Origin of the sequence: Streptomyces atratus (assembly GCF_900119365.1) — a bacterium.
In the GTDB taxonomy this organism is placed as follows: Bacteria; Actinomycetota; Actinomycetes; order Streptomycetales; family Streptomycetaceae; genus Streptomyces; species Streptomyces atratus_B.
In genome coordinates this window covers 1-109,448 of the sequence record NZ_FPJO01000020.1, presented here as the reverse complement: position 1 = coordinate 109,448, position 109,448 = coordinate 1, and the positions used below count along the sequence as shown (strand labels likewise).

The following is a 109,448-nucleotide window of genomic DNA, read 5'->3' as shown; positions in this document are numbered from 1 at the left end:
GCGCGGCCGGTGTCGTCGCTGCGGGCGAGGAGCTCGATGTTGGTGCGCAGGGACGTCAGCGGGGTCCGCAGCTCGTGGCCGGCGTCGGCGATCAGCTGGGCCTGGCGGTCGCGGGAGCTGGCCAGGGACGCGGTCATCGAGTTGAAGGAGCGGGACAGCCGGGCGATCTCGTCCTCGCCGTCGGCCGGGATCCGGACGGTGAGGTCCTCGGTACGGGCGACGTGCTCGACGGCCTCGGTGAGCTCGTCGACGGGGCGCAGCCCGGTGCGGGCGACCCAGAGCCCGGCCGCGCCGGCGCCGACGCCGCCGATGCCGGCGACGGCCAGGAGCACCCAGGCGAGGGTGGAGAGCGGGTCGTTGATCTCGCTCATCGGACGGGCGACGGAGACCGCGAAGCTTCCCGGGGCCAGGCCGGGCGCCTGGTTGTGGGTCTCGTACGTGTACGTGTACACGCGCATCTTCTTGCCGCTCTTCGTGCTGGCCGTGTGCAGGGCGTTGTCCCTCACACCGGCGGCCACGGCGATGTCGGCGGCCGTCACACCGATCGGCGAGGCCCCGGCGGAGGTGCAGGTGCTCCCGGACACGGTGACGAGCTGCACGGTGTACGTCCCCCCGACCTGCGGGGCGGTCGCCCGGTCGGGGCGGGTGCAGGCGGTGAACAGCTGCTGCACGTAGACGTCGCTGACCGAGACATTGCGCAGCGAGGCATCCAGCTGGTTCTCCAGCTGCGCCCGCGTCACGAACCAGCAGGCCGCCGCGACCGCCGCCACCGCGACCGCCACCGCCGTCGCCACCAGCAGCGCGAGCCGGGAGCGCAGCGGCAGGGCGCGGAGCCGGCGCAGGGTGCCGGTCATCCGTCACCGCCGCCGGAGCGGAGCGCGTAGCCGACCCCCCGCACCGTGTGCACGAGGCGCGGTTCGCCGCCCGCCTCCGTCTTGCGGCGCAGGTACATCACGTACACGTCCAGGGAGTTGGAGCTCGGCTCGAAGTCGAAGCCCCACACGGCCTTCAGGATCTGCTCGCGGGTCAGCACCTGCCGCGGGTGGGCCAGGAACATCTCCAGCAGGGTGAACTCGGTACGGGTCAGCTCGACCCGGCGGGTGCCCCGGGTGACCTCGCGGGTGGCGAGGTCCATCCGCAGGTCCGCGAAGGCCAGCACATTGTCGTCGGGGACGCCGCCGCCCGCCGCGGCCGCGTACGAGCTGCGGCGCAGCAGGGCCCGGATGCGGGCGAAGAGCTCGTCCAGCTCGAAGGGCTTGACCAGGTAGTCGTCGGCGCCCGCGTCGAGACCGGTGACCCGGTCGCCGACGGTGTCGCGGGCGGTGAGCATCAGGATGGGCGTGGTGGTGCCCGTGGAGCGGAGCCGACGGGCGGCGGTCAGGCCGTCCATCCGGGGCATCTGGATGTCGAGGACGATGAGGTCGGGGGCGTACGACTCGGCCCTGGCGAGGGCGTCGAGACCGTCGACGGCCACCTCGGTGTCGTAGCCCTCGAACGCGAGACTGCGCTGCAGGGCCTCGCGCACGGCGGGCTCGTCGTCGACGATCAGGATGCGCTGCGGATCGTCTTCGGCGGGGCTCATCGCTCGTTGTCCTCTTCTCGTTCCCGTACGGCTGTGCCTTCCGGCTCTCAGCCTTGCACGGCCGCGGCGCTTCGTCGTCGTGCGGCCCGGCGCCCGCGGCCGGTGGCGGTACGGAGCTCGGGGGCCCGGCGCGGCCCGTGCGCGGCCTTGATCTGCCGGACAGGCCCCAGGGGGAGGGCCAGGTCGGCCGGGCCGGTGGGGGTGTGGGCGGGGTGGTGCATGGATGTCTCCTCAGGAGCCGTTGCCGGCCCGCAGGGTGTCGAGGTCGGCCTTGAGCGTGTTCACCGGGATGGCGAAGCCGAGACCCACACTGCCCGCGCTCGAACTGCTCGACCCGCTGGACGAACTCGCCGAGTACATCGCGGAGTTGATGCCGATGATCTCGCCGTTCATATTGATGAGCGCGCCGCCGGAGTTGCCGGGGTTGAGCGAGGCGTCGGTCTGGATGGCCTTGTACGTGGTGGTGGATTCGCCGGTGTCGCCGTTGAACTGCCGGCCGCCGAACTCGAACGGCCACTGCTCGCCGCCGCTCTGCCCGCGCTGCCCCTGGCCGCTGCCGTCCTCCTTGGCGACGGTGACATCGCGGTCGAGGGCGGAGACGATGCCGCTGGTGACGGTGCCGGTGAGGCCCTCGGGAGAGCCGATCGCGACGACCTGGTCGCCGACCGCGACCGCCGAGGAGTCGCCCAGCGTGGCCTTCTTCAGCCCGCTCGCACCCTGGAGCTTGATGAGCGCGAGGTCCTTGTCGGGGTCGGTGCCGACCACGTCGGCGGTGTACGTGCGGCCGGTGCTGAGCGTCACCTTGATCGACGAGGCGCCGGAGATGACGTGGTTGTTGGTGACGACCTCGCCGTCGGAGGTGATGATCACGCCGGAGCCGGTGGACTCGCCCGCGGTCGAGGTCGCGTTGATCTCGACGATCATCGGTGAGACGGCCTTGGCGACACCGGCGACGGTGCCCTTGCTGCTCTGCGAGACGGTGGTGCCGGGGATGACACTGCTCGCGCTGTTCGAGCTGTTGCCGGTGAGCTGTCCGATGACGGTGGCGGTGCCGCCGCCGACGATCGCCGCCGCGATCGCCACGGCCGCCAGCAGGGCGACCGGCCGCCTGGCCCGCTGCCGGGGCGCGGCCGGCTCCTGGGGCGCGGGCGGCGGGAAGGCGGGTCCGCCGCCGCCGTCGCCGCCGTGCCCGTCGCCGCCGTTCCCACCGGGCCACACGGTGGTTCCGGGGCCCGTCGCGATCGGCTGCGCGGGCCGGTATGACGGCGGCGGCGGGTAGGCCGCGTCGCCGTTGCCGTACGAGGGGTACATCGGGTACTCGCCGCTCGGGCGCTGGCTCTCTGTCATGCCTATGAGCGTGTCCGGCGAAGATGAGAGAAGCCTGAGCACGTCCTGAGAAGCCCGGCAGAACCTCGTATGCCCGATATAAGGAGCGGCCCCCGCCCGGGGGCCGGCCCGCTACCTGACCGTCTGCTCCCCGCAGCCGCAGGAGCGCCGCACCACCAGCGCCGACGGGAACTGCTTCAGCCGCTCCCGCCGCGACCCCGAGACCCGCAGCGAGTCGTCGAGCACCAGGTCCACCGCGGCCCGCGCCATCGCCGGGCGGTCCGAGGAGACCGTCGTCAGCGGCGGATCGGTCAGACCGGCTTCCTTCACGTCGTCGAAGCCCGCCACCGCGAGTTCCCCGGGCACATCGATGCGCAGCTCGCGCGCGGCCCGCAGTACCCCGAAGGCCTGGTCGTCCGTCGAGCAGAAGATCGCCGGCGGCCGGTCCGGCCCGGCGAGCAGCTTCAGCGCCACCTGATAGGCGTCGTAACGGTTGTACGGGGCCTGGAAGAGCCGGCCCTCCGTCGAACGCCCCGACTCGTGCATCGCCCGGCGCCAGCCCTCGACGTGGTCGGCGACCGGGTCACCGACCACCGGGGTGGACTCCACGCCGCCGAGACACGCCACGTACTCGTTGCCGTGCTCCAGCAGGTGCCGGGTGGCCAGCTGGGCGCCGCCGACGTCGTCGGTGACGACCGCGACGTCGTCGATCGCCTCCGGCCGCTCGTGCAGCAGCACGACCCGCGCGTCCCACGCCTCTATCTCGGCCGCCGCCCGCTCGCTGGGGCCCTGGCTGACCAGGATCAGGCCGGAGACCCGCATGCCGAGAAAGGCCCGCAGATAGTGGACCTCGCGCTCGTCGCGGTAGTCGGAATTGCCGACGAGCACCATTTTTCCGCGCTCGGCGGCGGCCTGTTCGACCGCGTGCGCCATTTCCGCGAAGAACGGCTGCCGGGCGTCCGGCACGATCATCCCTACGAGATCGGTCCGCCGCGAGGCCATCGCCTGGGCAACCCGGTCCGGCCGGTAGCCCAGCTCCTTGATCGCGGCGAGTACCCGCTCGCGCGTGGCCGGGGCGACCGGCCTCGGTCCGTTGTTGATGACGTAGCTGACGACCGCGGTCGACGTCCCCGCCAGTCTCGCCACATCGTCCCGCGTCACCTTGGCCACGCGCGGCAGTCTACGCGGATATACCTACCTTCCGGCAGGCCGGACCGGGGCTTCTTCCTTCAGCGCGGCCGCCCGCGACTGCTCCGAACGGGTTGCGGGTTCGGTGGCCGCCTCCGCCGCGGCCCGGTCCTTGGCCTCCTCGGCGGCGCGCTCCACCTTCTCGGGTGCCACGAAGCGGTAGCCGACGTTGCGGACCGTACCGATCAGCGACTCGTGCTCGGGGCCGAGCTTGGCGCGCAGCCGCCGGACATGGACGTCGACGGTGCGCGTGCCGCCGAAGTAGTCGTAGCCCCAGACCTCCTGGAGCAGCTGGGCGCGGGTGAAGACCCGGCCCGGGTGCTGCGCGAGGTACTTGAGCAGTTCGAACTCCTTGAAGGTCAGGTCCAGGACCCGGCCCTTCAGCTTCGCGCTGTACGTGGCCTCGTCGACCGAGAGGTCGCCGTTGCGGATCTCCATCGGGGAGTCGTCGGCGGTGATCTGCTGCCGGCCGGTGGCCAGCCGCAGCCGGGCCTCGACCTCGGCCGGTCCCGCCGTGTCCAGCAGTACGTCGTCGATGCCCCAGTCGGCGGTGACGGCCGCGAGACCGCCCTCCGTCACGACGAGGAGCAGCGGACAGCCCGGTCCGGTGGACCGCAGCAGCTGGCAGAGCGACCGCACCTGGGGGAGGTCGCGGCGGCCGTCGATGAGAATGACGTCGGCACCGGGGGTGTCGACGAGAGCGGGGCCTTCGGCCGGTGCCACCCGCACGCTGTGAAGCAGGAGACCGAGGGCGGGCAGCACCTCCGTCGACGGTTGAAGGGCATTCGTCAGGAGCAGCAGTGAACTCATCGCCGCCCACCTGCCTGGGTCGTCGGTCGATGATCGTGCACGGTTCGCTCGCCCATTACGTCGGTCCTCCTCGTTCCCTGCGAGAGGGGCACTCCCGGGCCGGGCCCGGGGGAGTATGCGGCACTTCTTCGTACGCTTTCGTGCTGGTCCCACGGATGTGATCCCGCGCCCTGGGACCGCTGAGCTTGTGGAAACGTCGCCGTAACAACGCCTGGAAAGCACAAAAGGACCCGGGGGCTGCTCTGCCCGGATCCTCTTCCCAGCACAATAGCCCACATGAGTTCTGTGTCCGAGGGGCGATTTCGGAGTTCCGCTGTTCCCTCGATCACGCCCGGTCCCCTGCGCACCGCATTGCGTACCGATGACGGGGTGCGTATCGAGGCGGTGTACGAACCGTGTACGGCGGGTGCCGGGGCCGGTGCGGAGTCATCCTTCGACGGTACTGCGATCGTGCTCGCGCACGGTTTCACCGGTTCGGTGGACCGGCCCGCGGTGCGACGTGCCGCCGGGGTGTTCGCCGGGCGGGCGGCCGTGGTCACGTTCTCGTTCCGGGGGCACGGCGGGTCCGGCGGGCGGTCGACGGTGGGGGACCGCGAGGTGCTGGACCTGGCCGCGGCGGTGGCGTGGGCGCGGGAGCTCGGACACCGCCGGGTCGTGACCGCCGGGTTCTCGATGGGCGGGTCCGTGGTGCTGCGGCACGGGGCGCTGTACGCCAGGCGGCCGGCGGACGGTGCGGAACCCGGTGGTGCTGTGGAGCGCGAGGGGCGCACCGGGGCGCGTTCGGAGGCGCACGCGGATGCGGTGGTGGCCGTGAGCGCCCCCGCCCGCTGGTACTACCGGGGCACCGCCCCGATGCGCCGCCTGCACTGGGTGGTCACCCGGCCGATGGGCCGCATGGTCGGCCGCTACGGCCTGCGTACCCGGATCGACCGCAACGAGTGGGATCCGGTGCCGCTCCCGCCGGTCGAGGCCGCCGGGCTGATCGCCCCGGCGCCGCTGCTGATCGTGCACGGCGACCGGGACCCGTACTTCCCGCTGGATCACCCGCGCTCGCTGGCCGACGCGGCGGGCGACGGCGCCGAGCTGTGGCTGGAGCGCGGCATGGGGCATGCCGAGAACGCCGCGGACGAGACCTTGCTCACCCGCATCGCCGACTGGGCGGTGACGCCGTGACCCATGATGGACAGCTGACGAGAGACGAGAGGAGTGGCGCCATGCCTGCGGTAACCATCCGCTACTGGGCCGCCGCCAAGGCCGCGGCCGGGACCGCGGAGGAGCCGTACACGGCTGCGACCCTCGCCGAGGCGCTCGACGCGGTGCGTGAACGGCACCCCGGAGAGCTCACCCGAGTGCTGCAAAGGTGCTCGTTCCTCATCGACGGTGACCCCGTGGGGACCCGCGGCCATGAGACCGTACGCCTTGCCGAGGGCGGCACGGTCGAGGTGCTCCCGCCGTTCGCAGGAGGGTGAACCGCAGAACATGAGCAGCAGCAACGATCAGCAGCATCCGTACGGACAGGACCCGAGCTACGGGTACGGTCCCGGCCACGACCCGTCGAACGGCGGACAGCCGCAGCCGCAGCCGCAGTCGTACGGCGATCAGTCCTACGGTGCGCAGGCCCACGGCGATCAGTACTACGGCGATCAGTCCTACGGCGCACAGGCCTACGGGGCGCCGTCCCACGGAGACCAGTCGTACGGCGATCAGTCCTACGGCGGCGGGGCCCAGGGAGCGCAGCCGTACGGGCAGCAGCCCTCGTACCCCTCGTACGGAACCCCGCAGCAGGCACCGCAGACGGGCCCCGGCCAGGGCTGGCCGGCCGGGTACGCGCAGGAGCCCGCCGCGCCCGCGGGCCACGGCCAGGACCCCGCGGTCGCGCAGACCTGGGAGGGCCAGACCTGGGACACCCAGTACCAGCCGGTCCTCCAGTCGTCCCAGCCCGCGCAGCCCGCCCAGCCCGCCGGGCCCGGTCCGGCCGCCGACGAGACCGCCTACCTGCCGCCCCCTCTGCCGCCGCAGGGCGCCTCGGGCTCGTACCCGCTGCCGCCCGAGGCACCGGCAGCGCCCCCCGCCGCCGAGCCGGCCGTCGCTGCCGCACCCGCCTCCGCGCACGACGCGGCCGGCTACAGCGCCCCGACCACCCTGGGCAACAGCCGGATCACCGACGCCCAGCGCGCCCGCGCCGAGGGCCGCTCGCCGATCATCCCGCCGGGCATGCAGCCCGCCGGGATCACCGCCGGACTCGGGCTGCTGCTCGCCCTGGGCGCCGCGATCGGGCAGTACGCCCTGGTCGTACCCCTGGTGCTGCTCCAGGCCGTGACCGCGGCCGGCTGGTTCCGGCTCAACGGCATGTGGCCGGCCCGGCAGGGCATCGCGCTCGCGTTCGCGGGCGGCCTCGTCGCCGACATCGCGCTGCTCGCCGCGGGCCGGGAGAACGGGCCGGCCGCCATCCTCGGCACCCTCGGCGTCTGGGTGCTGCTCACCGTGGTCCTCCAACTGCGCAGCCACGCGAGCGCCGACGAGCGGATGCAGGGGCTGATGGCCACCGTCGCGTCGGCCGCCCTCTCGGTCCTGGCCGCCGGACACCTCGCGGCGGTCCCGGACGCGGTGACGGTGGGCGCGGTGGCCGTCGCGGTCGCCGCGCTCGTCCGCGTCCTTCCGCTGCCCGGACCGGCCTCGGTCGTGGTGGCGCTGCTCGCCGCGGCGGGCGCCGGCGCCGTGGCCGGCACGCTCACCGACCTGGGCACGAAGGGCGCGCTGCTCGGCCTCGCGGCGGGTGTCTGTGCGCTGATCGGGCTGCGGGTGGCGAGCTACGACTACCCGTCGCGCTTCGTCCACATGACCGCCGGCGTGGCACTGCCGCTCACTGCCGCGGCGCCCGCCGTGTACCTGCTCGGCCGCGCGCTCTTCTAGCCCGGGGCCGGACCGCCCCGGGAACCGAAGAGGGGTGCCTGCTCGTCGATCACCCGGGGCGCCGCGCACATTCGCCGGACGTGCGGGGCGCCGGGGTCCGGCCGGAATGCAGGGTGGGGGAGAGAGCGGGCATGCGTGCACTGCGGATACTGCTGGTCATCGTGGTGGTCCTGGGCGGGATCTTCGTCGCCGTCGACCGGGCGGCGGTGTACTTCGCCGAGTCGGAGGCCGCGGGGCGGATCCGGATCACGGATGCCACGATCGGCTCGACGGACGTCTCCATCAAGGGATTCCCGTTCCTGACGCAGATCGCCGGTGATCAGCTCGACGAGGTCGATGTCGAGATCACCGGCATCGAGACCGCCGCCAACGGCCGCAGGCTCCGGATCAGCAGGATGAACGCCGCGCTGCACGACGTGAAACTGGCCGACGACTACTCCAGCGCCACCGCCACCCGCGCCACGGGCACCGCCGTCATCTCGTACGAGGACCTCACCGAGGCCGCCAGTGACGGCGTCGCCGTCGAGTACGGCGGCAACAACAAGGTGAAGGTGACCGGCACGGTCGACGTCCTCGGCAACCCGATCTCGCGCAGCGTGCTCTCCACCGTCACCCTGGTCGACGGCCACACGCTCCGGGTGCACGCGGACAAGGTGCCGGGCGAGGGCATCCCCGGGCTGGAGGGGCTGGTCCGCCAGAAGACCGACTTCGACCGGGAGGTCGGCGGCCTGCCGGGCGGCCTGAAGCTCCAGAAGATCCAGCCGACCGCCGACGGCCTGGAGATCTCGGTGACGGGCACGGACGTGAAGCTCGCCGCATAGGCACATCGCCCCGTCCGGCGGGCCACACCCCGCTCGCCGTACGCCCCGACGCCTCGGTGCGCCACATATTGAGACGGTCATGTCCGATCCGTAGATGGCCGACGGCCGCCGGTGGCACGGGAGCCGCGCGGGGGATGCCCCGATCCCATACCTGTCTCGCATGGCAGACGATCGCGTCTCAGGATTCGACACGGCGGTGACATGCCCGCCCGTACCTCCCTACGATCGGTCCCATGCAGTGCTCTATTGGCGGTCTCCCACAGCGGGGACGGGCGGATCTCACGAAGCGGCGGGCAGTGGACCTGTGCCGCGTCGCCGCCATGCTCTGTCGCACTGTCTGAGCGGGAGCCCTCGGCGCCCCGCATTTCCCCCCGGCCCTTCGACCGACGTCAGGGCCCATCCCGATCGCCGTTGTACGTGCGCCGCACGCCGCGCCGCCGTACACCCGCATCACGCACCGTCTCGCATCATCTCGCCGCAGACTGCCCCGGAGGAGAACAGAATGAGCCGCAGTGACGTCCTGGTAGACGCCGACTGGGTCGAGGCCCACATCGACGACCCGAAGGTCGCTCTCGTCGAGGTCGACGAGGACACCTCGGCGTACGAGAAGAACCACATCAAGAACGCGATCCGGATCGACTGGACCAAGGACCTCCAGGACCCGGTCCGTCGTGACTTCATCGACCAGGCCGGGTTCGAGAAGCTGCTGTCCGAGAAGGGCATCGGCAACGACACCACGGTCGTCCTGTACGGCGGCAACAACAACTGGTTCGCGTCCTACGCGTTCTGGTACTTCAAGCTCTACGGCCACCAGGACGTCCGCCTGCTCGACGGCGGCCGCAAGAAGTGGGAGCTCGACTCCCGCGACCTGGTCGACGGCGACCAGATCCCGTCCCGCCCGGCCACCGAGTACAAGGCCCAGCCGCAGGACGAGTCGATCCGCGCCTACCGCGACGACATCGTGAAGGCGATCGGCAACCAGAACCTGGTCGACGTGCGTTCGCCCGACGAGTTCAGCGGCAAGCTGCTCGCCCCGGCGCACCTCCCGCAGGAGCAGTCCCAGCGCCCCGGCCACGTGCCGAGCGCCCGCAACATCCCGTGGTCGAAGAACGCCAACGACGACGGCACCTTCAAGTCGGACGAGGAGCTCAAGGCCCTCTACGAGGCCGAGCAGGTCGACCTGGCGAAGGACACCATCGCGTACTGCCGCATCGGCGAGCGCTCCGCGCTCACCTGGTTCGTGCTGCACGAGCTGCTCGGCCAGGAGAACGTCAAGAACTACGACGGTTCGTGGACCGAGTACGGCTCCCTCGTGGGTGTGCCGATCGAGCTCGGCGCCAACAAGTAACTCCGCACGACCCGGACCAGCAAGACCCCCGACCCGGAAGGACGAGACACCATGTGTGGAGCAAAGGCCGGCGGCCCCGACGCTTCGACCATCAAGCCCGGCGAGACCACCATCCAGGGCAGCGTGACCCGCGACGGCGAGCCCGTCACCGGTTACGTGCGCCTGCTGGACTCGACCGGCGAGTTCACCGCCGAGGTCCCGACCTCGGCGACCGGACAGTTCCGCTTCTACGCGGCCGAGGGCACGTGGACGCTGCGCGCCCTCGTCCCGGGCGGCAGCGCCGACCGCACGGTCGTGGCGCAGACCGGTGGCCTCTCCGAGGTCGCGATCGCCGTCTAGTACGAGCAGGTCCCGCCGCGGTCCGCATGCCGCGACACAGATCGGCCGAGGGGCCGTACCCCAGGGGGTTGGACGCCTTCCTGAACGGGGTACGGCCCTTCGCGCCGTCCGGGCGGGTGCGCGCCGTTCGCACGGGCGGCTCCGAGACCTACCCTGGAAACATGTACGCGCGACGCCGTCGCGGCTATTTCCTGATGATGGGGGCCTGCATCGTCCTCTTCGTATCGGCCTGGTCCTTCGTCAGGCTGTGGTCGATGCCGGCCGCGATAGCGATGTGCCTCGTCGCGATGGTCATCCCGCCCGTCGCGGCCATGGTCGCCAACCGGCGGGGGCCGGAGGACCGCTGGTGGGACGATCCGTCCGGCGACCCGAAGTCCGACGAGTGGTGGGACGAACTCGACGGCAAGAAGCGGCGGTAACGCTCTTGCGTCGGTGGACGAGCATCAGTAGACGAGCGCCTGGACGCCGTCGGCCATGACCTCGCTGACGAAGACCTGGGCACCGGCGATCCGTACGCCCTCCAGGACGTCCTGCTCGGTGATGTCACGACGGGCCGCGCACTGCGTGCACAGGGTGATCCGTCCGCCCGCCTGGATCGACTCGATCAGGTCCGGCAGCGGCGCGGCATGCGGCAGTTCGAACTCGGCGGCGCGCCCCGGCAGCGCGAACCAGGAGGACTCCCCGGTCAGCCAGAGCGAGACCTCCACGCCACTGGCGACGGCGACCGCGGCCACCGTGAACGCCTGCGAGCAGCGCTCGGCGGAGTCGGCACCTGCGGTCACCTTGATCACGAGCTTCTTCGGCATATGCCGAACTGTAATCGTCGGGCTCGGCTCCGCGGCACGTGGCCGCCCGCGGCTGGACCGTGCCGGACGGCACATCGACCCGGATCTATCTCGTCCGGTTCAACTCGACGGCCTTCGCCCAGTCCTTCCTGGACTCGATCACCGTCAGCGGAGCACCGGTGCCGCTCGCCGGGGCGCCCGAGACGGTTCTCGACGAAGGCTGGGGCGGCGGCAAGGTGGCGGGCACCTCGTCCTACGTGTACGACGAGGCGAAGCCGTACGGCGAGGCGCGGGTCCGCCAGGCCTACGTGGTCGCCGGGGACACGCTCGCCCTCGTCGTCCAGTCCCGCAAGGGCAAGGAGGGCACCCGGAGCGTCCCGTTCCACCAGACGGTGATCCTGCAGAACCAGCTGCTGGGCTGACCTGTCCCTCGGCGGTCCCCGAGCAAGCCCCGGACCGGCAGGCCGGGCCCCAACCCATTAGGCTGGGGCCCGGCCCCGTACTGCTGCCATAACGCTCGTTGCAAGGAGTTCCCGTGCTTGAGGCATTCTTCTCCGCCCTGCTGGTCCTGGTCTGCGTCGGCGTTCTCGCCTTCGCAGGCGTGACCGTGAAGAAGCTGTACCAGGGTCAGCGCTGACCGTTCTCCCTCCCGGTACCCGCCTCCGTCCGCAGCCACCCCACCTCACAGATCGTCTGAGCCGCTCATGATCGAGATCCCGTCCGACCTCCACCCGGACCTCGTCCCGCTGGCCTTCCTTCTCGGCAACTGGGCGGGCGCGGGTGTCTCCGACTTCCCCGGCGCCGAGCAGTGCAACTTCGGCCAGGAAGTCTCCTTCAGCCACGACGGCCGGGACTTCCTGGAGTACGCCTCGCACACCTGGGTGCTCGACTCCGAGGGCAAGAAGGTCAGGCCGCTGGAGTCCGAGTCCGGCTACTGGCGCATCGACAAGGACCGCAAGGTCGAGGTCGTCATGTCCCGCGACCAGGGCGTCATCGAGATCTGGTACGGCGAGCTGGCCGACAAGAAGCCGCAGATCGATCTGGTCACCGACGCGGTGGCCCGGACCGCGGCCTCCGGCCCGTACAGCGGTGGCAAGCGGCTCTACGGCTATGTGAAGAGCGACCTGATGTGGGTCGGCGAGAAGACCACCCCCGAGGTGGAACTGCGTCCGTACATGTCGGCGCACCTGAAGAAGGTCGTCACCCCGGAAGAGGTCGAGGCGATGGCGAAGAGCCTCGGCGACCTGCCGGACGACGGCATCGCCTTCTTCAAGTAGTCCGCGGGCGGGTGCTCACCCGGTCCTACACTGGGCGTGTGGTGAGCACCGACTGGAAGACCGATCTCCGACAGCGCGGCTACCGGCTGACGCCGCAGCGCCAGCTTGTCCTGGAAGCCGTCGACACGCTGGAACACGCGACACCCGACGACATCCTCTCCGAGGTCCGCAGGACCGCGTCCGGCGTGAACATCTCCACCGTCTACCGGACCCTCGAACTCCTGGAGGAGCTGGGCCTGGTCAGCCACGCCCACCTGGGACACGGGGCGCCCACGTACCACCTGGCCGACCGACACCATCACATCCATCTGGTCTGCCGCGACTGCACGGACGTCATCGAGGCCGATGTCGGCGTCGTCGCCGAGTTCACCGCGAAGCTGAAGAGCAGCTTCGGGTTCGAGACGGACATGAAGCACTTCGCGATCTTCGGCCGCTGCGCCGGGTGCACGGCGAAGGCGGAAGCCGAGGAAACCGGCCGGACGTCCGCCGAAGCGGCCGGCCCCAAGGCCTAGGCCCTGTCGGCCAGGGGCCTCTCCGGCGGCCTCGTTCGTACCGCGTCGTACGCTGGTCGCATGAAGAGCCCCCTGCTGTCCCTGCCCGGCGCCGTCCCCGCCGAAGGCCGCGACGAAGGCGTCGCCGCGCACTACGGCGACCTGTTCCGCGAGCAGCGCGCCCTCGCCGACGGCTCCGGCCTCGTCGACCTCTCGCACCGCGCGGTCGTCACCGTCACCGGCAGCGACCGGCTGGCCTGGCTGCACCTGCTGCTCACCCAGCACGTCAGCGAACTCGCCCCGGGCCAGGCCACCGAGGCCCTGATCCTCACCGCCAACGGGCACATCGAGCACGCCCTCTACCTCGTCGACGACGGGGAGACCGTGTGGATGCACGCCGAACCGGGCACCCAGGGCGACCTCATCGCCTACCTGGATTCCATGAAGTTCTTCTACCAGGTCGAAGTCGCCGACCGCACCGAGGACTTCGCCGTGGTGTACCTGCCGGCCGGCTCCATCGCGGAGGTCCCGGACGGCGTGACGGTACGGGAGACGGCTTACGGCCGGGACCTCTTCCTGCCCCGCGCCGGCCTGGAGGAGTACGCGGCGGCGCACGGCCCGGTGGCCGGCATCCTGGCGTACGAGGCGCTGCGCGTGGAGGCGCACCGCCCGCGCCTCGGCTTCGAGACCGACCACCGCACGATCCCGCACGAACTTGGCTGGATCGGCACCGCCGTGCACCTCCAGAAGGGCTGCTACCGCGGCCAGGAGACGGTGGCCCGGGTACAGAACCTGGGCAAGCCGCCGCGTCGGCTGGTCTTCCTGCACCTCGACGGCAGCGAGGTCGTGCTGCCCGGGCACGGCACACCGGTGCGGCTCGCCGCGGACGGTGTCGAAGGGCGCCAGCTGGGCTTCATCACCACATCCGCCCGCCACCACGAACTGGGGCCGATCGCGCTGGCCCTGGTCAAGCGGAACGTCGCGGTGGACGCCGAACTGCTCGCGGGGGACACGGCCGCGTCCCAGGAGACGGTCGTCGAGCCGTAGGGCTTCGGCCTGGACCCGTTCGGTTCAGACCTCGACGAGGACGGTGAAGGGGCCGTGGTTCGTGAGCGAGACCCGCATGTCCGCTCCGAACCGGCCCGTCTCCACCTGCGCGCCCAGCGCCCGCAGTTGCTTCACCACCTCGTCGACCAGCGGTTCGGCGACCTCGCCGGGCGCCGCGGCGTTCCAGGTGGGCCGGCGGCCCTTCCGGGCGTCCCCGTAGAGAGTGAACTGCGAAATCACCAGAAGCGGTGCATTCACATCGGAGCAGGACTTCTCGCCCTCCAGGACACGGAGCGACCAGAGCTTGCGGGCGAGCTGCGCCGCCTTCTCCGGGGTGTCCCCGTGGGTGACTCCCACCAGCACACACAGCCCCTCGCCGACGATTTCGCCGACCACCCCGGACCCGCCGGACCCGTCGGCACTGTCAGTCACCGTGACGCTCGCGCCGTCCACCCTCTGTATCACTGCACGCATACAGACCAACCTATCTTGGGCTGAACGGGTACAGAGCATCCACACAGGCCCCACTGGAGTGGCACCATGCTCGGAAGGCGGTGTGCCGACGCACCGGTCGAGGGGATGGACACAAGCATGAGTACCTATGGAACCGGGCAGTCCCCCGGCGCCGTACCGGTCACGCGTACCGGCGCCAGCACCAGCACCAGCACCATGCGCCCACCCGTGCAGCGGACCGGTCACGGACTGGGGGACGGCCTGTCCGTCGGGCCGCAGCCCGAGCTGGGCGCCCTGCGGCTGCCGGAGCTGCGCACGCTGCGCCGCGACTCGCAGCGCGACGAGGCAGACCTCAGCTATGTGCGCCGGCTCGTCCAGGGCCGGATCGACATCCTGCGGGCCGAACTGGCCCGGCGGCTGGATCCGGAGGCACCGGTGGTGGACCGGCTCTCGGAGATCCTCGCCGATCCCCCGTCCCGGCACCGCTCCTCCGCCCGGCACGTCACGCTCACCACGCCGCGCAGCGACGAGTACCGCCAGCTGGCCGCCGAGACGCTCGCCGAGGTCGAACTCTCCGACCTCGACGCCCGTACGGACGAGGAACTGCACACCGCGATGGGGCGCCTGATCCGCTACGAGCAGCAGGTCTCCCGCCGCCGTCACCAGCTGCAACGCACCACTGACGATTGCAGCGCGGAGATCGCCCGCAGGTACCGTGACGGGGAAGCACAAGTAGACGACCTGCTCGCCTGAAGCGATCCTTCCGGGGGCGGGTTCCGCCCGTCCCCGGAAGGCCACCATGACCTCCAGCGCCGCCCCCGCTGCCCCATCCGCCATATCCCCCGCTCTCCCCGTCCTGGCCGAGGTCGTACGGTCCGGCTTCGTGGAGGGCCGGCACCGGGGTTCGCTGGTCGTGCTGGCCGCCGACGGCAGCGTGGAACGGTCCCTGGGCGATCCGACGGCGCCGGTCTTCCCGCGCTCCTCCAACAAGCCGATGCAGGCCGCGGCCGTGCTGCGGGCCGGGCTGGACCTGTCCGGGGAGCGGCTGGCACTGGCCGCCGCGAGCCACTCCGGCGAGGATTTCCACCTGGAACTCGTCCGCACGATGCTCGCCGAGCACGGACTGACCTCCGGCGACCTGCAGACCCCGCCCGATCTGCCGCTGGACCCGGCGGAGGCGGAGACGTATCTCGCCGCGGGCCGGGTGCGGGAGCGGATCACCATGAACTGCTCCGGCAAGCACGCGGCGATGCTCGCGGTGTGCGCGGTGAACGGCTGGGACCGGGAGACCTACCTCGACCCGTCGCACCCGCTCCAGCAGCTGGTCCACCAGGTCGTCGAGGAGGCGGCCGACGAGCCGGTCACGGCGGTCGGCACGGACGGGTGCGGGGCGCCGCTGATGGCGATCAGCCTGGTGGGCCTGGCGCGGGCCTTCCGCTCCTTCGTGCTGGCGGAGCCGGGGACGGCGGAGCGCCGTGTCGGGGACGCGATGCGGGCCCACCCCGAGTACGTGGCCGGGACCCGTCGCCCCGACACCTGGCTGATGCGGGAGGTGCCGGGCGCGCTCTCCAAGATGGGCGCCGAGGCGGTGCAGGCGGTGGCGCTGGCGGACGGCCGGGCGCTGGCCTTCAAGATCGACGACGGGGCGACACGGGCGCTCGGGCCGGTGCTGGCCCGGGCGCTGCGGCTGCTCGGCATCGACGCCCCGGTGGTCTCCCGGATCGGACACGCGCCGCTGCTGGGCGGTGGCGGGGAGGTCGGCGAGATCCGGGCGGCCTTCTGACCCGCTCCGGCCCGCCCGTTCCCACGGTGGCGGAAAACCGGGCGACATCCCGCGCGCCGTGTGCCTAGCGTGGCCCGCATGGTTCCTGACGTCCGTACGATCACCGCTGCCGAGTTCCCCGACTGGCTGCGCGCCAAGCACACCGGTTTCCTGCGCGCGCAGACAGGGACGGAAGAGGAGGCGGAACGACGCCTTCCGTACACCGATCTCGCCCGCACACAGGGCGCGTTCGACGGCGGGCGGTGCGTGGCCACCTTCCGTTCCTTCGCGCAGGAACTCACGGTCGTCGGCGGCGCGACGGTCCCGGCCGACGCGGTCTCCAACGTCACGGTGTCGCCCACGCACCGCCGCCGCGGGCTGCTCAGCCGGATGATGGCCGCGGACCTCGCGGCGGCGAAGGAGCGCGGTGACGTGGTCGCCACGCTGATCGCCGCCGAGTACCCGATCTACGGGCGGTACGGCTTCGGCCCGGCGGCCTGGACCACCCAGTGGGAGATCGACGTACCCAGGGCCGGCCTCGACCCGCACTGGTCGGGCCCGTCCGAGCGGGACGGCGGCCGGATCGACCTGGTGAGCGGCGCGGACGTACGCAAGCTGGGCCCGGCCCTGCACGACCGGCTGCGCGCCCGGCAGCACGGGATGATCGACCGCGACGCGCGCTGGTGGGCCGTGAACACCGGCGAGATCCAGCCCGGCCCCGAGGCCTGGACGGAGCCCTTCTTCGCGGTCTCCAGCAACGCGGCCGGCGAGGTGGACGGCCTGATCGTCTACCGCGCCGACGACCACTGGGGCGACGCCAAGCAGCCGCTGAACCGGGCCACGGTGCTCGGGCAGATCGCCGCCACCCCGGCCGCCGAGCGCGCGCTGTGGCACTTCGTCTGCTCGATCGACTGGATCACCACGGTCCGCTCCGGCCACCGCGCCCCCGACGACCTGCTGCCCCTCCTGCTCCCGGACCCGCGCGCCGCCCGCGTCGTGACCCACGCGGACTGGCTGTGGGTGCGCGTCCTGGACGTCGTACGCGCCCTGGAGGCCCGCACCTACGCGGTACCCGGCACGCTCACCCTCGACATCCACGACACCACGGGCCTGACCACCGGCCGCTACCGCCTCGAAGCCACCGCCTCCGGCGCCACCTGCACCCCCACCACGTCCGACGCCGACCTCGCCCTGGACGTACGGGAGCTGGGCACCCTCTACCTGGGCGACGAGTCCCCCACCCGGCTGGCGGCGCTGGGCCGCGTCGAGGAACTCACACCGGGCGCGGTGGCGCTGGCGGAGACGATGCTGCGGGCGGGGCGGCGGGCGTGGTGCCCGGACGTGTTCTGAGGCTTCCGCCGGACCGGGCTCCGCGGAGCCGTGTACGGATCGCGTCAACGTGGCTCGCCCCGGTCACCACCCCACACATGCGGATTACTCCCCTCCAGTCGTCGGTTCCCGGCCGGTCGGGGGCGCGTGCGACCGCTTCCGGCGGCCGAGTCCGGTGGGAGTACGGGGCGTACGCTTCGTGGTCATGGACGGAGAGAAGGCCGGGAACGAGCAGATGAGTCTGCGGGAGCGGAAGAAGCGGCTGACCTATCAGGCGGTCTCCGAGGCCGCGATCGCGATGTTCCTGGAGCGGGGCTTCGACAAGGTCTCGGTGGCGGAGGTGGCGGCCGCGGCCGACATCTCGAAGCCGACACTGTTCCGGTACTTCCCGGCCAAGGAGGACCTGGTCCTGCACCGGTTCGCCGACCACGAGGACGAGGCTGCCCGTGTGGTCGCCGCCCGTGCGGACACCGAGTCCCCCCTGGACGCCCTGCGCCGCAACTTCCTGGACGGCCTGGAGCGGGGCGACCCGGTCACCGGACTCTGCGATGTGCCGCAGGTGCTGGCGTATCAGCGGCTGCTCTACGGGACGCCGTCCCTGGTGGCCCGCCTGTACGCCTACCAGAGCCGCTCGGAGGCGGCGCTCGCCCGTGCGCTGGGCGGCCGGGTGCAGGACAGGCTGGCCGCGGGCCAGATCATCGCCGTACTGCGCATCCTGGCCCTGGAGAACTGGCGGCGGATCGACGCGGGGGAGAGCGCGGAACACGTGTACGCGGACGCGGTCGAGTCGGCCGAACTCGCCTTCGTGCAGCTGCGGACGGGGCTCGGGGAACAGCGGTAGCGGCGGGGCGCCGGCGCGCTCAGGCGCGGGCGTCGTCGGCGTGCAGCACCGCTTCGGCGATCTCCCGCACCCGGTCGCGCGTGATGCCGGTGCGCTGCTCCACGGCGAGGGGGTGGTCGGTGGGCTCCAGCTCGATGCGGGGGCGCCGGCCGATCGGGCGGGTGTGGGCGTTGGTCTTGAGGTTGGTCGTACGGGGCGAGTACAGCCCCAGCTCGGTGCTCAGCCAGCCGAAGTACGGCTTCTCGGACTCGCGGCCCGGGGTCTCCCACACATCGAGGGCGCGGGCGAAGTTCACCCGGCTGAGCGAGACCCAGACGCCCCAGGAGAACGGCTCCTCGCTGCCGAACACGGGTATCTCGATCAGGCCCTTGATGAAGTAGTGCTCGTGCCTGACGATGCACTGGTCGCAGGAGAGCATGCTGTCCGGATCGCTCTCCAGGCTCGCGTCCCAGACGTCGGGGGCCATGGTCGAGTACCCCATCGGGAGTTCCGCGTGGTGTTCGCCGCAGCAGGAGCAGGTGTAGCCGTGGTCGATAGCCATGGGCGGATCCTAAGGGCTGTCCCCTGATCCCCGACGGGGCGTACGGAGCCGCTGATCCGCGACGGGGCGTACGGAGCCGCGGGCCTACGCGGGGCCGCCGAGCACGTCCTCGCGTACGTCGGCCCACTCCAGGGAGTGGCGGATGCCCTCCGTCAGCGAGTACCGCGGCCGCCACCCCAGCAGCCGCTCCGCCCGGTCGCTCCGGGTGTACGCCCCCGCGGTGTCGCCCGGCCGGGCTTCGGCGTCGACGGACGGCACGGGGGTGTCGACCACCTCGTTGAAGGCATCGAGGAGTTCGCACACGGTGGTGCCCGTGCCGGTGCCCAGGTTGATGGTGGTGGAGCCGGCCTCCGGCAGGACGGCGTCGAAGGCGCCGAGCGCGGCCACGTGCGCGGCGGCCAGGTCCCAGACATGGACGTAGTCCCGGATGCCGGAACCGTCCCGCGTGGGGTAGTCGGTCCCGGTGACCCGGAACGGTACGCCCTCCTCCTGCGCCTGGATCATCTTGCCCAGGGCATGGCTCGGACGCCGTAGCTGGAGCCCGGTGCGCAGCTTCGGGTCCGCGCCGATCGGGTTGAAGTAGCGCAGGGACAGCACCCGGAGCGGCTGGGTGGCGGCGATGTCGGCGAACATCGCCTCGCACACCGCCTTGGTGCGCGCGTACGGGCTCTGCGGGTCGACGGGGGAGTCCTCGTCGACGGTCAGATCCGCTCCGGCGGCGTAGATGGAGGCGGACGAGCTGAAGATCATGCGGGTGCAGCCGTTGCGCAGCAGATGGCCGGCGAACTCCAGGGACTTGGCCACGTTCGCCCGGTAGTAGCCGACCGGGTCGGCGACCGAGTCGGGGACCACGATCAGTGCCGCGCAGTGGACGACGGCTTCGATGTCCGGGTGCTCGGCGAAGATCCGGTCGATCAGGGGGCCGTCCGCGATGTCGCCCTCGTGGAAGGCCCGGCCCTGTGCGAACTCCCGCCTGCCGGTGACCAGGTTGTCGAGGACGACGGGGGTGATCCCGGCGTCCGAGCAGGCGGACGCGACCGTGCTGCCGATGTACCCCGCGCCTCCGGCGATCAGGACCTTCATGCCGTGCCTGCCTCTCTGAGAACGTACGGTGATCGTAACGGGATTGCCCTGGCTCTCATCGGCGATTCCGGGTCGGCCGGGGCGGGTGGGCCCCGGCCGACCCGCACGGGGGCAGGCCCCGGACCGGCTCTAGGGCGTGTTTTAGAAGTCCCGCCTGTCCCGCGGGGTCTGACACGCACGCTCGCCGCGTTGCCGAAATGCCCTGGTAGCTCCGCTACAAGGGCACCCCGGCGCCTTGCGATCGCACGCGCCAGACCCCGCGGGACCCGCCCTCCGGGCGGACGACGCTACTTCTAAAACACGCCCTAGCCGCGACGTCCGAGCAGCGCCATGTCGTCCTCGTCGAGGGCCAGTTGCCCGGCGGCCATGTTCTCCTCCAGGTGGGCGAGCGAGGCGGTACCGGGGATCTGGACGATCGAGGGGGAGCGGGCCAGGCCCCAGGCGATGGCCACCTGGAACGCCGTCGCGCCGTGCCGCTCGCTCACTTTCCGGAGGTTCTCGCCGTCGAGTTCGGTGTGCCCGCCGCCGAGCGCGAAGAACGGCATGTACGCGATACCGGCGTCCGCGCACTCGTCGACGAGCGCGGCGTCGGCCTGGTCGAGCACACCGAACCGGTTCTGGACGGCGGCGACCGGTGCGATCGACCGGGCCTCCGCGAGCTGCCCGCGCGTCACATTGCTGACGCCGAGCTGCCGGATCAGCCCTTCCTCGCGCAGCGCGGCCAGTACGGCGAACCGTTCGCCGAGCGAATCGGCGACGTCCGAGCCCAGCCGCCCCACCCGCAGATGCACCAGGTCGAGGGTGTCGACCCCCAGGTCCGCCAGATTCCGCTCCACCTCTCCGCGCAGCTGATCGGGGCGGGCCTCGGCGTACATCTCGCCGGTCTCGTCCCGCAGCGGGCCGACCTTGGTGGCGATGACGAGGTCCGCGGGATACGGGGACAGCGCCTCGCGCAACAGGTCGTTGGCCCGGTGGGTGTCGGAGAAGTAGAAGGAGGCGGTGTCGATGTACCGCACCCCGAGCTCGACGGCGCGCCGCGCCACGGCCACGGCCTTCGCGGTGTCACCGGCCGGCCCGCTCCACCGGCCCGGCAGCTGCATCGCACCGAAGCCGAGCCGCGGGATGGTGACGGTGCCGCCCAGCTCGAAGACACCGGGGCCGGAGGTGCCGGTGGTGGATGTGGGACCGGAATCGGGGGTCGGATCGATCTCTGAGGAGGTCATGGGGGCAGCATCGCGCCTGGAGGCCCGGATCGTCACATCCGTACCGCTCGGCTGTCCCGCAACGGCCGTCGCGGGTCAGCCGAGCGGCGAGGCGTGGCCCGGCCGGCAGCCGGAGGGGACGCTGTTGCCGCTGATGTCGAAGTCCCCGCAGGTGAGGAAGACATCGTTGAACTGGCCGAGCAGGAAGGCCAGTACGCCGACGAGCGCGACGACACCGATGACCGTCCGGCGCTGGTTCACGGAGAGCTCCGACTCCCCGAACAGCAGGAGCTGGAGGAGCACCCAGGTCAGCAGCGGGGTGCCGATGACGCTGATGATGCCGCCGATCAGGAAGAGCGCCTCGCCCTGCCAGTTGCCGCTGCGCGGCACGACGGCGGCGAGGACGAGCCAGGCGCTGGGCAGCGCCAGGCAGGCCCAGTACGCCCAGCCGTGACGCGGCCCGCGCTCACGCATCAGGAAGCCGGCCAGCAGCACGGCCGTCGACACCGCCCAGAGGGTGAGCATCTGGTAGTAGAAGATGACGTCGTAGGCGCCGAGCGTGAACGCGGGCTCCCAGACGGCCAGCGCTCCGCCGCCCGCGATCACGGCGGTCCTCGGCACCACGGAGGCCCCGCCGCGCGCGAGCCCGTGCCCGTGACCCTGCCCGTGCCCCCGCGCCGCGGGGCCCGGGGCCGCATTCTCGTCGTCCCTGTCGTCAGCCATGGGGATCCGTCTCCGGCATGGGGATATTTCCGGATACGTTACCCAGTGCCGAGCTCCTCCTGCTCCAACTCACCCGACGTCGCGGACTTGGACGAGTCGAGGCGGCTGCTGGAGCTGGGCGCGGGCAAGCCGGATCACCAGCCCCATGAGGCGGGCAGGGCTCGGGTCCTCACCGATCCGGCTGGTCATCCCTTCTGCATCTGCCAGGGCTGACCCGCGGTGCCTGCGGTTGAGCGGGACGGGTTGACGGTTGATGTCCCACCCAACCGCAGGCAGTGCGATGTTCAGTGCATGCCGTTCGCTCCTACTGCTGGAGCTCCACGACGTCGGCGACCACGCAGCTGACGTTGTCCGGGCCGCCGGAGCCGTTGGCGAGGGCGACGAGTTCGCGGACCGCCTGCTCGGGCTCTCCGACCTCGCGGAGCACCCGGCGAATCTCCTCGGTCCGCACGACGGTCGACAGACCGTCGGAGCAGAGCAGATATCGGTCTCCCTGCTGAACGTCGTGAAGGCGCATGTCGGTGGTGCCGTCGGCTCCATGGCCCAAGGCCCTTATCAACAGCGACCGCTGGGGGTGGGAGACGGCTTCTTCCGGACCGATGCGTCCCTCGTCGACCATCGACTGCACCACGGTGTGATCATGCGTGATCTGGAACAGCTCTCCGTCGCGCAGGAGATGGGCACGGGAGTCGCCGATGTGGACGAGGGCCAGTTGCGATCCGGTCCACAGCATCGCGGTGAGCGTGGTGCCGGCCTCTTCGGGTGACGAGCCGGGTCCGGCGACGCCGTTGACGGCCCGCTTGGCCTGCTCGACGGCGTCTTCGAGGACGTTGAGGAGCTCGCCCGACGGGATGCCGCCGGTTTCGAGGCGCTTGAGCGCGTCGATGGCGGCCGCACCGGCTGGAGCTCCCGCGCTGCCGTAGCCGTCGGCGACGGCGAGCAGGCGCGACCCGGCGTAGGCGGTGTCCTGGTTGCTCTCGCGGACAAGGCCCCTGTCGGAAAGGGCGGCGTAACGGATTCCCAGGGGCTTGGTGGTCGGAGACATGGCGGGGTCCTTCCAGGAAAGATGGTCGATGAGGAAGGAAGCGAGGTCTCGCCGCGCGGCGGTGTCGGCCTCGATCTGAGCCCAGAACGCGCGGACCTCCTGTGCCGCCGCGGCCGACTCCAGCGTGCAGACCTGCTGGATGCGGGCCAGGGGCATTCCCAGGCGCCGGAGCCAGGCGACCAGCCGGGCCTGCTCCAGCAGTTCCGGTGCGTAGAGGCGGTAGCCGCTCACCGGGTCGACGCGAGTGGGGGTCAGCAGGCCGAGTTCGTCGTAGAGGCGCAGCGCCTTCGGCGACAGCCGGGACGCCTTCGCGAACGCCCCGATGGTCAGCAACCCCATGCCCACTCCTCCTCATGCCGGGCACGTCGCCCGGCCCCACCGATGCTGTGGCTTCCCCCAAGGTGAAGGTCAACCAAGGGCTCCGCTGCCACCTCCGTCTGTTTCCGCGAGGCAGGCGGAGCTCAACTCTTGACGGCCTCCGCGATCTGCAGGGCGGCTTGGGCGGGAGTGAGGTGCGTGGTGTCGACGACCTCGGCCTCGTCGTGCAGCCACGTGCGGGCCGCCTCGGCGTAGGGCTCAAGGTATTCGAGGCGGAATGCGGAGGGGCCCATGACGGTGTCCCCCTCGATGCGCCCGCGGAGGGTGTCCTGGTCGGCGTGGAGGACGAAGTGCCGTACCGGAATGTCATGTCGGGCGAGGCCCGTGCTGATCTCGCGCCAGTACTGCTCGACCAGGACGGTCATGGGTATCACCAGAGTGCCGCCGGTGTAGTCGAGTACGTGGCGGGCGGTCTCGACGACGAGCGGCCGCCACGGCGGCCAGTGCTGGAAGTTGCCCGTCCAGGGCAGCCCCGGCGTGATGTCCATGAGTGTCTCGCCGACCTTCTCGGCGTCGAACACCCGTGAATCGGGGATCAGCCGTTGTACGAGTGCACTGGTCGTCGTCTTGCCTGCGCCGTGGGTGCCGTTGAGCCATACGATCATGGGGGCCAAGGCTAACGCTGATCGAGCGGCGGGAACGGGCGCGGCGGAAGAGATCCGGTACGGCTTCGGCGTCTCGCACGGGGCCAGGCGAGTGGTGTGGCGCACTTTTGCAAGCGTCTGCTTGCAAAAGTTAGCAAGGGTGGCGCACCATCGGGGTATGGCATCACTCAACGTCGGCAATCTCGGTGAGTACCTGCGCGAGCAGCGGCGCAACGCGCAGCTGTCGCTGCGGCAGCTCGCCGATGCCGCCGGGGTGTCCAATCCCTACCTCAGCCAGATCGAGCGCGGGCTGCGCAAGCCGAGCGCCGAGGTGTTGCAGCAGGTCGCCAAGGCGCTGCGGATCTCCGCCGAGACCCTTTACGTACGGGCCGGGATTCTGGACGAGCGGGAGCGGGAGGAGCTGGAGACGCGGGCGGTGATTCTGGCCGACCCGTCCATAAGCGAGCGGCAGAAGAGTGTCCTGCTGCAGATCTACGACTCCTTCCGCAGGGAGAACGGTTTCGAGCCCGGACCGGAATCCGGCGTCGCGGCCGGACCGGAGACCGGCGACGAATCGGGGCCGGACGCCGGTGACGACACGGCTTCGAAGCTTTCGAAGGCTTCGAAGCCGTCAGCTCCTTCCACTCCTTCCACCCCTTCAAAGCCGTTGAAGGCTCCGAAGCCTTCAACGCCTTCAACGCCAGAGAAACCCTCACACTGAGTCTGATGATCCGGGAGGACCACAGTCATGGCCATCACCGATGACCTGCGCAAGACCCTCACCGACCCGACCCCCCTCTACTTCGCCGCCGGTACGGCCGATCTCGCCGTCGAGCAGGCGCGCAAGGTCCCGGCGCTGATCGAGCAGCTGCGTGCCGAGGCGCCGGAGCGTATCGAGGCCGTGCGCAACGCCGACCCCAAGGCCGTGCAGGAGAAGGTGGCCTCGCAGGCCAAGGAGGCGCAGGCCACCGTCCAGGCCAAGGTCACCGAGGTGATCGGATCCTTCGACAGCGACCTGCGGAAGCTGGGCGAGAACGCGCAGGACCTGGCGCTGCGGAGTCTGGGCGTGGCCGCGGAATACGCGGTGCGGGCCCGGGAGACGTACGAGAAGGTCGCCGAGCGCGGCGAGCAGACCGTGAAGAACTGGCGCGGCGAGACGGCCGAGGAGATCGTCGAGATCGCCGTCGTCGTCGAGCCGCGCAAGGAGTCCAAGCCGGCGGGCACCACCAGGACCGCGCCGGCCGCCAAGCCCGGTCAGCCCAAGGCCGCGCCCGCGTCGAAGCCCGCGCCGAAGGCCGCCAAGCCGGAGAGCAAGGCCCCGGCCGCGCCCGCCAGGAAGGCGCCCGCGCACAAGCCCGCCGCGAAGAAGACCACTCCGCCGAGCGCGAAGTAGGGCCCCGGCGCCACGGCACCCCGGGCGGTGCTGTGGCGCCGCCGTGTGTAGCGGGGCGCGGGCCGGGCACTTTCAGGGGTGCCCGGGTCCGTTGTCCCGGTACCTTGGCCGCGAGGCGCTCATCCACTTACTAGGCGGTGCACACACCATGTTGCTCACAGGATTCAGCACATTCGTCTGGCTGCTCTACATGGTCATGCTCGTGCTGGCCGTGATCGCACTGATCATGGCCGCGATGGCCCGTGAGGACGCCTACCGGGCCGCGGACAAGCAGAAGAAGTCCTTCTGGCTGCTCATCCTCGGCATCACCGTCGCCGTGAACCTCTTCGTGCCGATGCTGTTCCTGCAGCTCGCGGGCGCGGTCGCCTCCATCGTCTTCCTGGTGGACGTGCGGCCCGCGCTCCAGGCGGTCTCGGGTGGCCGCGGCCGGCGCGGCGGCTCCAGCAGCGACGGGCCGTACGGGCCCTACAACGGCGGGCGCTGAGCGTTCGCGGGGTTCGCGGCGCTCACGGGGGCCGTGGGTGGTGCCGATCCGGGGCGGGGGCGCGGGATGCTCCGGCCCCGGTCGCCGTTCGGGATCCGGCGGCGTACGCGTTCCTCGTCGCGGTCGAGCAGGAGGACCGCCACGTCGTCGGTGAGTTCGCCGCCGTTCAGCTCCCGCACCTGGGCGACCGCGGCCTCCAGGAGATCCTCGCCGGTGAGCCCCTCCGCCAGCTGCCGGTTGATCATCGCGACCATGCCGTCCTGGCCCAGCCGCTGCGTGCCGGACTCGCCCACGCGTCCCTCGATCAGCCCGTCCGTGTACATCATCAGGCTCCAGGTGCCGCCGAGCTCCACCTGCCGGCGCGGCCATCGGGCGCGCGGCAGCAGGCCCAGGGCCGGTCCGCCGTCCTCGTACGGGAGAAGGCGCGCGGCCCGTCCGGGCCGGGCGAGCAGCGGGGCGGGGTGGCCCGCCAGGCAGAGCCCGGCGCGCCGGCCGTCGGGGGTGATGTCGACGGTGCAGAGCGTCGCGAAGATCTCCTCGCTCTCCCGCTCGTGCTCCAGGACCTGCTGGAGGGTGGAGAGCAGTTCGTCGCCGCAGAGCCCGGCCATGGTCAACGCCCGCCACGCTATGCGCAGTTCCACGCCGAGCGCCGCCTCGTCGGGGCCGTGCCCGCAGACGTCGCCGATCATCACGTGGACGGTGCCGTCGGGGGTGCGGACCGTGTCGTAGAAGTCCCCGCCGAGCAGCGCACGGCTGCGGCCGGGGCGGTAGCGGGCCGCGAAGCGCAGATCGGAGCCTTCGAGCAGCGGGGTGGGGAGCAGGCCGCGTTCGAGGCGGGCGTTCTCCTGGGCGCGCAGGGTGGACTCGGTGAGCCGGCGCTGGGCGATGCCGGCGCGCTTGTGCTCGACGGCGTACCGGATGGCGCGGCTGAGCAGCCGTCCGTCCAGTTCGTCGCGGCAGAGGTAGTCCTGGGCGCCGACCCGTACCGCCGCGGCGGCCAGCTCGGTGTCGTCCTGTGCCGTGAGGGCGAGGACGGCGTGGCGCGGGGCGATCCGCAGTACGTGTTCGAGGGTGGCGAGCCCGTCGGCTTCCCGCGCGTTCCCGGTGCCCGAGGCACGGGTCTCGCTGCCGGTGGGCAGGGCGAGGTCCAGCAGGACGCAGTCGACGTCGTCCGTGAGGAGCCGGCCCGCCTCGGTCAGGTTGCGGGCGGTGCGGATGCGCACCCTCGTGCCGGCCTCGGCCGGGAGCTCGGGGACGGTGAAGGTGCCCGCCGGGTCGTCCTCGATCACCAGCAGGGTGAGGACGGCGCCGTGGGAGGCCTCCGCAGCGGCTTCGGCACCTTGCTGCGGTTCGGGTACGGGCATCGGTTCGGGTTTCCTTCCCTCCCCCCGAGGGCGCGGCGGGACGACGATCGACGACCCGCCAGACGGGGACGATAGCGGTCCGTGGCGGGGGAACGGAATGGCGTTCCGCGATCGGCCTCCGGCATATGCACAGCCATAAGCCGCGTCAGGTCACGGATCCGGCGAGATGTGCCGGGGTGGCGGCGGGTATGCGGGCATGACAAAGGTCACGCGGGGTGGTGGGCGGCGGGTGGCGCGGGTCACGCCCGTGGCGGTGCGGGGTGCTGACGCGGGGTGCCGCGGGCGTCCGGCGAGGCGCCCCGAGGGCACCCGGGGGCGATTTGTCCCCAATCGCCGGACGGGCTCGATCCGGCCCGGTCCAGAGTTGCCTGTCCGGGCCGGGGCTACTTGTCCGGGCGTACGACGCCGAGTATCTGCATCGAGCCCGCGCCCGCCAGCGTGACGTTGCGGCCGGGGCGGGGGGCGTGCACGATCGCGCCGTCACCGACGTACATCCCCACGTGACTGGCGTCACCGTGGTAGATGATCAGGTCGCCGGGGCGCATGTCCTTGATGGCGATGTGCGGCAGCAGCCGCCACTGCTCCTGCGAGGTGCGGGGGATCGGCCGCCCCGCCGCCAGCCAGGCCTGTGACGTGAGCCCCGAGCAGTCGTACGACTTGGGGCCCTCGGCGCCCCAGACGTACGGCTTGCCTATCTGCGCGGTCGCGAAGGCCACCGCCGTCTTGCCGCTCGCACTCGCCTCGCGGTTGATGTCCTTCAGGGCGCCGGAGCTGAGCCAGGCCGTCTGCTGCTTGTACTCGGCCTCCTGCTCCAGCTTGAGCAGGCGGGCCCGCTCCTCCTTCTTGAGCTGCGACTCCAGCTTCTTCGCCGCGGTGATCTGCGCGTTGATCTTCTTCTTGGCCTTGGCCTGTTTGACCCGGTTGGTTTCGAGCTTCTTCCAGTTGGCGCTCGCGTCCTTGGTGTACGTCTCCAGGTCCTGCTGGGTCCTGGTCAGTTCGCCGAGCACGCCCTGGGCGGCCTGCTGGCCCTCCCTGACCCGGCTCACCCCGTCCAGGAACAGCTGCGGGTCGTCGCTGAGCATGAACTGGGCGCCGGGCGGCAGCCCGCCGCTGCGGTACTGCTCGCGGGCCTGCGCGCCGGCCTGGCTCTTGAGCTCGGCGATCTTCGACTGGCCCACGACTGTGGCGCGGGCCAGCTTCACGATCTCGCCGGACTGCTTCTCGGCCTTCTCCTCGGCGAGGTTGTACGCGTCGGTGGCCGCCCCGGCCTTGCGGTAGAGGGCGTCGATCTCCTTGCGTACCTCTTCGAGGCTCTTCTTCGGCGCCTTGGACCCGGAGTCGGAGCGCGCGTCGGAGGGGGATGGCGGCGCGGGCTCGGCGAAGGCCTGGACCGGCGTGATGAGTACGGACAGCGCGCAGACCAGAGTGATCGCGGCTGAGGCACAGTGACGTCGGTTCACGAGATTCCCCTCCGAATGAATCTGATTTACCGTCAGTAACTTTTCGCCGATGCCGAGATCGTGCCATGCCGTACCGAAAAGCAACAGAGGCGCACGCCCGCTGTCCTGACGGTCACACGGATCGCGCTCCCCGACTCGCCCTGCTCCCCTGGAGCCCCCTGCCGCCCCCTGCCGCCCCCTGCTCCCCTCTGTCTGGACGAACGATGCCGCGTTCCCGTTCCCGTCCGCCGCCCCGGACACCGCCCCGCCGGTTCTGTTCAGCGCGAGTCGGGTTACGGGTTGGGCCGGAGGGCGGCCCATTTCACCGTGACTTCGCCCTGCCGCCACCGCCGTACCCCGTCGGCCAGCGGCCAGTCGCCCGACAGGGACCGCACCGCCGTGATCCAGCGCTGCCGGGCGCCCAGTGAGGCGTACGGGGCCGCCGCGGCCCACGCCCGGTCGAAGTCGCGCAGGAACGCGTGGACCGGCTCGCCCGGCACATTGCGGTGGATCAGCGCCTTGGGCAGGCGCTCCGCGAGGTCGGAGGGGCGGTCCAGGGAGGCGAGCCGGGTCGCGAACGTGACCGTGCGCGGACCCTCCGGGCCGAGCGCCACCCATACGTGCCGGCGACCGATCTCGTCGCAGGTGCCCTCCACCAGCAGCCCGCCCGGCGCGAGGCGGGTGCACAGCCGCCGCCAGACCGCGGCGACCTCGCTCTCGTCGTACTGGCGCAGCACATTCGCCGCCCGGATGAGGTCGGGGCGCTCGGGGAGCGGGATCTCGAAGCCGCCGTGCAGGAAGGTCAGGCCCTCGCGCTCGTACGGCTTCGCCGCCGAGACCCGCTCCGGGTCGATCTCGACGCCGACCACGGACGTGCGCGGCTCGGCGGTGCGCAGCCGGTGCAGCAGCTCGACGGCGGTCCAGGGCGCGGCGCCGTACCCGAGGTCGACGGCGACGGGGTGGTCGGCGCGGCGCAGGGCCGGGCCGTGGGTGGCGGCGATCCAGCGGTCCATGCGGCGGAGCCGGTTCGGGTTGGTGGTCCCGCGGGTCGCGGTGCCGATGGGGCGCATGACAGCGAGCGTAACGATCTCCCGGCAGGCGGGTGACGCGCGCCCGGGTGCCGCCGGGGTGCGGCGCATGCACCGTAATGATTTGGTAAAGCGGAAATGAAAGGAGAGATTCCGCTGTTGCAGCCGTTCGCAGGGGCTCGGGTCCCTTCGGTGTCATGCCCTGGATGAGGAGGACCGGACGACGTGAGTCAGTACGTCTCCCGGCGCGGCAGCAGCCGTGTCGCACCGCGCCTCAGGTTCCCCGCCGCATTCCCCGGCGGCCACCGCAAGCCCCGCCGCATCGCGATGCTCTCCGTGCACACCTCTCCGCTGCACCAGCCGGGCACGGGCGACGCGGGCGGCATGAACGTCTACATCGTGGAGCTGGCCAGGCGCCTCGCCGCGATCAACATCGAGGTCGAGATCTTCACCCGGTCCACCACCGGCGGGCTCCCCCCGGTGGTCGAGCTGGCGCCCGGCGTCCTGGTCCGGCACGTCGACGCGGGGCCGTACGAGGGTCTGGCCAAGGAGGAGCTGCCCGCCCAGCTCTGCGCCTTCACGCACGGCGTGATGCAGGCGTGGGCCGGTCAGGGCCCCGGCTACTACGACCTCGTCCACTCCCACTACTGGCTCTCGGGCCATGTCGGCTGGCTCGCCGCCCAGCGCTGGGGCGTCCCGCTGGTCCACGCCATGCACACCATGGCGAAGGTCAAGAACGCGGCGCTCGCGGCGGGCGACGCCCCCGAGCCGGCGGCCCGTGTCATCGGCGAGACCCAGATCGTCGACGCGGCGAACCGGCTGATCGCCAACACCGCCGAGGAGGCGGACGAGCTCGTCCGCTTCTACGACGCCGATCCCGGCTCCGTCGCCGTCGTCCACCCCGGGGTCAACCTGGACCGCTTCAGCCCCGCCGACGGGCGGGCCGCGGCACGGGCGCGCCTCGGGCTGCCGAAGGACGCCCTGATCCCGCTCTTCGCGGGCCGCATCCAGCCGCTGAAGGCCCCCGATGTGCTGCTGCGGGCGGTCGCCGTCCTGCTGGACCGCGACCCCACGCTGCGCTCCCGGATCGTCGTACCGGTCGTAGGCGGCCCGAGCGGCAGCGGGCTGGCCAGGCCGGAGGGGCTGCAGAAGCTGGCGGCGCGGCTGGGCATCGCCGATGTCGTACGGTTCCAGCCGCCGGTCGGGCAGGAGCAGCTCGCCGACTGGTTCCGGGCCGCTTCCGTGCTGGTCATGCCCTCGCACAGCGAGTCCTTCGGCCTGGTCGCCATAGAGGCGCAGGCGGCGGGCACCCCCGTCGTCGCGGCGGCCGTGGGCGGTCTCCCGGTGGCGGTGCGGGACGGGGTCAGCGGCTTCCTGATACCCGGGCACGACCCGCAGGCGTACGCGCAGGCGCTGGCCCGGTTCGCCGACTCGCCGGAACTGGTCGCCCGGATGGGTGCGGCGGCCGCCGCGCACGCCCAGGGCTTCGGCTGGGACACCGCCGCCTCCGCGACCGCCGACGTGTACACGGCCGCGATGCACGAACACCGCCGCCGCGTACGCTCGCTCCATGCCTGACGTACGCTCGCACCATGGCTGACGTACCCGACGGAGCGGCACCGACCGAAGCGGCGGCGACGCAGGTCGCGCAGGTCATCGAGGCGACCCTGAAGGACGCCGGGCTCGAATGGGAGAGCCCCGCACCAGGTGATTACGTGGTCGGACTTCCCGGCACGCGCAAGCTGTCCACCACCTGCTCGCTGCGCGTCGGCAAGCACTCGCTCTCCCTCAACGCCTTCGTCGTACGCCACCCGGACGAGAACGACGCCGCGGTCCACCGCTGGCTGCTGGAGCGCAACCTCCGCCTCTTCGGCGTGAGTTACGCGATCGACGGGCTCGGCGACATCTATCTGGTCGGCAAGCTGCCGCTCTCCGTGGTCACCCCGCAGGAGCTGGACCGGCTGCTCGGCACGGTCCTCGAAGCGGCCGACGGTTCCTTCAACATTCTGCTGGAGCTGGGCTTCGCGAGCTCGATCCGCAAGGAGTACGAGTGGCGGGTGGCGCGCGGTGAATCCACCCGGAACCTGGACGCGTTCACACACCTGACCCAGCGTCCGGCCGAGCGAAGCAGCTGACCGACCCCGCCCGAACATTCCCCGGTGCACGCCCCTTTCGTCGCGCCGGGGCACCGTGGCATGCTCGCCGCCGACGCGGATATGAACGTCGTTCACATGGATGAAAGGCGGCTCGGATTCATGGCGATCAACGCGAGCAAGGCGGGCAGGGCAGCCGAGGCGGCCAAGGAGGGCATCGGCAGACGCGGCCTGCTGGCCGGCGCCGTGGCCGTCGCCGCGACGGCGGTCACCGGCACCACCGGCAGCGGCACGGCGGCCGCTGCGGGTCGGGCGGCCGGAGGCGGGCCCCGTACGGCCACCCCGCTCTGGCGGGAGTTCGCCGCCGCCCCGTTCACCCATCCGCAGATCCCGTTCATCGGCCTGGCCGGCTACCGCGCCGGCTCCCGCCCGCCCTGCCGCACCGGACGCGGCTTCGTCGCCGACGTCCGGCACTACGGTGCGAAGGCCGACGGCTCCGCCGACGCCGCCCCCGCGATCAACCGGGCCATCGCCGACGCCGGAGAGCGCGGCGGCGGCACGGTGCTCGTCCCCGCAGGCACATACCGCATCGACGACATCATCCGGATCGGCCACAGCGACGTGGTGGTGCGCGGCGCGGGCAGCGGGCGCACCAGGCTGTACGCGACCAGGAACCTCACCGAGCTGATCGGCACGTACGGCAGCCGGTACGGCGGCGACAAGTCCGGCTGGTCCTGGGCCGGCGGCCTCATCTGGCTCTGCCCGAAGGGCCGTTGGGCCTCGCTCACCGAAGCGATCAGGGCGAAGTCCTGGCCCTTCGAGGGCTGGACCGGCAACCGCCGCGACGAGTGGCGGACCCTGACCACCGTCGCCCCCGCCCGCCGCGGCGACCGCTCGGTCACCGTCGACGACGCGACGGGGCTGCGGCGCGGCGGACTCGTCCTGCTCCGCCTCGCCGACGACGCCGGCCACACGCTCCTGGAACACATGGCGGGCGGCGGCCCCGGCCCCGAGGCGTACCACTGGGACGACAAGACCAAGCTGACCTCGTACGTCCCCTACGAGTGGCCGGTCCGCGTCACCTCCGTACACGGCCACCGGGTCACGCTGGAGCGCCCGCTCCCGCTCGACGTCCGGCCCGAGTGGGACCCGCGGCTGACCACCCTCGTCACCCCGCTCACCGGCTCCGGCGTCGAGGGCCTTACGCTCGAAGCGGTCGAGACCCCGCAGTCGCCGCATCTGCTGGACAAGGGGTACAACGGGGTCGCGTTCCAGTGCGCGTACGACTGCTGGGCCGACGACATCACCGTCCGCCACGTCGACAACGGCTTCGGCCTGATCGCCGCCTCCGCCTGCACCCTGCGCCGTACGAAGGTCGCGGGCCGCGGCTCGCACCATCCGTACTACTGCCGCGAGGGCTCGCACGACAACCTGATCGAGGACTTCACCGTCGAGCGGCGCACCGTACCGGCGCCCGCCGGGACGCAGCTGCACGGCATCAACGTCGAGGGCCTGTCCAGCGGCAATGTCTGGTCGCGCGGCGTGATGGAGATGGGGACGTTCGACTCGCACCGGGGGATGCCGTTCGCCGACGTCCGCACCGACATCACGGTCGAGAACAACGGGCGGCACGGCGGCGATGCGAGCGCCGGGCCGCTCTTCGGTGCTCGCTTCACGCACTGGAACATCCGGGTCACCAACGGCCGGGCGGGCCTGATGCGGATCGACGGACTCGCCCCGTACAGCGCGACGGTCGGCATCAGCGAGGTGACGGAGTCCGACCAGATCGACGTCCCCGACTTCACCGGAGATCTGCACACCCGGCTGGAGGCGTACGGCACCCCGGAGGCGGTGTGGCCGCCCAATCTGTACGAGGCCCAGCGGGCACTGGCCGGCTGAGGCCGACGGGGAGCGGCGCCGCGGCTCAGCCCCTGGCCCGCAGCGCCGATTCCACGTCCGCCAGGGCCGATTCGAGCTGCGGGGCGACATGCGTCCACGCCGAGTCCAGGTCCTCCTGGGGAGCGCGGCGCGGGACGGTCTCCACCAGCATGATCAGGTAGAGGTAGCAGCGGTAGAGCGCGAGCCGCAGCCGCACCGACGCGTCGAACACCACCGGTCGCCCGCTGCCCTCCGCGTACCCGGCGAGGAAGTCCTCGTCCTCCTCCATGTTCCCGAACAGGGCGAGCGACACGAAGTCGGCGACCGGGTCGCCCCAGAACATCCGCTCGCCGTCGACGATCCCGCCGATGCTCCGCGCCCCCGGCCCACCGTCGACGAGGAGGTTGCCCTGCCACAGGTCGAAGTGGACCAGGGCGGGGCGTGCGACGTCGTCGAGCACCGGCGACGCGGCGGCGAGCAGGGCACGGATGCCGGCCGTCGGGCGCGGCAGCCGGGCCCGGTAGGCGTCCGCGTCGGCGAGGACGGCGTCGGTCATCGCGGTGAACGCCTGCCGCCAGGTCGGGGCCAACGGGCCCAGAGCCAGGGAGGGATAGCCGAAGCCGGCCGGGTGGGTGACGGCGTGCAGCCGGGCGACGATCCGCCCCAGGTCGGTGCGGAGCCGGCACCCTTCCGCAGCGGACAGCGAGCCGGGAGCGAACTCGCTCCAGGGACGGCCCGGACAGGCCGACATGATCACGTACGGGCCGGTGGGCGCGGCCGGGTCGAGCTCGCTGTGCAGGACGCGGGGGACCGGAGCCGAACCGTCCGCACAGGCGTGGAACGTGGCCTCGTTGACCAGCAGATCGCGCTCGTAGCCCATCAGCGTTCCGGGTGTCGCGGGCGGCGGTATCTTCACCACCCAGTCGCCGCCGTCCGTGAGCGTCACCCGGGAGACCGTGTTGAACGTGCCTCCGGTGAGCGGTGCGCATCGGGCGATCCGTTCCTCCGTCAACCCAACGGAGCGGAAAACGGCTGAGGTTGTTCCGGCTGTCTGCATGGGGGTGATTGTGCCTCCGCGCCGGGTTCCGGTGTGGATCGCGTCGGCCCCGGACACCGCCTTCACAGGAAGATCACAGCGCAGTCACGATCGCATCCCGTGCCCGACTTGATTGATCATCAAACCATTTTCCGCTCATAGAGTGAGCAAAACCGAACACCCTGCTCATAGAGACGGACCGGACCATGCGTTCCACCGCCATACGCCGTACCGCTGTTGCCGCCACCGCGGTGTCCCTGGCCCTGCTCGCCACCGCATGCGGCGGCTCGGACTCCGGTTCCGGCGACAAGGGGGCGGACTCCAAGGGCAAGGAGTCCGCGGCCGCCGCACCCGCGGCCAAGGCGCTGAGCGCCGCCGAGCTGGAGAAGGCCGCGCTGGCCCAGGGCGACGTCAAGGGGCACAAGATCTCCAAGGCCGCGGCCAAGGACACGATCGCCGTCGACGACATCAAGGTGGAGAAGAAGGTCTGCGCCCCGTTGGCGGACGCGCTGATGGGCGCGCAGGTCGGCGAGCCGGGCGCGTTCACCAAGCGCACGGTCGTCAGCGAGCCGAAGAAGGGCGACCTGGCGAAGCAGGACAGCGGGGATGCCGAGGAGGCGTTCAAGGCGGCGTTCGACATCACGACGACGCAGCTGGCCCTCGGTTCGTACGACGGCAAGGGCGCTCAGGAGTCGGTCGCCTCGCTGCGCACCGCGGCCACCGAGTGCGCCGGCGGCTTCGAGTTCACGGCGGCCGGTGAGAAGCAGAAGGTCGCCAAGATCACCGAGGAGCAGGTCAAGGGCGGCGAGGAGGCGGTTGCCTGGACCGTGCAGCTGGAACAGGGCGGGGAGAAGGTGGAGTTCAAGCTCGTGGCCATGCGCCAGGGCGCCGCGTTCGCCTCGTTCTCCTCGATGAACCTGGCCGCGATGGGCGGCGGCGGGGACTTCGAGCTGCCGACCGCGGTGGTCGAGGCGCAGGCCGCGAAGCTGGCGTAGGGGCACGCGGCGGACGAGTACGTGATGCCCCACGCGTGAGTATTCGTACTCATGATCGACGTTTCGCGCTCCGTGCAGGCTGGGAGTATCAGCCAGTACGGAGGAGCGATCATGTACGGGATCAGCCGAATCGGCCGGGCGGCGTCCGCGAGGGGCGGGCGCCGCGCGAGCCGTTGTGCAGTCGGGCTCGCCCTGGCCTCCGCGACCGTTGCGGCGCTGACCACGGGCTGCTCGATGCAGGACGCGATCTGCGGCGGCGGCGAGTACCCGGTCATGACGATCGGGAGCACCGGATCGGCTTGCGTGCCCGACGACGAGGACCCGCCGAAGGGGTACGTCCGCTACCCGGAGGACAAGGTCCCCGAGCATGTGGACGACAAGTGGGACAAGTACTGGCGGACCCACAGCGTGGACAAGGACGGCAGGATCGTCGAAGTCCCCGCCGGTTCCTAGGAGTCGGGCCGGCGCCGGCTCAGGGCAGCGGGACGAGCCTCACCACGGTGACGATCAGGACGCTCCCGGAGACGTAATAGAGCACGATCGCCCCGGCGACCGTCGCCTCGCGGCGGTCGCGCTCGCTCTTGACGGCCGACGACCCGTGTCCGTACGGGTCGAGGCCCAGGGTGCGTGCCATCTCGGCGCGGAAGGTCTCCCCGTCGCGCAACTTGGCCAGGGAGTCGTCGGCGGGCGGTGCGTAGGAGATGCGGAAGCTCAAGCGACGCTCCGCCTCTCGGCCTCGTCCTGTGCCAGCCGGTCCAGGATCCGCTCGGCCTCGGGATCGGGTACGGCCTCCAGCATCCAGTGCCGCATCACGGCCTGGATCTCGTGCACCCCCGCCTCGTTGATGGCGCGGTCGAACTCCTCGCGCCGCTCCTCGGGCAGCGTGTCCCGGATGGCCGGAATGCTGTTGGGCACGTCGACCTCTGCGCCGCCGACGAAGGTTTTCAGGGGCTCGCCCATGGTTGCTCTCCCCGCTCTCCTTGCTCTCTCCGCACGGCCCGTCCGGTCGGCTCCGCCCTTGCGAGGGCCAGTACTTCGGGTCACCGTAGCGCCAGCGCAGTCGGCGGACACGGAACCCACGCGATACGTTCGCCCCGTGACAGCGACATCATGGGACATATTGCTGATCGGTGGAGCCTCGGGCGTCGGCAAGAGCCGGGCGGCGGCCCAACTGGCCGATGAACAGGACGAGTCGAAGGGGTTCGTGATCGAGTTCGACGACGTGGTCAGCGCCGTCGAGGCCATGACGACGGCCGAACACCACCCCGCACTCCACCACTTCGAGGGCATCCCCGACACGGCGCGGCTCACCGTCGACCAGGTGCTGGACCTCCAGATCGCCACCGCCAGGGCCCTCGAACCCGCGGTGCTGGGCGTGGTCCGCAACCGCCTGACCGTCGACGTACCCGCCGTGATCGAGGGCGACTACCTCACCCCGGCCGCCGCGGCGGAGGCCATCCGAGAGGGACGGGCGGCCGGCCGCCGGGTGCGGGCGGTGTTCCTGCACGAACAGGACCCGGAACAGATCCTCGCCAACTACACCGCCAGGGAGCCCGGCAGCGGCGAACAGCACCACCGGGCACAGGTCAGCGCCGCGTACTCGCACTGGCTGTTCCGGCAGGCCTCCCGGCACGGACTGCCGGTGGTCGAATGCCGCCCCTGGACCGGCCTCCCGGGGCGTGTGGAAAGGGCGTTGGGGCAGCACGGGCCGGTGATGTCAGACCCCGGCCATACGCTCGGACCATGAGCGTTTCCCTCTACTACAGCGCCCGCCGGGCACAGCCGCTGACCGACGCCGAGTCGGCCGCCGTCGAGCGCGTGGTCGCCGCGCGCGCCCGGTCGTTCCCGTACGACGACGAGGAGAGCCTGTATCTGTACGGCGGTGACGACGACGAGGACGACCAGATCCTCGCCGGCTCCACGAAACTGCCGAGCGACCCCGGCCGGTGGATACCGGTGATGGTCCATGTCCTCGACTCCGTCACCGAACTGCGCCGCACCGTCGGTGGAGCCGAGTGGCACGTCCACATGGACGACGTCGACGTCCCGTGGGACGAGAGCGAGGGGTACGCCCTGCCGGGCATGCGCGACGCGGCCCTCGCCGCCGAGCTCGGCGGCCTCTGCGGCAACCCGGGCGAACAGGCCGGGTGAGAGGGGGAGGGAACTGGTCCGGCGTTTGCGGCGCGTCAGGCACTGGCTGTTGATCTGGTCATCGGCGGCCGTCATCGAGCGGTCTCGGGCGGCCCGGGAGGCATGGCCGCGGGGGTGCTGCTGAGAGCGACGCCGCTGGGGGGAGCGTCAGCCTCCGGCGCATGCGGCCCGCTCACGCAATTCCTGAGCCTCCGGAACTCCTCTGTATCGGCGGAGGCGAACCTGCATGTCCTGGGGAGCGGCCTGGACCTTCACCGAACGGATGCCGTCGGCGCAGTCGAGGAAGTCGCGCATTTCCTGCCGGTGATTGCTGGAGCCCGGGGACGGCGCTGCATCTGCGACGGTTTACATCTCCCAACAGACCCGGCAGGCTGCGCCCCCCATGTGTGTAAGGACTTCTGTGCTTCTCGTCCGCACCTTTGCAGGCCAGGACTGAGATTGCGATCTCGAAACTGGCAGAGACCGCTGCCAACCTCCGTGATCGCGGAGCTTTGCAAGGTGGTTCGTAGTCGCCGGCATGTCGCTGAAAACGGAAAGTCCACCCGATTTCTATTCGGTAGGAGTTGTCACTCGGTGTGCGCAGTTCGGTGTTTTGCCTCGGTGTGAACATAGAGCATCGTGAATGCGCAATATGCTTGCGTTGTCCCTGGCCCGCACGGTCCTCGCGTCGGAAATCCGGCCGACTTCACCTCGGCGACCGACGTCGCTGCTGAGAGCAGTGCCTGGCGCCTCCTGGGTGTCGCCGCATTTCACCATGGATGCTGCTCTTCTTCGGCGATGCAGGAGGAGTTGTCCGCCGCTCTCCCGGAAGAAATTGCTCGCAGAGTTGGTCGGTGTCACCGTGAACGCGAAGGTGTGCGTAATGGGAAGTGGCTGATCCTTTTCGTGGTAGAGTCTTAATGAATTCACAGGACGCCGCGATTAAAAGGGGAATGGCGTGAATACCGAGAAGGTTACGGCTCGACGTCTTACGGCCGAGGAGATTTCAGGCTTGGGTCTCCAGGACGGTATCTTCGTCTCGGCAGGGATGGGTGGCCTTCCTCTCGACTGCTATGCTCCGGCTTTCCTTACGGAGCCGGGCAAAAATTTCGAGGGAGGGTCCTTCGCTGCGAGGACAGTTTTCGGTGAGGAGATTCACGTCCTCCCGGACAATGCTGAAGAGGCTGGGATCTGGATCGCTGACGAGGCGGGGGAGGAAATCGAGGTTCTCCAGAGTGCCGGCGTCCTCCTGAACCTTGCCCTCTTCGTGCCCGGCGGGAACAAGGAATCCCTGGAGTCGCTCTACTCCGCCGCGCGGGACGCGTTCGGTGCGGGGGTCGTTCAGCGCTGGAGCGAGGAAGTCGTCGCGGTGCCGGACGTCAAGGTCGACCTGTACGAGGAGCCGGCCCGGGCGCGGAAGAACACGAACAGCCAGAACCGCGACCGCCGCGCCCTGGACATCTACCCGACCCGAGTGCGGTTCCTGGAGCCCAGTGAGGGCTGGAAGTTCATTGTCGAACCGCACAAGGAGATCGTCGATGACACACCGACGATCTGACCTGATGGCAGCCTGGAGGCCAAGCCGGAGGCACAAGCCCGCTCCCGGTGACGGATTCAAGAGGGCGTAACAACCCGCTGGTCAAGCGGTTGTTGTCAGCAGTTCAGTCAGACGCTCGGCTGGAGCTTCCCAGCCGAGCGTTCTGCGTGGAGCGGGGGACGAGAATCGAACTCGCGCGCTGAGCTTGGGAATCTATGCGCATGGGCGCCCCGCATGGTCTCTGAACTGCAGTTTTCTTCCCTGTCGGGCTCCATCGAGACTGTCCCTGCCGACCGGATTTGACCGCTGTTCACCGCCTCAAGGGGTACGGCTGGGGCACGCCCGGCCGTGGTGGCCAAGGCGCCGCCTCACCGTTCCGAGGGGAACAACCGGCTGCTGTCGCAGAGCGATTATCCCCGGGGTTGCGTCCGCAAGCGGTCGTCAGTGAAGGGTGGTCCCCCCGGCCCTGTCCGGCACTTCGTGCGAGGCGGTGGTAGTCCGTAGAGTCCGATCAGCTACCTGAGAGCCCATACTGAGGAAGCGGCCACTCGATTTCCCCGTACTGCGAAGTCCAGTAAAGAGAATTCAGGATGAGCGTGGAGTTTCCTGCCCGAGTCACGGGATGCAGGTCTTCCTGGTTGTTTCGATAGAAATCGAAATCCACCTTCTGGCCATCCGGGGTGATTTCCGAAAAGTCGATACCCAGGAGGCTGCAAATGTAGAGCAGGTAGTCACTTCGTGGCGTCAAGCCGGATAGGTACGCGTGAAGATAGGCGCAGATGTCCAGCATTGCGCGTCCCTTGTCGGTTACGGCGATCAGTCCGTGGTCGTTTACCTCACGCGACAGCATCCCAGTCAGCTGGAGGCGGAGAAGTTCTTCCTTCAGTGCCGGGATTTTTATACCGTAGCGCTTGGAGGCGTGCGTGTAGTTTCCGACGTAGCCATCCCGTGCGATCTGGGCGAGGAGCCATGGTGAGCACCCCACTCGTCCCGACCTGGAAAACTCTCGGACGTCGGGAGGTGAGAGGCCTCCGAGTGCGACGGTCAACAGCAAGTCTCGGTGGATGTCATGCCGGAGCCCACCGCGAACCACCATTCGCCCTTCTTCGCTGTCTGCGTCAAAGTCTGCCGGAATCCAAAAGATCCTGAGCTTTGGCAGGTTGGGGCGCGGAAACTGTCAACCGGCAACGAGTTCTGGGTTCACTCAAGGACGCGGGCCGCCCGCTCACGAAGTTCCTGGGCCTCCGGCACTCCGCTGTATCGCGTCAGCCGGACGCGCATGTCTTGGAGGGCGGCCTGGACCTTCACCGAGCGGATGCCGTCGGCGCAGTCCAGGAAGTCGCGCCAGGTGGCCATGGCCCCGTCGACATCGCCTTGGCGCAGGCGCACGCCGCCGAGGTCGGCGAGGACGATGGCGCGGGTGCGGCGGCGGTCGAGGCCGTGGATGTCGAGGGCCAGGTGAAGGTGTTCCTCGGCGGCGCCGAGGTCGCCGAGGCGGTAGAGGATCATGCCGGACTCGTGGGCCCAGCGGCCCGGGGAGTAGTGGGCGGCCCAGGAGTCACCGGCCACAGCGGCTGGCTTGCTGATGGCTGCCTCGGACATGGTGAGGTGCTTGGTGGCCGTGCGGCGATCGTCGTCCTGGGCGGCGGCGTTGGCGAGGGTGGCCTCGTAGTAGGCGACGGCACGCGGGTTGTCGAGGTGGCGGCCGTAGTCCACGCAGGCTTCACCGAGCTGGACGGCCTCGGCCCGGTAGCCGAGGTCGACGCACTGCACGGCGAGGCCGCGGAGAGCGGTCGCCGACAGCTCCGGATCGCCGGCCTCGGCAGCCAAGCGGAAGGAGTGGGCGTAGTAGCGCTGGGCGAGCCCGCGCAGTTCGGGGGTGTCGCCTTCGTCGGCCTTCTCGCCCACACCGAGCACTCCTCCGCACAGATCCCGTTGGCGAATCCGACGCTCAGCGCCGAGGACATTCCGTTGGCCGACGGCCCCGGATAGGCACTCCGGCCTCGGCCTGTCCTCCCCAGCCGGAGCCCCACCGCATTCTCGCCGCAGGTCGTCCACGGCACCTTGCCGGCGTACACGCTCCGCATCACCAGTGCAGCGGCCTGGAGGAGATCCACGCATTCCTCGCCCTGCGCATCCTCGGAGTCATCCCTGCCTTCCGGCTGACAGGGCACGATCTTCTGCTCGTACTGATCAAGCTCGCCGAGAGCCAGGACCCGCTCACGACGATCGACACCTTCTTCACCACCGCGCCGGCCCCTCACCCCCACTCTGGCGAACGGACCAGCGATGTCCCTGCCCCTGCTTGAGACCCCTCTCCTGGCCCGCCCGCTCCAGGGCCGCAACGCCCTCGTCACCGGCGGGGCCACCGGCATCGGTGCCGAGATCGGACGGGCGCTCGCCGCCGCCGGCGCGACCGTCGCGGTCAACCACCTCGGCCAGGACCCCGACGCCCACGCCCTCCTCGCCGTCTTCGAGCGCGACGGCAGCCCCGGAATTGCGGCGAACGCCGACCTGACCGACCCCGGCGCCATCCAGGTCGAGGCCGACGCGATCCCCGCCCAGCACCGTGCGCGCCCGGAGGACCAGATCAAACGCCAGTGCGTCCCTCGCCGTGGCCGGCCCGAAGACGTCGCGGCCCTGGTGACGTTCCTCGTGGGCCCTTCCGCCTCGTTCATCACTGGGCAATCCGTCCACGTCGACGGCGGCTGGCTGCTGCACTGAGACCGCCAACAAGCAAGGAGACAGACCGACATGATCGAACGAGTCCGCGCCGTCCTCGTCACCGCTGACGACACGATGCTGGTCATTCGCCGCACCAAGCCCGACATCTCTGAGTATTGGGTACTGCCCGGCGGCCGCGTCGAAGCCAGCGACGAGTCTCGGGAGGCCGCCCTCCACCGCGAGATCCACGAGGAGATCGCGGGGAAGGCCGACATCGTCAGCCTTCTCCACACGATGGAGTCCGACGACGAGCGTCAGCTCTTCTACCTCGCCCGCATCGCGACCTGGTCCTTCGATGACCGCACCGGTTCCGAGTTCAGCGCCGAGGGCCGTGGCGAATACGCGCTGGAGGAGATCCCGCTGACCGTGGAGGGGCTCGACGGCATCGACCTCAAGCCCGAGGAGATCGCTCACGTCCTGCGGGGAGCCATCAGTGCCGGAAGCCTCGGAGGCGAGGCATCGCGCTGAGCCTTCGAGCACATCAACACACCGCTGGGGCCGACACTGAGATGAGTCGGTCCTGGTGGCGTCCCACGCACTGCTGGCTTGGCACCGTGTTGATGTCGGAAGGACTTGGCGGAGTGCCGGGCAGCGAACCGCGCCCGCGGTTCCTGAGGCCGAGCGGCGCTTTGTCGCACGCCCGCCCGGACTATCCTCGTCACGTGCTGTGCGGCGCTGATCGCGCGGGACGCGGATAGTCCACTCCGCTCATGACACACGCCACTTGGGGCGGATCCTGCAACGTGGGACCGGAGGGCGAGCCTCTGGCATCCAGCAACGTCATGCGTGCCATCGATGCAGGTCGGATGGGTGACCATGGCCCGCGAATGGCACGCGCCGTGAAATTGGACTAGACAATAAGAAAAGCCCGGGTCAATGACCAGGGCCTTCATTGTGGAGCGGGTGACGAGAATCGAACTCGCGCGCTGAGCCTGGGAAGCTCAGGTGATTCGGTGGCGAGGGCTTCCCTGGGCTGGGGCGGAGCATTTCGGATACTGAACTTGAATGTGTGATGTCGGCCTGATCGGCAGTCAGTTGCCTGTGAAGCGTTTTCCCCCGGTCGAGGTCACGTTGGAGCAGACGGCCCAGCGACGGCCCCGGCGCAGGAACGAGCCCCCTACCTCGCGGATGAACCGCAGACAGGGGGCTCGTTTTGGTTGTGCTACTTCTTCTTGCCCTGGTTCTTCACGGCCTCGATGGCGGCCTTCGCCGCGTCCGGGTCGAGGTACGTGCCGCCCGGCTTCAGGGGGCGGAAGTCGGCGTCCAGCTCGTAGACGAGCGGGATACCGGTCGGGATGTTCAGGCCCGCGATGTCGGCGTCGGAGATGCCGTCGAGGTGCTTGACCAGGGCCCGGAGGCTGTTGCCGTGGGCGGCGACCAGGACGGTCCTGCCGTCGAGGAGGTCCGGGACGATGCCGTCGTACCAGTACGGCAGCATGCGGGCGACGACGTCCTTGAGGCACTCGGTGCGCGGGCGCAGCTCCGGCGGGATCGTCGCGTAGCGCGGGTCGTCGCTCTGCGAGAACTCGGTGCCGTCCTCCAGGGCGGGCGGCGGGGTGTCGTAGGAGCGGCGCCAGAGCATGAACTGCTCCTCGCCGAACTCGGCGAGCGTCTGCGCCTTGTCCTTGCCCTGCAGGGCGCCGTAGTGGCGCTCGTTCAGCCGCCAGGTGCGGTGGACCGGGATCCAGTGGCGGTCCGCGGACTCCAGCGCGAGCTGCGCGGTGCGGATGGCGCGCTTCTGGAGGGAGGTGTGCAGGACATCGGGGAGCAGACCGGCGTCCTTGAGCAGCTCACCGCCGCGGACTGCCTCCTTCTCGCCCTTCTCCGTGAGGTTGACGTCCACCCAGCCGGTGAACAGGTTCTTCGCGTTCCATTCGCTCTCGCCGTGGCGGAGGAGGATCAGCTTGTACGGTGCGTCGGCCATGGGCCCGAGCGTAATCGAACCCGTACGGGCGCTGCGCGGCCGGTCACAGGGCGGACAGGGCGGGCCCGGCGGGCGGCCGGGAGCGGGACGATTGACGGCAGGCGTCAATCGAGTGGCGGACCGGAATTCAGGATTCGTAACGTTCGGACAGCAGCCGGGCCTCTTACCGGCGCTGTCCGTTCCGCGCTTCCCTGGGGGGATTCCGTATGTCTGTCGCCGGTCTCAGACGGGCCGCACGCGAATCCGTGTCCGGGCTCCCCAGGCAGTTCTGGTGGCTGTGGACCAGCACACTGGTCAACCGCCTCGGTGGCTTCGTCGCCACGTTCATGGCGCTCTACCTGACCCTGGACCGCGGCTACTCGGCCTCGTACGCCGGACTGGTCGCCGCGCTGCACGGGCTCGGCGGGGTCGTCTCCTCTCTCGGGGCGGGGGTGATGACCGACCGGCTCGGCCGCCGGCCCACCATGCTCATCGCGCAGACGTCGACGGCCGTGTCCGTGGCCGTGCTCGGGTTCATGGTCCACCCGGCGGCGATCGCGGCGGTCGCCTTCCTCGTCGGCATGGCCAGCAACGCGTCGCGGCCCGCCGTGCAGGCGATGATGGCCGACATCGTCCGGCCCGAGGACCGGGTGCGGGCCTTCTCGCTCAACTACTGGGCCATCAACCTCGGCTTCGCCGTCTCGTCGGCCGGTGCCGGGTTCGTCGCCGAGTACAGCTATCTCGCCGGGTTCCTCGGCGAGGCCGCGATGACGCTGGCCTGCGCCGTCGTCGTCTTCATGAAGGTGCCCGAGACACGGCCGGACAAGCCGGTGGTGGCCGGGCGCGCGGTCGACGACGGTGCGGAGGAGGTCCGGCTCTCCACCGTGCTGCGCGACGGCCGGTTCATGACCGTCGTCGGGCTGTCCTTCGTCATCGCCCTGATCTTCCAGCAGGGGTACGTGGGGCTGCCGGTGGCCATGGGGGCCGACGGGTTCTCCAGCTCCGACTTCGGCACCGCGGTCGCCGTCAACGGCGTGCTGATCGTGGCGCTCCAGATCCCCGTCACCCGCTTCATCCAGCACCGCGACCCGCGCCGGCTGCTCGTCGTGTCGTCGCTGCTGGCGGGGTACGGGTTCGGGCTGACCGCGTTCGCCGGGTCGGTCGCGGTCTACGCGCTGACCATCTGCGTCTGGACGGTCGCCGAGATCGTCAACTCGCCGATCCAGAGCAGCCTGGTCGTCCGGCTGTCGCCGGCCCGGGGCCGCGGCCGCTACCAGGGCATGTACACGTTGTCGTGGTCCGCGGCCGCGCTGATCGCGCCGCTGATGTCGGGCCAGGTGATCGACCGCTTCGGGGCCGAGTGGCTGTGGGGTGCCTGCGCCGTCCTGGGGACCGGGGCCGCGCTGGGGTACTGGCTGCTGATGCGGAACCTTCCGGGCCGGGACGAGGCGGCGTCCGAGGCCGGCCGGGTCGCGGAGAGCGGCGGGGGAGAGCCCGCTTCCGGGGCCGAGGCCGCCGTCGAACGGACGGGCTGAGAGCCGCCGCGCGGAGACGAACCGCCCCGCACACGGCGGCGCCCCGCGCGGAGCGGTTCGTCTCCGCGCGGGGCACACTCGGGCCTGTCCGGTGGATCAGGGCCGGACGGGCCCCCGGCATTCCGTGTCGGCCGGTCAGCCGCAGCAGCCACCGCACTGGCACGGGGCCCCGGACTGGCAGCCGCAGCCGCAGCCCGAGCCGCAGCCGCAGGCGCCGAGCAGGGTCAGGTGCACCACCTCGGCAGGTGCTTCCTGCTGGGGGTCGGTAGTGGGGGAATCGGCCATGGTTCCTCCTCAAGGCGTACAACAGGGCCGTACGCCACAACGACGCGCGTACGGCCGGGGCGTACGGACAAGGCGTGCCGCCCCACCCCTATTGCATGCCCACCCCGGCGGGCGCATCAACGGCGCATGTGCGCAGAAACACTTGTGCGACCCCGATGCGCCCATGTGCGCCTACGCGCCCTCCACCGGCGTCTGCTGCTGGATCTCGTCGGCGTACTCGCCCGTCACCAGGTAGACGACCCGCTTGGCGACCGACACCGCGTGGTCCGCGAAACGCTCGTAGTAGCGGCCGAGCAGGGTCACGTCGACGGCGGTCTCGATACCGTGCTTCCAGCGGTCGTCCATCAGGTGCTGGAACAGCGTGCGGTGCAGCAGGTCCATCTCGTCGTCGTCCTGCTCCAGCTGGAGCGCCAGGTCGACGTCCTTGGTGATGATCACCTCGGCGGCCTTGGCCATCAGGCGCTGCGCCAGCTGCCCCATCTCCAGAATGGTGGCGTGCAGGTCGTGCGGCACCGCCGACTGCGGGAACCGCAGCCGGGCCAGCTTGGCGACGTGCTGGGCGAGGTCGCCGGAGCGCTCCAGGTCGGCGCTCATCCGCAGGGAGGTGACCACGATGCGCAGATCCGTCGCCACGGGCTGCTGCCGGGCGAGCAGGGCGATGGCCCGCGCCTCCAGGTCGTGCTGCAGGTCGTCGACCTTCTGGTCGGCGGCGATCACGCTCTCCGCGAGCTTGAGATCGGCATCGAGCATGGACGTCGTCGCCCGGCCGATCGCCGACCCGACGAGACGGGCCATCTCGACCAGCCCTTCGCCGATCGAGTCGAGTTCCTCGTGGTACGCGTCACGCATGGAAGTCCCTCTCCAGTCCTCTGTGTAAGGCCGGGGCACGGTTCGAACCCCACGCTGCCACCCTGAGTGGCGTACGCGTCGGCTTCCGGCCGCCCAAGTGAACCAACCCTTGCTCCTCGGTGAACTCTGGGCGACGAGTGTTCGGATACGCACTCGGATGGCTGGGAGAGCCCTCCGGGACCCGCATAACCTTGACGTATGGACGTGAACGCGGCAGTCGCCGCAGCTGCGGCGATCGGCGGTGCGTGCACCGGCGTGATCGCCATGCTTGCGTTCCGCTGGAGCGAGCGCGACCAGAAGAAGCCGACGCGGACCTCCATGCGGCCCGACAGCAACGCACCCCTGCCGCCCGGGGTGGACACGGTCCTGTCCGTGCTCAGCTCCTCGGCGGTCGTGCTCGACGAGAGCGACAGCGTGGTCAAGGCCAGCTCTGCCGCCTATGCGCTGGGACTGGTCAGGGGCGGACGGCTCGCCGTCGACGCGATGCTGAACATGGCCAGGGACACCCGGCGCGACGGCGAGATACGCCAGGTCGAACTGGACCTTCCCCGGCGCGGTACGGGCCGCGGCGAGGCCCTCGCGGTCTCCGCCCGGGTCGCCCCGCTCGGCTCCCGGCTGGTGCTCCTGCTGGTCGAGGACCTCACCGAGGCCCGCCGGATAGAAGCGGTACGGCGCGACTTCGTCGCCAATGTCAGCCATGAGCTCAAGACCCCGGTCGGCGCACTCTCGCTGCTCTCGGAGGCCGTGATGGACGCCTCCGACGACCCGGAGGCGGTGGAACGCTTCGCGGGCCGGATGCAGATCGAGGCGACCCGGCTGACCAACCTCGTACAGGAGATCATCGACCTCTCACGGGTGCAGAACGACGACCCGCTGGAGGACGCCGAACCGGTCCGGGTGGACGAGCTGGTGGCCGAGGCCATCGACCGCTGCCGCCAGCAGGCCGGCTCCAAGCAGATCACCATGGCTGCGGGCGGCGCCGCGGAGCTCCGTATCTGGGGCAACCGCGGCCAGCTCGCCGCGGCGCTCGGCAACCTCGTCGAGAACGCCGTCAACTACAGCCCCGCCCGTACCCGAGTGGGCATCGCCGCCAGGCGACTGTCCATGCCGGGCGGGGACCAGATCGAGATAGCCGTGACCGACCAGGGCATCGGCATCTCGGAGAAGGACCGCGAGCGGGTCTTCGAACGCTTCTACCGCGTCGACCCGGCCCGCTCACGGGCCACCGGTGGCACCGGCCTCGGCCTCGCCATCGTGAAGCACGTGGCCGCCTCGCACGGCGGGGAGGTCACCGTCTGGAGCTCGGAGGGCCAGGGCTCCACCTTCACCCTGCGGCTGCCCGAAGCGGGCTCCGTACGGGAACGGGACCGCAGCTCGGACGGACCACCCGTCGTCAACGGCGACGAGGGCCCCCGTGGACCCGCTCACCCCGACACCCTTGAACCATTCCCTGCCCCGGAGGTCCTTCCGTGACCCGAGTGCTCGTCGTCGAGGATGAGGAATCCTTCAGCGACGCCCTGTCCTACATGCTCCGCAAGGAGGGCTTCGAGGTCGCCATCGCGGCCACGGGCCCGGACGGGCTTGACGAGTTCGAGCGCAACGGCGCCGACCTCGTGCTGCTCGACCTGATGCTGCCGGGCCTGCCCGGCACGGAGGTCTGCCGTCAGCTGCGCAGCAGGTCCAATGTCCCCGTGATCATGGTCACGGCGAAGGACAGCGAGATCGACAAGGTCGTCGGCCTGGAAATAGGAGCCGACGACTACGTGACCAAGCCCTTCTCCTCGCGGGAGCTGGTCGCCCGCATCCGCGCGGTGCTGCGCCGCCGCGGCGAGCCGGAGGAGGTCACGCCGGCCGCCCTGGAGGCGGGCCCGGTGCGGATGGACGTGGACCGCCACGTCGTCACGGTCGCCGGCGGCAAGGTCGACCTCCCGCTCAAGGAGTTCGACCTGCTGGAGATGCTGCTGCGCAACGCGGGCCGGGTCCTGACCCGCATGCAGCTGATCGACCGGGTGTGGGGCGCGGACTACGTGGGTGACACCAAGACCCTCGACGTCCACGTCAAGCGGCTGCGCGCCAAGATCGAGCCCGACCCGGGCGCTCCCCGCTTCCTGGTGACGGTACGGGGCCTGGGGTACAAGTTCGAGCCGTAGACAGCCGGGTACGCGAACGGCGGAGGGCGCCCCCCGAAAAGGGGGCGTCCTCCGCCGTTCGTTCGCGTGGCGGCGCGTCATGCGCCCGCGAGCGGTCCGCGTGCGGTCAGTGGGACTCCGCCGAGGCGGACGCGGCGTCGCTCGGGGTGACCTCGTCGCTCCCCGACTCTCCCGGGGCGCCCGCCGGCGTACCGGAGGCGGAGTTGGTCGGCTTCGCCTCGGTCGACTTCTGCGGAGCCACCGGCAGAGTGCTCGGGCCGAAGCCCGTGAAGTAGCTCTTCGCCGGCACGACGAACGCGCCGAGCGGGATCTCGCCGGCCGAGCTGAACTTGAAGACGACGGACTGCACATTGCCCGCCTTGGCGGCCTCGCGGGCGTTCTCGATCACGGCGGAGGCGTTGCCCTTGCCGCCGAGGACCACCGAGCCGCCGGCCGGGACCACGACCTGCCCGGCGCCCTCGGCGGCGTGCAGCTGCACCGAGGCGCTCGAACCCGGCAGCGTGACGGCTTCCAGGGTCTGCGGCTTCGTGCCGTTGTTGAACAGCGTCGCGGAGACGACGGCCGGGCCCTCGGCGGTGAGCTCGGGCTGGGTGACGACGTTCGCGTTCTGGATGCTGATGTCACCGATGGTGGTGGCAGCAGCGTCCGGCCTTACCTTGAGCGTCGCTGCGTCATTGCCCGCACCGCACGCGGTGAGCGAGGCGATCGAGAGAACGGTGGCTGTGGCGGCGAGAGCGCCGTGTCGAAGGCTGCGGCTCACGGCGGCGGCAACTCCTTGATCGGACTGCGGACGGGAGGCGAGCGACGTAAAGCCGCCCTAAGGGTGTGTCAGCGGCCTTAGGCTACCGAGCCGCCCCGCCCGCCCCGCACCCGACCCGCCCCTAAGGGCTGTCCCGTAATCCCTGGCGGGCCCGCGGACCCGGCAATGCGCTGTGGGCCGCGCATGCCGAAACGGCGCGACACATGCCGTTCACATATCGCCGGTGATCAATTCATGGAGCGTGGCGCATTCCGTGCGCATAACCGATCGCGCGGGGCCGTTGATCAATTCCATTGATCAACGGCACTTACCTCCGTACAGGTGATCGACCTCCGAACGGAGTATGGAAAGTTCATCATCTGGAATCCGGCAAAACGGGACGTTCGACCCCTTCAGGGGGTGGTTCGTATGTGTGTGACGTGTGTGTTTCACCCTGCCCGCACAACCGCTCCGACCTGCGAATACCACCCCCCGAGAACCTTCCGCAGCACGTGCGTGTCGCTGTTGTCAAGCCCCGAGATATGCCCTGACCTGCGAAAACGCCATTCAGGAGAAGCAGTTCTCGTGTTACCCTTGATAGCCACGGAAGGGGTACCTGTCACATGACGTTCAAGGTTGGCGACACCGTGGTCTATCCCCATCACGGGGCCGCGCTGATCGAGGCTATCGAAACTCGCCAGATCAAAGGCGTGGACAAGACCTACTTGGTGCTCAAGGTCGCTCAGGGCGACTTGACGGTTCGTGTGCCGGCGGACAATGCGGAGTTCGTGGGTGTGCGCGACGTGGTCGGGCAGGAGGGACTGGACCGGGTCTTCGAGGTGCTTCGCGCACCGTATGCCGAAGAGCCGACGAACTGGTCCCGGCGCTACAAGGCAAATCTCGAGAAGCTCGCCTCCGGCGATGTCATCAAGGTCGCCGAAGTGGTTCGCGACCTGTGGCGTCGTGAGCGCGAGCGTGGACTCTCCGCAGGTGAGAAGCGCATGCTCGCCAAGGCTCGCCAGATTCTGGTGAGCGAGCTCGCTCTCGCGGAGAACACGAACGAAGACAAGGCCGAGGCTCTGCTCGACGAGGTTCTCGCGTCCTGAACCGGCTCGTGCCGGTCGTAACCAATGTGCCGCGGTGCCCGCTGACAACCGTATTCACGGTATGTCGTCGGGCGCCGCGGCATGTCTGAATCAGGCCGCGGCGTGTCTCATTTCTGACGCGGCCTGTCCGGATTACGTCTCGACTCACCGATGCGTTGGCCTCATCGGTGATACCCCCGATACGTTGCTCGCGATCTTGTGTAGCCGATCCCGAGCGACCGGTGCGGCTTGTCCGAATCGACCGGGTGTCACGGAAAGGGCCCGGTCGAGTCAGGGCGTGGCGCCCGGCTCGCTTGTGGCCATACCCATGTCGGCTGTGGAAACAAACATGCCGAAGCTTCGGAGTGCAACCGATGTCTGATCAATCGCGTCCGTACCGCACCGCCGCCGTGATTCCCGCAGCCGGCCGAGGCGTACGGCTCGGTCCGGGCGCCCCCAAGGCGCTCCGCTCGCTGAGCGGGACGCCCATGCTCATCCACGCGGTCCGGGCCATGGCGGCGTCCCGTTCCGTCTCCCTGGTCGTCGTCGTCGCGCCGCCGGACGGCGCCCCCGAGGTCAAGAACCTGCTCGACGAGCACGCCCTGCCCGAGCGCACCGACTACCTCGTCGTGCCCGGCGGCGACACCCGCCAGGAGTCCGTGCGGCTCGGCCTCGACGCGCTGCCGGAAGGCATCTCCGCCGTCCTCGTCCATGACGCGGCGCGCCCGCTGGTGCCGGTCGACACGGTGGACGCGGTGATCGAGGCGGTGCGCGACGGGGCGCCCGCCGTCGTCCCCGCGCTGCCGCTGGCCGACACCGTCAAGGAGGTCGAGCCCGGTGTGCCGGGGGAGCCGGAGCCGGTGCTCGGGACGCCCGTGCGGGCCAGGCTGCGCGCCGTGCAGACCCCGCAGGGCTTCGACCGCGACACGCTCGTACGGGCGCACGCCGCCGTTGCCGTCAGCGGTGAGGGCGCGACGGACGACGCGGGCATGGTGGAGCAGCTCGGGGCGCCCGTCGTGGTCGTACCCGGGCACGAAGAGGCGTTCAAGGTGACCCGGCCGCTGGATCTGGTGCTGGCCGAGGCGGTACTCGCACGCAGGAGGGCGAACGATGGCTTCTGAGGAACGGACCGGGCCCGTGATCCCGCAGGTCGGGATCGGCACCGACATCCACGCCTTCGAGGAGGGCCGCGAGCTGTGGTGCGCGGGGCTGCTCTGGGAGGGCGAGGGGCCCGGCCTGGCCGGGCACTCGGACGCCGATGTCGTCGCGCACGCCGCGTGCAACGCGCTCTTCTCGGCCGCCGGGCTCGGCGACCTGGGGCAGCACTTCGGCACCGGGCGGCCCGAGTGGTCCGGCGCCGCCGGTGTGACGCTGCTGACCGAGGCGGCGCGGATCGTGCGGGCCGAGGGCTTCGAGATCGGCAATGTCGCCGTCCAGGTCGTCGGCGTACGGCCGAAGATCGGCAAGCGGCGGGACGAGGCGCAGAAGGTGCTGTCGGCCGCCGTGGGGGCGCCCGTCTCGCTCTCCGCCGCCACTTCCGACGGGCTCGGCTTCACCGGGCGGGGCGAGGGCCTCACCGGGATCGCGACCGCGCTGGTCTACCGCACCGGCTGACCCCGGCACGGCCCTGACCCTTCCGGTGGGCCGGACCGGGAAGCGGGAGCGGTGAAACGGGGTTGGGGTACGGGTAGAGGCACCACCGATCCCACTGGAGGACGTACGCCATGCCCGCCGCACTCTCCACAGAACTCAAGGCGCTCCTCGACAGCCCCGTCTTCGTCACTGTCGTCACCATCCAGCCCGACGGCAGCCCCCAGGCCTCCCCGGTCTGGGTCAAGCGCGACGGCGACGACGTGCTCATCTCGACGGCGGTGGGCCGCCGCAAGGAGCAGAACCTGAGCCGCGACCCGCGGGTCTCCGTCGTCGTGCAGCCCTTCGCCGCCCCGTACACCTACGCCGAGATCCGCGGCACCGCCGCCCTGACCACGGAGGGCGCCGAGGAGCTCATGGACGAGCTGTCCCTGAAGTACACCGGCAAGAAGTTCGCGGAGTTCAACCCCTCGGCCGCCGCCGACGACGCCGAGCGGGTGGTCGTCCGGATCACCCCGCGCAAGGTCGTCGGACGCATTTGAGACGCCCTCGCCGTCACGAACTCGTCCCCGCGATTCCCCAAGGGGTCGCGGGGCACTGGTGCGCGCCCACTACCCTTGAGGCGTGACTATTCGCCTGTACGACACCAGCGCCCGGCAGATCCGTGACTTCGTACCGCTCGCAGCGGGCTGTGTCTCGATCTACCTCTGTGGCGCGACCGTCCAGGCCGCCCCGCACATCGGGCACATCCGGTCCGGGCTGAACTTCGACATCATGCGCCGCTGGTTCGAGTACCGCGGCTACGACGTCACGTTCATCCGGAACGTCACCGACATCGACGACAAGATCATCGCGAAGTCGGCGGAACAGGGCCGCCCCTGGTCGGCCATCGGGTACGAGAACGAGCGGGCGTTCAACGCCGGCTACGACGCGCTCGGCTGCCTCCCGGTCACCTACGAGCCCCGCGCCACCGGCCACGTCCCCGAGATGATCGAGATGATGCGCGGCCTGATCGAGCGCGGTCATGCCTACGCGGCCGACGGCAACGTCTACTTCGACGTGCGCTCGTTCCCCGGCTACCTGGAGCTCTCCAACCAGGACCTGGACGATCTGCGCCAGCCGTCCGGCGAGGGCGAGACCGGCAAGCGCGACCAGCGCGACTTCGCGATGTGGAAGGCGACCAGGCCGGGCGAGCCCAGCTGGGAGACCCCCTGGGGCCGCGGCCGCCCCGGCTGGCACCTGGAGTGCTCCGCCATGGCGCACAAGTACCTCGGCACCGCCTTCGACATCCACGGCGGCGGCATCGACCTGATCTTCCCGCACCACGAGAACGAGATCGCCCAGGCCAAGGCGTACGGCGACGAGTTCGCGAAGTACTGGGTGCACAACGGCTGGGTCACCATGTCCGGCGAGAAGATGTCGAAGTCGCTGGGCAACTCCGTGCTGGTCAGCGAGATGGTCAAGGCCTGGCGCCCGATCGTGCTGCGCTACTACCTCGGCACCCCGCACTACCGGTCGATGATCGAGTACAGCGAGGAGGCCCTGCGCGAGGCCGAGTCCGCGTTCGCGCGGATCGAGGGCTTCGTGCAGCGCGTCACCGAGAAGGCGGGCGAGACGGTCGAGCCCGCCACCGAGGTGCCGCCGGCCTTCGCCGAGGCGATGGACGACGACCTGGGCGTCCCGCAGGCGCTCGCGATCGTCCACACCACGGTCCGCCAGGGCAACTCCGCCCTGGCCGCCGACGACAAGGAAGCCGCGGTCGCCCGGCTCGCGGAGGTCCGCGCGATGCTCGGCGTCCTCGGCCTCGACCCGCTCGACGAGCACTGGGCGGGCGAGAGCGACCGCGGCGACGATCTGCACGGCGTCGTCGACACGCTCGTACGCCTCGTGCTCGACCAGCGCCAGTCGGCCCGCGAGCGCAAGGACTGGCCCGCCGCCGACGCCATCCGCGACCAGCTCAACCAGTCCGGACTCGTCATCGAGGACAGCCCCACCGGACCGCGGTGGACACTCGGCCCGCGCCAGTAGTCCCCACCATGTGCCGCCCGGCGTTCCGGGCGGCACACTTCACTTACGTACGCATGTCTGAGAAGCAACGAAACAGGTAGGTCATGGCCGGGAACAGCCAGCGCAGGAACCGCCGCACGTCCAACAAGAAGGGCGCGCAGGTCGGCAGCGGTGGGCAGCGACGCCGTGGCCTCGAAGGCAAGGGCCCGACGCCGCCCGCCTCCGCCCGCAAGGGACACAAGAAGAACCGTGTCGCCAACGCCCAGGCCAAGCAGGCCGCGGCCCGCCGCCCCGCCCCCCGGCGCGGCGGCGTCAAGGGCACGTCCGAGATGGTCGTCGGCCGCAACCCCGTCTACGAGGCCCTGCGCGACGGCGTCCCCGCGACGACCCTGTACGTCCAGCAGTACATCGACAACGACGAGCGGGTCCGCGAGGCGCTCCAGCTCGCCGGTGCGCGCGGCAACATCAACCTGATGGAGGCCCCGCGCCCCGAGCTCGACCGGATGACGAACGGCCTGAACCACCAGGGCCTCGTCCTCCAGGTCCCGCCGTACGAGTACGCGCACCCGGAGGACCTCACCGCCGCCGCGTACGACAACGGCGAGGACCCCCTCATCGTCGCCCTCGACGGCGTCACCGACCCGCGCAACCTGGGCGCGATCGTCCGCTCCGTCTCCGCCTTCGGCGGCCACGGCGTGGTCGTGCCCGAGCGGCGCGCGGCCGGGATGACGGCGGGCGCCTGGAAGTCCTCGGCGGGCACGGCGGCCCGTACGCCGGTCTCCCGGGTGACGAACCTGACCCGCGCCCTGGAGGGCTACCAGAAGGCCGGCCTCACGGTCGTCGGCCTCGCCGCCGACGGCGAGCACACCGTCGAGGACCTGGAGGAGCTCGCCGGGCCCGTCGTCATCGTCATCGGCAGCGAGGGCAAGGGCCTCGGCCGCCTCGTCGGCGAGACCTGCGACTACCGGGTCCGCATCTCGATGCCGGGCGGCGCGGAGTCGCTGAACGCGGGTGTCGCGGCCGGGATCGTCCTGTACGAGGTCGCGCGGCGCCGGGCCTGAAGTCCACCCGGCCGGGGGCGGCCGACCAGGGCATGTCCGGCGGACAGGGCCCTGACGCCCCCCGCCGGACCGCATTGACGGGCCTCGGACACATCGGGCCCGTCAAGGCAGTGTCCTAATCACACATCACTCGGTTAGATGAGTGTGGACACCAGAACGCCTCGGTTCGACGAACAACCAGCCCTGAGCATGGCCAAGGTGGACTGCGACCCTGCGCAGGTCATCGTCAACCACGCCAGCTTCCGGGTGCAGCTAGCCCCCGGCCAGCGCCCGCGGCTGCGCGGTCTGGCCCCCGCCGGCGCACCCAGGATCCCCGCCATGAGCGGCGCAGGAGCGGCGCGCGGCAGGCGCTCGCCCGTCGTGTGGAGCGGCAGGTCCGCCCCCGGCGACCCCGGCGCCACCGGGCTCCTCCAGGCCGTACGGAACTCCACCGCGGGCCGTCCGGCCACCGGGTACGACGCCCACGGCCCCTACGCCGCCCCGGAGCTCGACGGCGGATTCGGCACGGGCAGCACCCAGCTCATCGACGTCCTCGAAGAGACCCAGCCCAACCCCGTCGTCACCGCCCCCCACCAGCCGGGCCGCTACGGCAACGGACCGCTGCTGCCGCCCATGCGCCAGGCGGTCGGCGCCTACGACACCGCCGACGGCGCCCCGTACGCACAGGACGCGTACGACGAGGACGAGTTCGACGAGGAGACCGGGGCCCGGAGCGGGCGCCGGGGCAGCGACTCCGTACGGCACGCGTACTACCCCGGCCGCCGGATGAACCTCGGCGTCGTGCTGCTGCCCCTGCGGGTCTTCCTCGGCTTCATCTCCATCTACGCCGGCATGGGCAAGCTCTGCGACCCCGTCTACTTCGACGGCGGCGACCGCGGCTCCATGGTCAAGTGGCTGACCTCGCTGCACCCCTGGGCGCTGGCCGAGCCGCTGCGCGACTTCGCGCTCTCCCACCCCGTCGGCGCCGGACTCACCGTCGCCTTCCTCCAGGTCGTCGTCGGCGTCCTCACCGTCCTCGGCCTCTGGCAGCGGGTCGCCGCCTCGGTCGGCGCGCTGCTGTCCGCCGCCCTGCTGCTCACCGTGAGCTGGCGCACCGTCGCCGCCTACGACGCGCCAGACATCATCTACCTCGCCGCCTGGAGCCCGCTGATCATCGCGGGCGCGCCCGTCTACTCCGTCGACGGACGGCTCGCCGGTGAGGCCTGGCGCAGGCTCGGCCCGCGCTCGGCGATCTGGGACCTGCGCCGCCGGGTGCTGCGCCGGGGCGCCGTCGTCGCCTCCGTCGTCGTCGGTCTCACCCTTCTCGTGGGCTCCGTGCTCGGCGGCGCGGTCCGCTCCTCCGAGGTCGTCACCGTGCCCGGCCCGAACGGCGACCCGACCAACCAGCTCCCCGGCTCCCCACTCCCGCAGGAGTCCCACGGCGGCCGGGCCTCGCACACGCCGGAGGGCCGGCGCCCCTCGCCGTCCCGCAGCGGCGCCGCCACGACGCCCTCCACCGCCCCGTCCACGCCCGCCGCGGGCACCGTCCGTGAGTCCGGCCAGGCGGCCGGTGCCGGCCAGCCCAGCCAGACCCAGGGCACCGGCACCGGTCAGCAGACCCCGCAGCAGACGGCCCCGCAGCCGCCCCCGTCCAGCAGCTCAGGCCCGTCCTCCTCCGGCACCACCGGCACGGGCGGCGGTTCCACCGGCGGCTCGGACAGCGGCGACTCCACCGGGGGCACGTCCGGCGGCGGGCAGAACCCCATCGGCGGCCTGCTCGGCTGAGCGTCGCGGACCCCGGCACACGGCGAAGGGGCGGTCACCGGATTCGTACCGGTGACCGCCCCTTCGCCATGCGCCGGGCCTCTCCTGCTGCTACTGCCCGTCGAGCTCCTTGGCGGCCTCGGTGAGGTCCTTCGCCGTGTCGATGGCCCGCCAGTACGCGCCGTGCGGGAGCGGGTACCCGGCCAGCCTGCGCTCGCGGGCCAGCCGGGGGAACGTCGTCCGCTCGTGGTCGCCCCGGTCCGGCAGCAGCGTCGTGAACTCCGGGGAGAAGACGTAGACACCGGCGTTGATCAGATACGGCGAGGGCGGCGACTCGATGAAATCGGTGATGTGCCCGAACGCGTCCGTCTCCACGGCGCCCCACGGGATACGGGGACGGGCCAGGGCCAGGGTGGCGGTCGCATCGCGTTCGGCGTGGAACGCGGCCATCTCGCGCAGGGAGAAGCGCGTCCAGATGTCGCCGTTGGTGGCGTACCAGGGCTGCTCGGGGTCGGGCAGCTGGGCGGCGGCGTACTTCAGCCCGCCGCCGCGGCCCAGCGGCTCCGACTCCACGACGGTCGTCACGCGCAGCGGCAGCACCGCCGAGTCCAGCCACTCCTGCAGCACCTCGGCCAGATGGCCGCACGACACCACGGCGTCGGTCACGCCCTCGGCGGCCAGCCAGGAAAGCTGATGGCCGATGATCGGAGTCCCGGTGCCCGGGATCTCGACCATCGGCTTGGGGCGGTCGTCGGTGTACGGGCGCAGCCGCGATCCCTGGCCACCCGCCAGGACCACGGCCTGCGTCGGAAACGTATGCATGCCAGGCACGATATGCGGTGCCCGGAGCGGCCGGTCAGCTGAACCGGGCAACGCCCGAGGCGAAGGACGTGTCGCAGACGGGGCGCGAGAACCGGTGGGCGTGCGTGGGGCCGTACTTCTCGACGGCCGCGCGGCCCAGTGCCCTGGCGATCGACATGCAGTGCCGGGCGAGCGAGGGGCGGCCCTCGACGGAGCGCTGGAGGTCGGTGAGCGCGACACCCGGGTCCTTCTCACGGAGCTCCAGGAGCAGCCGGTCGCGGAGGGCGTCCTGCGGGGTGCGCGTCTTGGCGCGCTCGGAGATGTCGTGGGCCGACGCGGTCAGGACCTGGGGCTCGGAGTCGTGCGCTGCCCACGGCACGCTGGTGACGGCGAGGGTCCCGGAGAGGACCATCACGACGGGCAGGACGAAGGCGAGGGATCGGCCGATGCGGCGCGCAGTGTGGGTCACGCAGCGAGCGTAGCGGGCGGTAATGATATGGCGACATTTCGTCACCCTTGAGGGGGATGGTTCGAGGGTGCTTTTCGAATCCGGTGTTGACGAACGGGGGTGAAATGCCCGGTGTGCCGGGGAATCCGGCGCCGTACGGAGCCAAACCCGATCACGCCCCACAGCGCGCGAACGGCCCCGCACGCGGAACGTGCGGGGCCGTTGTGGCGCGGGTGCGCGGGGGGCGTCAGTCGGTGAGACGCTCACCCGTCGACGTCGCGAAGACGTGCAGCTCGTCCGGGCGCGGCACGACGTGCAGCTTGGTGCCCTTCTCCGGGACGGCACGGCCGCCGACGCGGACGACCAGGTCCTTGTGCTCGCCACCGACCTCGGCGGCGCCGTAGACGAAGCCGTCGGCGCCGAGCTCCTCGACGACGTTGACCGAGACGGCCAGACCGGCCGGGGCGTCGGCGCTGTCCTTCGAGAGGGACTTCGCGGCGGCGCCACCGTGCTCGACGATGTCGAAGTGCTCCGGGCGGATGCCGACCGTGACGGTCGTGTCACCACGGTCCGCGGCGGCGGAGAGCGCCTCGCGGGAGACCGGGACGACGCTGTTGCCGAACTTCACACCGCCGTCGGTGATCGGGACCTCGACCAGGTTCATGGCCGGGGAGCCGATGAAGCCGGCCACGAAGAGGTTCGCCGGCTTGTCGTACATGTTGCGCGGCGAGTCGACCTGCTGGAGCAGACCGTCCTTGAGGACCGCGACACGGTCACCCATGGTCAGGGCCTCGACCTGGTCGTGGGTGACGTACACGGTCGTGATGCCCAGGCGGCGCTGGAGCGAGGCGATCTGCGTACGGGTGGAGACACGGAGCTTGGCGTCGAGGTTCGACAGCGGCTCGTCCATGAGGAAGACCTGCGGCTCACGCACGATGGCACGGCCCATCGCGACACGCTGACGCTGACCACCGGAGAGCGCCTTCGGCTTGCGGTCCAGGTACTCGGTGAGGTCCAGCATCTTGGCGGCCTCTTCGACCTTCGCCCGGATCTCGGTCTTGTTGACCCCGGCGATCTTGAGCGCGAAGCCCATGTTGTCCGCGACGGTCATGTGCGGGTACAGCGCGTAGTTCTGGAACACCATGGCGATGTCCCGGTCCTTCGGGGGCAGGTGCGTGACGTCGCGGTCACCGATGCGGATCGCGCCGCCGTTGACGTCCTCAAGACCCGCGAGCATGCGCAGGGAGGTCGACTTGCCACAACCGGAAGGACCGACGAGGACGAGGAACTCACCGTCCGCGATGTCGATCTCGAGCTGGTCCACGGCCGGCTTCGTGGAGCCGGGGTAGACGCGGGACGCCTTGTCGAACGTGACACTGGCCATGCTGGATCTTCTCCTCCACCGGCAGGAACGTGCCGGACGATCCGAGTGCGGGAGTGGTCTGGTCCACTTGAGCGAACCTTCAGCGACGCTACCTGGCCATTTGGAATCTGTCAGTAGTTCGAAGGGCGCGAAATTTTGGGACCGCGCAGGGTGCGGTATTGGTTACACTGCTCCGGCATGCCTCCTTAGCTCAGCTGGCCAGAGCAACGCACTTGTAATGCGTAGGTCGTCGGTTCGAATCCGACAGGGGGCTCCGCTGGAACCCCAGCTCAGAGGCACTCTGAGCTGGGGTTCTTTCATTCAGCGGATGCTGCGGCGGGCCAGTTCGCAGCCGAGGGGGGTCAGGGCGTGGAGCATCAGGCAGCCCCGGCGGGTGCTGGTGATGAGGCCCGCGTTGCGCAGGACCGTGGCGTGCTTGCTCGCGGTGCCGATGGAGACGCCGGTGCGCAGGGCCAGCTCGCCGGTCGAGCAGGGTGGGGTCAGGGCCTGGAGGACCAGGGCGCGGGTCCGTCCCAGCAGGTCGGCCAGGCCCTCGGGGGCCGTGGCCGGCAGGGGGCGGCGGCGGGCGACGGGGTAGACCAGGACCGGGGGGAGGCCCGGGTTGATCAGGGTCACCGGGGACTTCGTGCAGAAGAAGGAGGGGACCAGGGTGATGCCCCGGCCGTCCAGGTGCAGGTCGCGGTCGCGCGGGTATTCGGCGGTCAGGGTCGGGGACGTCCAGCGGATCGACGGCGGCAGGGTGTGCAGGAGCTGTTCGACGCCGCCCTCCAGGATGTCCCGGCTGTGCTGGGCGCGTTCGAGGTGGAACGTCTCGCCGATCAACGGGAGTTGTGGTGCGAGCAGCTCGTGGAAGTACGTGGTGAGGGCGGAGCGGAGTTCCCCCCGGGCGCAGGGGTCGCCGTCGGCGAGCCGGCGGACCCACGGTGGTGGGGTGCGGCGGCGGAACTGCGTGGCGAGTTCGTCGCGGAGCCGGGCGGCCGGGGTGGTGTGGATGAGGTCGAGCGAGGTGCTGAAGCTGTCCGCGCCCGACGGGGTGAGGAAGTCGGGGAAGTCGCCTCTGCAGGGGACGAGGGTGGTCACGTACCGGATCAGGGCCCTGAGATCCCGTCCGGCGAGCCGGGTGCGGACGTGGCGGAGCCAGGGGCGGTACTCGGCGGGCGGGCGTGGGTTCTGGAGGATGTGGAGGCTGTTGACCAGCTCCCACATGTCGTCCGGGCGGGCGGCCACCGTGGTCCGGGCCAAATCGTCCGCGGTGAAGTGGATGTGCAGTCTCATCGGTCCCCCCGGTGATGAACTGGACGTTTTCCTTGTGCTGCAAACTGTTGGCCCCTCAGCGGATTTCGCTTCCATTATGTGAGGAGCTCGTAAACGAGCAGTAAACGAAGGAGAGCCGCGGTCCCGACCAAGTCCGCGGTGCCGGAAACAAAAAGAGGGGGAACCTCGTATGCGCAGGGTTCGGAACAAGATCGTCACGACAGTCGCGGCGGCCGCCGTGGTTGCCGCCGGGTCGGTGCTGTCGCTCGGGGGGAACGCAGCCGCGGCGGAGGCGGCGGCCACGATCCACGGCTGTCCGTCCGGCGCCGTCTGCCTCTACCCCAACGGCAGCTGGGCCAACGACAAGCCCACGTACATCTTCTACACCTACGGTGTCCACAAGATCTACAACCAGATCGGCACCAAGAGGATCTACAACCACCAGACCGGCGGTGCCACCGCCCGCAACTGCTATGACGCCGCCGGCACGAACTGCGGCGGGTATCAGCGGGCCAACACGTACGCGGACTACGACTACACCCCGTACAACTCCATTCGGCTCGTCAAGTGATGGATTCGCGCTGAGCCGGTGAGCCGCTGAGTCAGTGAGTCACTGATTTACGGAATCGCTGAATCGAAAGGGCTTGCGGGGAATTGGGGTTCGGAAACCCTTGATTCCCCGCAAGCTCTTTTGTGTGTGTTCACATGTCGGAGTTCCGGGTGAATCCGGCTGTCAGCGGAACGATCCGAAGCGTTCCGCGACGACCGGCAGCCGGTCCGCGGCCAGGGCGTGTGCGGCGGCTCGGGGGGTGCTGCCCTCGGCCTCGGCGCGGGTCAGGATCCGGTCGACCAGGGCGCGCATCGACCGGCGGGTGTACGCGAAGGCCTCGTCGGCGTCGGCGCCGATGTCGCCGAACAGGGTCCACCACCACCAGGCGTTCGTACCGGAGTTGACGACGACGTCCGGCAGTACGGTGATGCCGCGGGCGGCCAGCAGGGCCTCCGCCTCGGGCACCACCGGCATGTTGGCGGCCTCGACGATCCAACGGGCGGTGATGTCCGCCTGGTTGGTGGTGTCCACGGCGTACGAGACGGCGGCCGGGACCAGTACCTCGGCGTCGGCGGTCAGCCAGGCGTCGGCCGGCAGTTCGCGGTCCTCGGCGCGGAGCGCGGCGCGGTCCACGGTGCCGTGGCCGTCGCGGGCGGCGAGCAGCGCCTCGATGTCCAGGCCGGCGGGGTTGGCGACGGTGCCCTTGATGTCGGCGACCGCGACGACGCGGAGTCCGGCGCGGGCCAGGAAGCGGGCGGTGGCGCCGCCCATGGTGCCGAGGCCCTGCACCGCGACGCGGGTGTCCCGGTGGGGGACGCCGGCCCGGTCCAGGGCGGTGAGCACCGATTCGGCGACCCCGCAGCCGCCCACCAGCTCGTCCAGGCCGATGCCGTCCACGTCGATGGCGAACGCGTCGGCGAGGCGCCGCCGGGCGGCCCCCTCGTCGTCGAGGAGGGGGTAGACCGCCTGGACGGAGGAGACCAGGCCCGCCTCGGCGGCGGCCCGGTCGACCAGGTCCTGGGTGAGGCCCAGGTCCTCGCCGGTGGTCCAGAGCTGTTCGATGTAGGGGCGTACGGCGCGCAGGTAGCGGACCAGGACACCGTAGGCGGCGGGGTCGCGCGGGTCGCAGTCGATGCCGCCCTTGGCGCCGCCCAACGGGATGTAGCGGCTGTGGGGGTTGTAGTGCAGCACCTCCTTCATCGTCATGCCGCGGGCCAGGCCGGTGACTTCCTCCAGCGTGCAGCCGGCGCGCATCCGCAGGCCGCCGCTGGAGACGCCGCGCACCAGACGGTCGATGACCAGGTGCCCCTGGTGCCCGGTCTCCTGGTCGGTCCAGGTGAGGGAGATCAGGGGGGTGGCGGGGGATGTGGTCATCGGGACAGCTCCTGGGGGACGGTGATGAGGGTGGGGCCCGGGGTGTCCAGAGCCCGGCGCAGGGCCCCGGCCAGAGCCTCGGGCGAGTCGGCGCGTACGCCGTGGCCGCCGTAGGCGCGGGCCAGGGCGGGCAGGTCGACCGGCGGGTGGTCGACCGCGGTGGGGCGGTCGCCGCGTGAGGCCATCTCGTCGCGGATCTCGCCGTAGCCGCCGTTGTCGAAGACCACGACGGGCAGCGGGAGCCGCAGCTGTACGGCGGTGGCCAGCTCCTGTACGGAGAACTGCAGGCCCCCGTCGCCGCTGAGTGCGACGACCGGCCGGGCGGGGTCCGCGGCCTTGGCGCCGATGGCGGCGGGCAGTGCGTAGCCGAGCGTGCCGAAGCCCGTCGGGTGCAGATAGCGGCCCTCGGGGGCGATGGGCAGGTGCGGGATCGCGCCGTAGTAGCAGCACTGGGCGCTGTCGGAGGTGAGTACCGCGTTCGCGGGGAGCACCGATTCGATGGCCGCCAGGTACGGCAGCAGGTGTGCGTCCTGGCTCCGGGTCTCGGAGTTCCGCTCCTCGCGCAGTGCGGCGACGGCCCGGTGGACGTCCGGGTGCGTTTCCTCGGCGGAGGCAGCGGAGGCAGCGGAGGCAGCGGAGGCGGCGAGGAGGGAGCGCAGGGTGCGGCGGGCGTCGCCCACCAGGGGGATGTCCGCGGGCGGACCCGCGTACATCTGCGCCGGATCGATGTCGGCCCGGACGAGGGTGCCGCCGAGTGCGGGCAGGGGTTCCCACAGGTCGGACTCGGCGAGTTCGGTGCCGACGGCGAGCACCACGTCGCGCTCCGTCAGCCAGCGCCGGACGGACCGGCTGTGCAGGGAGACACCGAGCGACAGCGGATGGGTCTCCGCGACGATCCCCTTGCCGTTGGCCGAGGTCACCACGGGGGCACCCAGCTCCTCGGCCAGTCGCAGGCACTCGGCGGCGGCTCCGCGCGCCCCGCCGCCGAGCACGATCCCGGGCCGGGCGGCCGAGCGCAGCGCCCCGGCCGCCGCCGCGAGCGCGTCCGGATCCGCCGTCGCGGGGGAGAGGGGCGGGGCGGTCCGCACGGGCCCGGCCGGTTCCACGGCGGTGAGCAGGTCCAGGGGTATCTCGATGTGTACGGGGCGGGGGCGCCGCGTACGGAAGAGGGTGAAGGCGCGGGCGACCGCCACGCCGATCTCCTCGGCCGAGGACACCCGGTGGCTGACGGCCGCGACGCCCCGCAGCGCCTCGGTCTGGCTGCGCATCTCGTGCAGCAGCCCGGTCGACTGCCGTGGGTGGCGCAGTGGCATGCCGGGTGAGACGACGAGCAGCGGGACGCTGTCGGAGTACGCCTGGCCGACGGCGGCCGCGATGTTCAGCAGGGCCGGGCCGGTGGTGGTGATCGCCACGCCGGGCCGGCCGCTGACCCGGGCGTAGGCGTCGGCTGCGTAGCCCGCGCCCTGTTCGTGGCGGGGGTTGAGGTGGCCGATGCCGTGGGTGGCCAGGTGCCGGTAGATCTCCAGGTTGTGGGTGCCGGGGATGCCGAAGGCCTGGGTCACCCCGTGCGCGGCGAGCGCCCGTACCAGGACCTCCCCGCCGGTGAGGCCGTCTCGTGGTGGCCGGGCGTGGGTGGTCGCGGGCGGTTCCGGCATGGGGTGTCCAGGCACTGCACAGGCTCCTTACTGAATGAGTGGTCAGTATTTGGAGTGTGGATCGCCCGTGTCAATGCATGCGGGTACTGAACGTTTGTTCAGTTATCGGGGCGGGAGCCGCATCGCCAGTCACCGTTCGTGGTGCCCGGGCCTTGCGAGGTGGCGGCGAACCACGGGCATCCGCCACCACCCGGTGGCGGGTGCCCGTTCGTCGTTGCGGTCAGTGCCGGCCGGCCAGCCGGTCCGCGGCCTTCGCGATGGGGTCCGTGCCGGGGCGCGGCGAGGTGAGTTCGCGGCGGTCGGCGGCGCGGTAGGCGGCGTACATGCCGTGGACGCCGATCCAGCGGAAGGGCTCCGGCTCCCAGCGGCGGACCTTGTGGCCGACCCAGGGGAGGGCGGTCAGATCGGTGGGGCCCGACTGGCCGGAGTCCTGCTGGATCAGGTCGCGCAGGGTGCGGGCGGCGAGATTGGTGGTGGCGACGCCGGAGCCGACGTAGCCGCCCGCCCAGCCGAGCCCGGTGGAACGGTCCAGGGTGACCGTGGCGCACCAGTCGCGGGGGACGCCGAGGACGCCGGACCAGGCGTGGTCGATCCTGGCCCCCGCGGTGGCGGGGAAGAAGCGGACCAGGACGTCGCGGAGGGCCTCGATGGTGGCGGGCTGGGTGCGGGCTGTGTCGTTGAAGTGGGCGGCACCCGAGCCGAAGCGGTACGGGACGCCGCGGCCGCCGAGCGCGATGCGGTCGTCGGCGGTGCGCTGGGCGTACATGTAGGCGTGGGCCATGTCGCCGAGGGTCTCGCGGCCCTCCCAGCCGATGGTGTCCCAGACCGACTGGGGCAGCGGCTCGGTGGCGATCATCGAGGAGTTCATGGGGAGCCAGGTGCGCCGCTGGCCCTTGAGGTTCGCCGTGAAGCCCTCGGTGCAGCGCAGGATGTACGGGGCGCGGACGGTGCCGTACGGGGTGTGCGCGTGCTTGGGCCTGATCTCGGTGACGGGCGTCGACTCGTGGATGGTGACGCCGAGCGCCTCGACGGTCGCGGCGAGCCCCTGGACGAGCTTGACCGGGTGGAGCCGGGCGCCGTGCGGGGTCCAGGTGGAGCCGACGGCTCCGGTGACGTTGACGCGTTCGCAGGTCTCACGGGCGCCGCGCAGGACGCGGTCCGTCTCGCCGAAGGCGATCTCGACGGAGTGGAAGTCCTTGAGCCTGGCCAGCTGCGCGGGTGTGCAGGCGACTTCGAGGACGCCGCCCTGATGGATGTCGGCGTCGATGTTCTCCTCGGCGGCCACCCGTACGACCTCGTCGACCGTCTCGTTCATCGCCCGCTGGAGCCGGACGGCGGCTTCGTGGCCGTGGAGCTTCGCGTAGCGGTCGCGGCCCGCGATGCCGTTGTAGAGCCAGCCGCCGTTGCGCCCGGAGGCGCCGTAGCCGCAGAACTTGGCTTCGAGGACGGTGATGTTGAGGAAGGGGACGGCCTTCTTGAGGTAGTAGGCGGTCCACAGCCCGGTGTACCCGCCGCCGACGATGCAGATGTCGGCGGTGGCGTCGCCGGGCAGGGGCTCCCGGGCCAGGGGGGTTCCTTGGCCCGCGTACCAGAACGATATGCCGCCGTTGACGGTGCTGACGGTGCTCATGTTGCCCCTGCTTTGTCCGGTGTGAAGCCCTGTTGGCTCTCGGGCGGGACGTTACTGCGCGACAGGCGTTTTCGTCCTGTGCCGGGACCGGATCAGTGGGTAGCAGGCGAGGCCGATGAGTACGGCGGTGAAGTGGCCGAGGTCGGTGAAGGTGCGGCCGGTGACGAGCGGGATGCCGTAGAGGACGAGGACGGCGAAGAGGTACACGTTCCGCCAGGACGGCGGGACGCGGTACGTGAGCACGGCGACGACCCCCGCCAGCGCGTAACTGACACCGACGTCCAGGGTGTCGGCGGCCGACGGCGGTACGTGTCCGTGCCGGATCGCCCAGGCCAGGACGCCTTCGCTGGCCAGCGAGGCGAGGATGTGCGCCAGGACGACGACGGTGAGCCAGCGCAGGGTGCCGAGCCAGCGCTCGGCGGGGGCGTGGAAGACGGTGTACAGGAAGGCGTACGGGAGCCAGCGGCCGCCGTCGATCCAGAAGGCGCTGGCGAACAGGACGCGCACGGGGTCCTGGGCGAGTTCGTGGATGTTGGTCGAGCGCTGGCGCAGGAAGTCCTCTTCGAAGTCCGGTGACATCTGGTGGACGACGACCGTGGTGACGAAGAGCGCGGCCAGCCAGAGGTAGGTGCCGGGTGAGCTGCGGATCCAGGAGCCGGCGCTGCGGATCCACGGGCCGGCGGTGGTGCGGTGCCGGGTGGGCGGTGCGGGGCTGCTCGGGGTCATATCCGATTGACGCACGGCCCCGGGACCGGTGGCGTGATCGACATTCCGGTAGGGGGCGGAGCGAGCGGGGGAGGCGGCTCTGCTTACGCTGCCCCCATGATTCGTACCGCTGTCCCCGCCGATGTCCCCGTCATCCACGCCATGGTCCGTGAGCTGGCCGAATACGAGAAGGCCCTGCACGAGGTGAAGGCCACCGAGGAGCAGCTGCACGAGGCGCTGTTCGGTGAGCGGCCCGCCGCGTACGCGCACATCGCCGAGTCGGACGACGGCGAGCCGGTCGGCTTCGCGCTGTGGTTCCTGAACTTCTCGACCTGGCGCGGGGTGCACGGCATCTACCTGGAGGACCTGTACGTACGTCCGGAGCGGCGGGGCGGCGGGCACGGGAAGGCGTTGCTGAAGGAGCTGGCGCGGATCTGTGTGGAGCGCGGATACGAGCGCCTGGAGTGGTCGGTGCTGGACTGGAACGCCCCGTCCATCGCGTTCTACGAGTCGCTGGGCGCGCGCCCGCAGGACGAGTGGACGGTCTACCGGCTGACGGACGGGGCGCTGGCGGAGCTGGGCGGGCAGCGGTAGGCGGGCCCGCCGATCCGGTCCCCGCGCATCGGCGCGGGGGCGTTGTCAGTGGCATGGGTCACGATGGAGGGCATGGCGCGCAGCAACAGCAGGAAGACGGACACCATCCCGGCGGCCCGGCGTCCGGAGGTGCGGCTCCCACCGCTCGTTCCGTACGGCGGCGGGGGCCTGGAGCCGGACGGGGACTACGACGGGCTGCGGTTCGAGGGGACGGATCTCGCGGACGAGTCGGGTCCGGGCGCCCGGTTCATGGACTGCGCGCTGGACGGCTGTGCGCTGGACCGCGCGGAGCTGGTCAGGGCCCGTTTCATCGACTCGGTGCTGACGGGCGTACGGGGTGTGGGCACCGATCTCGCGGGGGCGTCGCTGCGTGACGTGGAGGTGGTGGACGCCCGGCTGGGCGGGGTGCAGCTGCACGGCGCGGTGCTGGAGCGGGTGCTGGTGCGCGGCGGGAAGATCGACTACCTGAATCTGCGGAAGGCCCGGCTCAAGGACGTGGTGTTCGAGGGCTGTGTGCTCTCCGAGCCGGATTTCGGGGACGCGCAGCTGGTGCGGGTGGAGTTCCGTGACTGTGTGCTGAAGCGGGCCGACTTCAGCTCCGTACGGATGGAGTCGGTGGACCTGCGCACGGTCGCGGAGCTGGACATCGCGCGCGGGGTGGAGCGGCTGTCGGGCGCGGTGATCAGCCCGGCGCAGCTGATGGAGCTGGCGCCGGCGTTCGCGGCGCAGATCGGGGTGCGCGTGGAGGCGTAGGGGAGGGGCGGAGAAGGGGTCAGACCCGGGGGAAGCGGGCCTGGAGGTCCCAGATCACGGGGTTGTCGGCGAGACCTTCGTGCATGTCGGCGAGGTCGGCGATCAGGTCGTGCAGGAAGTCGCGGGCCTCGCGGCGCAGCAGCGAGTGGCTGAAGGTGAGCGGGGGCTCCTCGCCGGGCATCCAGTCCGCCTCGACGTCGACCCAGCCGAAGCGGCGCTCGAAGAGCATCCGGTCGGACGATTCGGTGAAGTCCAGCTCGGCGAACTGCCGCCGGTGCGAGCGGTTGCCGCGCGGGTCCTGGTCGATCTGCTCGACGATGTCGCACAGCGCCCACGCGAAGTCGAGCACCGGCACCCATCCCCAGGCCGTGGACACCTCGCGGTCCTCCTTGGTGTCCGCGAGGTAGACGTCCCCGGAAAACAGATCGTGCCGCAGGGCGCGGACGTCCGCGCGGCGGTAGTCGGTCTGCGGGGGATCGGGGAAGCGCCGGGAGAGGGAGTAGCCGATGTCGAGCACGCTTCGATGGTGTCATGCCCGAAGGCGCGCCGGTGCAGGGAGACCTGCGCTCCGATCCGCCGGGCAGGTCCTACGGCAGCAGTCGCTGCTCCTTGGCGACGGCGACGGCGCCCGCGCGGGTGTCGACGCCGAGCTTGTCGTAGATCCGGCCGAGGTGTGTCTTGACCGTGGCCTCGCTGATGAACAGGGCGCGGGCGATGTCGCGGTCATACGAGGTCCTCCGGGGCGGTCGGCGGGGCGGCGGGGGTGAGCGGGACGACGGCGGACAGCACCGTACCCTCGCCCGGCACCGACTCGATCGTCAGCGTGCCGCCGAGCTGCTGCAGCCGGGCCCGGATCGCGGGCAGCCCGTGACCGCGCACGCTGCCGGTGGCCCGGGTGGCCCCGGTGGGGGCGAGCACCAGATTCGGGTCGAAGCCCCCGGCCAGCCGCAGTTGCGCGGCGACGACGAACAGCGTGAGCAGGGCGACGAGCGCCGGCGCGGCGCGCGGCGGCAGGATGCGCAGCCCGGTGAAGAAGAGCGGCACCGCGCACCACGCGAAGCTCGGCGCGAGGACGATCAGCACCATCCACACGGCGACCAGCACCCCCAGCCACACCAGGGAGCGCGGCGTCGGACGCGAGCCGAGCACCGGCCCGAGCACGTACAGCACGGCGAGGGCCACGGAGAGCGCGATGATCCACGGGGTGCGGGCCTCGCCGGGGTGGCGCAGCAGGAAACGGGTGAGCGAGGCGCCGAGCAGCAGGAAGAACGCGGCGTGCATCAGGAGCGTGAGCCACCGGGCGTCCGGGTCGCCGGTCCGGTCCGGTGCGGCGGATGGGGTTCGGTGCTTCACCTCGTACCTCTCGCTCCTCGCCGTCAGCGGCACCGTTGACCTGCACGGATACATCCATGGTCGCCTCGGGTGACCCCCCGCGCATCAACCGATCGGCTGACGGGGCCGTCGACCGTCCCGCGTCCGGCGTCGACAACTGCTCGACGCCGCACGCGCCGGCGACACCGACCGGGTGCGGTCGCGATCGAGGGCGGCGCCCGGGTGGACTGCCGCGACGAGGAACTGCGCACCCCACTGCTCCTCGCCGTCCACGGCGACCACGGCCTACGTCACCGAGGGCTTCACCCGCGACGGGTACGGCAACGGCATCACCGTCGTCGATCTCACGGGCAAGCGGAGGCCGTTCGAGGTGGTCGCGGGCGCCCGTCCGCCGGGGATCGCGGTCCTCTGAGCCGATATCCCGCCAATCGGGCATTCCGCGCCTAGGATCGCCGGTGTGGATCAGCGAACACCTGTACGCCGCACGGCCCGCGTCGCCGCTCTCGTCCTGCTGATGCTGACGACGTCCACGAGCTGCACCGGCGGGGTCGAGGGCACGCCCGGCACCGCCGGCCTGCGCGACCCGTACTTCCCGAAACTCGGCAACGGCGGCTACGACGTCACGCACTACGACCTCGCGCTCGACGTCGACCCGGCCGCCCACCGGCTGCGCGGCACCGCCACGATCACCGCGCGCGCCACCCAGGACCTCAGCGCCTTCGACCTCGATCTCGTCGGACTCACGGTGGACTCGGCGACCGTCGAGGGCCGCCCCGCAGCCGTCCACCGGGCGGGGCAGGAGCTGACGCTGCGCCCCGACGCCGAGGTGATGAGCCGTCTGCGCAAGGGCGGCACCTTCCGCACGGTCGTCCGCTACTCGGGCTCGCCGCGGACCCTCACCGATCCCGACGGGTCGGAGGAGGGCTGGCTGAGGACCGCGGACGGCTCGGTCGCGCTCGGCGAACCGACCGGCTCGATGGCCTGGTTCCCCGGCAACAACCACCCGAGCGACAAGGCGTCCTACGACATCGCCGTCACCGTCCCCGAGGGGCTGACGGCGGTGTCCAACGGCGAGCTGACTTCCCGGCGCACCTCGGGCACCACCACCACGTTCCGCTGGCACGCTCCCGAACCGATGGCGAGCTATCTCGCGACCGTCGCCATCGGCCGCTTCGACACGAAGACATCGACGACCCCGGACGGCATCGAGGTGTTCACCGCCGCGGACACGACGGTGGCGGCGGACAGCGCGCGGATTCTCGCCCGCGTTCCCGAGGTCGTGAAGTGGGAGGCGCAGCGGTTCGGCCCGTACCCCTTCTCCGCCACGGGCGCGGTCGTCGAGCGCGAGGAGGACGCCGGTTACGCCCTGGAGACCCAGACCCGGCCCGTCTTCCCCGGGCCGCCGGACGCGGGACTGCTCGTCCATGAGATGGCCCACCAGTGGTTCGGGGACTCCGTCACCCCCGTGAGCTGGCGGGACATGTGGCTCAACGAGGGTTTCGCGACCTACGCGGAGTGGCTGTGGGAGGCCGACAAGGAGGGCCGCCCGGTCCAGGACCTGTTCGACGCCGCCTTCGAGGACGACGACAACTGGGCCTTCCCGCCGGCCGATCCGCCGACGGCCGCGGACATCTCGCAGGCGCCGGTGTACGGGCGCGGGGCGATGGTCATCCACAAGGTCCGGCAGGCTGTGGACGACGACCGGCGTTTCTTCGCGCTCATCAGGGGCTGGACGAAGGCCCACCGGCACGGCAACGCGTCGACCGCCGACTTCACCGCCTATGTGGAGAAGACGACCGGTCAGGACCTGACGGAGCTGTGGGACACCTGGCTGTACGGCAGGAGCCGGCCCGCCTCGAAGGGCTGACCGGCTCCCGGTGGAGTACCGCTGGGCGGACTACTTCACGTTGACACCGCTCCAGGCGGCGTCGACGGCCGCGAGCTCGGCGCTGTCCGCCCCGTACAGGTCGGTCGCCGCCTTCTCGGTCGCCTCACGGGCGCCCGCGTAGTCGGTGGACGACGTCATGTACTGGGAGAGGGCCTTGTACCAGATCTGGACGGCCTTGTCCCGGCCGATGCCGGTGACGGTCGAGCCGTCGCTGGTCGGGGAGTCGTAGTCGACCCCGTTGATGGTCTTCGCGCCGCTGCCCTCGGACAGCAGGTAGAAGAAGTGGTTGGCGACGCCGGAGGAGTAGTGCACGTCGAGGTCGCCGACGCTGCTGTCCCAGTTGTCGGCCGAGCCGCCGTCCTTGCTCGGCTTGTCCATGTAGCGCAGCGGGGAGCCGTCGCCGTTGATGTCGATCTTCTCGCCGATGAGGTAGTCGCCGACATCCGTGCTGTTGTCGGCGGCGAACTCGACCGAGGTGCCGAGGATGTCGCTGGTCGCCTCGTTCAGGCCGCCGGACTCGCCGAAGTAGTCGAGGTTGGCGGTGGCCGCGGTCAGGCCGTGGCTCATCTCGTGGCCCGCGACATCGAGGGCGGTCAGCGCGCTCTTGTTGTCGGCGCCGTCGCCGTACGTCATGCAGAAGCAGCTGTCGTCCCAGAACGCGTTGACGTACGAGTCGCCGTAGTGGACCCGCGAGTACGCGGCCTTGCCGTCACCGGCGATGCCGTCGCGGCCGAACGCCGACTTGTAGAAGTCCCAGGTCTGCGCGGCGCCGTAGGCGGCGTCGACCGCGGCGGTCTGGCGGTCGTTGCCGGTGCCGTCGCCCCAGGTGTCGTCGTCGTCCGTGACCAGGTCGCCGGTGCCGCTCTCGCCCTGGTTGAGGTCGTACGTCTTGTGGCCGCCGCGGTCGCCGTCGGTCAGCTCGAATCCGGAGCCGGACGCGGTGGTCGACAGCTCGACCTCACCGCTGTACTGGCTGTTGCCGACACCGGTCTCGACCGCCTCGTAGCTCTGGAGCTTCTTGCCGGTGATCGCGTCGGTGATGGTGTGCACCCGGCTCGGCGTGCCGTCCTTCTGCACCCCGGTCTTCACCGTCTCCAGGGCGAGGACGGGCTTGCCGGAGGCCGCCCAGATCACCTTGCGGGCGGCGGCCGCGGTCTTGATCTTCGGCGTCGTGGACGGCACCGACACCCGGGCCTCGGTCGCCTTGGTGACGCCCTTGAGCTTTCCGCCGGGGGCGGTGTGGGTGACGAGGTCGCCGCCGAGCACGGGCAGCCCGTCGTAGGTGCGCTCGTAACGGGTGTGGACCGTGCCGTCGGCGTCCTTGATCACATCACGGACGATCAGCTTCTCCCGGCTGCCCAGCCCGAGCGAGTCGGCGGTCGAAGAGGCGTCGCTCTGCGCGGACTTGATGGCGGCCATGCGCTGCGAGGCCTTGTTGGCGCTGAAGGGGACGACGCTGCGCGTGGCGGAGTGACCGCCGTTGCCGTTGTCGGGCACGGCGTTCGCCGCACCGGTCTGCATGCCTACGACAACCATCGCGGCCACTGCGGCCAGGGCTGCGGCGCGACGGGTGTTCATGTGGGGGGTCATGCGCTCTCCGTTGCTCGTTCCGTGGGGGGTTACGAGCCGAGAGCGTGCCACCGAATGACCAACATTGACGGTGCACTAACAAATACCTCACATTTATTTGACCACTTCTTGTCCGAATGGAATACACATGTGTCCGTTAATCGGCGGGAGTTGGGCGTAGATGTCCGGTGGCACCGCATAGCGGGCGCTATGTTCTTGCTCCGGCCGTGCACACGCGAAAGCCCCCGGCCGGGCGGCCGGGGGCTTTCGCGAATGTGCCCGTGTGTCAGGGCCTGTGTGTCGGAGCCCGTGTGTCGGAGTCCGTGCGTCAGAGGTTGACGCCGAAGTCCTGGGCGATGCCGCGCAGGCCGGAGGCATAACCCTGGCCGACGGCGCGGAACTTCCACTCGGCGCCGTTGCGGTACAGCTCGCCGAAGACCATGGCGGTCTCGGTGGCGGCGTCCTCGCTCAGGTCGTAGCGGGCGATCTCGGTGCCGCCGGCCTGGTTGATGATGCGGATGAACGCGTTGCGCACCTGGCCGAAGTTCTGGCTGCGGGTCTCGGCGTCGTAGATGGAGACCGGGAAGACGATCTTGTCGACGTCGGCCGGCAGACCCGCCAGGTTGACGTTGATCTGCTCGTCGTCGCCCTCGCCCTGGCCCGTGACGTTGTCACCGGTGTGGACGATGGTCTGGTCGGGCGTCGACTTGTTGTTGAAGAAGACGAAGTGGCCGTCGGAGACGACCTTCCCGGCCGGGTTGACCGCGATCGCCGAGGCGTCGAGGTCGAAGTCGGTGCCGGTGGTGGTGCGGACGTCCCAGCCGAGGCCGACCGTGACGGCGGTCAGGCCCGGGGCCTCCTTGGTGAGGGAGACGTTGCCGCCCTTGGACAGGCTTACAGCCATGGGAAGTCCCTTTCATCGTCGATTGCGGGCTTCATGCCATCACGAAGCTACCGTCACAGGGCATAACGCGGGCAAGGGGCCAGGAGGTTCCTGATCCCTTTACTTTCTTTACCGAAATCCCCCGGCCGGCCGGACGGCCGGTACGGCAAAAGAAGGTGACGAACACCCTCCGGTGCGGGGAACATGGGTGCCATGTCCGGGCCCTATGTCATCCGCGGTTCGGTCTCCCTGCCGGAGGCCGAGCTCATGTGGCGTTTCTCGCGGTCCTCGGGACCCGGCGGGCAGCACGTCAACACCAGCGATTCCCAGGTGGAGCTCCGCTTCGACCTCGCGGCGACCGAGTCGCTCCCCGAGGTGTGGAAGGAGCGGGCGCTCCAGCGTCTGGAGAGCAGGCTCGTGGGCGGGGTGATCGCGGTACGGGCCTCCGAGCACCGCTCCCAGTGGCGCAACCGCGAGACCGCTCTCGTACGGCTCGCCTCCCTGCTGGCCGAGGCGACGGCGCCGCCCCCGCGGCCGCGCCGCAAGACACGGATTCCACGGGGCATCAACGAACGACGGCTGCGCGAGAAGAAGCAGCGCGGCGAGACCAAGCGCGGCCGCTCCGGCCGCGACTGGTGAGGGCCGGGGTTCCCGCCGCCCTCACCCCAACTGCCGGTACCGGCCCCGGAAGTACGTCAGCGGTGACCCCTCCGCGCTGGGCAGGGCCGCGCTCAGCACCCGGCCGATCACCAGCGTGTGGTCGCCCGCCAGGACCCGCTGCTCGGTACGGCACTCCAGCGTGGCCAGCGCGCCGCCGATCAACGGCGCGGCGGTGACCTCGCCCCGGGTGTAGGGGATGTCCTCGAACAGCAGCCGGTCGCTGATCCGGCCCTTCATCGCGAACCGCCCGGCGACGTGCCGCTGGCTCTCGGCGAGCACGGACACCGCCCACAGCGGCTGCTCCGACAGCAGGTCGTCCATCCGGGAGTCGTTGCGCAGACTCACCATCACCAGTGGCGGGTCCAGGGAGACCGACATGAAGGCGGTCGCCGTCATGCCGACGTCCTCGCCCCGTCCGTTCTCGTCCAGCGGCGGCTCCTGGGCGGTGATCAGCACGACGCCGGCGGCCAGCCGGGCGAGGGCGCCTCGGAACTCATCGTTGCTCACCCCCTCAGCATGGGGGATGGGCCGGGAACGCGGGGCGGGGGTCGTCGTCTGCAACACATCGGGCACGCTAGTCGTGGAGCGCGTGCCTCCGCATCGGGCCAAGGGACCAGCCGGGTCCTAGGACCCGTGGTCCACGGGGCGGGCGCGGCCGGCGCTGCAACGCCCGGATTTGCGTTCAAGAAAAGTACGGAGCGAATCCCACGACACTCGCGACCCTTTACCATCTGTTGTGACTTGAGTCACAGAGTGCAATATTTGTTGACCCTGTGTACCGACGGCACAGCTCACTGTGATTCAGTTGCCGTGACACTGCAGTAAGTACGTCGATATGAAACCTGGAGTGCTGTCGAGGTCTCGGGGAGTGCGGAGCAATGGAGGCCGAGTCGGAGCCGTACGTCCGTCTTGCGACGATGCGGCAGCTGCACCAGGCCGTGGCCGATCTCAACACGGCGCGGAGCCTGGCCGACACATTGCAGACCGTGGCCGACGGAATCGTCACCGGTCTCGGCTACGAGCTGGCCTGCGTGAACCTGGTCCGCCCCGACGGTGATCTCGTGGTCGCCGCCTTCGCGGGCAACAGCGCGGCGGAAGCCCTGATCACCGGCCGGGTCGGCTCGCGCGCCTCCTGGGAGCGCCGGCTGACCATGGGGCAGCCCTGGGACGAGCTCCGTTTCATACCCCACACCGACGGCTGGGTCCTCCTCGACGACGACGTACCGCAGTGGCACACCGACGGGCCCGACCCCCGTTTCGAGGACGAGTGGCACCCCCAGGACCGCCTCTACGCCCCGATGTACGCCTCCGGCGGCGGTGCCGATCTGCTGGGCGTCATCTCCGTGGACCGCCCGCGCAACGGCCGCCGCCCCGGCGCCTGGGGCCGCGAGGCCCTCCAGATGTACGCATCACAGGCCGCCATTGCGATCAGCAACGCCCGGCTCAGAGCAAACATGCAGCGGGCGCTGGTCCGTCTGGAACGGGAACAGCAGGCGCTGCGGGCCAGCGAGGAGTCCTTCCGCCAGGCCTTCGAGTACGCGCCCAGCGGCATGGCCATCGCCGAGATGGGCGGCGACCAGCACGGCCGGCTGCTGCGCACCAACGACGCCCTGTGCCGGCTGCTCGGCCGCCCCGCGTCCGTGCTGCGCCGCTACTCCTTCGCCGACCTCGTCCACCCCGAGGACATCGGCACCCTGCTGCGCACCTCCGCCGAGGGCGGTCGCGCCGAGCTGCGGCTCGGGCGGCGCGACGGCACCTACCTCTGGGTCTCGCTGCGCAACTCCGTCGTCGCCGACACCGCGGACGGCCCCCGCTTCCTGCTCACCCACGTCGAGGACATAGAGGAGCGCAAGCGCCACGAGCTGCATCTCGCGCACCGGGCCTCGCACGACGCACTCACCGGCCTGCCCAACAGCGCCGAGCTGCGCTCCCGGCTGAGCGCCCGGCTCTGCGAGCGCCCGAACGCGGCGGCCACCACCCCGGTGGAAGCGCTGGACGCGGCCTACGGCGGCCTCGACGATCCGGACGCGCGGACGCACGGCTACGAGGTCGACCCGGCACCCGGCGGCCCGTACGACCACCATGTGCACGCCGTCGCCCCCGACACCGAGCACGACGACGGGGCGAAGGGGCTCGCGGTCCTCTTCTGCGACCTCGACGGCTTCAAGTCGATCAACGACCGCTTCGGTCACCACACCGGTGACGCGGTGCTGATCGAGGTCGCCCGCCGGCTCACCACCTGTGTCCGCGACGGCGACACCGTGGCCCGGCTCGGGGGTGACGAATTCGTCGTCCTCGCCGACGGGCTCGGCGACGCGGACGCCGCGGATCTGGCCGTACGCCTGCGCAACGCCATCATTCCGCCGATCCGGGTCGACGGCAGGGCGGTGCGGGTGGGGGCGAGCTTCGGCATCGGCTGGGCCGCCTGCGGCATGACCGCCGAAGAGGTGCTGCGCTCCGCCGACCAGCGGATGTACGTGGAGAAGCGGTCCCGCTCCAAGGTTCACCGCAGGGCCGGCTGACGTTCACGGCGGCGCTGCCCCCGCGGTCCGCCGCCGTTCCGGTACCCGCGACGGCAATTCTTGGTGTGGGCTGTTCGGGGTAGGCTCGGCCGGTCGGCCACGGCTGGCAATATTCGGCGACGGCTGGCGACATGGTGAGGAGTGACCCAGGGATGACGGCCGGGAACAACGGCGCAAACACGCCCGAGGACGACGATCCGTTCGGCTACCTCTACGAGGACGGACAGGCGGCAGGCGCCCAGCCGCCGCGACAGGGCGGCTACGGCTACCCGCCGGCGGCCCCGCAGCCCGGTGTGCCCCGGACCTCGTACAACCAGGTACGCACCGTCGGTGAGCGTCAGTACGGTCAGCAGATGCCGCAGCAGCAGGCCTATGGCCAGCCGAACGCCCAGTACGCCGCCCCGGAGACGTACCCCGGCGCCACCGCGCAGGTCCCGCAGCAGGGCGGCCGCGGGCGTTCCGGCGGCTCCTCCGGCAGCGGCGGCCCCAACACCAAGAGCCTGCTGATCGCCGCGGTCGCGGTGGTCCTGGTCGTGCTCATCGGCATCGGTGCCGCGCTGATCACGGGCGACCCGGACAAGGACAAGAAGAAGGACGAGGCCACCTCCTCCGCCGGTCCCGGCGACCAGGTCGAGGAGTCCCCGAAGCCCCAGCAGTCCCACAGCTCCGAGGCCCCGGCCGAGCTGCCCAAGCAGGACGCGGCGACGCTGAAGCTCGGCGGCACGGCCCAGCTGGACAACACGACCAAGGGCGCCAAGAGCTCCAACGGCCAGTACATCAACCTCAACGAGGTCGGCAGGTCCGCGACCTGGTCGGTCGAGGTGCCGAAGGCCGGTCCGTACACGCTGTTCGTGACGTACGGCGTGCCGGGCAAGGACGCCAGGACGTCCCTCACGGTCAATGCCGAGGCTCCCCGCGAGATCAGGATGAAGAACTTCGCGGAGGCGCCCGAGGGCGATCTGGAGAAGGGCTGGACGACGACGTTTGCCTACGTCAACCTCAACAAGGGTGCGAACACCCTGATGATCTCCTGCAACGAGGGCGACCAGTGCGACGCCAACCTGGACCAGCTGTCGCTGAAGGCCGGTCACGTGAAGCGCTGAGCGTGTGACGAAAACGGTCCGGCCCCATCGCCCGAGCGAGGCGATGGGGCCGGACCGTTCTTTTTTTGTTGCGCGCCTGGTCAGCCCATCAGGGCCAGGAACCCCGCCACGGTCGAGGCCATCGCCTCGCGCCCCGGCGCGATGTACTTCCTCGGGTCCACGCCCGTGGTGTTCTCGGCCAGGTACGCCCGCACCGCGCCGGTGAAAGCGGTGTTCAGGGCCGTGCCCACGTTGATCTTGACCATGCCGGAGGAGACGACGGCCCGGCGGATCTCCTCGTCCGGGACGCCGCTGGAGCCGTGCAGCACCAGCGGGACCGGGACGGCCTCGCGGAGCCGGCCGATCAGCTCGTGGTCCAGGGCGGCGGTGCGCTCGGTCATCGCGTGCGAGGAGCCGACGGCGACGGCCAGCGCGTCCACCCCGGTGTCGCGGACGTACGCGGCGGCCTCGGCCGGGTCCGTGCGGACACCGGGGGCGTGGGCGTCGAGCGGGGCCTCGCCCTCCTTGCCGCCGACCTTGCCGAGCTCGGCCTCGATCCAGATGCCGCGCTCATGACCCCAGGCCACCGCCTCGGCCGTGGTCCGCACGTTCTCCTCGTACGACAGCTTGGACGCGTCGAACATGACGGAGCCGAAGCCCTCGGTGTGCGCCTGGTGGAGCAGCTCCACGGACTCGACGTGGTCGAGGTGGAGGGCGAGCGGGGCGCTGGACGCGCGGGCGACGGCGGCGGCCGCGGCGGCGATCGCGGAGAGCCGTCCGCCGTGGAACTTCACGGCGTTCTCGGAGATCTGGAGGATGGCGGGGGCTCCGGCGCGCTCCGCGCCGGCCGCGATGGCCTCCGCGTGCTCCAGCGTGATGACATTGAAGGCGGCGATCCCGCGTCCCTCGGCCTGGGCGGCGGAGACGAGTTCACCGGTGCTGACGAGCGGCATGCTGACCTCTTGCTGCTTCTTTCGGACCGGCGGACGGGCCGGTCCGGGACGGGCGCGGCCTCTCAGGCCGCCGGTGCGTGTTCCTCGATGCCGACGCGCGGCAGCAGCTCCTCGTACGCCGCGCGGTCGAAATCACCGGCCGTCGGGGAGAGCACGGTCGCCGTCGACAGTGCCACCGCCCGCCGCAGCCGGTCCGGCCAGCTCAGCCCCTCGACGAGGCCGGACAGCAGCCCGGCCACCGCGGAGTCGCCCGCGCCGGTCGGATTGCCGAGAACCTTGGCGGGCGGCGCTGCCTGCCAGCTGCCGTCGGGGGTGACCGCCAGCATGCCGTCCGGTCCCAGCGAGGCGATGACCCCGTGGGCGCCGCGGCGGCGGGCGTCGCGGGTGGCGCGCATCGGTTCGCGGGAGCCGGTGAGCTGGGCGAGCTCGTCGGCGTTCGGCTTGATCAGGTCGGGGCGGGCGGCGATGCCGCGGCGGAGCGGTTCACCGCTGGTGTCCAGCAGCACGGGGACACCGGCGGCCCGGGCCGCGCGGACCAGTTCGGCGTAGGCGCCGACGTGGATGCCGGGCGGCAGGCTGCCGCAGAGCGCGACGGCGTCGGCCCCGGCGAGGAGCTCCTCGTACCGGCCGAGGAGGGCGGTCCACTCGTCGGTGGTGACGAGCGGGCCGGGTTCGTTGAGCTGGGTGGTGTCGCCGGTCGCCCGGTCGACGACGGCGATGGTGCGGCGGGTGTTCCCGGCGACGGTGACGAGAGCGTCGGTGATCGGCGCGGGGGCCGTTTCAGGCGCGGCGGCGTCCGTGGGCAGGCCGGCCAGCAGTTCGCGCAGCACCGCCCCGGTGGAGCCTCCGGCGAAGCCGGTGACCACCGTCTCGTGGCCGAGGGCGGAGAGCACCCGGGCCACATTGAGACCCTTGCCGCCGGGGCGCTCGGACATGTCGCTGACGCGGTGGCTGGCGTGCGGGACGAGTTCCGGGACGCCGTACGTCAGGTCGAGTGCCGTATTCAGTGTGACCGTGAGGATCACCGCGGCCGCTCCCTCGATCCCTGCTCCCAAGCGCGAAACCGTGGACGGAATGCGCTTTCTCTGGCTGTTTTCCAGGCGATCATGCCAAAGAGGAGGCGGTCGGCCCAGACCTCCGGACCAACCGCCGTCTCTTCGTTACGTATTCGACTCACCGTCAATAATGGGGCAGATCAGACGATCCGGGGCTCTTTTACCCATTCGCCCTTGCGCATGACGCCCTTGAGCGCGAAGTCCTCGTCCAGGACCACCAGGTCCGCGTCCTTGCCCGGTTCCAGCGAGCCGACCCGGTCGTACACACCGAGCAGCCGGGCCGGGTTGGCGGAGATGGACCGCACGACATCGCCGACCGGGATCCGGTCGATGGTCACGGCCCGGTGGAAGGCGGTGTCCAGGGTGAGCGTGGAGCCCGCGATCGAGTTGCCCTCGACCAGCCGCGCGACGCCGTCCTTGACCTCGACCGCGAGCGGGCCGAGCTGGTACAGGCCGTCGCCGAAGCCGGCCGCGTCCATGGCGTCGGTGATCAGCGCGACGCGGTGGGCGCCCGCGTGGTGGTAGGCCAGCTCCAGCGCCGCGGGGTGCAGGTGCGTGCCGTCGTTGATCAGCTCGACGGTGATCCGCTCGTCCTCCAGCAGCGCGGCGATCGGGCCGGGCTCGCGGTGGGCGAGCGGCGGCATCGCGTTGAAGAGGTGCGTGGCGACGGTGGCGCCCGCGTCGATCGCCTCGACGGTCTGCTCGTACGTGGCGTCGGTGTGCCCGATCGCGGCGATGACGCCGTGCTCGGCGAGCAGCCGCACCGAGTCGATGCCGCCCGGCAGTTCGGTGGCGAGCGTGAACATCTTCGCGGTGCCGCGCGCCGCGTCCATCAGCTTGCGGACCTCGGCCGGGTCCGGGTGGCGCAGCAGGTCCTCGCTGTGCGCGCCCTTGCGGCACGGCGAGATGAACGGGCCCTCGAAGTGGATGCCGGCCAGGTCGCCCTGCTCCACCAGCTCGGACAGGACACCGGCCCGGTGGGCGAGGAAGTCCATCTCACCGGTGACCGTGGAGGCGACCAGCGTGGTGGTGCCGTGCTCGCGGTGGGTGCGGATGCCGGTGAGCACCTCGTCCACGGTGCCGGAGGTGAACGATGCGCCGCCGCCGCCGTGGTTGTGCATGTCGACGAAACCGGGGACCACCCAGTGGCCGCTCAGGTCGAGGGTCCGGGCGTCCTCGGCCGCGCTGCCCGCGATCCGGGTGCCTTCGACGGTCACCCGGCCGTTCTCGACGGTCCCGGTGGGAAGCACCACCCGGGCACCTGCGAGAACTGTGCTGTCTGCGCGTCCGGCCATCAGGCGGATACCTCCGTGGAGAGAAGATCCCAGGCGAGCAGCCCTGCGCCCAGGCATCCGGCGGTGTCCCCGAGGGCCGCCGGGGCGATGTGGGGCAGCTTCTGGAACGTGACGCGTTCCTCGACGGCCGCACGGAGTGGTGTGAACAAGGTTTCCCCGGCCTCTGCGAGTCCGCCACCGATGATGAGCGTGCGCGGGTCGAGCAGCGTCAGCGCGGTGACCAGCCCGGCGGCGAGCGCGTCCACCGCATTCCGCCAGACCTCCACCGCCGCAGGGTCGCCGGACTCGACGGCCTTCGCGCAGTCCGCCGCGTCCGCCTCGGGGTCGCCGGACGCGGCGGCCCAGGCGCGGCTGACGGCGGAGGCGGAGGCCAGGGTCTCCAGACAGCCGCGCTGTCCGCAGCTGCAGTCCGGCCCGTCCGGCCGGACCACGATGTGCCCGATCTCGCCCGCGTAGCCGTGCGCGCCCGCCTCGATCGTGCCCGCGATGCCGATGGCCCCGGCGATGCCGGTGCCCAGCGGTACGAAGAGGAAGCGGTCGGCGCCCTTGCCCGCGCCGATCCGGCCCTCGGCGAGCCCGCCGGTGCGTACGTCGTGGCCGAGCGCGACGGGGACGCCGCCGAGCCGCTCGCCGAGCAGTTGCCGCATGGGTACGTCGCGCCAGCCCAGGTTCGAGGCGTAGACCGCGATCCCGTTCTCGGCGTCGACGATGCCGGGCACGGCGACACCGGCCGCGACGGCGCTCTCGCCGAGGTGCTCCTCGCCGTACGCCCGCAGATCGGCGGCGAAGTCGAGGATCGACTCCACGACCGCTTCGGCGCCGCGTTCTCTGCCGGTCGCCCGCCGCGCCTCGTACAGCAGGGCGCCGTCGGCCCCGACCAGTGCGGCCTTCATTCCGGTGCCGCCCACATCGAGGGCGATGACGTGTTTCACGGGGAACAGTTTCGCCCGAGGAGGCAAAAAGGTCTAGTCCACTATCCCGGTTTGTTGCGTATCCATACAAAATCCCGGCAAATGAAATGCGCGGCACGGCGGCGGCATGTCGACGACGCGGGAACCGGGCCGTCCCCGGACGCCTCAGGGCGAAAGGATCACGCTGCGCGAGAGGTTGCGCGGGTGGTCCGGGTCGTACCCCTTCGACTCCGCCGGCTCCACCGCCAGCCGCTGCGCCCTGATCAGATCCGCCATCGGGTCCGTCGTGGCGTGCGCGACCAGTGTTCCGCCCACCCGTGCCACATCGCCGGCCAGCCCCTCCGGCAGTGCGCCGAAACACCCATGCCACCAAGCAGTAGGCGCAGTTCGGGGGCAGTGCTCTCAGGTGCGCGGTGCCGGGCACCGGTCCGGTTGCGTTGCGAAAGTGATACCGCTTTGGTGTAGACCATCGGCAACGGCCTGGGGCAGGATCGCACCTCGTTCAACGGCCCCACGACGGCGTGGCGGCACGGATGACGCGACGGATGAGGACGGTCTGGCTGTGCAGTTGCGCTACCGGGTACTGACCGCGGCCGTGACCGCACTGGGCATGACGGCGACACTGTCGGGATGCGGCGGCGACCGCGGCTCGGGGGACGTCACGCTCAGGCTCGTCGCCGCCGACTACGGCACCGGCCCGGCCAACAGCTCCCGGAAGTACTGGGACGGACTCGTCAAGGGCTTCGAGGCGACCCACCCAGGCATCAAGGTCGACGTCAGCGTCCACTCGTGGAAGGACATCGACCGCGAGGTCGCCGCGATGGTGAAGAAGGGTCAGGCTCCCGACATCGCCCAGATCGGTTCGTACGCCGACTATGCCAAGGCCGGCAAGCTCTACCGGGCCGACCAGGTGCTGTCCATCCGCACCCAGGCCAACTTCCTGCCGTCCCTCGCCGAGGCGGGCAGCGTGGACCGCACCCAGTACGGACTGCCGTTCGTCGCCAGCACCCGGCTGCTCTTCTACAACAAGAAGTACTTCGCGCAGGCGGGCCTCGACGCCCCGCGGACCTGGGACGACATACGCGACGACGCGGCGGTGCTCGGGCAGCGCGGCGTGACCTACCCGTTCGCGCTGCCGCTCGGCCCCGAGGAGTCCCAGGCCGAGACCATGATGTGGCTGCTCGGCGGGCACGGCGGCTACATCGACGACAGCGGCTCGTACGAGATCGACTCGGACGAGAACATCAGGACCTTCGACTGGCTGAAGACGAACCTGGTCGACAAGGGCCTCGTCGGCCCCACCGCCCCCGGGGAGCTCGACCGCCAGAAGGCGTTCGACGCGTTCACCGACGGCCGGGTCGGCATGCTGAACGGTCACCCGACGCTGATGCAGGAGGCCGAAGCCAAGGGCGTCTCCGTCGGCATGGTGCCGATGCCCGGCATCGACGGTCCCGGCAAGAACTCGCTGGGCGTGGCCGACTGGATCATGGGTTTCAAGCAGCAGGGCCACCGTGTGCAGCTGCGCAAGTTCTTCGACTATCTGTTCACCGACAAGAACGTCATCGACTTCGCCGACGAGTACGACCTGCTTCCGGTCACCGACAGCGCCTCCGCGGCCATGGAGTCCGACGCCGAGTACAAGCCGCTGTGGAAGTTCCTGGCCGCCCTGCCGGACTCGCAGTTCTACCCGTACGGCAAGACGTCCTGGGCCCGGTCCAGGGAGTCGATCAAGGAGAACATCGGCAGGGCGGTCGAGCCGAACGGCAGCCCCAAGAGCGTCCTGAGGAAGATCGCGCGCGATTCGGCCGTGGCGGCCGCGGCGGACTAGGAGCCGTTCCGGCGGGTGGCAGCCCTGCGGACGGGCGATATGTTGGCTGATATGACCGCCCCCACGAATGGTCCCGACGACGAACCGGACGGCCTCTCCGACCGGGACCGTGCCGTGCTCGCCGTCGAACGGCAGTCGTGGTCCGGCCCCGGGGCGAAGGAGCGGGCGATCCGCGAACAGCTGGGCATCTCGCCCACGCGCTACTACCAGCTCCTGAACGCCCTGATCGACGACCGCCGCGCCCTGGCGGAGGACCCGGTGACGGTCAACCGCCTGCGCCGGGTGAGGGCAGCGAGGCGCGACCGCCGCTGAGGGCAGAACCAAGCCCCTCCGGCGATCGAGGAGCGGGGGCCCGGGGACAGCGCCCCCGAAAACGCCCGCACCGCCCCAACTCCCCGCCCCGGCTATAGGCTCCCCCCATGGGCAGCAACCCCGAAGCAGCCGCGCTCCCGACTCCCACCACCCGACCCGGCCGTGAGGCCCTCGCCGCGATTCTCGCGCGCCCCGACCGCGCCGTCATCGCGCTCGACTTCGACGGCACCCTCGCCGACATCGTCCCGGACCCGGAACAGGCCCGCGCCCACCCCGGCGCCGTCGAGGCCCTCGCCGCACTCGCCCCGAAAGTGGCCTCCATCGCGGTGATCACCGGCCGCCCGGCCGGCGTCGCGGTCCGGCACGGCGGCTTCGCCGGAGTGTCCGGCCTCGACCACCTCGTCGTCCTCGGCCACTACGGCGCCGAACGCTGGGACGCCGTGTCCGGCACCGTCCACGCCCCCGCCCCGCACCCCGGCATCGCCGCGGTCCGCGCCGAACTCCCGGGCGTGCTGGACCGGTCCGGCTCGTGGCACGGCACCTGGATCGAGGAGAAGGGCCGGGCGATCGCCGTCCACACCCGCCGGGCCGCCGACCCGCAGGCCGCGTTCGAGGCGCTGGGCGGCCCCCTCGGCGAGCTCGCCGCCCGGCACGGACTGATCGTGGAGCCGGGCCGGCTGGTCCTGGAGCTGCGCCCGCCCGGAATGGACAAGGGCGTGGCGCTCGCCCAGTACCTGCGCGAGACGGACGCCGAGTCCGTGCTGTACACGGGCGACGACCTCGGCGACCTCGCCGCGTACGCCGCGGTGGAGAAGCTGCGCACCGAGGGCCCCGACGGCATCCCCGGCCTGCTGGTGTGCAGCGGCAGCGCGGAGGTGCCCGAACTGGCCGAACGGGCCGACCTGCTGCTCGGCGGACCGGGCGACGTCGTCGCCTTCCTGGCGGCGCTGGCCCGGCAGGTCTGACGGTTCAGTCCCGCCGCAGCGCGTCCAGCTGGTCCAGGAACCACTGCTGCGGCGGCAGCGCGACCGCCGCCGCGGCCAGCCGTTCGGTGCGCGCGGCCCGTTCGTCCTCCGCCATCGTCAGCGCCTCGTGCAGCGCCGCCGCCGTCGCGGAGACGTCGTACGGATTCACCACGACCGCGTCGCTGCCCAGCTCCTCGTACGCCCCCGCCTCCCGCGACAGCACCAGCGCGCAGCCGTGGTCGGAGACGACCGGGATCTCCTTGGCGACCAGGTTCATGCCGTCCCGGATCGGGTTGACGAGCGCCACGTCGGCCAGCCGGTACGCGGCGAGCGAGCGGGCGAAGTCGTCCTTGACGTGCAGCACGACCGGCATCCAGCCCTCCGTGCCGTACACGGCGTTGATCTCGTCGGCGACCCGCCGCACCTCGGCCGTGTAGTCCCGGTACACCGCGAGGTCCTGCCGGGAGGGGTAGGCGAAGGCGACATGGACGACGCGCTCGCGCCATTCGGGCCGTTCGTCCAGGAGCGCGCGGTACGCGAACAGCCCGCGCACGATGTTCTTGGACAGTTCCGTTCGGTCCACCCGTACGATCGTCCTCCGGCCGGGTCCGGTCTGCTCGCGAAGCGCCGCCATCCGCTCGTCCACGTCCGCCTCGTGCGCCCGGCGGCGCAGGAAGTCCGCGTCCGCGCCGAGCCCGTGCACCCCGATCCTGGTCCGCCCGGTGCCGCCCAGGATCTGGGTGCAGCAGCCGATGAACGCGTCCGCCCAGCGCCGGGTCAGGAACGCCGCCCGGTCCGCGCCCAGGATGCCGTGCAGCAGCTGCTCGGCGATGTCGTCGGGGAGCAGCCGGAAGTAGTCGACGGGCGCCCACGGGGTGTGCGAGAAATGGCCGATCCGCAGGTCGGGGCGGAGCTCGCGGAGCATCCCCGGCACCAGCGCCAGGTGGTAGTCCTGCACCAGCACCGCGGCGCCCTGCCCGGCCTCCTCGGCGAGCGCCTCGGCGAAGGCCCGGTTGTAGGCCTCGTACGACGCCCACTGCCGCCGGAACTCCGCGTCGAAGACCGGCTCCAGGGGCGTCTGGTACAGCATGTGGTGGACGAACCAGAGCACCGAGTTCGCGATGCCGTTGTACGCGTCGGCGTGGACGTCCGCGTCGATGTCGAGCATCCGCACGCCCGGCTCACCGACCCCGCGCCGGACCGCCTCCCGGTCCCCGTCACCGAGCGCGGCGCACACCCACAGCTTGTCGTCGATGGCGCTCAGCCCGGAGACGAGACCGCCGCCGCCCCGCTTCGCGTCGAGCGATCCGTCCGTCCCCAGGGTGTACGACACCGGGCCGCGGTTGGAGGCCACGAGGACCTGGGCGGAGGGCTGGGCAGGGGGCTGGGCTTCGTACGCGGAGACCATGCTGCGGAATCTAGCCCGATCACGAACCGCCCAAACGTGCGAAGTCAGGCCGCGCGGCGCGAAACATACTCCTCGATCTCGCACATCGGGGGGCGCTCCTCGGTGTCCACGGCATGGGTGCGCGGTACGAAGCCATTCGCGCCGCGCTCGAACTGGGTGAGTTCCGGGCGCACCAAGTGGCCGCGGGAAAGCCGCAGTTGCGCGGTCCGGTAGATCGCCGCCGCCATCCGGCCGAGCGCCTGCCCGTCCTGGTGCCGGTGCTTGCGCACCCCCACGTCGACCTGGGCCAGAGCATCCAGCCCCACGGTGTGCAGCGCGTCGACCAGGAGGCCCAGCTCCACGCCGTAGCCGACGGGGAAGGGCAGCCGTTCGAGCAGGGAGCGGCGTACGGCGTACTCGCCGCCCAGCGGCTGCACGAAGCCGGCCAGACGCGGCCAGTGCAGATTGAGCAGCGGACGGGCCACCAGCTCGGTCACGCGACCGCCCTGGCCTGTGGTCCTGCCGGAGGCGAGCCCATCGGGATCAGTGCCGAAGGGGCGGTCGTACATCGCCTTCACGAACTGCACGTCCGGGTCGGTCAGCAGCGGGCCGACGATGCCGGAGACGAAGTCCGCCGAGAAGTCCTTCAGGTCGGCGTCGACGAAGCACACGATGTCGCCACCGGTGACCAGGAGCGACCGCCACAGAACCTCGCCCTTGCCGGGCACGGCCGGTATCCGGGGGAGTATCGCGTCGCGGTGCACCACCCGGGCGCCGGCCTCCCGGGCGACCTTCGCGGTGGCGTCCGTGGAACCGGAATCGATCACCACCAGCTCGTCGACCAGCCGGACCTTGTCCATCAGCTCGCGCCGGATCGTCGCGACGATCTCGCCGACCGTCGCCTCCTCGTTCAGTGCGGGCAGCACGACGCTGACGCTCCCGCGGCCCGCTTCCCCGGCCGCGGCCCTGGCGGCCAGGAGGCGGTCCAGCGGGCGGTCGGCGGCCGACCAGGAACGCCTGGCCAGCCAGCATTCGACCTCTTCCAGCACGGTCGATACTCCCCTGTATGTGATCCATCTCGCGGTTCGGACGACTATCTCAACAGTCCGGTGCTTCGGTTACAGTCTTGAACAACGCGGGCGGCCATCGCATGCCGGGGTCCGTCCGCCGATAAATGCCCGGATCGAAGATCCGGTGCCACAGCGCTCATCCAGAGGGACTGAGGGAACGGCCCGTTGAAGTCCCGGCAACCCCCCCACCGACCGAGAGGTCCGGTGAGGAAGGTGCCAATTCCGTCTCGTGGCGAAACGCGCCGCGAGGAAGATGAGGAGAAAGGGCCTCGCCATCATGGCTGCGCAGACCGTTGCAGTAAGCATCAGTTCTTCCGTCGACGCCGAAGCCGTCGACCTCGGTCCCGCATCGGGCCTTTCCTGCCGCGAGTGCGGCGAGCGTTTCGAACTCGGCCCCATTTTCGCCTGCGCGTCCTGTTTCGGGCCGCTCGAAGTCGCGTACGACCTGCCGAGCGGCTCCCCCGAAGAGCTGAAGAAGCGCATCGAGGCCGGACCGGCCAACATCTGGCGCTACGCCCCGCTGCTGCCGGTCCCCGCCGATGTCGCCGAGAAGCCGAACCTGAACCCCGGCTGGACCAAGCTCGTCCAGGCCGACAACCTCGCCCGTGAGCTCGGCGTCGAGCAGGGCAAGCTCTTCGTCAAGGACGACTCCGGCAACCCCACGCACTCCTTCAAGGACCGCGTCGTCGCCCAGGCCATCGAGGCGGCCCGCGCCTTCGGCTTCACCACCCTCTCCTGCTCCTCCACCGGCAACCTCGCCGGTGCCGTCGGCGCCGCCGCCGCCCGCGCCGGCTTCCGCTCCTGCGTGTTCATCCCGCACGACCTGGAGCAGGGCAAGGTCGTCATGGCCGCGGTGTACGGCGGTGAGCTGGTCGGCATCGAGGGCAACTACGACGACGTCAACCGCTTCTGCTCCGAGCTCATCGGCGACCCGCTGGGCGAGGGCTGGGGCTTCGTCAACGTCAACCTGCGTCCGTACTACGGCGAGGGCTCCAAGACCCTGGCGTACGAGATCTGCGAGCAGCTCGGCTGGCGGCTCCCGGACCAGCTGGTCATCCCGATCGCCTCCGGCTCGCAGTTCACCAAGATCGACAAGGGCCTCCAGGAGCTGATCAAGCTCGGACTGGTCGAGGACAAGCCGTACAAGCTCTTCGGTGCCCAGGCCGAGGGCTGCTCGCCGGTCTCGGTCGCGTACAAGGGCGGCCACGACGTCGTCCGGCCGCAGAAGCCGAACACGATCGCCAAGTCCCTCGCCATCGGCAACCCGGCGGACGGCCCGTACGTCCTGGACATCGCCCGCCGCACCGGCGGTGCCGTGGAGGACGTGAACGACGAGCAGGTCGTCGACGCGATCAAGCTGCTGGCGCGCACCGAGGGCATCTTCGCGGAGACGGCGGGCGGTGTGACGGTCGGCGTGACGAAGAAGCTCATCGAGGCCGGTCTGATCGACCCGTCGCTGACCACCGTCGTACTCAACACGGGTGACGGCCTCAAGACCCTCGACGCGGTGGCCGACACCTCTCAGGCGACCGCGACGATCCGTCCCAGCCTGGACGCGTTCCGCGCCGCCGGCCTCGCCACCAGCTGACCACCCGAGACTTCAGGAAGGGCACCCACCATGAGCGTCAAGGTCCGCATCCCCACCATCCTCCGCACCTACACGGGCGGCCAGGCCGAGGTCCCGGCCGAGGGCTCGACCCTCTCCCAGGTCATCGAGTCCCTGGAGCAGAACCACCCGGGCATCGCCGCCCGTGTCCTGGACGACCAGGGCAAGCTGCGCCGCTTCGTGAACGTGTACGTCAACGACGACGACGTGCGCTTCGAGGGTGGTCTGGAGACGGCCACGCCGGACGGCGCCGGCATCTCGATCATCCCGGCCGTGGCCGGCGGCTGCTGACGCCCCGTCCGACCGCACCGCGATATCGAATTGCCCCCTCCGCTTCAATCGCGGAGGGGGCAATTCTGCATGGTTGAGCGCGGTAGAGTGTGGGAAGTCCCCCCAGCTGCCCGTGCCGCCCGCATACGAGAATGCGCCCGGCCACGACAAGAAGCAGCCAAAGTGCGCGATCCGCTTGAGGCATAAGTCGCCTTTGCCTGGCCCGACTTGCCCAGGATTCATATGAATTCCGCATATCCGGGCGTTCGGTGCTGCCGAGAATTCTCGTCCGATTGACCTGTTGCAGAGGGCAGTTGGGCAGATACATTCAGCCGCGGTCGACGCGTTCCGGCGCACACACCCTCTCCTGTCGGAGGGTGAGTTCTGACCCGGGCCCGCGAAGTGCGGTCCTGCGCAAGGGCCAGTAATAGGGGAGTTAGGCATGGCTCAGGGCACCGTCAAGTGGTTCAACGCGGAGAAGGGGTACGGCTTCATCGCGGTCGACGGTGGTGCGGATGTTTTCGTCCACTACAGCGCGATCCAGATGGACGGGTACCGCACCCTCGAAGAGGGTCAGCGAGTTGAATTCGAGATCTCGCAAGGCCAGAAGGGGCCGCAGGCAGACATGGTCAAGCTCGCCGTCGGCTGAGTTCGAGCGGTCGGCCAACGACACCACTCACGCACTGCACTCACGCACTGAGGGCCCGTACCCCGGGGGTACGGGCCCTCAGTGCGTCTCGTGCGTGCCCCGACCGCGCCCCCGCGCGCCCCGACGCGGTGTCCACATCGCGAGGGGGACGCTTGCACTCTCGGGGGTCGAGTGCTAATCATTGGCGTTAGCACTCTCCAGGTGAGAGTGACAGAACTTGGACCGGGCCGGTGAGGCCCGCAGGTCGGTGGGGCAAGGAACCACCGGTCACGCAGGCCGTCCGTCGCGGGCGCCACTCGGTCCGGAGAAATCCACCCCTGTCCGGGAGGACCACTTCACATGGCCAAGATCATCGCGTTCGACGAGGAGGCCCGGCGCGGTCTCGAGCGCGGCATGAACCAGCTCGCCGACGCCGTCAAGGTCACCCTTGGCCCCAAGGGTCGCAACGTCGTCCTTGAGAAGAAGTGGGGCGCCCCCACGATCACCAACGATGGTGTTTCCATCGCCAAGGAGATCGAGCTGGAGGACCCGTACGAGAAGATCGGTGCGGAGCTGGTCAAGGAGGTCGCCAAGAAGACGGACGACGTCGCCGGCGACGGTACGACCACCGCCACCGTTCTCGCCCAGGCTCTCGTCCGCGAGGGTCTGCGCAACGTCGCCGCGGGTGCCAACCCGATGGCTCTCAAGCGGGGCATCGAGAAGGCCGTCGAGGCCGTCTCCGCCGCCCTCCTGGAGCAGGCCAAGGACGTGGAGACCAAGGAGCAGATCGCTTCGACGGCCTCCATCTCCGCCGCCGACACCCAGATCGGCGAGCTCATCGCCGAGGCCATGGACAAGGTCGGCAAGGAAGGCGTCATCACCGTCGAGGAGTCCCAGACCTTCGGTCTGGAGCTGGAGCTCACCGAGGGTATGCGCTTCGACAAGGGCTACATCTCGGCGTACTTCGCCACCGACATGGAGCGCATGGAGTCGTCCCTCGACGACCCGTACATCCTGATCGTCAACTCCAAGGTCAGCAACGTGAAGGACCTCCTTCCGCTGCTGGAGAAGGTCATGCAGTCCGGCAAGCCGCTGCTGATCATCGCCGAGGACGTCGAGGGCGAGGCCCTGTCGACCCTGGTCGTCAACAAGATCCGTGGCACCTTCAAGTCCGTCGCCGTCAAGGCCCCGGGCTTCGGTGACCGCCGCAAGGCCATGCTCGGCGACATCGCCATCCTCACCGGTGGCACCGTCATCTCCGAGGAGGTCGGCCTCAAGCTGGAGAACGCCGGTCTCGACCTGCTCGGCCGCGCCCGCAAGGTCGTCATCACCAAGGACGAGACGACGATCGTCGACGGTGCCGGTGACAGCGACCAGGTCCAGGGCCGCGTCAACCAGATCCGCGCCGAGATCGAGAACTCCGACTCGGACTACGACCGCGAGAAGCTCCAGGAGCGCCTCGCGAAGCTGGCCGGCGGCGTGGCCGTCATCAAGGCCGGTGCCGCGACCGAGGTCGAGCTCAAGGAGCGCAAGCACCGCATCGAGGACGCGGTGCGCAACGCCAAGGCTGCCGTCGAGGAGGGCATCGTCGCCGGTGGTGGCGTGGCTCTGCTCCAGGCCTCGGCCGTCTTCGAGAAGCTGGAGCTCTCGGGTGACGAGGCGACCGGCGCCAACGCCGTCAAGCTGGCGCTGGAGGCCCCGCTCAAGCAGATCGCCGTCAACGGTGGTCTTGAGGGCGGCGTCGTCGTCGAGAAGGTGCGCAACCTGGCCGTCGGCCACGGTCTGAACGCCGCGACCGGCGAGTACGTCGACATGATCGCCGAGGGCATCCTCGACCCGGCGAAGGTCACGCGTTCCGCCCTGCAGAACGCCGCGTCCATCGCCGCGCTCTTCCTCACCACCGAGGCCGTCATCGCCGACAAGCCGGAGAAGGCCGCCGCGGCCGCTCCGGGCGGCATGCCGGGCGGTGACATGGACTTCTGATCCTGACGGATCGGTAGTTCCTGTACAGCTTTGCCGCGTCGGCCCCCTGGACCAGCTGGTCCAGGGGGCCGACGCCTTACCGAGCGAACACCATCTCCGGGAAGCGCTCCGAGGGCCCGTCCAGCAGATGGTCGTCGTGCCCGCGCAGCCACCGGTCGAAGAGCGACGTGACGTACGCCCGGTTCGCGGCCAGGGCGCGGTGCGGCGGCACCGTCCCGACCGCCCCCACGAGCCCGCCCTCCGGCGGCCTGGCGCCCTGGTACGACGGGGCCGGCCGACGTGTCCTACGGCAGGCGGTCGAGCAGCCAGGTGCAGAGTTCCTCCGTCACGAGCGTGTGTCCCTCGTTCCGGGAGGCGAGCCTGAACTCGTCCAGCCCGCTCGCGTCCTCCGGGAGTACCGAGATGTTCTTGTACAGCTCGGCGTCCGTGTCCAGGTCACCGACGTCGACCGCACTGACCGCCGGCACGAAGCAGTGCGACCGGATACGCACGTCGGCCTTGAAGCCGAGGATCGGGTTCAGGGCGTTGAAGGCGTCGGCGAGGATGCCGAAGCCTTCCAGCGAGCCGCCGGGTGCGCCGTCGATCGACGGGAGCCCGTTCGTACGGACCTCGTTGGTCTTCAGCGTCACCACGCGCAGCTTCGCGGCGAGTTCGTCGCGCCCCGGCACCTGGGTGTAGAGCTTGGTCCCCAGGACCGACTGGCCCTTGCCTTCCAGGGCCAGTTCGCCCGCCCGCGCATCGGAGCCGGTGCCGTCGGCCACGCCGTTGGCGACACCGATCAGCCGGGGCCGACGCGGCCATTCCCCGACGGCCGTCATCTCGGCGAGGAACTGGGCGCGCAGTTCGCTCTGATCCGGTGTGTCGTCCCACTTCTCGATGTGCCGCCACAGCAGCTGCTGGGCGGCCGGGCTGTTGATCTGGTCGGAGAACCGGCTGTCGAGATCCTTGATGTAGTGCGCGAACGCCTGGAGCGCGACCGGGATCCAGGCTCCCCGGTGGGGGCTGTCGTACGAGAAGTACAGAGCGGTCCGGTGGTCGATGCGCTGCATCTCCAACTTGGCCAGCGCGTGCCGGGTGACGAGCCCGCCCATGCTGAACCCGCCGACGGCCAGCGGTGTGTCGCTCTGCCGCTCCGCGATGGCGTGCATGATCGCGGCTTGCGCGGTACGGGAGTTGTCCAGAATCGATGCACTGCGCTCGTGGAAGCCGAGGAGGATGACGTCATGGCCACGGCGGCGCAGCTCGCTGATGAGCGCGTAGTCGCCGAACTCCATGATCTGCCAGGAGAATTCCAGCTCGCTGGGCCCCGTGTTGAAGCCGTCGGCGAAGATGACCGGCCGCACGAGACCGGTGTTTCCCTCGCCGTAGTAGACCCAGGCGGTCCCGCCCGGCAGATCCCACACGGTGCTGGGCGGCAGCGGGAGGGAGACGGGCTTCTCGGCGTCCAGACGGGGGCCGGGGGCCAGAGCGATGGGGGGCCTGTCGCGGAGCCCGGAGACGATCTGCTCGTGGGACGGTTCGGACATGGTTCGTTCCCCTTTGGGACGGTTGATTACGATACGTGCCAAGCGGAACACGCAACGTAGCGACCAGGCGTGGGAAGCGGATCAAACCACCCCCAGGTGGGAACCGGTTTCGGACACCCGGCGCGGCTTCCCGCCTCCTCGGGTCAGCGCGACTTCGGCCGCACGGACCGTCGGGCCAGCCCGGCCCGTACGTCGTTCATCCGCTCGCGTACGCCGTTCGCCGGTACGGCTCCGTCGGGCCCGGCGGGTGCGGCGACCGCTTCGCCCCGGCACGGCCTGCACTGGCCGCCGATCAGGGCCTCCGCGGTGCCCGGTGGGCGGCACTCGCTGCATTCGAGGGTGCGCAGCACCGTTCGCCGTGGTGCCGGAGTGATTCGTTCGGGTGGCATCCTGTCGGCGAGCCGCCTGCGGACGAGGGTGGGCGGGTGGTGGACAGGAGTGGGGAGCCCGGCGGTGAGGGCGTGCAGCAGCTCCGCCTCGGTGGCTCCGCGCTCGATCCACTCGACGGCCTGCGGCTCCAGCGCCGCGCAGTCGGCCGCCGACAGCGTGAGCGCGGGCGCGGTCCGGACCAGCGCGGCGAGCAGTGCGAACGCGCGGGAACGGGTGGGGCGTTGGGGCTGCTCGGCCGGCACGTCGCCCCGGGTGAACGCCGCCCACCACTCGTCGTCCCGCGCGGTCCGGGAGAAGAACGTCCGGGTCACCCAGAGCAGCACCTCGTCGTTGGCGACACACTCGCTGCCGCGCCGCAGATGCCCGGCGTCCTGGAGTCGGTTGAGGGCGGTACGCAGCGCGCACTGCCCGTACGGGAGGTGCTTGGCGAGCGTCTTCACGGAGATGTCGGAACCCTCGGGCAGCCGGTCGATGCACGCGGCGATGGACGCCTCGCGAGCCGGAAGGTGCGCGAAATCCCGGTCGGTGCGGGGAAGTTGCGACGCCGCCCCCCTATTGCCGGTCGGTCTGAGCTGGCTGTCAGCCATCAGATCGCTCCTTGAAAACGATCGAAGTGGTCAGGCCCCTGTTCTTGGTGTTTCCGCACCGGCAGGGGCCGTTCTGCGTCGCGGAGCGTCGCTCCGCATTCGGCACGCCAGAGCGTCGCCACCGTCGGTGGCAAGTCGGTCACGAAAAGTCAACTCAGCGCTCGGGGTGGGTGGGTGGGAAGTGGCCCACCTCCCATTCCTCGGAAAGAGCGCTCGGACTTCGCGGCTTGAGCCCCGGGTGGAACATCCCTGGCGAGAGGGGGCGCGCACCGATCTGAATGCGCCGAGCGCGCCCCGATGCGCCGCTGCTGGCGGGGTGGAACGGCTGGGGCGCGGCGCGGGCCACGGGAAAGGGGCGGCGGGCTCCTGTGATCTTGGGTGCCGGGCCGCTCGGCCCGCGCTTTCCCTCCATCCCCTCCGCTTGTACGAGGAGTCCCGTGCGTATCCGATCCATCCTGTCGCTGGCCGCGTCCGCCGTCGCGGTCCTGGCGCTCGCCACCCCCGCCCAGGCCGCCGACGACGGCGCCTACTTCATCCGTGACGCGCGCAGCGGTCAGTGTCTCGCGGGCGGTGAAGGCCCGCTCGGGGGCCATGTCGAGCCGTGCAACCTCGGCACCGTGTGGGAGATCCGCAACCAGGGCAACGGCCTGGCCCGGATCGTCGAGGCGCGCGGCGAAGGCCGTTGCCTCGCGCTCTCGCCGGTCCGGATCTACCCGCCGGTGGTGTGGGTGGACCAGTGCGGCAACCAGCCCGACGAGTGGTCGATCCAGGGCCCGGACGGCGGTGCGCCGGTTGCCATCGCTCTCGGCTGGGGCGAGTTCGGCTACCTGACCACGGAGGGCAGCCGCGTGGTCCTCCTCCGCGAGGGCCGGCCCCAGTGGGTCCTGGAGCGGCTCGGCTAGTCCGCCTCGCATCCCGTGACCGGGCCCGGGCCTTGAGCCCCGGGCCCGGTCACGTTTCTGTGGGGGCGCGGTGCCGGCCACGCTCCTGCTGCTGGCGCTGGTGACCGGGAAGCTCGGCGGTCGGGTCATTGCCGTTGGTGGGGCGGAGGGTGAACCCCGAGCTGATCCGGCGGGACTGATCCGTGGTGTGGGGTCCGGGCTCCTGGGCCGGGATGTTCCGGTCGGCTCGGGGTCTTCGATGCCGGTCCGACCGCATTGGTTCCAAGACCCGTGCCGCGGTCCACCTCCTCGAACAGCGCCGCCGTTCGCGCGGTGGTGCCCATGGCCCGGCGCCCGGTGCCGGGGCAGGCTCGCCGCCGGCGACGCCGACCAGCTACGGGCACCCAACCGCACATCGGCCGATCGCTGAGCAATCCCGCCAGGCAGGGCGGGGTCAGTCTCGGCGGGGGCCGATCACGGTGTTTCCGTCGTGGACGGTGATCGCCAGGGCCGGGCAGATGTCGGCGGCGTCCAGGATCCGTTCGTCCGGCTCGATCCCGTCGGCCCGTGCGCGGGCGCGCTCGCCGTCCAGGGCGAACACCTCGGGGACGGTCCCGGCGCACATGCCCGACCCCTGGCAGAGCTGGGTATCGACGCGTACGTTCCAGATCATGGCGGTCACCACTCCACCGGCATGACGCGCGGGCCGCGCACCAGCATCTCGGACTTCCAGGTCACGTCTCCCGCCAGGCGCAGCTCCGGGAAGCGGGTGATGAGGGCGGACAGCGCCTCCTGGAGTTCCAGCCGGGCCAGCGGGGCGCCCAGGCAGTGGTGGACCCCGTGGCCGAATCCGAGGTGCTGGTTGCCCTCGCGGGCGATGTCGAGGATGCCCGGGGCGGCGAACCGCAGGGCGTCGCGGTTGGCGGCGCCCACGGCGACCAGGACCGGGCTGCCCGCGCGGACGAGGGTTCCGCCGACCTCGATGTCCTCGGTGGCGTATCGGGGCTGACCGGCGCCGCTGCCCAGGGGCACGAAGCGGAGCAGCTCCTCCACCGCGTTCGGGACGAGCTCGGGTTCGGCCCTGAGCCTGGCCAGCTGGTCCGGGTGGTCGAGGAGGGTGAGGACGAAGTTGGGGATCTGGGACGCGGTGGTCTCGTGCCCCGCCACCAGGATGCCCACGCACAGATCGACGAGTTCGAGCTCCGAGAGCCGGTCGCCGTCGTCGCGGGCCTCGATGAGCGCCGTCATCAGGTCGTCCTGCGGCGAGCGGCGGTGCTGTTCGATCAACCCGGCCATGTAGGCGCGCAGTTCCTCGCGGCTCGCCTCGAACTCCTCGGCGGTGAGGGAGCTGGTCGACAGCGCGTCGTCGCTCCACACGCGGAAGCGCGGCCGGTCCTCGGTGGGTACGCCCAGCATCCGGCAGATCACGGCGACCGGCAGCGGCAGCGCGAACAGGTCGACCAGGTCGGCGGGCGGTCCGGCGGTTTCCATCTCGTCGAGGAGGCCGGCGGTCAGTTCCCGTACCTGGGGGCGCAGCTTCTCGACCTGGCGGACGGTGAACGCCTTGGCGACCAGGGAGCGCAGCCGGGTGTGGTCCGGCGGGTCCATGCCGAGGATGCCGCCGTCGCGCTGTCCCTCGGACTGCCGGGGCTCGTCGTGGGAGGCGGCGGCGGCCCGGCTGAAGCGCTGGTCGCCGAGGACGAGCCGGGCGTCGGCGTAACGGGTGACGAGCCAGGCCGGTTCGCCGTACGGCATCTGGACCCGTAACAGGCCCGGCCGTTCGCGCACCCGCTCGTAGGCCTCGGCCAGCTGGAGCCCATCTGGGGTGTTGAAGGGATAGGCGAGGGGTGCGATGTCTGCGGTCGTCACTGCGGCCTCCCGGATGTAAGCAGCTGCTTACAACGGTAGGAGCGGCCTTCGCGGGCAGTCAACGACGCTTTACGGCCGTTATCCTGACGGGCCGTCCGAGAGGAATGCCGTCATGGAGTCCGCTGCCGTCCCGCCGTCCGAAGAGCGCCGCAGGGACGCCGCGGCCACCCGCCGCCGGTTGCTGGAGGCGGCCCGCGACCTGTTCGCGGAGCGGGGCTACGAAGGGGCGACGGTCCGGAGCATCGCGGCGCGGGCCGGGGTGAACCAGGCCTTGCTGTTCAGGTATTTCGGCTCGAAACGAGGTTTGCTGGCCGAGGTCGTCGCGCTGGGCGGGCTGGAGCAGTTGCGGGCGACGCCGCCCGAGGAGCTCTTCGAGACCGCCCTGCGCTCGATGTTGACCCGTAGCGCGGAGGAGGCGGAGGACCGTTCCCTGGAGGTCTATCTGCGTTCGGTCGGGCGGGGCGACGAGGCGGCCGGAACCCTGCGGGAGCTGGGGGAGGAGTACCAGAGCGTGCTGGCCGGGCTCTCCGGCGCCCCGGACGGCGCGCTCCGTGCGGATCTCGCCATGGCCTGGCTGCTGGGGATCGGCCTGATGCGGACGGTTGTCGCGCGCGAACCCCTGGCCGGTGCCGATCCGGACGAGGTCTGCCGTCTCGTCCTCGGCACGCTCAGCCATCTGTGGGCGGAGACGGGCGACGGCGGTGCGTAGTGCGGCAGCAGAGATGCGGCCGGGTCAGGGACCTGAGCCCCGGACCCGGCCGCATCAGCGGTCGTCGTGCACTCAGCGGTTGTTGCGTTCGAAGGTGGCGAAGGCCGCCTCCTGGCGCCACTCGGTCGCCGCCTTCGGGTTGTCGGCGAGGTAGCGGGCACAGCGCGTGCTCGGGTGGTCGGTGCCCGGCCGGTTGCCCAGGCAGGCGGCGACCGGGCGGTAGCCGGACGGGGCGGAACCGGTGGCCCACAGGCTGCGGCCGTCGCGGAACGCGTACTCCAGCGAGGCGCGGGCCAGGTCCTTCAGCTCGACGTAGTGGAGGCCGTAGGTCTTGGCCGCGTACTGGTACTCGTGGCTGATGTCGATACGGGAGACACCCGGGTCGTCCGTGGCCAGCACGATCGGGACGCCGTAGCGGCGGTAGGCGTTGAACGGGTGGTCGTCGCCCGCGATGCCGAGGATCTGCTTGTTGCTGGAGAACGGCACCTCGACGGCCACCTTGCGCTGCGCCATCGTCCGGGCCAGCTGCCGCCAGTCGTTCTCGTGGACCAGGTCCACGCCGTGGCCGATGCGCTCGGCTCCGGCGACGAGCACGGCCTCGCGGATGTGGAAGGTCAGGTCCTCGGGCTTGACCAGGCCGGGGGCCAGCTCACCGGCGTGCAGGGTGAGGTGGGAGTCCGGGTACTGGCCGCGCAGGTACTTCAGCATCCGCATCTGAAGGCTGTAGTCGGTCAGCGCGCTCTCGCCGTCCTCCGGCTGTACGAGGTTGACGGCGACGAACCTCGGGTCGCGCTCGGCCAGTCGCATGCCGACCGCCATCTGCGTGAACACCCGTACCGGGGAACTGCCCCGGGACACCTGGGAGATCCACCTGACGGGGAGCTTGCAGCCCGGGTCGGGGCGGGCCGTGTCGCAGTGCGCGGCCTCCCGGAACTGCACGTCGGTGTCGTCGGCCTCCTGGACCGCCTCGTCCACCACCCGGTCGAGCTGTCCGCCGGCCACGAGCTTGCGGTGGAGGGCGGCCAGGTCGGCGTCGTAACCGACCTTGTCGGCAAGCTTCCTGCCGCTGTCCGACGCGGGGGTGACCAGGGTCTCCAGATAGAACTGGTTCTGCTCGACCACGGTGTTGGCCACGTCGGCGAGCATCTTGCCCCGGGCGTACCAGGTGGCCATGCCGAACTTGCCGAACGTGTCGAAGAAGTGGTCGTGCCCGGACTGGCCGGCCGGGAAGTCCTGCATGGACCAGGCCCGGATGATCCGCTGCCGGAACGCCGCGTCGCTCTGCGCGTCGATCGCGGGCCTGGTGCCCGGCCCGCACGGCGGCGCCACGGCCGTGTCCGTCGCGTCGATGCACAGCCCCTTCTCGCCCGCGAGCTGGATCAGGTACTCGGTGGTGACCGCACCCGACAGGTGATTGTGCAGGTCACCGCCCTTGGGCAGCGCCTTGAAGAAGGCCTTCAGCCTCTCCGGCCTGCCCTGCAACGAGGCGAGGTGCGCGGAGGTCCTGGCCTCGGCGGGGGTGACGAGGCGGGGCAGCGCATGGGCGGCGGGACGCGGTGCCGGGTCCTTCGCGGGGGCGGCGGCGGCCGGGATCGCCGGAAGCAGAGTCAGTACGGCGAGCGCGCCGAACCCGGCCGTGCGCAGCGACTTGGGACGGTGTGCCGTCCGGAAAGTTGAGATCACCGCCGAATGATTGCGCTCGCGGGGGTCATTCCTCACCCAAACCGTATGTATGGCCTGAAACCTCCACCCAATCGAGCGATTCGCGCCCTTCTTTTCCCCGTTTCCCGGGGTGTGCGTCAATCGCCCTGTCCGGTGGGGTAGTTGGAGCGGCCGTTCCCCACGGGGAGGAAAGTACTTTCCTTTCTGGAAAGTAGATGTCAGGGTGAGGGGTAGATCGTTCAGACAGTGATGAGCAGGTCGGGAGACGTGATGGCACCGCAGGAGAACACCCCCGCCCGACCGGGTGGCACAGCCGTGTCCGCCGACTTCGCGGCCGAGGCTCTGCAGGGCATCGACACGGCAAGGGAGCGGGCCCGTCTCACGGCCCGGCTGACTCCCCTCTGGTACGGCCCCGTGGCGGCCGCGGCCCTGATCGTTCCCGCTCTCGCCGATGCCTGGGCCCAGGGAGGGGGCGGCTGGGCGGTGCTCCTGTCCCTGCTGATCGCGCCGGCGGGCCTGGGCGTGCTGCTGGCGCTCGTCAACGTTGTCAGGCGTGGGTCGGGAGTGATGGTGACCCTGCCCTGGTCCGCACGCCTGCGCCGGGCCGGGGTTCCCCTTCTGGTTCTTCTCGCCGCCGGGGGCGCGACGTACGGGCTGTGCCGGCAGCTCGGGGCCGATCAAGCCGTCGGCAAGATCGCGATGTTCGCCGTCCTGGGACTCGGCGCCTGGGTGGTGCTCGTCGCGCGGAACGCCTCGATCGGGCGGAAGCTCCGGGTGGCCGGATGACCGCCGCCTCCGCGCCGGGCGAGCCCGCGATCGACGCGGCGATCAACCACCCCACCCGGCTGGCGGTCGTCGCCTTCCTCTCGGCGTGCGACGAGGCCGAGTTCGCCACGGTGCGCGGCAGTTGCCAGGTCTCCGACTCGATGCTCAGCAAGGTCGCTTCCGCGCTGGAAGGGATCGGATACCTCGCCATCCGCAAGGGTTACGTCGGCAAGCGCCCCCGGACCTGGCTCTCCCTCACACCTGCCGGGCGTCAGGCCCTGGCCCTGCATGTCGCGGCGCTCCAGGGCATCGCTGCCACGGCCCGGCGGGCAGGCGCGGCGGCGGACGCGGAGACCGGGCGTTCTTGAAGCCGATCACCTTGCATGACAACTCCCTGTGACAGATGTGCGGTTGTTGGTTCTGCGCCTCTTCCTGGTCGGCGACGCGTTGAACACGCTGGGTATGCATTGTCATTACTCAGCGTGGAAAGGGATGGGGCATGACGATCAAGGAACGGCACAGGGCGGCGGAGGGCAGAGTGCAGGCAGCAGAGGATGCGGTGGCGCGGCTGAAGGAGGGATTCTCGGGTGTGGGGATCACGTTGCCGTCGTTACGGATCGACCCGGTGTCCTGCGCGGGGAGCGACCCGGTGTCGCCGCTGGTCGACCTCGGCCGGTGCAACCTCGACACGGCGTTGCGGCTGAGCGTGGTGCTGGAGGCGCAGGGGCAGGCCGATCATGACGGGTGAGGGGTGTGAGCCGTGCGCTCCGGAGCCGGGGTCGTTCGCGGTGGACACCCGGGACGGGCGGGTGGGGCGCGTGATGGGGAGCGTCGGGCCGTACGTGCAACTGCGGGCGCCGGGTGGTGGGGCGGAGTGGGAATGCCCGCCGGAGTCGGTGCGCCCGGCTCCGCTGGGGGAGGTGTTGCGGGCCCGGGTCCGGGAGGTCAACAGGGAGGGGAGGCTGCCGTGAAGGCGCCGGGGCGCCGGGTGTGACCTGGCGTCGGGCGTGCGGAAGGGCGACGCCCCGGTCGGGTGCCGCCCTTCGGTCGTGCCGATGTATCTGCTGATCGACCGGTTCGACACACGTGGGGCGATGGCCACGCTGTTCACGGAGCCCCATGAGGACGGGACGTACAAGCACTCCGACCCGGTGCCGTTCGGGAAGCCGATCACCTGCCGGAGCCGTTCGGTGCGACGCTCCCCACGGATGAGTTCCCGGTCTGATCAGGCGTGCGCGCATGGCTGAGGGGCGGCACCCGACGCCGGGTGCCGCCCCTCAGCCGTGTACGCGTGCCCGGGGTCAGACCCCGGCCGGTTCCTTCGTCGTCGGGGACATCGGGCCGCCCGTTGCGGCGACCGTGGATTCGGCCGGTTCCTGCGAGACGTTGAACTCTGCCAGCAGGTCCTTGCTGAAGCCGAAGAAGTACGTCGCGAGGAACCCGGCGAGGTAGCCGACCAGCAGGCCGCCCGCGTAGATCGCGGCCGTGGTGCCCAGGCCGTGGTTGCCGTCGAGGAGGGGGAACAGGGCCCAGCCGGACGGGCCGATGGCCGTGGAGCCGACCTTGTCGCCGAGCTGGTTGAACAGGCCGATGAAGCCGCCGCCGAACGCGCCGCCCACGCACGCCGTGATGAACGGGCGGCCGAGCGGGAGGCTGACGCCGTAGATCAGGGGTTCGCCGACGCCCAGCAGACCGGCCGGGAGGGCGGACTTGATGGTGCGGCGGATCGACTCGTTGCGCGGGAGGCGGAAGTAGACCGCCGCGGCCGCGCCGACCTGGCCGGCGCCCGCCATCGCGAGGATCGGGAGCAGCACGGTGTAGCCCTGCTGTTCGATCAGGGTGGTATGGATCGGGATGAGCGCCTGGTGCAGGCCCAGCATCACCAGGGGCAGGAAGAGGCCGCCGAGCACGAAGCCCGCGCCCGCGCCGCCGTTGGAGAGCAGCCAGTCGGCGAACGTACCGATGGCGGTGGAGACCTCACCGGCCACGTACATCAGGCCGAAGATCGTCACCAGGCCGGAGACCAGGACCGTGAGCGTCGGGGTGACCAGTACGTCGAGTGCTTCGGGCACCCAGCGCCGGCACCACTTCTCCACGTACACCGCGAGCACCGCCGCACCGAGCGCGCCCAGCACACCGCCCTGCCCGGGGGAGAGTTTCTGGCCGAACGCCTCGATGTTCGCGACCCCCGGGAAGACGATGATCGCGGCGACCGCACCGCCCAGGATCGGCGTACCGCCGAACTCCTTCGCCGTGTTGTAGCCGACGAACACGGCGATCAGCGCCATGAAGCCGGACGCCATCGCGGCCAGGGCGGGGGTGACCGAGGTCAGCCACCCCAGGTTCACCAGCAGGCCGTTGAGGCCGGCGATGATGCCGCAGCCGATGAGCGCCGGGATCAGCGGGACGAAGATGTTCGCGATCCTGCGCAGGAACAGCTTGAGCGGGGTGGCGTTCTTCGCCTTCCGCGCCGCCTTCATCGCGGCACCCTGGGCGGCCAGTTCGTCCGCGGATGCGGATGCGGGGTCAGGGGCGGGGCCGGACGTGGGGGCCGGCGCGGGGGCCGCCGCCCGGCCCTCCTCGACCAGTTGCTCGAACTCCGGTGTGACCCGGGCGACGGTGCCGGGGCCGAGGACGATCTGGTACGTGTCGTCCTCGACCACACCCATGACGGCGGGGACCGCCTTCAGGGCCTCGTCGTCGACGAGCGAGCGGTCGTGCAGACCCAGCCGGAGCCGGGTCATGCAGTGGGCGATGGAGCTGACGTTCGCTGCGCCACCGACGAGCGGAAGGATCGCGGCGGCGGTGGCGCGGTTCTTGTCTTCTGTTGCCATGGTGCTTGGGGCCTTGCTGTGCGGGGATGGAACCGGTGGGTCAGGTGGTGCGGGGGGCGGCGGCGAGGGCGGCGCGGAGGTGGCCGTCGGACGCGGTCAGCAGGGTGGCGGCGGTGGGGCCGTCGACCTGGCCGAGGATGGTGAGGATGGCGTTCTTCACCTCGCCGTCGGTCGCGGCGAGCGCGGCCTCGATCTCCTCGTCGGACGCCCCGGTGGCGAGCGAGACGATCCGGCGGGAGCGGGCGCGCAGCTTCTCGTTGGAGGCGCGGACGTCGACCATCAGATTCCCGTACGTCTTGCCGAGCCGGATCATCGTGATCGTCGAGATCATGTTGAGGACGAGCTTCTGGGCCGTGCCCGCCTTGAGCCGGGTGGAGCCGGTGAGCAGCTCCGGGCCGACGACGACCTCGATGCCGTGCTCCGCCGCGGCGCCCAGCGCGGAGTCCGCGTTGCAGGACAGCCCGATGGTCAGCGCGCCCTTGCGGCGGGCGTGCTCGACGGCGCCGATCGCGTACGGCGTACGGCCGGAGGCGGAGATGCCGACCACGGTGTCGTCGGCGGTGAGCTCCAGGGCGTCGAGGTCGGCGGCGGCCAGCTCCTTGCTGTCCTCGGCGCCTTCCACGGCCCTGACCATGGCGGTCGGGCCGCCCGCGATCAGGCCGATGACCTCGGAGGGGTCGGTGTTGAAGGTGGGCGGGCACTCGCTGGCGTCGAGCACGCCGAGCCGGCCGGCGGTGCCCGCGCCCGCGTAGATCAGCCGGCCGCCGCGGGCCATGCGCTCCGCCGTGCCGTCGATGGCGGCGGCTATCTCGGGCAGCCGGGCGCCGACGGCGGCCGGGACGGACTGGTCCTCGCCGTTCATGATGCGGGCGATTTCGATCGTGGCGAGCCGGTCGATCTCGGCGAGCTCGGGCCGGAACGCCTCGGTGGTGAGCGTCGCGAGCTGGGCACGCAGCTCGCCGTAGCCGTCGGAGGCGGTGGGGTCGGCGTCGGTGGTGGAGGTCATGGAGGGGCGGCTCTGCTTTCTCGGTCTCGTACGGTTCAGCGGGTGCGGGGGGTCACGGATCGGCGGGCCGGTCAGCGCGGGCGTGGGGCGTGGCGGTGGGCCAGCGCCTCGTAGGAGGCGGCGAGGGCCGGTGCGGCCGTCTCGTACGTGCGCTGCGCGACGCCTATGAACAGGCAGTCGACGACGAGGAGCTGGCTCGTACGGCTCGACATGGCGGCGGGCCTCAGCTCGCTCTCCCGGGCGGTGGACGTGGTCAGTACGTGGTCGGCGTACTGCGTGACGGGGCCGTCGGGGCGGCCGGTGATCGCGATCGTCGTCGCGCCGCGGTCGAAAGCGACCCGCAGCGGCTCCATGACGTCGACCGTGGAGCCGGAGTGCGTGATCGCGATGGCCACATCGCCGGAGCGGAGCTGCACGGCGTTGGTCACCGCGAGGTGCGGGTCCGTGTGGGAGTGCGCGATCAGGCCGATCCGGGCCAGCTTCTGCGCGAGGTCCTGGCCGACGAGGGAGGAGGCGCCCACGCCGTAGATGTCGATCCGCCGGGCGGTGGCGGCGGCGGCCACGGCGGCACCGAGCTGGACGGTGTCGAGCCCCGCGGCCGTGTCGGCGAGGGTCTGCTGCTCGTCGTAGGCCAGCTTGGCGACCACGTCGGCGATCGGGTCGTCGACCGCTATGTCGGCGGTGACGGAGGGGGCCCGGCCGGACTGCTGGTGCGCCGCGAGCCCGGCGAGGGCCAGGCGCAGATCGCGGTAGCCGGGGTAGCCGAGGAGGCGGGCGGTGCGGACCACGGTCGCCTCGCTGGTGCCGGTGAGCTCGGCGAGACCGGTGACCGTGAGGGCTGCGCAGCCGGCCGGGTCACCGGCCACGGCCTCGGCGACGCGCTGCATGGAACGGGTCATGGAAGGCGCGAGCGTGCGCACCTTGGCCGCGAGGGCCGCCGGGGCGGGCGGGGAATCAGCGCTGAAACTTTCCTTCAGGTCATGGGTCACATTTGAAAGATATTTTCAACCGTGTTGCCCGTCAACCCCCCCTTTGGTCCCTGCTTCCTCGGTGACCCGTTCCCCGCCCCCTGGGCTGCTGCCTCCGACAGTGCGGAAAGGGAGGCGGCGGGCGCGCGAGGCGGGTTCGCGGCCGGGGTGACAATGGGCCCATGGAGATGAATCCCCTGGAACAGGCGTTGCACACGGCCCGCGCGCTGGTCATGGCCGATCTTGCCGCGGGTGACGTCGCCGAGGCCGGGATCGTCTCGCTGGTCGAGGACGCGGTGACGCACCGGCGCTGGTGGGTCGAGCAGTGGCCGGACGGTGCCGCGTTCGTGGTCGGACTCGTCGCCCAGGACGTGCAGGACGCGCTGCTCGAACGGTACGGGCGATGGCCGCTCTGCCCGGTCTGCGACGCGGGCGACCCGCACGCTCTCGACGTCGAACCCGAACTGGGCCCCGATCCGCACTGGGTGTGCACCAAGGCCGCGGTGGCCGTGGCGCCGGTCGGTTCGCTGAGCGGGATACTGCGCCGGTGACCGTCTACATCGACCCGCCCGAGTGGCCGGGGCACGGGCGGCTCTGGTCGCACCTGGTCAGCGATGTGTCCTTCGAGGAGCTGCACGCCTTCGCGGCGTCCATCGGCTGCCCGCCGCGCGCCTTCGAGCGGGACCACTACGACGTACCGGAGACGCGGTACGCGGACGCGGTGCGGGCCGGGGCGAAGGAGATCGGCTCGAAGGAACTCGTCCGCCGGATCACGGAGGCAGGGCTGCGGCGGCCCAAGGGACGGCCCGCGCCCGGCACCTGACGTACGGTGCCGGGCGCGTGCCGGAAGATGTCGGGGCGGTGCCGGAGGACACCGGGCGGGGTCAGCCCGCGGAAGGGCTCGCGTCCGCGCACGCCTCCACGGCCGCACTCCGCTGCACGGCCCTCCCCTCCTGCGCGGGCGCGCCCTCCTTCGCGGAAGCCCCCGACGACACCGCGGCGGGCGACCCCGCCACCCGGCGCGACCTGCTCGTGCCCTGGAGCCGCAGCGAGAACACCACGGCCACCAGCGCCAGTACCATCATCGCCGCGCCGGCCCACGCGGTCGCCGCGAAACCGAAGTCCGCGTCGATCACCGTGCCGCCCAGCCAGGGGCCGCCCGTGTTGCCCAGGTTGAACGCGGCCGTGGTCGTCGCGCCGGCCAGCGTCGGGGCGGCGCCCGCGACATTGAACATCCGGGCGTTCAGCGCCGGGGCCGTGTAGAACGCCGACAGGCCCAGCAGGAACGAGAGCCCGACCGCCGCGACCTGGTTCGACGCGAACAGCGCCAGCACGACCAGGAAGACCGTCGAGGCCGCGATACCGCTCATCAGCACCCCGAAGAGGTGCGCGTCCGCGACCCGGCCGCCGATCGTCGTACCGATCAGCGCGCCGATCCCGAAGAGCGCGAGCACCGTCGGCACCCAGCCCGAGTCCAGCCCGGCGACATCCGTCAGCAGCGGGGCGAGATAGCTGAACGCGCAGAAGACACCGCCCGCGGCGAGCGCCGTGATCACGATCGACAGCCACACCTGCCTGTCCCGGTAGATGCTCATCTCCTGCTTGAGCCGCGGCTTCTGCTCCGGCAGCGGAATGCGCGGAATCATCGTCGTCACGCCGACCAGCGCCACGGCGGACGCCGCGCCCACGGCCCAGAACGCCGACCGCCAGCCGAAGTTCTCACCGAGGAACGCCCCCAGGGGCACGCCCAGCACATTGGCGATCGACAGACCGCCGATCATCACGGCCATCGCGCGGGCCCGCGCGTTCACCGGCACCATCGCGATGGCGACCGCCGCCCCCACCGCCCAGAACCCGGCACAGGCGAAGGCGCTCACCACCCGGGACGCGAAGAGCACCTCGTACGTCGGGGCCAGCGCGCCCGCGACCTGACCGAGGCCGAAGACGGAGATCAGGGCGATCAGCGTGGTGCGGCGCGGCAGCCGGAGCGTCGCCACGGCGAGCAGCGGGGCGCCGACCACCATGCCGATCGCGAAGGCGGATATGAGGAGGCCGGCACGGGGGATCGACACGTTCATGTCGTCGGCAATGGGCGGCAACAGCCCGGAGAGCATGAATTCACTGGTTCCCAGGGCGAAGACCGAGAGACCCAGGATGTATACGGCCAGGGGCATGCGAGAGGAGCGAACGGCAGAGTCGGGCATGACAGCTGCCAACAGCGGCCACGGCCCCGGCATTCCCCCGCCGCCGCGGGTCAGTGGCCGAGCAGCTCCAGTTCGGTCAGCAGATTCTGCCGCGCCCGCGGCTCCCAGTGCTCCGCCCCGTGCGGCGTACGGAACAGCCTCGGCAGCCCGAGCAGCTGGCGCAGCACCGTGGCACGCCCCTCCCGGAACGCGTCGTCGGGCACGAAGCCGTACTCCTCGCGCACCTGCGCCGCGTACGCCGCGTACTGACTCGGGGCCGCCGCGAGAATGGCCAGATCCGCGTCGCAGAGCACCTCGCCGTCGGCATCGCCGTCCGCCGGGTCGTGGGTGACCGTCAGCCGCACCAGACGGGCCACCTCGGCCGTGACACCGTCCGGCACGCCGGCCTCCGGGAGGGCGCGCTCGGCCAGCGCGGCGCTGCGCTCCTCGTTCTCGGACCGGTCCGGCCGGTACACCGCGTCGTGGAACCAGGCGGCGAGGCGTACCGCGTCCGGGTCGGCCGCGTGCCCGGCGAGCGTGTCGATGTGATCGAGCACCGCGACCAGGTGCGCGGTCGTGTGGTACCGCCGCTGCGGCTCGGCCCAGCGCGCCAGCAGGTTGGCGGCGTACGGCGCCGGATCGGGACCGGCGGCTCCGCCCCGGGCCCGGGTGAGCGTCTCCTGCCAGCGGGCGCGGAGCGAGTCGTCGGTGTCGGTCATGGGACGACCCTAGGCCTTGTCGGTCAGTGGTCCCAGACCCTCGCGGTCAGTGGCCGGCTGGGGTGTCCAGGGCACCGAGGCCGCGCCCTGGGCGGGCGTACCCGCCGAACTGGTGCTTCCGCTGAGCCTCGGCCCCCGCCACGCCTGGTTCACCGAGGAGGCGCTGCGCACGCTCACCACGGCCGTGTACCGCGTCTCGCCGGACAGCAAGCGGATCGGCCTGCGCACCCGTGGCCCGGCCCTGACCCGCGCCCGCGAGGGCGGCTGCCCAGCGAGGGGATGGTGCTCGGCGCGGTCCAGGTGCCGCCGGACGGGCGGCCGGTGGTCTTCCTCAACGACCATCCGACGACCGGGGGTTACCCGGTCGTCGGTGTCGTGCACGAAACCGCACTCGCGGGCGCGGCACAGGCGGTGCCGGGAACCCGGGTGCGGTTCGTGCGGGCGGGGTGAGGGCCGGTCCTACGCCGCCGCCCTGAAGCCCCGCAGCCGCAGCGAGTTGCCGACCACGAAGACCGAGGAGAACGCCATCGCGGCGCCCGCGATCATCGGGTTGAGCAGCCCGGCCGCGGCGAGCGGCAGAGCGGCCACGTTGTAGGCGAAGGCCCAGAACAGGTTCGTCCGGATGGTGCCGAGGGTCTTGCGCGACAGCCGGATGGCGTCCGCGGCGGCCCGCAGGTCCCCGCGTACCAGCGTCAGGTCGCCGGCCTCGATCGCGGCGTCCGTGCCGGTCCCCATCGCCAGGCCCAGATCGGCCTGGGCGAGGGCGGCCGCGTCGTTGACCCCGTCACCGACCATGGCGACCGAGCGGCCTTCCGCCTGGAGCTTCTTGACGACGTGGACCTTGTCCTCCGGCATGACCTCCGCGTACACCTTCTCGATCCCGACCTCGGCCGCGACCGCCTCGGCCACCGCCCGGTTGTCGCCGGTCAGCAGGATCGGGGTGAGACCCAGGGCCCGCAGCCGCTCGATGGCCTCCGCGCTGGTGTCCTTCACCGCGTCGGCGACTTCGAGCACCGCCCGTGCCTCGCCGTCCCAGGCCACCGCGATGGCCGTCCGGCCCGCGGCCTCCGCCTCGGCCTTGCGCCG

General features: G+C 70.9%; 117 protein-coding genes, 1 tRNA gene, 7 pseudogenes and 1 riboswitch (1 of these 126 running past the window's edge). Of the genes and pseudogenes, 66 read left to right on the top strand and 59 right to left on the bottom strand.

All coding sequences use genetic code 11. The annotated features are described in order from the left end of the window. The 6 genes from BT364_RS27990 to BT364_RS27970 form a co-directional block, all read right to left on the bottom strand. Positions 1-854, bottom strand: the 5' portion of a protein-coding gene (locus BT364_RS27990) for a sensor histidine kinase (protein ID WP_072488009.1). Its footprint begins 574 nt before the window's first position; the window shows 854 of its 1,428 coding nt (coding positions 1-854); the start codon lies at positions 852-854; its stop codon lies beyond the left edge, outside the window. Next, positions 851-1,582, bottom strand: a complete 732-nt coding sequence (locus BT364_RS27985; protein WP_072488008.1) for a response regulator transcription factor — start codon at positions 1,580-1,582, stop codon at positions 851-853. Before BT364_RS27985 ends, BT364_RS27990 begins: the two co-directional genes overlap by 4 nt. A gap of 47 nt (positions 1,583-1,629) precedes the next feature. Beyond that, a complete protein-coding gene (locus BT364_RS41765) occupies positions 1,630-1,803 on the bottom strand; it encodes a hypothetical protein (protein WP_177328254.1) in 174 nt (57 codons plus the stop codon). A gap of 10 nt (positions 1,804-1,813) precedes the next feature. Beyond that, on the bottom strand, positions 1,814-2,929 hold the full coding sequence (locus BT364_RS27980) for a S1C family serine protease (RefSeq protein ID WP_072488007.1): 1,116 nt from the start codon (positions 2,927-2,929) through the stop codon (positions 1,814-1,816). A 111-nt stretch (positions 2,930-3,040) separates the two neighbouring features. Continuing rightward, positions 3,041-4,078, bottom strand: coding sequence for a LacI family DNA-binding transcriptional regulator (locus BT364_RS27975; protein ID WP_072488006.1), 1,038 nt, complete (start codon positions 4,076-4,078; stop codon positions 3,041-3,043). 24 nt (positions 4,079-4,102) lie between these two features. Continuing rightward, positions 4,103-4,906, bottom strand: a complete 804-nt coding sequence (locus tag BT364_RS27970) for a winged helix-turn-helix transcriptional regulator (RefSeq protein ID WP_072488005.1) — start codon at positions 4,904-4,906, stop codon at positions 4,103-4,105. A gap of 276 nt (positions 4,907-5,182) precedes the next feature. Between BT364_RS27970 and BT364_RS27965 the strand changes: the two genes are divergently transcribed. The 8 genes from BT364_RS27965 to BT364_RS27930 all read left to right on the top strand — a co-directional run bounded on the left by BT364_RS27965 (position 5,183) and on the right by BT364_RS27930 (position 10,746). Continuing rightward, complete coding sequence (locus BT364_RS27965) at positions 5,183-6,079, top strand: alpha/beta hydrolase family protein (protein ID WP_079179671.1); 897 nt, start codon at positions 5,183-5,185, stop codon at positions 6,077-6,079. A 41-nt stretch (positions 6,080-6,120) separates the two neighbouring features. After that, positions 6,121-6,375, top strand: coding sequence for a MoaD/ThiS family protein (locus tag BT364_RS27960; RefSeq protein ID WP_072488004.1), 255 nt, complete (start codon positions 6,121-6,123; stop codon positions 6,373-6,375). A 10-nt stretch (positions 6,376-6,385) separates the two neighbouring features. Beyond that, complete coding sequence (locus BT364_RS27955; protein ID WP_072488003.1) at positions 6,386-7,819, top strand: hypothetical protein; 1,434 nt, start codon at positions 6,386-6,388, stop codon at positions 7,817-7,819. Positions 7,820-7,950: 131 nt separating this feature from the next. Then, on the top strand, positions 7,951-8,640 hold the full coding sequence (locus tag BT364_RS27950; protein WP_072488002.1) for an LmeA family phospholipid-binding protein: 690 nt from the start codon (positions 7,951-7,953) through the stop codon (positions 8,638-8,640). A gap of 233 nt (positions 8,641-8,873) precedes the next feature. Beyond that, positions 8,874-8,981, top strand: a complete 108-nt coding sequence (locus BT364_RS44355) for a putative leader peptide (protein WP_350983699.1) — start codon at positions 8,874-8,876, stop codon at positions 8,979-8,981. Between the two features lie 161 nt (positions 8,982-9,142). Further along, complete coding sequence (locus tag BT364_RS27940; RefSeq protein ID WP_072488001.1) at positions 9,143-9,988, top strand: sulfurtransferase; 846 nt, start codon at positions 9,143-9,145, stop codon at positions 9,986-9,988. A gap of 51 nt (positions 9,989-10,039) precedes the next feature. Next, positions 10,040-10,327, top strand: a complete 288-nt coding sequence (locus BT364_RS27935) for a DUF1416 domain-containing protein (protein ID WP_018490348.1) — start codon at positions 10,040-10,042, stop codon at positions 10,325-10,327. A 161-nt stretch (positions 10,328-10,488) separates the two neighbouring features. Continuing rightward, entirely contained in the window at positions 10,489-10,746 is a 258-nt protein-coding gene (locus BT364_RS27930) for a DUF3099 domain-containing protein (protein WP_072488000.1), read from the top strand. Between the two features lie 24 nt (positions 10,747-10,770). Here the strand turns inward: BT364_RS27930 and BT364_RS27925 are convergent, their stop codons facing one another. Beyond that, on the bottom strand, positions 10,771-11,133 hold the full coding sequence (locus BT364_RS27925) for a DsrE family protein (RefSeq protein ID WP_072487999.1): 363 nt from the start codon (positions 11,131-11,133) through the stop codon (positions 10,771-10,773). 38 nt (positions 11,134-11,171) lie between these two features. Between BT364_RS27925 and BT364_RS27920 the strand changes: the two genes are divergently transcribed. The 4 genes from BT364_RS27920 to ygfZ all read left to right on the top strand — a co-directional run bounded on the left by BT364_RS27920 (position 11,172) and on the right by ygfZ (position 13,927). Next, the gene (locus BT364_RS27920; RefSeq protein ID WP_072487998.1) at positions 11,172-11,534 is read left to right on the top strand and encodes a hypothetical protein; all 363 of its coding nucleotides are present in this window, start codon (positions 11,172-11,174) and stop codon (positions 11,532-11,534) included. Between the two features lie 282 nt (positions 11,535-11,816). Then, positions 11,817-12,389, top strand: a complete 573-nt coding sequence (locus BT364_RS27915) for a heme-binding beta-barrel domain-containing protein (RefSeq protein ID WP_072487997.1) — start codon at positions 11,817-11,819, stop codon at positions 12,387-12,389. Positions 12,390-12,427: 38 nt separating this feature from the next. Beyond that, positions 12,428-12,901 carry a Fur family transcriptional regulator gene (locus tag BT364_RS27910; protein ID WP_072487996.1) on the top strand — a complete coding sequence of 158 codons (474 nt, stop codon included), beginning with the start codon at positions 12,428-12,430 and terminating at the stop codon, positions 12,899-12,901. A gap of 60 nt (positions 12,902-12,961) precedes the next feature. Then, a complete protein-coding gene (gene ygfZ, locus BT364_RS27905) occupies positions 12,962-13,927 on the top strand; it encodes a CAF17-like 4Fe-4S cluster assembly/insertion protein YgfZ (RefSeq protein ID WP_072487995.1) in 966 nt (321 codons plus the stop codon). A 24-nt stretch (positions 13,928-13,951) separates the two neighbouring features. Here ygfZ and dtd read toward each other — a convergent pair whose 3' ends face one another. Beyond that, positions 13,952-14,401, bottom strand: a complete 450-nt coding sequence (gene dtd, locus BT364_RS27900) for a D-aminoacyl-tRNA deacylase (protein WP_072487994.1) — start codon at positions 14,399-14,401, stop codon at positions 13,952-13,954. A gap of 117 nt (positions 14,402-14,518) precedes the next feature. On the opposite strand from dtd, the gene BT364_RS27895 reads away from it, so the two are divergent. The 4 genes from BT364_RS27895 (at position 14,519) to BT364_RS27880 (ending at position 18,312) form a co-directional block, all read left to right on the top strand. Next, positions 14,519-15,133 (top strand): RsiG family protein, encoded by a 615-nt coding sequence (locus BT364_RS27895; RefSeq protein WP_072488061.1) that lies wholly within the window; start codon positions 14,519-14,521, stop codon positions 15,131-15,133. A gap of 46 nt (positions 15,134-15,179) precedes the next feature. Beyond that, a complete protein-coding gene (locus tag BT364_RS27890) occupies positions 15,180-16,163 on the top strand; it encodes an asparaginase (RefSeq protein ID WP_072487993.1) in 984 nt (327 codons plus the stop codon). Positions 16,164-16,241: 78 nt separating this feature from the next. Beyond that, entirely contained in the window at positions 16,242-17,492 is a 1,251-nt protein-coding gene (locus BT364_RS27885; protein WP_072488060.1) for a GNAT family N-acetyltransferase, read from the top strand. A gap of 184 nt (positions 17,493-17,676) precedes the next feature. Beyond that, positions 17,677-18,312: a TetR family transcriptional regulator gene (locus tag BT364_RS27880; RefSeq protein ID WP_107408320.1), complete on the top strand. Its 636-nt coding sequence runs from the start codon at positions 17,677-17,679 to the stop codon at positions 18,310-18,312. 19 nt (positions 18,313-18,331) lie between these two features. Here the strand turns inward: BT364_RS27880 and BT364_RS27875 are convergent, their stop codons facing one another. The 4 genes from BT364_RS27875 to BT364_RS27860 form a co-directional block, all read right to left on the bottom strand. Beyond that, a complete protein-coding gene (locus BT364_RS27875) occupies positions 18,332-18,793 on the bottom strand; it encodes a DUF2199 domain-containing protein (RefSeq protein WP_256260254.1) in 462 nt (153 codons plus the stop codon). A 144-nt stretch (positions 18,794-18,937) separates the two neighbouring features. Further along, on the bottom strand, positions 18,938-19,936 hold the full coding sequence (gene galE / locus BT364_RS27870; RefSeq protein WP_072487990.1) for a UDP-glucose 4-epimerase GalE: 999 nt from the start codon (positions 19,934-19,936) through the stop codon (positions 18,938-18,940). Positions 19,937-20,241: 305 nt separating this feature from the next. After that, complete coding sequence (locus BT364_RS27865) at positions 20,242-21,159, bottom strand: oxidoreductase (protein WP_079179670.1); 918 nt, start codon at positions 21,157-21,159, stop codon at positions 20,242-20,244. A 75-nt stretch (positions 21,160-21,234) separates the two neighbouring features. Next, on the bottom strand, positions 21,235-21,861 hold the full coding sequence (locus BT364_RS27860) for a hypothetical protein (protein WP_107408318.1): 627 nt from the start codon (positions 21,859-21,861) through the stop codon (positions 21,235-21,237). 87 nt (positions 21,862-21,948) lie between these two features. Here BT364_RS27860 and BT364_RS40380 point away from each other — a divergent pair. Continuing rightward, a pseudogene (locus BT364_RS40380) lies at positions 21,949-22,074 on the top strand (VOC family protein); the annotation flags it as partial. A 91-nt stretch (positions 22,075-22,165) separates the two neighbouring features. Here BT364_RS40380 and BT364_RS27850 read toward each other — a convergent pair. Together BT364_RS27850 and BT364_RS27845 are read right to left on the bottom strand one after the other, a co-directional pair. Then, the gene (locus BT364_RS27850) at positions 22,166-23,245 is read right to left on the bottom strand and encodes a MerR family transcriptional regulator (protein ID WP_177328253.1); all 1,080 of its coding nucleotides are present in this window, start codon (positions 23,243-23,245) and stop codon (positions 22,166-22,168) included. 122 nt (positions 23,246-23,367) lie between these two features. Then, positions 23,368-23,889, bottom strand: coding sequence for a P-loop nucleotide/nucleoside kinase family protein (locus BT364_RS27845; protein WP_072487988.1), 522 nt, complete (start codon positions 23,887-23,889; stop codon positions 23,368-23,370). 157 nt (positions 23,890-24,046) lie between these two features. Between BT364_RS27845 and BT364_RS43365 the strand changes: the two genes are divergently transcribed. The 3 genes from BT364_RS43365 (at position 24,047) to BT364_RS27830 (ending at position 25,745) form a co-directional block, all read left to right on the top strand. After that, a complete protein-coding gene (locus BT364_RS43365) occupies positions 24,047-24,589 on the top strand; it encodes a helix-turn-helix domain-containing protein (protein ID WP_072487987.1) in 543 nt (180 codons plus the stop codon). 27 nt (positions 24,590-24,616) lie between these two features. Beyond that, on the top strand, positions 24,617-25,261 hold the full coding sequence (locus BT364_RS27835) for a hypothetical protein (RefSeq protein WP_072487986.1): 645 nt from the start codon (positions 24,617-24,619) through the stop codon (positions 25,259-25,261). A 148-nt stretch (positions 25,262-25,409) separates the two neighbouring features. Continuing rightward, positions 25,410-25,745, top strand: a complete 336-nt coding sequence (locus BT364_RS27830) for a DUF2516 family protein (protein WP_072487985.1) — start codon at positions 25,410-25,412, stop codon at positions 25,743-25,745. Here the strand turns inward: BT364_RS27830 and BT364_RS27825 are convergent. From BT364_RS27825 to BT364_RS27815, 3 genes are all read right to left on the bottom strand, one after another. After that, the gene (locus BT364_RS27825) at positions 25,727-27,109 is read right to left on the bottom strand and encodes a PP2C family protein-serine/threonine phosphatase (RefSeq protein WP_072487984.1); all 1,383 of its coding nucleotides are present in this window, start codon (positions 27,107-27,109) and stop codon (positions 25,727-25,729) included. The two genes, BT364_RS27830 and BT364_RS27825, sit on opposite strands and share 19 nt — an antisense overlap. Positions 27,110-27,492: 383 nt before the next feature. Beyond that, a complete protein-coding gene (locus tag BT364_RS27820) occupies positions 27,493-28,569 on the bottom strand; it encodes a C40 family peptidase (RefSeq protein ID WP_072487983.1) in 1,077 nt (358 codons plus the stop codon). A 272-nt stretch (positions 28,570-28,841) separates the two neighbouring features. Next, entirely contained in the window at positions 28,842-29,618 is a 777-nt protein-coding gene (locus BT364_RS27815; protein ID WP_072487982.1) for a class I SAM-dependent methyltransferase, read from the bottom strand. A 183-nt stretch (positions 29,619-29,801) separates the two neighbouring features. On the opposite strand from BT364_RS27815, the gene mshA reads away from it, so the two are divergent. The 3 genes from mshA to BT364_RS27800 all read left to right on the top strand — a co-directional run bounded on the left by mshA (position 29,802) and on the right by BT364_RS27800 (position 33,568). Beyond that, positions 29,802-31,154: a D-inositol-3-phosphate glycosyltransferase gene (mshA, locus tag BT364_RS27810; RefSeq protein WP_072487981.1), complete on the top strand. Its 1,353-nt coding sequence runs from the start codon at positions 29,802-29,804 to the stop codon at positions 31,152-31,154. Positions 31,155-31,168: 14 nt separating this feature from the next. Then, positions 31,169-31,711 (top strand): type III secretion system chaperone family protein, encoded by a 543-nt coding sequence (locus tag BT364_RS27805; protein ID WP_072487980.1) that lies wholly within the window; start codon positions 31,169-31,171, stop codon positions 31,709-31,711. Positions 31,712-31,831: 120 nt separating this feature from the next. Then, positions 31,832-33,568 (top strand): glycosyl hydrolase family 28-related protein, encoded by a 1,737-nt coding sequence (locus BT364_RS27800; protein WP_072488057.1) that lies wholly within the window; start codon positions 31,832-31,834, stop codon positions 33,566-33,568. Positions 33,569-33,593: 25 nt separating this feature from the next. On the opposite strand, the gene BT364_RS27795 is transcribed toward BT364_RS27800, so the two are convergent. Beyond that, positions 33,594-34,604, bottom strand: a complete 1,011-nt coding sequence (locus BT364_RS27795; RefSeq protein WP_072488056.1) for a phosphotransferase family protein — start codon at positions 34,602-34,604, stop codon at positions 33,594-33,596. 185 nt (positions 34,605-34,789) lie between these two features. On the opposite strand from BT364_RS27795, the gene BT364_RS27790 reads away from it, so the two are divergent. Together BT364_RS27790 and BT364_RS27785 are read left to right on the top strand one after the other, a co-directional pair. Continuing rightward, positions 34,790-35,578 (top strand): hypothetical protein, encoded by a 789-nt coding sequence (locus BT364_RS27790; protein ID WP_072487979.1) that lies wholly within the window; start codon positions 34,790-34,792, stop codon positions 35,576-35,578. Between the two features lie 111 nt (positions 35,579-35,689). Next, positions 35,690-36,031, top strand: coding sequence for an SCO0607 family lipoprotein (locus BT364_RS27785; protein ID WP_256260246.1), 342 nt, complete (start codon positions 35,690-35,692; stop codon positions 36,029-36,031). A 19-nt stretch (positions 36,032-36,050) separates the two neighbouring features. Here BT364_RS27785 and BT364_RS27780 read toward each other — a convergent pair whose 3' ends face one another. Both BT364_RS27780 and BT364_RS27775 read right to left on the bottom strand, forming a co-directional pair. Continuing rightward, positions 36,051-36,293 carry a hypothetical protein gene (locus BT364_RS27780; RefSeq protein WP_072487978.1) on the bottom strand — a complete coding sequence of 81 codons (243 nt, stop codon included), beginning with the start codon at positions 36,291-36,293 and terminating at the stop codon, positions 36,051-36,053. Continuing rightward, positions 36,290-36,538 (bottom strand): hypothetical protein, encoded by a 249-nt coding sequence (locus BT364_RS27775; RefSeq protein WP_072487977.1) that lies wholly within the window; start codon positions 36,536-36,538, stop codon positions 36,290-36,292. Before BT364_RS27775 ends, BT364_RS27780 begins: the two co-directional genes overlap by 4 nt. Positions 36,539-36,674: 136 nt before the next feature. Here BT364_RS27775 and BT364_RS27770 point away from each other — a divergent pair, with 136 nt between their 5' ends. From BT364_RS27770 to BT364_RS27760, 3 genes are all read left to right on the top strand, one after another. Next, positions 36,675-37,325: an AAA family ATPase gene (locus BT364_RS27770; protein WP_072487976.1), complete on the top strand. Its 651-nt coding sequence runs from the start codon at positions 36,675-36,677 to the stop codon at positions 37,323-37,325. Then, positions 37,322-37,729, top strand: a complete 408-nt coding sequence (locus BT364_RS27765; protein ID WP_072487975.1) for a hypothetical protein — start codon at positions 37,322-37,324, stop codon at positions 37,727-37,729. The genes BT364_RS27770 and BT364_RS27765 overlap by 4 nt, the downstream gene beginning before the upstream one ends. Before the next feature lie 937 nt (positions 37,730-38,666). Beyond that, positions 38,667-39,266 (top strand): hypothetical protein, encoded by a 600-nt coding sequence (locus tag BT364_RS27760; RefSeq protein WP_072487974.1) that lies wholly within the window; start codon positions 38,667-38,669, stop codon positions 39,264-39,266. A gap of 490 nt (positions 39,267-39,756) precedes the next feature. On the opposite strand, the gene BT364_RS41095 is transcribed toward BT364_RS27760, so the two are convergent. Together BT364_RS41095 and BT364_RS27750 are read right to left on the bottom strand one after the other, a co-directional pair. Further along, positions 39,757-40,341, bottom strand: coding sequence for a hypothetical protein (locus BT364_RS41095; protein ID WP_143166561.1), 585 nt, complete (start codon positions 40,339-40,341; stop codon positions 39,757-39,759). 104 nt (positions 40,342-40,445) lie between these two features. Further along, positions 40,446-41,153 (bottom strand): NsdA family TPR-like regulatory protein, encoded by a 708-nt coding sequence (locus BT364_RS27750; RefSeq protein ID WP_177328252.1) that lies wholly within the window; start codon positions 41,151-41,153, stop codon positions 40,446-40,448. A 381-nt stretch (positions 41,154-41,534) separates the two neighbouring features. Between BT364_RS27750 and BT364_RS43985 the strand changes: the two genes are divergently transcribed. Together BT364_RS43985 and BT364_RS27740 are read left to right on the top strand one after the other, a co-directional pair. Then, complete coding sequence (locus BT364_RS43985) at positions 41,535-41,969, top strand: SDR family oxidoreductase (RefSeq protein WP_072487972.1); 435 nt, start codon at positions 41,535-41,537, stop codon at positions 41,967-41,969. Positions 41,970-41,999: 30 nt separating this feature from the next. After that, positions 42,000-42,437 (top strand): NUDIX hydrolase, encoded by a 438-nt coding sequence (locus tag BT364_RS27740; protein WP_072487971.1) that lies wholly within the window; start codon positions 42,000-42,002, stop codon positions 42,435-42,437. 694 nt (positions 42,438-43,131) lie between these two features. Here BT364_RS27740 and BT364_RS27735 read toward each other — a convergent pair. Beyond that, complete coding sequence (locus tag BT364_RS27735) at positions 43,132-43,893, bottom strand: phosphoglyceromutase (protein ID WP_072487970.1); 762 nt, start codon at positions 43,891-43,893, stop codon at positions 43,132-43,134. A 206-nt stretch (positions 43,894-44,099) separates the two neighbouring features. Here BT364_RS27735 and BT364_RS27730 point away from each other — a divergent pair, with 206 nt between their 5' ends. Continuing rightward, complete coding sequence (locus tag BT364_RS27730; protein WP_072487969.1) at positions 44,100-45,407, top strand: MDR family MFS transporter; 1,308 nt, start codon at positions 44,100-44,102, stop codon at positions 45,405-45,407. A gap of 135 nt (positions 45,408-45,542) precedes the next feature. Here the strand turns inward: BT364_RS27730 and BT364_RS41760 are convergent, their stop codons facing one another. Both BT364_RS41760 and phoU read right to left on the bottom strand, forming a co-directional pair. Then, complete coding sequence (locus BT364_RS41760) at positions 45,543-45,692, bottom strand: hypothetical protein (protein ID WP_177328251.1); 150 nt, start codon at positions 45,690-45,692, stop codon at positions 45,543-45,545. Between the two features lie 171 nt (positions 45,693-45,863). Then, on the bottom strand, positions 45,864-46,541 hold the full coding sequence (gene phoU, locus BT364_RS27725) for a phosphate signaling complex protein PhoU (RefSeq protein WP_072487968.1): 678 nt from the start codon (positions 46,539-46,541) through the stop codon (positions 45,864-45,866). Positions 46,542-46,739: 198 nt separating this feature from the next. Here phoU and BT364_RS27720 point away from each other — a divergent pair, with 198 nt between their 5' ends. Together BT364_RS27720 and BT364_RS27715 are read left to right on the top strand one after the other, a co-directional pair. Beyond that, positions 46,740-48,014: a two-component system sensor histidine kinase PhoR gene (locus tag BT364_RS27720; RefSeq protein ID WP_072487967.1), complete on the top strand. Its 1,275-nt coding sequence runs from the start codon at positions 46,740-46,742 to the stop codon at positions 48,012-48,014. After that, positions 48,011-48,691 carry a two-component system response regulator PhoP gene (locus BT364_RS27715; protein WP_072487966.1) on the top strand — a complete coding sequence of 227 codons (681 nt, stop codon included), beginning with the start codon at positions 48,011-48,013 and terminating at the stop codon, positions 48,689-48,691. The genes BT364_RS27720 and BT364_RS27715 overlap by 4 nt, the downstream gene beginning before the upstream one ends. A 106-nt stretch (positions 48,692-48,797) precedes the next feature. Here the strand turns inward: BT364_RS27715 and BT364_RS27710 are convergent, their stop codons facing one another. After that, entirely contained in the window at positions 48,798-49,451 is a 654-nt protein-coding gene (locus BT364_RS27710) for a copper chaperone PCu(A)C domain-containing protein (protein ID WP_072487965.1), read from the bottom strand. Positions 49,452-50,053: 602 nt separating this feature from the next. On the opposite strand from BT364_RS27710, the gene BT364_RS27700 reads away from it, so the two are divergent. The 7 genes from BT364_RS27700 (at position 50,054) to BT364_RS27670 (ending at position 56,937) form a co-directional block, all read left to right on the top strand. Then, positions 50,054-50,536, top strand: a complete 483-nt coding sequence (locus BT364_RS27700; protein ID WP_006380568.1) for a CarD family transcriptional regulator — start codon at positions 50,054-50,056, stop codon at positions 50,534-50,536. Positions 50,537-50,889: 353 nt separating this feature from the next. After that, positions 50,890-51,636, top strand: a complete 747-nt coding sequence (gene ispD / locus BT364_RS27695; RefSeq protein WP_072487963.1) for a 2-C-methyl-D-erythritol 4-phosphate cytidylyltransferase — start codon at positions 50,890-50,892, stop codon at positions 51,634-51,636. Beyond that, positions 51,626-52,129 carry a 2-C-methyl-D-erythritol 2,4-cyclodiphosphate synthase gene (gene ispF / locus BT364_RS27690; protein ID WP_072487962.1) on the top strand — a complete coding sequence of 168 codons (504 nt, stop codon included), beginning with the start codon at positions 51,626-51,628 and terminating at the stop codon, positions 52,127-52,129. The genes ispD and ispF overlap by 11 nt, the downstream gene beginning before the upstream one ends. Positions 52,130-52,239: 110 nt before the next feature. Further along, positions 52,240-52,647, top strand: coding sequence for a PPOX class F420-dependent oxidoreductase (locus BT364_RS27685; protein WP_072487961.1), 408 nt, complete (start codon positions 52,240-52,242; stop codon positions 52,645-52,647). Between the two features lie 82 nt (positions 52,648-52,729). Beyond that, positions 52,730-54,133 (top strand): cysteine--tRNA ligase, encoded by a 1,404-nt coding sequence (cysS, locus tag BT364_RS27680; protein WP_072487960.1) that lies wholly within the window; start codon positions 52,730-52,732, stop codon positions 54,131-54,133. Between the two features lie 83 nt (positions 54,134-54,216). Further along, positions 54,217-55,173, top strand: a complete 957-nt coding sequence (gene rlmB, locus BT364_RS27675) for a 23S rRNA (guanosine(2251)-2'-O)-methyltransferase RlmB (protein WP_072487959.1) — start codon at positions 54,217-54,219, stop codon at positions 55,171-55,173. 138 nt (positions 55,174-55,311) lie between these two features. Then, positions 55,312-56,937, top strand: coding sequence for a DoxX family membrane protein (locus tag BT364_RS27670; RefSeq protein WP_256260245.1), 1,626 nt, complete (start codon positions 55,312-55,314; stop codon positions 56,935-56,937). 90 nt (positions 56,938-57,027) lie between these two features. Here BT364_RS27670 and BT364_RS27665 read toward each other — a convergent pair whose 3' ends face one another. The 3 genes from BT364_RS27665 to BT364_RS27655 form a co-directional block, all read right to left on the bottom strand. Then, positions 57,028-57,738, bottom strand: coding sequence for a nucleotidyltransferase family protein (locus tag BT364_RS27665; protein WP_072487957.1), 711 nt, complete (start codon positions 57,736-57,738; stop codon positions 57,028-57,030). Between the two features lie 34 nt (positions 57,739-57,772). Next, the gene (locus BT364_RS27660) at positions 57,773-58,186 is read right to left on the bottom strand and encodes a hypothetical protein (protein ID WP_072487956.1); all 414 of its coding nucleotides are present in this window, start codon (positions 58,184-58,186) and stop codon (positions 57,773-57,775) included. A 226-nt stretch (positions 58,187-58,412) separates the two neighbouring features. After that, the gene (locus tag BT364_RS27655; protein WP_072487955.1) at positions 58,413-59,549 is read right to left on the bottom strand and encodes an ABC transporter ATP-binding protein; all 1,137 of its coding nucleotides are present in this window, start codon (positions 59,547-59,549) and stop codon (positions 58,413-58,415) included. A gap of 179 nt (positions 59,550-59,728) precedes the next feature. On the opposite strand from BT364_RS27655, the gene BT364_RS27650 reads away from it, so the two are divergent. Then, positions 59,729-59,802 (top strand) — tRNA-Thr (locus BT364_RS27650). Between the two features lie 47 nt (positions 59,803-59,849). Here the strand turns inward: BT364_RS27650 and BT364_RS27645 are convergent. Further along, entirely contained in the window at positions 59,850-60,824 is a 975-nt protein-coding gene (locus BT364_RS27645; RefSeq protein WP_072487954.1) for an ArsR/SmtB family transcription factor, read from the bottom strand. Positions 60,825-60,993: 169 nt separating this feature from the next. Between BT364_RS27645 and BT364_RS27640 the strand changes: the two genes are divergently transcribed. Then, a complete protein-coding gene (locus BT364_RS27640) occupies positions 60,994-61,374 on the top strand; it encodes a hypothetical protein (RefSeq protein ID WP_072487953.1) in 381 nt (126 codons plus the stop codon). Positions 61,375-61,536: 162 nt separating this feature from the next. Here the strand turns inward: BT364_RS27640 and BT364_RS27635 are convergent, their stop codons facing one another. From BT364_RS27635 to BT364_RS27620, 4 genes are all read right to left on the bottom strand, one after another. Next, positions 61,537-62,727, bottom strand: coding sequence for a Glu/Leu/Phe/Val dehydrogenase dimerization domain-containing protein (locus BT364_RS27635; protein ID WP_072487952.1), 1,191 nt, complete (start codon positions 62,725-62,727; stop codon positions 61,537-61,539). Then, entirely contained in the window at positions 62,724-64,397 is a 1,674-nt protein-coding gene (locus BT364_RS27630) for a 5-guanidino-2-oxopentanoate decarboxylase (protein WP_256260244.1), read from the bottom strand. Before BT364_RS27630 ends, BT364_RS27635 begins: the two co-directional genes overlap by 4 nt. Before the next feature lie 205 nt (positions 64,398-64,602). Next, positions 64,603-66,012 (bottom strand): NAD(P)/FAD-dependent oxidoreductase, encoded by a 1,410-nt coding sequence (locus BT364_RS27625; RefSeq protein ID WP_072487950.1) that lies wholly within the window; start codon positions 66,010-66,012, stop codon positions 64,603-64,605. 51 nt (positions 66,013-66,063) lie between these two features. Then, positions 66,064-66,738 (bottom strand): rhomboid-like protein, encoded by a 675-nt coding sequence (locus tag BT364_RS27620; RefSeq protein ID WP_072487949.1) that lies wholly within the window; start codon positions 66,736-66,738, stop codon positions 66,064-66,066. A 96-nt stretch (positions 66,739-66,834) separates the two neighbouring features. Between BT364_RS27620 and BT364_RS27615 the strand changes: the two genes are divergently transcribed. Both BT364_RS27615 and BT364_RS27610 read left to right on the top strand, forming a co-directional pair. Then, complete coding sequence (locus BT364_RS27615; RefSeq protein WP_072487948.1) at positions 66,835-67,311, top strand: GNAT family N-acetyltransferase; 477 nt, start codon at positions 66,835-66,837, stop codon at positions 67,309-67,311. Between the two features lie 72 nt (positions 67,312-67,383). Continuing rightward, positions 67,384-68,064, top strand: a complete 681-nt coding sequence (locus BT364_RS27610) for a pentapeptide repeat-containing protein (RefSeq protein ID WP_177328250.1) — start codon at positions 67,384-67,386, stop codon at positions 68,062-68,064. A gap of 19 nt (positions 68,065-68,083) precedes the next feature. Here the strand turns inward: BT364_RS27610 and BT364_RS27605 are convergent, their stop codons facing one another. From BT364_RS27605 to BT364_RS43350, 3 genes and pseudogenes are all read right to left on the bottom strand, one after another. Beyond that, on the bottom strand, positions 68,084-68,581 hold the full coding sequence (locus BT364_RS27605; RefSeq protein ID WP_072487947.1) for a hypothetical protein: 498 nt from the start codon (positions 68,579-68,581) through the stop codon (positions 68,084-68,086). 70 nt (positions 68,582-68,651) lie between these two features. Further along, positions 68,652-68,789, bottom strand: a pseudogene (locus tag BT364_RS27600) (response regulator transcription factor); the annotation flags it as partial. Positions 68,790-68,931: 142 nt separating this feature from the next. Then, positions 68,932-69,471: pseudogene (locus BT364_RS43350) on the bottom strand (sensor histidine kinase); the annotation flags it as partial. An 82-nt stretch (positions 69,472-69,553) separates the two neighbouring features. On the opposite strand from BT364_RS43350, the pseudogene BT364_RS44610 reads away from it, so the two are divergent. Both BT364_RS44610 and BT364_RS27590 read left to right on the top strand, forming a co-directional pair. Continuing rightward, a pseudogene (locus BT364_RS44610) lies at positions 69,554-69,678 on the top strand (ankyrin repeat domain-containing protein); the annotation flags it as partial. 175 nt (positions 69,679-69,853) lie between these two features. Next, positions 69,854-71,263 carry a M1 family metallopeptidase gene (locus tag BT364_RS27590; protein ID WP_072487945.1) on the top strand — a complete coding sequence of 470 codons (1,410 nt, stop codon included), beginning with the start codon at positions 69,854-69,856 and terminating at the stop codon, positions 71,261-71,263. A 30-nt stretch (positions 71,264-71,293) separates the two neighbouring features. On the opposite strand, the gene BT364_RS27585 is transcribed toward BT364_RS27590, so the two are convergent. Further along, complete coding sequence (locus tag BT364_RS27585) at positions 71,294-72,874, bottom strand: M4 family metallopeptidase (protein WP_072487944.1); 1,581 nt, start codon at positions 72,872-72,874, stop codon at positions 71,294-71,296. Positions 72,875-73,181: 307 nt separating this feature from the next. After that, complete coding sequence (locus BT364_RS27580; protein ID WP_072487943.1) at positions 73,182-73,757, bottom strand: TerD family protein; 576 nt, start codon at positions 73,755-73,757, stop codon at positions 73,182-73,184. 183 nt (positions 73,758-73,940) lie between these two features. Between BT364_RS27580 and arfB the strand changes: the two genes are divergently transcribed. Then, the gene (gene arfB, locus BT364_RS27575) at positions 73,941-74,375 is read left to right on the top strand and encodes an alternative ribosome rescue aminoacyl-tRNA hydrolase ArfB (RefSeq protein ID WP_072487942.1); all 435 of its coding nucleotides are present in this window, start codon (positions 73,941-73,943) and stop codon (positions 74,373-74,375) included. Positions 74,376-74,396: 21 nt separating this feature from the next. Here the strand turns inward: arfB and BT364_RS27570 are convergent, their stop codons facing one another. After that, on the bottom strand, positions 74,397-74,903 hold the full coding sequence (locus BT364_RS27570) for a flavin reductase family protein (RefSeq protein ID WP_072487941.1): 507 nt from the start codon (positions 74,901-74,903) through the stop codon (positions 74,397-74,399). Positions 74,904-75,274: 371 nt separating this feature from the next. Between BT364_RS27570 and cdgB the strand changes: the two genes are divergently transcribed. Both cdgB and BT364_RS27560 read left to right on the top strand, forming a co-directional pair. Continuing rightward, complete coding sequence (gene cdgB / locus BT364_RS27565) at positions 75,275-76,918, top strand: diguanylate cyclase CdgB (RefSeq protein ID WP_072487940.1); 1,644 nt, start codon at positions 75,275-75,277, stop codon at positions 76,916-76,918. A 152-nt stretch (positions 76,919-77,070) separates the two neighbouring features. Next, positions 77,071-78,021 (top strand): carbohydrate-binding protein, encoded by a 951-nt coding sequence (locus tag BT364_RS27560; protein ID WP_072487939.1) that lies wholly within the window; start codon positions 77,071-77,073, stop codon positions 78,019-78,021. A gap of 80 nt (positions 78,022-78,101) precedes the next feature. Here BT364_RS27560 and BT364_RS27555 read toward each other — a convergent pair whose 3' ends face one another. From BT364_RS27555 to BT364_RS27535, 5 genes and pseudogenes are all read right to left on the bottom strand, one after another. Continuing rightward, positions 78,102-78,953 carry a class II fructose-bisphosphate aldolase gene (locus BT364_RS27555; RefSeq protein WP_072487938.1) on the bottom strand — a complete coding sequence of 284 codons (852 nt, stop codon included), beginning with the start codon at positions 78,951-78,953 and terminating at the stop codon, positions 78,102-78,104. Positions 78,954-79,015: 62 nt separating this feature from the next. Further along, a complete protein-coding gene (locus tag BT364_RS27550; protein WP_072487937.1) occupies positions 79,016-79,978 on the bottom strand; it encodes a 1-phosphofructokinase family hexose kinase in 963 nt (320 codons plus the stop codon). A gap of 170 nt (positions 79,979-80,148) precedes the next feature. After that, positions 80,149-81,303: an N-acetylglucosamine-6-phosphate deacetylase gene (nagA, locus tag BT364_RS27545; RefSeq protein ID WP_072487936.1), complete on the bottom strand. Its 1,155-nt coding sequence runs from the start codon at positions 81,301-81,303 to the stop codon at positions 80,149-80,151. Then, positions 81,303-82,235 carry an ROK family protein gene (locus BT364_RS27540; RefSeq protein ID WP_072487935.1) on the bottom strand — a complete coding sequence of 311 codons (933 nt, stop codon included), beginning with the start codon at positions 82,233-82,235 and terminating at the stop codon, positions 81,303-81,305. Before BT364_RS27540 ends, nagA begins: the two co-directional genes overlap by 1 nt. Positions 82,236-82,379: 144 nt before the next feature. Then, a pseudogene (locus tag BT364_RS27535) lies at positions 82,380-82,571 on the bottom strand (sugar isomerase); the annotation flags it as partial. 205 nt (positions 82,572-82,776) lie between these two features. Between BT364_RS27535 and BT364_RS27530 the strand changes: the two are divergent. From BT364_RS27530 to otsB, 3 genes are all read left to right on the top strand, one after another. Continuing rightward, complete coding sequence (locus BT364_RS27530; RefSeq protein WP_442759026.1) at positions 82,777-84,042, top strand: ABC transporter substrate-binding protein; 1,266 nt, start codon at positions 82,777-82,779, stop codon at positions 84,040-84,042. Between the two features lie 51 nt (positions 84,043-84,093). Beyond that, positions 84,094-84,354, top strand: a complete 261-nt coding sequence (locus BT364_RS27525) for a DUF3263 domain-containing protein (RefSeq protein ID WP_072487934.1) — start codon at positions 84,094-84,096, stop codon at positions 84,352-84,354. A 107-nt stretch (positions 84,355-84,461) separates the two neighbouring features. After that, the gene (gene otsB / locus BT364_RS27520) at positions 84,462-85,319 is read left to right on the top strand and encodes a trehalose-phosphatase (RefSeq protein WP_072487933.1); all 858 of its coding nucleotides are present in this window, start codon (positions 84,462-84,464) and stop codon (positions 85,317-85,319) included. A gap of 4 nt (positions 85,320-85,323) precedes the next feature. Here otsB and BT364_RS27515 read toward each other — a convergent pair whose 3' ends face one another. Next, positions 85,324-86,727: an alpha,alpha-trehalose-phosphate synthase (UDP-forming) gene (locus BT364_RS27515; RefSeq protein WP_072487932.1), complete on the bottom strand. Its 1,404-nt coding sequence runs from the start codon at positions 86,725-86,727 to the stop codon at positions 85,324-85,326. Positions 86,728-86,771: 44 nt separating this feature from the next. Next, positions 86,772-87,755 (bottom strand): glucosyl-3-phosphoglycerate synthase, encoded by a 984-nt coding sequence (locus BT364_RS27510; protein ID WP_072487931.1) that lies wholly within the window; start codon positions 87,753-87,755, stop codon positions 86,772-86,774. 154 nt (positions 87,756-87,909) lie between these two features. After that, positions 87,910-88,036: riboswitch (SAM riboswitch) on the top strand. A gap of 17 nt (positions 88,037-88,053) precedes the next feature. On the opposite strand from BT364_RS27510, the gene thrC reads away from it, so the two are divergent. The 4 genes from thrC to groL all read left to right on the top strand — a co-directional run bounded on the left by thrC (position 88,054) and on the right by groL (position 92,263). Then, positions 88,054-89,364: a threonine synthase gene (gene thrC, locus BT364_RS27505; RefSeq protein ID WP_072487930.1), complete on the top strand. Its 1,311-nt coding sequence runs from the start codon at positions 88,054-88,056 to the stop codon at positions 89,362-89,364. Positions 89,365-89,394: 30 nt separating this feature from the next. Beyond that, entirely contained in the window at positions 89,395-89,673 is a 279-nt protein-coding gene (locus BT364_RS27500) for a MoaD/ThiS family protein (RefSeq protein WP_072487929.1), read from the top strand. Positions 89,674-90,094: 421 nt separating this feature from the next. Further along, positions 90,095-90,301: a cold-shock protein gene (locus tag BT364_RS27495; protein ID WP_003967346.1), complete on the top strand. Its 207-nt coding sequence runs from the start codon at positions 90,095-90,097 to the stop codon at positions 90,299-90,301. A 339-nt stretch (positions 90,302-90,640) separates the two neighbouring features. Further along, a complete protein-coding gene (groL, locus tag BT364_RS27490; protein ID WP_072487928.1) occupies positions 90,641-92,263 on the top strand; it encodes a chaperonin GroEL in 1,623 nt (540 codons plus the stop codon). A gap of 76 nt (positions 92,264-92,339) precedes the next feature. On the opposite strand, the gene BT364_RS27485 is transcribed toward groL, so the two are convergent. The 3 genes from BT364_RS27485 to BT364_RS27475 form a co-directional block, all read right to left on the bottom strand. Beyond that, positions 92,340-92,492 carry a hypothetical protein gene (locus BT364_RS27485; protein WP_371268656.1) on the bottom strand — a complete coding sequence of 51 codons (153 nt, stop codon included), beginning with the start codon at positions 92,490-92,492 and terminating at the stop codon, positions 92,340-92,342. A 55-nt stretch (positions 92,493-92,547) separates the two neighbouring features. Continuing rightward, positions 92,548-93,789 carry an esterase/lipase family protein gene (locus tag BT364_RS27480; protein WP_072487927.1) on the bottom strand — a complete coding sequence of 414 codons (1,242 nt, stop codon included), beginning with the start codon at positions 93,787-93,789 and terminating at the stop codon, positions 92,548-92,550. 143 nt (positions 93,790-93,932) lie between these two features. Continuing rightward, positions 93,933-94,766 carry a hypothetical protein gene (locus BT364_RS27475; RefSeq protein WP_072487926.1) on the bottom strand — a complete coding sequence of 278 codons (834 nt, stop codon included), beginning with the start codon at positions 94,764-94,766 and terminating at the stop codon, positions 93,933-93,935. A 437-nt stretch (positions 94,767-95,203) separates the two neighbouring features. Here BT364_RS27475 and BT364_RS27470 point away from each other — a divergent pair, with 437 nt between their 5' ends. Beyond that, positions 95,204-95,668 carry an RICIN domain-containing protein gene (locus BT364_RS27470; protein WP_072487925.1) on the top strand — a complete coding sequence of 155 codons (465 nt, stop codon included), beginning with the start codon at positions 95,204-95,206 and terminating at the stop codon, positions 95,666-95,668. Between the two features lie 433 nt (positions 95,669-96,101). On the opposite strand, the gene BT364_RS27465 is transcribed toward BT364_RS27470, so the two are convergent. Continuing rightward, on the bottom strand, positions 96,102-96,320 hold the full coding sequence (locus tag BT364_RS27465; protein WP_079179674.1) for a ferredoxin: 219 nt from the start codon (positions 96,318-96,320) through the stop codon (positions 96,102-96,104). Positions 96,321-96,325: 5 nt separating this feature from the next. Further along, entirely contained in the window at positions 96,326-97,516 is a 1,191-nt protein-coding gene (locus BT364_RS27460; protein ID WP_072487924.1) for a cytochrome P450, read from the bottom strand. 112 nt (positions 97,517-97,628) lie between these two features. On the opposite strand from BT364_RS27460, the gene BT364_RS27455 reads away from it, so the two are divergent. Continuing rightward, positions 97,629-98,225 (top strand): TetR/AcrR family transcriptional regulator, encoded by a 597-nt coding sequence (locus BT364_RS27455; protein ID WP_072487923.1) that lies wholly within the window; start codon positions 97,629-97,631, stop codon positions 98,223-98,225. 72 nt (positions 98,226-98,297) lie between these two features. On the opposite strand, the gene BT364_RS27450 is transcribed toward BT364_RS27455, so the two are convergent. Beyond that, on the bottom strand, positions 98,298-99,908 hold the full coding sequence (locus BT364_RS27450; RefSeq protein ID WP_072487922.1) for an adenosine deaminase family protein: 1,611 nt from the start codon (positions 99,906-99,908) through the stop codon (positions 98,298-98,300). 249 nt (positions 99,909-100,157) lie between these two features. On the opposite strand from BT364_RS27450, the gene BT364_RS27445 reads away from it, so the two are divergent. The 5 genes and pseudogenes from BT364_RS27445 to BT364_RS43340 all read left to right on the top strand — a co-directional run. Then, a complete protein-coding gene (locus BT364_RS27445; protein ID WP_143166560.1) occupies positions 100,158-100,673 on the top strand; it encodes a hypothetical protein in 516 nt (171 codons plus the stop codon). Beyond that, on the top strand, positions 100,670-101,020 hold the full coding sequence (locus BT364_RS27440) for a winged helix-turn-helix domain-containing protein (protein WP_072487920.1): 351 nt from the start codon (positions 100,670-100,672) through the stop codon (positions 101,018-101,020). The genes BT364_RS27445 and BT364_RS27440 overlap by 4 nt, the downstream gene beginning before the upstream one ends. A 131-nt stretch (positions 101,021-101,151) precedes the next feature. Beyond that, positions 101,152-101,400, top strand: a complete 249-nt coding sequence (locus BT364_RS27435) for a hypothetical protein (protein WP_072487919.1) — start codon at positions 101,152-101,154, stop codon at positions 101,398-101,400. Further along, positions 101,390-101,623: a hypothetical protein gene (locus BT364_RS43345; RefSeq protein ID WP_072487918.1), complete on the top strand. Its 234-nt coding sequence runs from the start codon at positions 101,390-101,392 to the stop codon at positions 101,621-101,623. Before BT364_RS27435 ends, BT364_RS43345 begins: the two co-directional genes overlap by 11 nt. Before the next feature lie 78 nt (positions 101,624-101,701). Continuing rightward, positions 101,702-101,877 (top strand): annotated as a pseudogene (locus BT364_RS43340) (Uma2 family endonuclease); the annotation flags it as partial. A 76-nt stretch (positions 101,878-101,953) separates the two neighbouring features. Here BT364_RS43340 and BT364_RS27420 read toward each other — a convergent pair. From BT364_RS27420 to BT364_RS27410, 3 genes are all read right to left on the bottom strand, one after another. After that, positions 101,954-103,486 carry a PTS transporter subunit EIIC gene (locus BT364_RS27420; protein ID WP_072487917.1) on the bottom strand — a complete coding sequence of 511 codons (1,533 nt, stop codon included), beginning with the start codon at positions 103,484-103,486 and terminating at the stop codon, positions 101,954-101,956. A 40-nt stretch (positions 103,487-103,526) separates the two neighbouring features. After that, positions 103,527-104,492: an N-acetylmuramic acid 6-phosphate etherase gene (gene murQ, locus BT364_RS27415; protein ID WP_072487916.1), complete on the bottom strand. Its 966-nt coding sequence runs from the start codon at positions 104,490-104,492 to the stop codon at positions 103,527-103,529. Between the two features lie 71 nt (positions 104,493-104,563). Then, positions 104,564-105,481 (bottom strand): MurR/RpiR family transcriptional regulator, encoded by a 918-nt coding sequence (locus BT364_RS27410; RefSeq protein WP_072487915.1) that lies wholly within the window; start codon positions 105,479-105,481, stop codon positions 104,564-104,566. A gap of 161 nt (positions 105,482-105,642) precedes the next feature. On the opposite strand from BT364_RS27410, the gene BT364_RS27405 reads away from it, so the two are divergent. Both BT364_RS27405 and BT364_RS27400 read left to right on the top strand, forming a co-directional pair. Beyond that, the gene (locus BT364_RS27405; RefSeq protein ID WP_072487914.1) at positions 105,643-106,011 is read left to right on the top strand and encodes a hypothetical protein; all 369 of its coding nucleotides are present in this window, start codon (positions 105,643-105,645) and stop codon (positions 106,009-106,011) included. Further along, a complete protein-coding gene (locus BT364_RS27400) occupies positions 106,008-106,283 on the top strand; it encodes a DUF4031 domain-containing protein (protein WP_072487913.1) in 276 nt (91 codons plus the stop codon). Before BT364_RS27405 ends, BT364_RS27400 begins: the two co-directional genes overlap by 4 nt. Before the next feature lie 61 nt (positions 106,284-106,344). Here BT364_RS27400 and BT364_RS27395 read toward each other — a convergent pair whose 3' ends face one another. After that, entirely contained in the window at positions 106,345-107,634 is a 1,290-nt protein-coding gene (locus BT364_RS27395) for a Cmx/CmrA family chloramphenicol efflux MFS transporter (protein ID WP_072487912.1), read from the bottom strand. An 80-nt stretch (positions 107,635-107,714) separates the two neighbouring features. Then, positions 107,715-108,362 carry an HD domain-containing protein gene (locus tag BT364_RS27390; protein ID WP_072487911.1) on the bottom strand — a complete coding sequence of 216 codons (648 nt, stop codon included), beginning with the start codon at positions 108,360-108,362 and terminating at the stop codon, positions 107,715-107,717. An 85-nt stretch (positions 108,363-108,447) separates the two neighbouring features. Here BT364_RS27390 and BT364_RS27385 point away from each other — a divergent pair. Beyond that, positions 108,448-108,812 (top strand): annotated as a pseudogene (locus BT364_RS27385) (allophanate hydrolase subunit 2 family protein); the annotation flags it as partial. A 9-nt stretch (positions 108,813-108,821) separates the two neighbouring features. Here the strand turns inward: BT364_RS27385 and BT364_RS27380 are convergent. Then, the coding region (locus BT364_RS27380) for an HAD-IC family P-type ATPase (RefSeq protein WP_143166559.1) at positions 108,822-109,448 on the bottom strand (627 nt) is incomplete at its 5' end.

Coding starts and splice junctions, on each gene's coding strand:
- BT364_RS27985 (WP_072488008.1), bottom strand. CDS start 1,582: ATGAGCCCCGCCGAAGACGATCCGCAGCGCATCCTGATCGTCGACGAC.
- BT364_RS41765 (WP_177328254.1), bottom strand. CDS start 1,803: ATGCACCACCCCGCCCACACCCCCACCGGCCCGGCCGACCTGGCCCTC.
- BT364_RS27980 (WP_072488007.1), bottom strand. CDS start 2,929: ATGACAGAGAGCCAGCGCCCGAGCGGCGAGTACCCGATGTACCCCTCG.
- BT364_RS27970 (WP_072488005.1), bottom strand. CDS start 4,906: ATGAGTTCACTGCTGCTCCTGACGAATGCCCTTCAACCGTCGACGGAG.
- BT364_RS27965 (WP_079179671.1), top strand. CDS start 5,183: ATGAGTTCTGTGTCCGAGGGGCGATTTCGGAGTTCCGCTGTTCCCTCG.
- BT364_RS27960 (WP_072488004.1), top strand. CDS start 6,121: ATGCCTGCGGTAACCATCCGCTACTGGGCCGCCGCCAAGGCCGCGGCC.
- BT364_RS27955 (WP_072488003.1), top strand. CDS start 6,386: ATGAGCAGCAGCAACGATCAGCAGCATCCGTACGGACAGGACCCGAGC.
- BT364_RS27950 (WP_072488002.1), top strand. CDS start 7,951: ATGCGTGCACTGCGGATACTGCTGGTCATCGTGGTGGTCCTGGGCGGG.
- BT364_RS44355 (WP_350983699.1), top strand. CDS start 8,874: ATGCAGTGCTCTATTGGCGGTCTCCCACAGCGGGGACGGGCGGATCTC.
- BT364_RS27940 (WP_072488001.1), top strand. CDS start 9,143: ATGAGCCGCAGTGACGTCCTGGTAGACGCCGACTGGGTCGAGGCCCAC.
- BT364_RS27935 (WP_018490348.1), top strand. CDS start 10,040: ATGTGTGGAGCAAAGGCCGGCGGCCCCGACGCTTCGACCATCAAGCCC.
- BT364_RS27930 (WP_072488000.1), top strand. CDS start 10,489: ATGTACGCGCGACGCCGTCGCGGCTATTTCCTGATGATGGGGGCCTGC.
- BT364_RS27925 (WP_072487999.1), bottom strand. CDS start 11,133: ATGCCGAAGAAGCTCGTGATCAAGGTGACCGCAGGTGCCGACTCCGCC.
- BT364_RS27915 (WP_072487997.1), top strand. CDS start 11,817: ATGATCGAGATCCCGTCCGACCTCCACCCGGACCTCGTCCCGCTGGCC.
- ygfZ (WP_072487995.1), top strand. CDS start 12,962: ATGAAGAGCCCCCTGCTGTCCCTGCCCGGCGCCGTCCCCGCCGAAGGC.
- dtd (WP_072487994.1), bottom strand. CDS start 14,401: ATGCGTGCAGTGATACAGAGGGTGGACGGCGCGAGCGTCACGGTGACT.
- BT364_RS27895 (WP_072488061.1), top strand. CDS start 14,519: ATGAGTACCTATGGAACCGGGCAGTCCCCCGGCGCCGTACCGGTCACG.
- BT364_RS27890 (WP_072487993.1), top strand. CDS start 15,180: ATGACCTCCAGCGCCGCCCCCGCTGCCCCATCCGCCATATCCCCCGCT.
- BT364_RS27885 (WP_072488060.1), top strand. CDS start 16,242: ATGGTTCCTGACGTCCGTACGATCACCGCTGCCGAGTTCCCCGACTGG.
- BT364_RS27880 (WP_107408320.1), top strand. CDS start 17,677: ATGGACGGAGAGAAGGCCGGGAACGAGCAGATGAGTCTGCGGGAGCGG.
- BT364_RS27875 (WP_256260254.1), bottom strand. CDS start 18,793: ATGGGGTACTCGACCATGGCCCCCGACGTCTGGGACGCGAGCCTGGAG.
- galE (WP_072487990.1), bottom strand. CDS start 19,936: ATGAAGGTCCTGATCGCCGGAGGCGCGGGGTACATCGGCAGCACGGTC.
- BT364_RS27865 (WP_079179670.1), bottom strand. CDS start 21,159: ATGACCTCCTCAGAGATCGATCCGACCCCCGATTCCGGTCCCACATCC.
- BT364_RS27860 (WP_107408318.1), bottom strand. CDS start 21,861: ATGGCTGACGACAGGGACGACGAGAATGCGGCCCCGGGCCCCGCGGCG.
- BT364_RS27850 (WP_177328253.1), bottom strand. CDS start 23,245: ATGGGGTTGCTGACCATCGGGGCGTTCGCGAAGGCGTCCCGGCTGTCG.
- BT364_RS27845 (WP_072487988.1), bottom strand. CDS start 23,889: ATGATCGTATGGCTCAACGGCACCCACGGCGCAGGCAAGACGACGACC.
- BT364_RS43365 (WP_072487987.1), top strand. CDS start 24,047: ATGGCATCACTCAACGTCGGCAATCTCGGTGAGTACCTGCGCGAGCAG.
- BT364_RS27835 (WP_072487986.1), top strand. CDS start 24,617: ATGGCCATCACCGATGACCTGCGCAAGACCCTCACCGACCCGACCCCC.
- BT364_RS27830 (WP_072487985.1), top strand. CDS start 25,410: ATGTTGCTCACAGGATTCAGCACATTCGTCTGGCTGCTCTACATGGTC.
- BT364_RS27825 (WP_072487984.1), bottom strand. CDS start 27,109: ATGCCCGTACCCGAACCGCAGCAAGGTGCCGAAGCCGCTGCGGAGGCC.
- BT364_RS27815 (WP_072487982.1), bottom strand. CDS start 29,618: ATGCGCCCCATCGGCACCGCGACCCGCGGGACCACCAACCCGAACCGG.
- BT364_RS27805 (WP_072487980.1), top strand. CDS start 31,169: ATGGCTGACGTACCCGACGGAGCGGCACCGACCGAAGCGGCGGCGACG.
- BT364_RS27800 (WP_072488057.1), top strand. CDS start 31,832: ATGGCGATCAACGCGAGCAAGGCGGGCAGGGCAGCCGAGGCGGCCAAG.
- BT364_RS27795 (WP_072488056.1), bottom strand. CDS start 34,604: ATGCAGACAGCCGGAACAACCTCAGCCGTTTTCCGCTCCGTTGGGTTG.
- BT364_RS27790 (WP_072487979.1), top strand. CDS start 34,790: ATGCGTTCCACCGCCATACGCCGTACCGCTGTTGCCGCCACCGCGGTG.
- BT364_RS27785 (WP_256260246.1), top strand. CDS start 35,690: ATGTACGGGATCAGCCGAATCGGCCGGGCGGCGTCCGCGAGGGGCGGG.
- BT364_RS27775 (WP_072487977.1), bottom strand. CDS start 36,538: ATGGGCGAGCCCCTGAAAACCTTCGTCGGCGGCGCAGAGGTCGACGTG.
- BT364_RS27765 (WP_072487975.1), top strand. CDS start 37,322: ATGAGCGTTTCCCTCTACTACAGCGCCCGCCGGGCACAGCCGCTGACC.
- BT364_RS41095 (WP_143166561.1), bottom strand. CDS start 40,341: ATGGTGGTTCGCGGTGGGCTCCGGCATGACATCCACCGAGACTTGCTG.
- BT364_RS43985 (WP_072487972.1), top strand. CDS start 41,535: ATGTCCCTGCCCCTGCTTGAGACCCCTCTCCTGGCCCGCCCGCTCCAG.
- BT364_RS27740 (WP_072487971.1), top strand. CDS start 42,000: ATGATCGAACGAGTCCGCGCCGTCCTCGTCACCGCTGACGACACGATG.
- BT364_RS27735 (WP_072487970.1), bottom strand. CDS start 43,893: ATGGCCGACGCACCGTACAAGCTGATCCTCCTCCGCCACGGCGAGAGC.
- BT364_RS27730 (WP_072487969.1), top strand. CDS start 44,100: ATGTCTGTCGCCGGTCTCAGACGGGCCGCACGCGAATCCGTGTCCGGG.
- BT364_RS41760 (WP_177328251.1), bottom strand. CDS start 45,692: ATGGCCGATTCCCCCACTACCGACCCCCAGCAGGAAGCACCTGCCGAG.
- phoU (WP_072487968.1), bottom strand. CDS start 46,541: ATGCGTGACGCGTACCACGAGGAACTCGACTCGATCGGCGAAGGGCTG.
- BT364_RS27720 (WP_072487967.1), top strand. CDS start 46,740: ATGGACGTGAACGCGGCAGTCGCCGCAGCTGCGGCGATCGGCGGTGCG.
- BT364_RS27700 (WP_006380568.1), top strand. CDS start 50,054: ATGACGTTCAAGGTTGGCGACACCGTGGTCTATCCCCATCACGGGGCC.
- ispD (WP_072487963.1), top strand. CDS start 50,890: ATGTCTGATCAATCGCGTCCGTACCGCACCGCCGCCGTGATTCCCGCA.
- ispF (WP_072487962.1), top strand. CDS start 51,626: ATGGCTTCTGAGGAACGGACCGGGCCCGTGATCCCGCAGGTCGGGATC.
- BT364_RS27685 (WP_072487961.1), top strand. CDS start 52,240: ATGCCCGCCGCACTCTCCACAGAACTCAAGGCGCTCCTCGACAGCCCC.
- rlmB (WP_072487959.1), top strand. CDS start 54,217: ATGGCCGGGAACAGCCAGCGCAGGAACCGCCGCACGTCCAACAAGAAG.
- BT364_RS27670 (WP_256260245.1), top strand. CDS start 55,312: ATGAGTGTGGACACCAGAACGCCTCGGTTCGACGAACAACCAGCCCTG.
- BT364_RS27665 (WP_072487957.1), bottom strand. CDS start 57,738: ATGCATACGTTTCCGACGCAGGCCGTGGTCCTGGCGGGTGGCCAGGGA.
- BT364_RS27655 (WP_072487955.1), bottom strand. CDS start 59,549: ATGGCCAGTGTCACGTTCGACAAGGCGTCCCGCGTCTACCCCGGCTCC.
- BT364_RS27645 (WP_072487954.1), bottom strand. CDS start 60,824: ATGAGACTGCACATCCACTTCACCGCGGACGATTTGGCCCGGACCACG.
- BT364_RS27640 (WP_072487953.1), top strand. CDS start 60,994: ATGCGCAGGGTTCGGAACAAGATCGTCACGACAGTCGCGGCGGCCGCC.
- BT364_RS27635 (WP_072487952.1), bottom strand. CDS start 62,727: ATGACCACATCCCCCGCCACCCCCCTGATCTCCCTCACCTGGACCGAC.
- BT364_RS27625 (WP_072487950.1), bottom strand. CDS start 66,012: ATGAGCACCGTCAGCACCGTCAACGGCGGCATATCGTTCTGGTACGCG.
- BT364_RS27620 (WP_072487949.1), bottom strand. CDS start 66,738: ATGACCCCGAGCAGCCCCGCACCGCCCACCCGGCACCGCACCACCGCC.
- BT364_RS27615 (WP_072487948.1), top strand. CDS start 66,835: ATGATTCGTACCGCTGTCCCCGCCGATGTCCCCGTCATCCACGCCATG.
- BT364_RS27610 (WP_177328250.1), top strand. CDS start 67,384: ATGGCGCGCAGCAACAGCAGGAAGACGGACACCATCCCGGCGGCCCGG.
- BT364_RS27585 (WP_072487944.1), bottom strand. CDS start 72,874: ATGACCCCCCACATGAACACCCGTCGCGCCGCAGCCCTGGCCGCAGTG.
- BT364_RS27580 (WP_072487943.1), bottom strand. CDS start 73,757: ATGGCTGTAAGCCTGTCCAAGGGCGGCAACGTCTCCCTCACCAAGGAG.
- arfB (WP_072487942.1), top strand. CDS start 73,941: ATGGGTGCCATGTCCGGGCCCTATGTCATCCGCGGTTCGGTCTCCCTG.
- cdgB (WP_072487940.1), top strand. CDS start 75,275: ATGGAGGCCGAGTCGGAGCCGTACGTCCGTCTTGCGACGATGCGGCAG.
- BT364_RS27560 (WP_072487939.1), top strand. CDS start 77,071: ATGACGGCCGGGAACAACGGCGCAAACACGCCCGAGGACGACGATCCG.
- BT364_RS27555 (WP_072487938.1), bottom strand. CDS start 78,953: ATGCCGCTCGTCAGCACCGGTGAACTCGTCTCCGCCGCCCAGGCCGAG.
- nagA (WP_072487936.1), bottom strand. CDS start 81,303: ATGGCCGGACGCGCAGACAGCACAGTTCTCGCAGGTGCCCGGGTGGTG.
- BT364_RS27525 (WP_072487934.1), top strand. CDS start 84,094: ATGACCGCCCCCACGAATGGTCCCGACGACGAACCGGACGGCCTCTCC.
- otsB (WP_072487933.1), top strand. CDS start 84,462: ATGGGCAGCAACCCCGAAGCAGCCGCGCTCCCGACTCCCACCACCCGA.
- BT364_RS27515 (WP_072487932.1), bottom strand. CDS start 86,727: ATGGTCTCCGCGTACGAAGCCCAGCCCCCTGCCCAGCCCTCCGCCCAG.
- thrC (WP_072487930.1), top strand. CDS start 88,054: ATGGCTGCGCAGACCGTTGCAGTAAGCATCAGTTCTTCCGTCGACGCC.
- BT364_RS27500 (WP_072487929.1), top strand. CDS start 89,395: ATGAGCGTCAAGGTCCGCATCCCCACCATCCTCCGCACCTACACGGGC.
- BT364_RS27495 (WP_003967346.1), top strand. CDS start 90,095: ATGGCTCAGGGCACCGTCAAGTGGTTCAACGCGGAGAAGGGGTACGGC.
- groL (WP_072487928.1), top strand. CDS start 90,641: ATGGCCAAGATCATCGCGTTCGACGAGGAGGCCCGGCGCGGTCTCGAG.
- BT364_RS27480 (WP_072487927.1), bottom strand. CDS start 93,789: ATGTCCGAACCGTCCCACGAGCAGATCGTCTCCGGGCTCCGCGACAGG.
- BT364_RS27475 (WP_072487926.1), bottom strand. CDS start 94,766: ATGGCTGACAGCCAGCTCAGACCGACCGGCAATAGGGGGGCGGCGTCG.
- BT364_RS27465 (WP_079179674.1), bottom strand. CDS start 96,320: ATGATCTGGAACGTACGCGTCGATACCCAGCTCTGCCAGGGGTCGGGC.
- BT364_RS27455 (WP_072487923.1), top strand. CDS start 97,629: ATGGAGTCCGCTGCCGTCCCGCCGTCCGAAGAGCGCCGCAGGGACGCC.
- BT364_RS27445 (WP_143166560.1), top strand. CDS start 100,158: ATGGCACCGCAGGAGAACACCCCCGCCCGACCGGGTGGCACAGCCGTG.
- BT364_RS27440 (WP_072487920.1), top strand. CDS start 100,670: ATGACCGCCGCCTCCGCGCCGGGCGAGCCCGCGATCGACGCGGCGATC.
- BT364_RS27435 (WP_072487919.1), top strand. CDS start 101,152: ATGACGATCAAGGAACGGCACAGGGCGGCGGAGGGCAGAGTGCAGGCA.
- BT364_RS43345 (WP_072487918.1), top strand. CDS start 101,390: ATGACGGGTGAGGGGTGTGAGCCGTGCGCTCCGGAGCCGGGGTCGTTC.
- BT364_RS27420 (WP_072487917.1), bottom strand. CDS start 103,486: ATGGCAACAGAAGACAAGAACCGCGCCACCGCCGCCGCGATCCTTCCG.
- murQ (WP_072487916.1), bottom strand. CDS start 104,492: ATGACCTCCACCACCGACGCCGACCCCACCGCCTCCGACGGCTACGGC.
- BT364_RS27405 (WP_072487914.1), top strand. CDS start 105,643: ATGGAGATGAATCCCCTGGAACAGGCGTTGCACACGGCCCGCGCGCTG.
- BT364_RS27395 (WP_072487912.1), bottom strand. CDS start 107,634: ATGCCCCTGGCCGTATACATCCTGGGTCTCTCGGTCTTCGCCCTGGGA.
- BT364_RS27390 (WP_072487911.1), bottom strand. CDS start 108,362: ATGACCGACACCGACGACTCGCTCCGCGCCCGCTGGCAGGAGACGCTC.